Here is a 115343-nt window from a genome sequence, read left to right as displayed (position 1 = left end):
CAGCGCATCGGCGGTCATGTCCGTGCCACTGAACTTGTCCCGCAGCCATGCCAAAGGATTCAGCATGTCCAGGGACGCAGGATCGTTCCACCGTTCACGAAACGTCATGTCCAGCGCGCCGACGACCGGCCCCTGCAACCGCAACTGCACGTCATGCCACGGTGGATGGTCGCCGTAGCGCGGTGACATCTCGATCGCCTGAGGGTCGCCGTGGTGCGAGGCGTCATCCCGCCGCGAGTGACACAGGTCGATGCCTCCCGCGAACGCCACATCGCGCTCCGGGGAACCGGGATGGCGGATCACGACCAGCTTCTGATGATGCGAACCGCCGATCCGCACCCGCTGGTCCAACAGGACCTCGCCGCCGGCCTTCTCGATGTGCTTACCGAGATGGCGGTTCTCCTCCTCGCTGTAGGAGAGCTCATCGAGATGCGACCGCCACACCAGACCCTTGACCACCACCCCGCGTTCGGCTGCACGGCAGAACAACTCGCGAACCGTCGGCCCGTTGTCACGCATCTTCTCGTCGGGGTCGCCACGCCAGTCGGTGAAGAACACGTAGTCGCCCGCCGCGAGCGCCTCCACCTCGGTGGCGAGGTGGTCGAAATAGGTCGAGCCGTGCACGAGCGGTTCGACGCGGTTTCCTTCGCACCACGCCGGGATGTCCGACGCCGGGTTGCCGCGCTCCTGCTCGGTCAGGAACCACTCCTCGACGTTCACGGCCGCCGCCGCAACAGCCGGTCGCGATACGAGCGACCGTCGGGGTCGAAGATCATCCGGTAGGCGGGTTCGGCCCACAGCCGTGTCAGCGGATCGACCCGCTCGCTCTCGTGCGGTCGCAGTCGTCCCGGCGGTCGCGACCCGGAGCGGCCCGACCGATGCCAATCCTCCAAAATCGCTGCGCACGCGATCATCTCGTCGACGGCGGCGACCGGGTCGACCAGACCCTCGTCTTCGCTGCCGTCCTCGGCCCGGTCGAGATGCTCGCGCAACAACCGCAGCCGTAGATCACGCGCGAACCGGTCGTCGGCGTCGAGCACCGCGCACGACAGTTCGCTGTCATGCGTCCACGAACGGCGATTGAAGTTGTCGCTGCCGATGCAGGCCCAGGTGTCGTCGATGACACACACCTTCGAGTGCACATAAACCGGTGTGCCCTCGTGGTTTTCGACGTCGAACACATGCACCCGGTCAGGCGCGGCACGGCGGCACGCGTCGAGCGCCAGTTGACGCCCGACCAGCGTCGGCGGGCGGCCAAGACCACCTTCCAGATCGAAGTAGCGCGGCACGACCGCCACCAGTTGCAGGTCGGGATTGTTGGTCAACGCCTCGACCAAGAGGTTGGCGATCTCATCGGACCACAGATACTGGTCCTCCAGATAGATCAGGCTCCTGGCGCGCCGAATCGCCTTCGTGTAGCCGCGTGCGATGCTGCGTTCGCCCTCCTTGGCGAACTCGTACTGGATCAAGGCGTCGCCGTAGGTGCGAAGCACCTGCACCGCATGCGGTCCGCAGGCCGGCGGGTCCGGCGGTTGCTCCGGTAGCGGGCGCGGCCGCTGGTCCTGGCCCCCGAACCTGTCGCGAAGCCACGCAAGCGGGTTGAACAGATCCAGCGGCGCGCGCGCCGTCCACCGCTCCCGGAAGGTGACGTCCAGCGCCCCGATGACCGGACCGCGCACCTGCAGCTGCACGTCGTGCCACGGCGGGCGCTCCCCGTACCGCTTCGACATCTGCACCGCCTGCGGGTCACCGCGGTGCGATGCGTCGTCGCGACGCGAGTGGCACAGGTCGATGCCTCCGATGAACGCCACGTCCCGCTCCGGTTCGCCGGGATGGCGGAGCAACACCAGCCGTTGATGATGCGATCCGCCCACCAGCACCCGCTGATCGAGCAGCACCTCCCCACCGGCGCGCTCGATGGTCTCGGCCAGGTGACGGTTCTGCTCCTCGTTGAACTGCAAGCGATTCGGATACGACCGCCACATCAGACCCTTGACGAGCACACCGCGCTCGGCGGCCGAGCGGAACAGTTCGGCGACGGTAGGACCGTTGTCGCGCAACCTCTGGTCGGCGTCGCCGCGCCAGTCGGCGAAGAACAGGTGATCTCCCGCGCGAAGCGCCTCAACCTCGGTGACGAGCCGATCGAAGTACGACGCGCCGTGAATAAGAGCCTCGGCGTGGTTGCCCTCGCTCCACGCCGGCAGCTCCCAATCGGGGTTACCGCGTTCACCGGCGGTGAGGAACCATTCGGCCAGCACTGACACCCCGTGGGATGCCCACTCGACGCTGGATCTACGCGCGGAATAATGGGCCGCGTGACGGCAAGAGTCCTGTTTCTCTACAACGACCCCCTCGCGACCGAGGCGCTGCTCGGCGAGGCGTTCGTCGACGAGGGCTTCGACGTGCACACCTTCGAGGTGGTGCCCCGTGAGCGCGCACACTCTCCTGCCGACGACGTCACGTTTCCCGACCCGACCCACTACGACGTGCTTGTACCTCTCGGCGCGCGCTGGCCCGTCTACGACGACGCGCTGCGCCGCACCTGGGTCGGCGAGGAGATGGCGATGATCTGCCGCGCGGCCGACGCGGGCATCGCGATCCTCGGCATCTGCTTCGGCAGACAACTGCTGGCGCAGAGCTTCGGCGGGACGGTCACACGGTCGCTGTCACCCGAGATCGGTTGGTATGACGTCGAGTCCACCGATCCGGAACTGGTGCCCGGCGGCCGATGGTTCCAATGGCACCACGACCGCTGGACACTGCCGCCCGGCGCCACCGAACTGGCCCGCACCGCCAACGCATCCCAGGCGTTCCGGTTCGGCCGCGCGCTCGCGCTGCAGTTCCACCCCGAGGTCGACCTCGAGCTGCTGGACCGATGGCTGGCCGACGACGATACCGGCGAAGTCGCCGCCTTCGGCCTCACCCGTGACGAATTACGTTCTCAGACAGACAGGTTCGCAGGCGACGCGGCCAGCCGGGTACGGTGTCTCGTGCACGGCTTCGTGACACGCGTGGTCGGTCAACCGTGCCCGAGCTCGTGAGCGAGCGCACCGTCCAGCGACGGATGACGGAAGCGGTGGCCGAGCGCCTGCAATGCGGCGGGCAGCACTCGTTGATTGGCTTCGGCGAGTTCGCGCGCTCCCTGTTCCCCGAGCAGTAGGCGCGGCCCGAACGACGGAACCGGCACGACGGCGGGACGGCGCAGCACCCGCGCCAACGTCCTGGTGTAGTCGGCGTTGCGCACCGGATGTGGGGCCACCGCATTGACGGGACCGGCCATCCGGTCGTCGTAGAGCGCGCGCAGATACACGTCGAGCAGATCGTCGAGCGCGATCCACGCCAGCCACTGCCTGCCGCTGCCCAGCCGGCCACCCAGGCCGGCGGCGAACAACGGTCGCATCAGGCGCAGCGTGCCCCCGCGCGCGGACTGCACGTTCCCCGTCCGGACGGTGACGATCCGCAGTCCCGCCTCGGCGGCCGGCGCCGTCGCCGCCTCCCAGTCCCGGACCACCTCGGCCAGGAAGCCGTCCCCGACCACGCTTTCCTCGGTCAGTGCCGCATCGCCGCGGTCGAAGCCGTAGATGCCCACCGCCGACGCGCTGACGAAGGTTCTCGGTCCGTCATCGGCCCGCGCCGCCACCTCGGCGAGCCGACGGGTCGGTTCGAGGCGGCTGGCGCGGATCGCGTCCTTGTGGGCGTCGGTGAACCGGCCGGCTATCGACGCGCCCGCCAGGTGCACGACCGCGTCGACCCCGGTCAACAGCCCTGGATCCGGCCGATCGGGGTTCCACTGCCGCTCGTCCGCGCCCGCCGCCGCCCGCCGCACCAGCCGGATCACTCGGTGCCCTCCCGTGCTCAGGAACGCTGTCAACGCCGACCCGACCAGACCTGATGCGCCGCTGACCGCGACCGTGAGCGGGCGAAGCCCTGCGTCGGCGGCGTCGCGGTGGGCGGCAAGGTCGTCGGCCAGCTGGCGGTGGCGGTAGACGAACATCGGCCGCAGCGCCGCCGCCGGCACCGGCGCCTCGATGCGGTCATAAACCCGGGTGCCGCCGGGGGCCTCGCCGAACTCGTGAACGTGGGTCCACCGGCCGACCAGTCGCGGCGGCCACGAGGCCGGCCCGTTCGAGGTCAGCACATCGACGAAGCGGCGCGGCGGGTCATAGCGGTCCGGGTCGTGCTGGGCGATCCAACGCAGACCACCCGGCAGCCCGAGCACCGCGCGCCCGTCGGCCAGCGACTCGGCTTCCGCGATCGCCTTCATCGGCTGCCACGGCGGGATCAGCCGCCTCATCGCGCCGGTTCGTGCGTACCAGCCGAACACCTCGTCGAGCGTGTGCCCGACGACGCTCTCGTATTCGATTCCCATGTGTCGATATTCGTCGCCGTCATGCCGATGGATTGCTTCAGGGTGGGGTACCCACGGTCGTAGTCATGAACGGATGGAGCGGGCTCGCCCGCCGAAGCGGCAAACGCCTGTATCAGGACCGCCGGGAGGCCGGCGAGGTTCTGGCCCGCGAGTTGTCGTCTTACCGCGGTCACGATGTGGTGGTGTTGGGACTCGCGCGCGGCGGCGTTCCGGTCGCCGCGCAGGTGGCCCGCTCGCTGCAGGCTCCCCTCGATGTCTTCCTGGTCCGCAAGCTCGGTGTGCCGCAATGGGAGGAGCTCGCGATGGGCGCGCTGGCCAGCGGGGGCGGTGTCGTCGTCAACGACAACCTCGTGCGCAACCTGGGCATCGGTGACGAGGCGATGCAGGCCGCGATCGCTCGCGAGACCGAGGAGTTGAACCGGCGCGAGCAGGCCTATCGCGGCGACCGCCCGCCTCCCGAGTTGACGGGCAGGACGGTGATCCTGGTCGACGACGGGATCGCCACCGGAGCCAGCATGCTCGCCGCGGTGCGTGCCGTGCGGTCCAAGAACCCGGCGCGGATCGTCGTCGCCGTCCCGGTCGGACCGCCGTCGGCGTGCCGCGAGCTAGCCAAGGAAGCCGACGACGTCGTCTGCGCGAGCATGCCGCAGGGATTCGAGGCCGTCGGCCAGGTGTTCGCCGACTTCCATCAGGTCAGCGACGACGAAGTGCGCGACCTGCTGGCCCCCGGCGAGCCGGATCAGCAAGGGCGCCAAGGGAATTAGCGGCGGTCTTCGCCGGAGTCGGCTTGTTCGACGACCGTGGTCTCGTCGTCGGCGCCGGGCTCGCCCGCGTACTCGGGTTGCTCCGCGACGGCCTCGTCGTCGGGATAGTCCTCGTAGTACTCCGGATCGACATCGGTCTGCGCGTCGGGCGCCGCGTCGGCCTTGCGGCCCGAGCGCTCCCGCACCGCATCCACGATCAGCAGCACCACACCGATCACGCTGGCCGCAATACAGACCCAGGCGATCAGTTCATTGCTGGTGACGACGGCCGTCACCAGTGCCGCGAGGCCGATGACGGCGAGGACGAGCGCAACGATCAGCATTGATCAACCCTAGGCCAAAGCGGGTTCAGTTGTTTCCCCGGTTGAACTGATTGAAACCACCGCCGTCGTTTCCGGCGCTGGAGTCGACGGGCGCGGCCGAACCGCGCTGGCCGAGCTCCTCGAGCTGGGACTCCAGATAAGTCTTGAGCCGGGTGCGGTATTCGCGCTCGAACGTGCGCAACTGTTCGAGGCGGCCCTCCAGCACGGTGCGCTGCTGATTGATGGTGCCCATGATCTCGGAGTGCTTGCGCTCCGCGTCCGCCTGCAGGGCGTCGGCCTTCTCCTGCGCCTGGCGCAGCTGCGCCTCGGACCGGGTCTGGGCGTCGGCGAGCATCGCGTCGGCGCGCTGGCGAGCATCGGCGACGGTGGTCTCGGCGGTCTGCCGCGCCTCGCTCACCAGGGCATCGGCCTGCGCCCGCGCATCGGCGAGCAGCTTTTCCGACTCGGCCTTCGCGGTGCTGGTCAACCGGTCCGCGGTGTCCTGGGCCAGGCTCAACACCTTGGCCGCCTTCAACGCCTGGTCCTCGCTGGGCTGCGACGAAGGCGCCTCATAGGCCGGCTGCGGAGTCGGAGCAGGCTCGGGGGCGGGCTGCTCGTAGACCGGCATGGCCTGTGTCGACTGGCTTCCGCCGGAGCCGGAAGCCAACTCCTGCTCCAGCTCGGCGACACGCTGCCGAAGATCCGCGTTCTCCTCGATGAGGCGCGTCAGCTCGTTCTCGACCAGATCGAGGAACGCGTCAACCTCATCCTCGTTGTAGCCGCGCTTGCCAATGGGTGGCTTGCTGAACGCGACGTTGTGAACGTCGGCGGGTGTGAGCGGCATTGTCGCCCCCTTGAAGTCTGGACAGTCAACCGGTCTCAAAGTGTAGAGCGTGGGTGGAACGTAACTGGCGTCCATCCTGTCACACCAGACGCGGCCGTAGCAGAAGAGGATGAAATTAAGAGCGAATTTCAAACACGGCCGGACACGCGGCGACCATTTCGCCGCTCAATTTCTTGCCGGCAAACGGCCCGGTCTCCACTCACCGGGAGAGCCGATTCCGTCTGGCTCGATGCGGTCTCAGGCCGCCGCGCCGAAGGCCAGTTGCATGCCGATGAAGGCGACGAGCAGCAGCACCATGATCGACAGGTCGAAGCGCACCGCACCTATCGTGAGCTGGGGAATGAGCCGCCGCAGTAGCTTCACCGGCGGATCGGTCAGCGTCATGATGATCTCGAGGATCACCACGGTGGCGCCCTTCGGATGCCAGTCCCGGGAAAACGACCGGATGAACTCGACCACAACCCGCGCGATCAGCAGCAGCCAGAAGACGAACAGGGCGAAGCCCAGGATTTCGAAAAAAAGCGACAACGCGGACGGTCCTCACTACGGGCTCAGATGTGACGTTTACTACAGGCTTGATACAGGCAAGTCTCGCCCGAGACCTCTCAAGCCCGCACGCGACGCCAGCCTACCCGTCTGTGAGACGACCTATTGATAGGAGTAGAAGCCGGCCTCGGCGATGCGGCGCCGCTCCTCGGCCGTCACGTCGATGTCCGCCGGCGACAGCAGGAACACCTTGGTGGCCACCTTGTCGAACGATCCCCTCAGCGCGAAGGCCAGGCCTGCGGCGAAGTCGACGAGGCGCTTGGCATCGGCGTTGTCCATCGACACCAGGTCCATGATCACCGGGGTTCCGTCGCGGAACCGTTCGCCGATCGTGCGGGCCTCGCTGTAGTCCTTCGGCCGCAGCGTGGTGATCTTCGCCAGCGGGCTGCCGGCCTCGAACAGCTCGGCCATCCTGCGGGGGTCCATGGCCAGCGCGCCGCGGGTGGCGCCGCGCATCGGGGCGAAACGGGGTGCCGGGCGCTCGAACTCGCGCGGTGCGCGCAGTCTCGGCTCGAAGCGGTCCTCGTAACCGCGGTAACCGCCCGGCGCATCGTCGTAGTCGCGGTCGTCGTAACCGCGGTGGCCCGGGCCGTACCCGTCGTCGTCGAAGTGTTCGTCTCGACTACGGCGCGAATATCCACGTGAGGCGCCGCGGTCGTCGTCCTCGTAGTACTCGTCGTCGTAGTCGTCCATCGGGGCCATACCGAAGTAGGCCTTGACCTTGTGAAGTGTGCTCATCGTTCGACCCTTCTCATGCCCTGGACTCTGGTGTCTGTGATGAAGATGTGACTGGAGTGACTACTTCTGGTGACGGTAAAGGACGTTGTCCCAATAACGCGGTACCGACACGCACACATGTCGAGCCGTGTTTGACCGCCGCTTCGAGATCGTTCGACATCCCGGCCGACAGCTGAAGGCGCTGCGGGTAGCCGGCCTGCACCCGCTCGTACTCGGCGTTCACGCGCGCGAACGCCGCGTCCGCATCCTCGCCGAGCGGAGGGATCGCCATCAGCCCGGCGAACTCCAATCCCGATGCGGCGTGCGCGGCGGCGCACAATTCGTCGACCGAATCGGGTTCGTCGATGTCGACGCCGCCGCGGCTTTCGTCCCCATCGAGGCTCAGCTGGATGAAGACGCGCAGCGGTTGGTTGCGCCTGCCCTCGTCGAGCGCGGCGGACGCCGCGTGGCTCAGCGCGTCGATCAATTTCCGGGTGTCGACCGAGTGCGCCGCATACGCCCAGCCGGCAATGGATCGCGCTTTATTGCGCTGTATCCGGCCGACCATGTGCCAGCGAATGGATCCGACATCGGGAATGGCGGCGATTTCTCGGACTTTATTCGACGCTTCCTGTTCGCGTGATTCGCCGAAAGCCTCACAACCCAAACGGCGAAGAATAATGACATCGTGGGCGGGAAAGAATTTGGTTACCGGTAACAATTCAATGTCGGTGATATCGCGCCCTGCGGCCTCGGCGGCGGCGGCCAGGCGTTTGCGCACGGCCGCCAGCGCTTGGCTCAGCTCGACTTCGCGGGAGGACGGCACGGTGTCGCTCACTCCATCCACACCAGTGAGGCGAACCGCCCGGTCGGGGCGTCGCGGCGATGGCTGAACAAGTTGCGGTCCTCGATCGTGCAGCGAGGGTCGACGTCGATGGCGGTGACACCCAAAGTCGTTAATTGCCGGTGGATTCCGGCTCGCAGGTCCAGCGCGGGTGTGTTCTTCGCGCTCATCGTGCGGCTGCCGGGCAGCGCGGTCTCGACCTCGGCGGCCATGGCCTCGGGGACCTCGTAGTTGCGCCCGCTGGCCGCCGGTCCGAGCAACGCCGAGATGTCCTCGGCGTGCGCGCCGAGCGACAGCATCGCCTCGACGGTGCGCGCCACGACGCCGTTTTGCGCACCGACGCGCCCGGCGTGCACGGCGGCCACCACACCGGCGCGCGCGTCGCCCAATAAAACGGGAACGCAATCGGCGGTGACCACCGCCAAAGCCAACCGCGGTGTGGCGGTGACCAATGCGTCAGTTTTGTCGACCGGATGATCCGTGGCGTCGTCGACCACGGCGACGTGATCCCCGTGCACCTGATTCATCCACACGATTGCGTCATCGCCCAATCCGATGGCGCCGCCGAGCCGTTTGCGGTTGGCGGCGACGGCCTGCGGATCGTCGCCGACGTGGTCGCCGAGGTTGAAGGTGTCGAACGGCGGCGCGGAGACGCCGCCGGCCCGTGTCGTGGTCACGCGCCGTATGCGAACCGTCACGGTCGCCAGTATTGCCGGATCAGTGGCGCATGAACGGCGGCACGTCGACGTCGTCGTCATCGTCCCCGCCGATACTGACCGTCGCGCCGTTGGTGTGTACCGGCACGCTCGCCGGATCCGCGGGCTCGAACAGCGATGTGCTCACCTTGCCGGCCTTGCCCGGGGTGATGCCCTGCCCTTCGGCCGGGCTGACCACCGGTTTGCGTCCAGGACCGGCGGAGTCGAAGCCTGCGGCGATCACGGTGACCCGCACCTCGTCGCCGAGCGAGTCGTCGATGACCGTGCCGAAGATGATGTTGGCATCGGGATGGGCGGCGTCCTGCACCAGCGACGCGGCTTCGTTGATCTCGAACAGGCCCAGATCGCTGCCGCCGGCGACCGAGAGCAGCACACCCTGCGCGCCCTCCATCGACGCCTCCAGTAGCGGCGAGTTGATCGCGATCTCGGCGGCTTTGAGCGCACGGCCGTCGCCGCGTGCCGAACCGATGCCCATCAGCGCGGTGCCCGCCCCGCTCATCACGCCCTTGACGTCGGCGAAGTCGACGTTGATCAGGCCGGGTGTGGTGATCAGGTCAGTGATCCCCTGCACGCCGTTGAGCAGCACCTCGTCGGCGCTGCGGAACGCGTCCATCAGCGAGACCGCAGCATCGCCCATCTGCAGCAGCCGGTCGTTGGGGATCACGATGAGCGTGTCGCAGCTCTCCCGCAACGCCTGGATGCCGTTCTCGGCCTGGTTGCTGCGCCGCTTGCCTTCGAACGAGAACGGCCGCGTCACAACGCCGACGGTCAACGCGCCGAGCTTGCGCGCGATCGACGCCACCACCGGAGCGCCACCCGTGCCGGTGCCGCCGCCCTCGCCCGCCGTGACGAACACCATGTCGGCGCCGCGCAGCAGCTCCTCGATGTCGTCCTTGGCGTCTTCGGCGGCCTTGCGCCCCACTTCGGGATCGGCGCCGGCGCCGAGACCGCGCGTGGAATCGCGACCGACGTCGAGCTTGACGTCGGCGTCGCTCATCAACAACGCCTGTGCGTCGGTGTTGATGGCGATGAACTCCACGCCCTTGAGGCCTTGCTCGATCATCCGGTTGACGGCATTGACGCCGCCGCCACCGATGCCGACCACCTTGATGACGGCGAGGTAGTTATGTGGGGGGGTCATCGCGATCCCTTCCTCCCAAGTTGTCCGACGACACGCCGAGCCTTGGCAAACCCTAAACCTCAACCAGAGGGTTATAGTTATGTCAAGTTGTTCCGCGCAACCAGAACGGTAGGGCGAGGTCGCGACCTAGCGACGCAGGCGCGCCGACACGCGCGACAAATTTTCGTGCAACTTCGCGCTGGACTCGCAACGGCGAGTTGGACGCAGAGACTCACTTCACGGTCGGCAGGTCGGGACTCGACACGTCGTAGGTCTTGCCCGGCTGGGTGAGCAACGCCCCGAGTTTGAGCGCCTTCTCCTCGGTCCGGTCAGTGGTTCCCCACACCACCTCCCTGCCGTCGATGAGCTGCAGGGTGATGGACGCGACCGAGGGCGCCGCGATGCGGGCGACCTGCGCGGCGACCTCCGGGCGCAGCGACGTCATCACCTGCAGCGCCGCTTTGGTCGGTGCGTCGTTGGGACCGGGATTGTCGGTGTCGAGGTAGGGCACCCCCGGCGGCGGCGGGCCGATCGCGAAGTCGACGCCGTCGCGGTCGAACAGGTGCGGTCCATCCGGATAGTCCTTGACCACCACCGGAACTCGCTCGACGACGGTGATCCGCAGGGTGGACGGATACTGGCGCTGAACACGTGCGCTGGCGATCCGCCGGATCGCGGCCACCCGCTCGGCGACGTTGTCGGTGTTCACCTGCAGCAGCGGCGTGCCCGGCGCGACGGCCGCCGCGGCGACGATCTCCTCCTGCGTCACCGCGCCCACACCGGTGACCACCGTGTTGCGCACCGCCATGACCGGAGTGAAGTACAGCAGCAGTCCGAGCCCGACGACGATGACGCTGATCAGCGCCGACCACATCAGCACCTTCAGGCCGCGGACCGTTCCCCTCCGCAGTTTGCGGGTGTCGCCCGCGGGCTTGCCCAGTGCGCGCCGCTTGGCCTCCCTGCGGGCCTGCTCGATCGCCGTGGCGCGGGCTTGAGCCGCGCGGCGCTCCTCACGCTCGCGGCGCGCGCGCCGGCGCGGGCCTTCGAAATCCGGTGTCTGATTAGATGTTTCAGAGTCTGGCGACGTTTCGGAGTCCGGCGGCGACTCCGCGTCTTGCGGCGTCTCATGCGACTGCGGCGCATCCTCCCCCGGCTCGGGCGCCTCCGAGGACTCCGGGTCACGGTCGATCGGCCCGGTCATCGCGACCCCGGTGTGCTCCGGTTGGCCTTGACGCGCAGCGCGGTGAGGATCTCCGGGCCGAGCATCGTGACGTCACCGGCGCCCATCGTGACGACGACATCGCCCGGTGCGGCGGCCTCGGCCACCCGCGCTGAGACCGCCGAGAAGTCGGGCACATAGGTTCCCGGCACGCTGACGTGCTCGACGATGCTTGCTCCGCTGACCCCGGCGATCGGCTGCTCGCGGGCGGCGTAGACGTCGAGCACGAACACTTCGTCGGCACCGTCGAGTGCCTGCCCGAACTCGCGGGCGAATGTCTGTGTGCGCGAATACAGGTGCGGCTGGAAGACGACGATCGAACGACCACCGGCCTGCTCGGTGACGGTGTGCAGCGCGCCGAGCGTGGCGCGCACCTCGGTCGGATGGTGCGCGTAGTCGTCGAAGACCCGCACGCCGTTCGCCTCTCCGACCAACTCGAACCGGCGCCGCACCCCTTCGAAACCGGCCAGCCCGTCGAGTACCGCATCGACCGGCGCGCCCGCTTCGATCGCGGCGAGCATCGCGCCGATCGCGTTGAGCGCCATGTGTCGTCCCGGCACCGCGAGGCGCATCACCCTCGGGTGCGGTTCGTCGGCGAACTGGATGTGCGCCACCGCCCCGGTGTCGTGCTGCTCCCAATTCAACAAGGTGCCGTGCAGCGCTCGGCTCGGGTCGCTGCCGTAGCGCAGCACGCGGATGCCCAGCTCCTCGGTGCGCTCGGCCAGCCCCGCGGCGCCGGGGTCGTCGGTGCAGACCACAAGCGCGCCACCGGGTTTGAGGCGTTCGACGAAGTCGTCGAACACGGCGCCGTAAGCTTCGGCGCTTCCGAAGAAGTCGAGATGGTCGGCCTCGATGTTCGTCACCACCGCGACATCGGGGCTGTACTCCAGCAGTGAGCCGTCGCTTTCGTCGGCCTCCGCCACAAAGACGTCACCGCTGCCGTTGTGGGCGTTGGTGCCCGCCTCGCCGAGGTCCCCGCCCACCGCGAACGACGGGTCGAACCCGCTGTGCTGCAACGCCACGATGAGCATCGACGTCGTCGTGGTCTTGCCGTGGGTGCCAGTCACCATCAGCGTGGTGTGACCCGCCATCAGCTTGGCCAGGACCACCGGCCGCAGGATCACCGGGATACCGCGCCGACGGGCCTCGACCAGTTCCGGATTGGTCTTCGGGATGGCGGCGTGGGTGGTGACGACGGCGGTCGGCCCGTCCGGCAACAGGTCCAGCGAGGAGGCGTCGTGTCCGATCCGGATCGCGGCACCGCGGGCCCGCAACGCGGCCACCGCGCGCGACTCCTTGGCATCAGAACCCGACACCAGCCCGCCGCGGTCGAGCAGGATGCGCGCGATACCCGACATGCCGGCACCGCCGATGCCCACCATGTGCACCCGCTGCAGCTCCTCGGGCAGCGATTTCGGTTTCACCGCAGACCCTTTCGGGACTCGGCTTGTGCCACCTCGATGGCGATCTCGGCGACCCGCCGTGCCGCGTCGCGGTGACCGGCCAGGGCGGCGCCCGCCGTCATCGTCTGCAACCGGCCGGTGTCGGTGAGCAGGTCGACGACGGTCTCGGCGACGAAACCCGGCGACAGGTCGGCGTCGTCGACGATCAGCCCGCCCCCGGCCTCGACGACGGGAAGTGCGTTGAGCCGTTGTTCGCCGTTGCCGATCGGCAGCGGAACGTATACCGCGGGCAACCCGACCGCGGTCAGTTCGGCGACCGTCATCGCTCCCGACCGGCACATCGCGACGTCGGCGGCGGCGTACGCCAGGTCCATCCGGTTCAGATAGGGCACAGGGACATACGGCGGGTCGCCGTCGGCGGGCTCGCGCAAATCGAGGGTGTTCTTGGGGCCGTGGGCGTGCAGCACCGAGATACCAGCCGCCGCAAGGTCTTTGGCGGCGCCCGAGACGGCCCTGTTCAGCGACTGCGCGCCCTGCGACCCGCCGAACACCAACAGCACCCGGGCGTCAGGGGCGAAACCGAAGTGGGCGCGCGCCTCGGCCCGCAACGCCGTGCGGTCCAGCGAGGTGATCGCCGCGCGCACCGGAACCCCGACCACCTCGGCTGGCTTGCCCAGTCCAGGGTCGGCGACGGCCGAGAGCACCCGTCGTGCCGAACGGGCACCGACGCGGTTGGCCCAGCCCGCGCGAGCGTTCGCCTCGTGCACCACCACCGGCACGCGCTTGCTTCTGCGCACGCTTCGCGCGGCCAGATAGGCGGGCAACGCGACGTAACCGCCGAAGCCGATCACCACGTCGGCCTCGACCTCGTCGAGCAGCGCCCGGGTCTGGCGCACCGCCCGCCGCACCCGCAGGGGCAGGCGCAGGAGGTCGCCGGAGAGTTTTCGGGGCAGTGGCACCGGCGTGATCAGCTCGAGGTGATAGCCGCGTTCGGGGACCAGCCGGGTCTCCAGGCCCCGCTCGGTGCCCAGAGCGGTGATCCGCGCGTCGGGCACCAATTCGGTCAGGGCGTCGGCCACCGCCATCGCCGGTTCGACGTGTCCCGCGGTACCACCGCCCGCGAGGACCACGGAGACTCCCCGGTCGTCCCCCGGCCGCCGAGGGACGGGACCCGTGTCGTTCACCCGTAACGCTGACCTTCCAGTGCGCGCCGCCGGCTGCTGTCCGCGCGGCCGCCTCCATGATGCCTTGCCGCCCGGGCCGACTTACCGGCCGTCTGGCGTTTGCGGGCGGACTTGGGTGTCTGTTTGGCCGCGGGCTTGGGCGCCCGGGTGCGCTTTCCCGCCGGGGGTTTACCGGGTCGCTCCGAACCGCGCTTGTTGAGCCGGTCGCGCACCGCCTCGGTCCGCGACGGCACGTAGGGCGCGGGCAGCGGCAGCCGCAGCAGCCTGTTGACCCGGTCGTCGCGCCCGGCCCGCAACGCCGCCACCGCCTCGGGTTCGTGCCGCGCCGCGCTCGCCATGATGCCGATCATCAGAAGTGTTGTCGCCGTTGAGGTTCCACCCGCCGAGATGAGGGGCAGCTGCAGCCCGGTCACGGGAAGCAGGCCCACCACATAGCCGACGTTGATGAACACCTGGCCCATGATCCACAGCGTCGCAGTGGCGGTGAGCAGGCGCAGGAACGGGTCCGCGGAGCGCCGCGCGATGCGCATCCCGGTGTAGGCGAACAGGCCGAACAGGCACAGCAGGCCGCCAGCTCCGATGAAGCCGAGTTCCTCGCCGATGATCGCGAAGATGAAGTCGTTGTGCGCGTTGGGCAGGTAGTTCCACTTGGCCGCGCCCTGACCCAGGCCGTCGCCGAACACACCGCCGTTGGCCAGCGCGAACCGTGCCTGACGGGCCTGATAGCCCGAACCCTGTGTGTCGGCGGCGGGGTTCAACCAGGACTGCACCCGCGCGGACCGGTACCCCTCGGCCATCGCCAGCACCGCGGCCGACACCACGACCATGAACAGCGAGGACACGAACACCCGCAGCGGCAGGCCCGCGTACCAGAGCAGGCCCAGCAGGATGATGCCCAGCGACACCGTCTGCCCGAGGTCGGGCTGGGCGACGATCAGCGCCAGTGCGACGAATGCGGCGGGCACCAACGGGATCAGCATCTCCCGCAGCGAGGCCTGCTCCATGCGGCGCGCGGCCAGCAGATGCGCGCCCCAGATGGCGAACGCGATCTTGGCCAGTTCGGAGGGTTGCATCGAGAACCCCGCGACCACGAACCACCCACGCGAACCGTTGGCTACGGTGCCGATTCCCGGGATCAGCACCAGGATCAGCAGCACGATGGTGAGCGCGAAGCTGGAGAAGGCCATGCGTCGCATCAGTTGCACCGGGATCCGCATCGCGACGTAGAACCCGAACAGCCCGATGACCGTCCACAACACCTGCTTGGCGAAGACGACCCACGGCGACCCGTCCTGGTCGTAGGAGTACACCCCCGACGCCGACAGCACCATCGTCAGCCCCAGCGTGGTCAGCAGCGCGGCCACCGCGATGATGAGGTGGAACGACGTCATCGGGCGGCCGAGCCACGCCCCGACCCGGGTCCGATGCCCGGCGGTCGCGGGCACCGGTTCGGCCGGTTTGTCTTCGGTGCCCGCCCTGCGAAGCCGCAGCCGGGTCAGGATGGTGGTCATCGGCGACTATCGGGTCAGGGCGCGCACGGCGTCGGCGAACGCGTCGCCGCGGTGACTGTAGCCACTGAACTGGTCGAAGGAGGCGCCTGCGGGAGCCAGCAGCACGGTGTCGCCGGACCGGGCGAGGCCGCGGGCGGCGTCGACCACTGCGGCCATGATCGCGTCACCGGATTGCGTTCCCTCGAGCCTGATCACATGAGTAACAGGATTAACATCCGACCCATTTGTCCCTTGCACCCCAAAATCCTCCCCCGTCACAACCTCGATGACGGGGACATCCGGGGCGTGTCGCGATAACGCCTCGGCGATCAGGGCCCGGTCGCGGCCGATCAACACCGCTCCGACCAGCCGATTCGACATCGAAGTGAGCAGCTCCTCGACCGAGGCTCCCTTGAGCAGCCCACCGGCCACCCACACCACTCGCGGGTACGCGGCGATCGATGCCCCCGCGGCGTGCGGATTGGTCGCCTTGGAATCGTCGACGTACGTGACGCCGTCGACGGTGCCGATGACCTCGGCGCGGTGCCTGCCCACCCGGAAACCGGCGAGCGCGTCGGCGATGGCGGCCGGGGGCACGTCGACCGCGCGGGCCAGCGCGGCGGCACCGAGCGCGTTGAGCACCCCGACCGGGCCGGCCACCGCGATCGATGCGGCATCGGCCAACCGCACACCGGTCCCGAACGCGTTGTCGACCAGCGCGCCGTCCACCACGCCCAGTTCGCCGGGGCCTGGCTCCGCCAGCCGGAACCCGACGCGCGTCGGGGCCGCCGCCGTGTCCAGCAGGCCCGCCGCCACCGGGTCGTCGAGTCCGACCACGGCGACGCGGCCGTCGAGCACCCGGGCCTTGGCACCGGCGTAGGCGGCCATGGACCCGTGCCAGTCGAGGTGGTCCTCGGCGACGTTGAGCACCACGCCCGCGTCCGGCCGCAGCGACGGCGCCCAGTGCAGCTGGAAGCTGGACAGCTCCACCGCCAGCAGGTCGGACGGTTCGGCGAGGACGTCGATGACGGGGTTGCCGATGTTGCCGCACAGCACCGCGTTTCGCCCGGCGGCGACGAGCATCGCGTGCAGCATGGACGTGGTCGTGGTCTTGCCGTTGGTCCCGGTGACGACGAGCCAGCGCCGCGACGGCCCGAACCAGCCCGCCCGGTCCAGCCGCCAGGCCAGTTCCACGTCGCCCCAGACAGGCACGCCCGCCTGTGCCGCTGCGGCCAGCACAGGAGCGGTCGGCGCGAATCCGGGACTGGTGATCACGAGCGCGTATTGGCCGATGGTGGCCTGGGCCTCGGCGGTGGTGACGACCCTCGCGGGCGTGATCAACCGCTGCAGCGCCAGCGGATCGTCGTCGCAGATCGTCAACCGCACGCCGGTGGGCTCCAGCACGGCGCTCACCGAGCGGCCGGTCAGGCCCGCGCCGGTCACCAGCACCCGGGCGCCGGGGACCAGCGGCTCGAGATGCGTCATGTCAGGCACCGACGGTCGTCAGCCACTCGCTGTAGAACAACGCGACGCCGAGCCCGCAGGCGATCGCCGTGAGCAACCAGAACCGGATGATCACCGTGGTCTCGGCCCACCCCACCAGCTCGAAGTGATGGTGGAACGGCGCCATCCGGAACACCCTGCGGCCGGTCGTGCGGAACGCCAGGATCTGCACGACGACCGAGACCACCTCGGCGACGAACAGGGCGCCGAGCACCACGGCCAGCATCTCGGTGCGGCTGGCCACCGACAGCCCGGCGATGATGCCGCCGAGCGCGAGCGAGCCGGTGTCGCCCATGAAGATCTTGGCGGGCGCGGCGTTCCACCACAGGAATCCGATGCAGGCGCCCGCGGTGGCCGCGGCGATGATCGCCAGGTCCAAAGGGTCGCGCACGTTGTAACAGCCCAGGCCCGGACTCGTCGCGCAGGCGTTGCGGAACTGCCAGAACGTGATCAGCACGTAGGCCGCGCACACCATCGCCATCGCGCCCGCGGCCAGCCCGTCCAGCCCGTCGGTGAAGTTGACCGCGTTCGACCACGCGCTGACCACCACGATGCAGAACAACACGAACAGTGCGGGCGGCAGTGTGACCGTGGCGATCTCGCGCACATAGGACAGTTCGGCGCTGCCCGGTGTCAGCCCGTCGGCGTTGCGGAACTGCAGGGCCAGCACGCCGAAGATCACCGCGGCGGTCAGGATGCCGACGGTTTTGGCGGTCTTGTTGAGCCCGAGGTTGCGCGAGCGCCGGATCTTGATCAGGTCGTCGACGAATCCGACGACGGCCAGGGCGCTGGCCAGAAACAACACGAGAAGGCCGGAAGCCGACGGTCCCCGGCCGTCGATCACGACGCCCACGAGGTGCGTTCCCAGGTAGCTGGCCCAGATGCCCGCGACGATCGCCACGCCGCCCATCGAGGGGGTGCCGCGCTTCTTGGCGTGGGTGGGGGGCCCGTCCTCGCGGATCTCGTGGCCGAACCCCTGCCGGGTGAACAGCCGGATGAGCACCGGGGTGAGCAGGATCGAGACCGTCAGCGCGATGCCGACGGCGATGAGGATCTGCCTCATGCGTGCGGGTCCCGGACGTCGGCGGGCCCAAGATCGACCAAAGCTTCGGCCAGCGCGCCGAGTCCGGCCGCGTTCGACGCCTTCACCAGCACCACGTCGGACGGTCGCAGTTCAGCGCGCAGGAGGTCCAGCGCCGCGTCGGCGTCGGCGACCATGGTGGCCTCGGCCCCCCACGATCCCTCCATCACCGCGCCGTGGTGCATGGCGCTCATAGTCCTCCCGGTTCCGACGACGATGAGTCGTGACACATCTAAGCGCACGGCCAGTCGGCCGATGCGGTCATGCTCGGATATCGCGTCGTCGCCGAGTTCGGCCATCTCGCCGAGCACCGCCCAACTGCGGCGCCGGCCCCCGCCCACGCGGGCCATCCACGCCAGCGCCTTGAGGCCCGCGCCCATCGAGTCGGGATTGGCGTTGTAGGCGTCGTTGATGACGGTGACGCCGTCGCTGCGGGTGGCGACCTGCATGCGGTGTTTGGACACCGGACCCGCGGTGGCCAGCGCGGTGGCGACCTGCTCGAGGGAGGCGCCGCACTCCAGCGCCACGGCCGCCGCGCACAGCGCGTTGGACACCTGATGGTCCCCGTGTACGGCCAGCGCGACGTCGACGGACCCGGCACCGGTGTGCATGCTGAACCGCGGCCTAGCCAGCTCGTCGAGCGTGATCGCTTCGGCCCACACGTCCACGTCGCGGCCGCCCCGCTCCCGCGACACAGCCACGATGCGCGCGGGTGTCTTGGCGGCCATCGCCGCCACCGCGGCGTCGTCGACGTTGAGTACGACGGCCCCGGATGCTGGAACTGCTTGTGGCAGTTCGGATTTGGTTTCGGCGATGGCCTCCCGCGACCCGAATTCGCCCAGGTGTGCGGTGCCCACGTTGAGCACCACCGCGATCGAGGGCGGGGCGATCGCGGCCAGCGCGGCGATGTTGCCGCGATGCCGTGCCGACATCTCCAACACGAGGAAGTCGGTGGACCGCGTCGCGCGAAGCACTGTCCACGGATGTCCGAGTTCGTTGTTGAACGAACCCGGCGGTGCGATCACCTCGCCGAGCGGAGCCAGCACCGCGGCGACCAGGTCCTTGGTCGAGGTCTTACCCGACGATCCGGTGATTCCGATGATCGTGAGCCCGCCCGCGACGAGTTCTGCGGCGACCGCACCGGCCAGCTTCGCCAACGCCGTGAGTACCGCTGCACCCGAACCGTCGGCGTCGTGTTCGAGCACGCCCGCCGCGCGGTCGGACGTCTCCGGTGTCGGGTCGACGACGATCGCAGGCACCCCGACCGGCCGGGCGGCCAGTACCGCCGCCGCGCCGGCCTTCACCGCCGCGGCGGCGAAGTCGTGTCCGTCCGAACGGGCTCCCGGCAGCGCGAGAAACAGACCGCCGGGTGTGACGGCCCGCGAGTCGAACTCGACGGTGCCGGTGACCCTGGTGGTCGCGGCGTCCGCTTCGGAGATGTCGGCGAGGCGGCCGCCGACGATCTCGGCGATCCGGGCCAGCGTCAGGTCGATCACGGCAGCGATCCCCGTGCCTCGAGGGCGCGCGCCAACTCCTCGCGGTCGTCGAAAGGTCGGGTGATCCCGGCACCGGTCTGCCCTGCCTCGTGGCCCTTGCCCGCGACGAGCACGACGTCCCCCGGTCGCGCCCACGCCACCGCGTGCTCGATCGCGGCGCGGCGATCGCCGATCTCGACGACCTCCGCACGGCCCATCGCGCCGGCCACGATCGCCGCGCGGATCTCGGCAGGGTGCTCGTCGCGCGGATTGTCGTCGGTCACCACCACCAGATCCGCCAATTCGGCGGCGACGCGGCCCATCGGGCCGCGCTTGCCGGGATCGCGGTTGCCGCCCGCCCCGAACACGACCGCCAAGCGGCCGTCGGTGTCTGCCCGCAACGTCTCCAGCACGGCCTGCAGAGCACCGGGCTTGTGCGCGTAGTCGACGACCGCCAGGAAATCCTGCCCGCGCTCGACGGGCTCCATCCGCCCCGGCACCGTCGCGGTGCGCAGACCGGGCACGGCTTGTTCGGGTGACACCCCGACCGCGTCGAGCAGCGCGATCGCGAGCAGGCAGTTGGCCACGTTGTAGCGCCCCGGGAGCCCGATCTGCAGGTGGTGGTGCACACCCGCCGGGTCCACCGCGAAGAACTCCTGTGCGTTGCGGCCGACCGTGCGGATGTCCTCGATACGCCAGTCGGCGACTCTGCCCGTCGCGCTGACCGTCACGGGCTCGCGCGCCAGCCTGGCCATCTCCCGGCCGGCGTCGTCGTCGACGCACAGCACGGAAAGCTCTGCGCGGTTGGGAGATTCGGGAGCGAACAGTCGCGCCTTGGCCTCGAAGTAGTCCCGCATCGTCGGGTGGAAGTCGAGATGGTCGCGCGACAGGTTGGTGAACCCGCCGACCGCGAAGCGCACCCCGTCGACGCGGCCGAGGGTGAGCGCGTGGCTCGACACCTCCATCACGACGGTGTCGACGCCCTGCTCGACCATCACCGCGAGCAGCGCCTGCAGGTCGGGTGCCTCGGGCGTGGTGAGGACGCTGGCCTGGTCGCGGCCGTCGATCCGGATGCCGACGGTGCCGACGAGTCCCGCCACCCGCTCCGCCGACCGCAGCCCGGCCTCCACCAGATAGGTGGTGGTGGTCTTGCCGGAGGTGCCGGTGACCCCGATGACGCGCAGCCGCTCGGACGGCCGCCCGTACACCTCCGCGGCCACCGTGCCCAGCACCGACCGCGGATCCGGGTGGACCACGACCGGGATGTCCGCATCGGACCCCAACAGCGCCAGGCCGTCGGGGTCGGTGAGGATCGCTGCCGCACCGCGTGCGACCGCCTCGGCGGCGTAGCGGCCGCCGTGTGACGACGCCCCCGGCAGCGCCGCGAACAGGTCACCCGGTTCGACGTCCCCGCTGCGCAGCGTGACGCCGGTGACGCGGATGTCCGGTACGGCACCGCTCGCGGGCACCGCCTGGACCTGCCCGGCCAGCGGTCCGAGCGCCGCGCCGGCGGGATGGCTGGGTCGCAGGTTCATGGCGTTGACACAGTACCCAGTCGCCCTCGCGGCCCCTGTGACATATCGGGGCCGCCGGCACCATGGTCAGTCGGCTACCAGGGTCAACCGCGAGTCGGGATCCGGCGACAGCGGCACGTTCTCGCGCTGCAGCAGCCAGGAGGCGATGTTGTGAAACAGCGGCGCCGACGTGGTGCCGGGCTGGCCGTCGGCCGTGCGCTGCGGGTGGTCCATCATGATGGCCACGACGTAGCGCGGGTCGTCGGTGGTGGCGATGCCTGCGAACGTGATCCAGTAGACGTCGCTGTAGTAGCAGCCGCAGGCCGGGTTGATCTGCTGTGCGGTGCCGGTCTTCCCGGAGATCTGGTAGCCCTCGACGGCCGCCTGCGAACCCGTACCCTGCTGCACCCCTGTCGGGTCGCGCTGCACGGTTGCCCGCAACATGTGCCGCACGGTCTTGGCCGTTTCCGGTGAGACCACCCGGATGCCCTCGGGGCGAGGCTCGTCGGTGCGGGTGCCGTCGGAAGCGATAGTGGTCTTGACGATGCGCGGCGGGACGCGCACACCGTCGTTGGCGATGGTCTGATACATGCCCGCCATCTGCAGCAGGGTCATCGAAAGGCCCTGTCCGATGGGCAGGTTGGCGAATGTGCTGCCCGACCACTGGTCGATCGGCGGGACCAGGCCCGCGCTCTCACCCGGCAGGCCCACCCCGGTGCGCTGACCGAGGCCGAACTTGCGGACCATCTCGAAGAAGCGCTCAGGGCCGAGTCGCTGCGCCAGCATCAGCGTGCCGACGTTGGAGGACTTACCGAAGATGCCCGTCGTGGTGTACGGCATCGTCCCGTGCTCCCAGGCGTCACCGACCGTGACCCCGCCCATGTGGATCGACCCCGGCACCTGCAGGACCTCGTCGGGATGCGACAGCCCATACTCGATGACCGATGCGGCGGTGACGATCTTGTTGACCGAACCCGGTTCATATGGGGAGGACACCGAGGGGTTGCCCAGCTGGCGGTGTTCCTGCCTGCCGATGTCCTGGCTCGGGTCGAACGTGTTGTCGTTCGCCATCGCCAGTACCTCAGCGGTTTTCGCGTCGAGGACGACCGCAGAGACATTCTTGGCGCCGGACAGGTTCTTGGCCTGCTGCACCTGCTGCTGGACATAGAACTGGATGTCGTCGTCGATGGTCAGCATGACCGTGGAACCGTCGACCGCGTCGTGGCGGTTGCGGTAACTGCCCGGGATGACCACGCCGTCGGACCCGCGATCGTAGGTGATCGATCCGTCGGTGCCCGCGAGCACGGCATCGAGCGAATCCTCCAGCCCCAGCAGCCCGTGTCCATCCCAGTCGATGCCGCCGACGATGTTGGCCGCCAGCGAGCCGCCCGGATACTGGCGCAAATCCTGGCGCTCCGAACCGACCTCGGGGAACTTCTTGGTGACCGCCTCGGCGATGGCGGGATCGACCGCGCGGGCGAGATAGACGAACGTCTCGTTGCTCTTGAGCTTCTTGAGCACGGTGGCCGAGTCCGGCTTGTTGTTCAGCCGCAACGCCACCTCGGCGGCGATGTCGCGCAGCCTGCGGTCGGGTTCGGGCGCCTCGGTGCTTTTCGCCCTGGCCTCCTCCAACTGCTTGCGGACCTTCTGCGGCTGGAAGGTCAGCGCGCGCGCCTCGATGGTGAAGGCCAGCTTGTCGTTGTTGCGGTCGACGATCGCCCCGCGAACGGCCTTGTCGACGTCGGTGACCTTGAGCTGGCTGGCCGCCTCGGCCCGCAATCCGTCGGCGCGGGGCACCTGGAGATGGAACAGCTGCCCCGCCGCGACGATCAGGACGAGGAAGATCGCCGCGTTGCCCACGCGATGCCGGAACACGAAAGAGGCACTGCGCAGCCCGGTTTCAGTGATCGGAGCGCGCGTCCGCCGCGCTTTGGCCGAGCGCTCCTGAGGGCCGGCGGCCGGTGCGGCCTTGCGGGGCCGACGCTCGCGACTCATGCGCCGGGACCCGCCGGAGGAACGACCGCGGGGGGCACGACCGCGGGAGGCACGACCGCCGGGCTGAACTGTTCGGCGCCGGGCACGGGACCCGGCAGCACCTGCGGGTTCGGGATGTGCAGGGCGTCGGTCGGGGCCATCGGCGCCGCCGGCGGGACCATCGGCCCCGGTGCGGCACCGGGCACCGGCGGCTGACCCGGGAGCGCCTGCGGCGCCGCCGGGATAGCCTGCGGCACCGCGGCGCCGGGCACATTCGGGGTGGGCACATTCGGGGTGGGCGCCGTACGCGTCGGCATCCGGACGGTGACCTCGCGGGGATCGACGACCCGCGGCGCGGGCGGCCGCGGACCGGGTGGGGGCGCCTGCGGGGTCGCGTCGGGCAGCGGTGTGTTCAGCGGCGGTGGCGGAACGCCCTCCGCCGGCTTGGGTGTGCCGACCACCACCCAGTTACCGGCCGGGTCCTGTACGAGGTGTGCGGTGTCGCGGGACGGGATCATCCCGAGCTCGCGTGCCGCTTCTGCCAACGCCGGGGCGGCCTGCGCCTCGAGCACGTCGCGCTCGAGCGCTTCCTTCTGTTGCAGCAGAGCCTGATTCGTCTCGCGAGCGTTGCCCAGTTGATAGGACCGCTCGGCGGCGTCGGTGGACAGCCACAGCGTCGTGCCCAGGCCCACTCCCAGCGCGCCGATCACCAGCACCACGAACGGCACCCTGGCCACCAGCGCCCGCGGGCTGAGCTCCACCGAGGCCAGTTTGACGATGATGCGCTGGCGTAATGGTGTCCGAACGACCTTTGGCGCCTTGGCCTTCCGCGCCTTGGCACGCGCCTTGGCCTGGCTGGCGTTCTTGGGCCTGCTCGGTGCGCCGGTCGGGCGCGGGATGGGGTTGGTCTGCGGCGCTGAGCGCTGCGGTCGCTGCTCGCGGGTCGGCTTGCGGCGCGCCTGCGCGTCGGCTGAGCGCCGCTGAGCGCCGGTGCGCCGTCGTTCGTCGGCGCTGCGCACCGCTTTTGCCCGCTTGGCCGGCTTGGCCGGTTTGCGCTGTTTGGTCTGCTTGGCCTGCTTGGCGTTCACCTGGGTGCCCCCACCTTCTCCAGTGCTCGTAGCCGCACAGGTGCGCTACGCGGGTTCCGTTCGATCTCCTCGGGAGCTGCACGCTCGGCACCGCGAGTCAGTGCGACGAACTCCGGCTCGTGACCCGGCAGTTCCACCGGTAAGCCGGGCGGCGTCCTGGACGCCGTTGCGGAGGCGAAGGCCGCCTTGACGATGCGGTCCTCCAGGGACTGGTAGGCCATCACGACGATGCGGCCGCCGGGAGCCAGAGCGTTCAGCGCCGCAGGCAACGCCTCGCGCAGCGAGTCCAATTCTCCGTTGACCGCGATGCGAAGCGCTTGAAATGTGCGCTTCGCCGGGTGGCCACCGGTTCGGCGCGCCGGCGCGGGAATCGCCTGGTACAGCAGCTCGACGAGTTCCCCGGTGGTTCGGAACGGCTGGCGGGCGCGCCTGCGGATGAGCTGGGCGGCGATCCGGCTCGCGAAACGTTCCTCGCCGAACTCGCGCAGAAGCCGGGTCAGCGATTTCTGGTCGTAGGTGTTCACCACCTCGGCGGCGGTCAGTTCCGCGTCGGGATCCATCCGCATGTCCAGTGGCGCGTCGGCGGCGTAGGAGAAGCCGCGTTCGGTGCGGTCGAGCTGCATCGAGGACACGCCGAGGTCGAACAGGATTCCATCGGCATGGCTGGCCCGGTAGCGGTCGTCGCCAAGCACCCTGCCGATGCCGTCGTACCGCGTGCGGACCAGCATCACCCGGTCACCGAACCGCGACAGGCGCTCGCCGGCGATCCACAACGCGTTGGGGTCGCGGTCCAAGCCGATCAGCCGCAGACCGGGCAGTTCGGTCAGGAAGCGCTCCGCATGCCCGCCGGCTCCGAGGGTGGCATCGACGAGCACCGCACCCTCACCGTCGGAACCGCGCCGTGTCAGTGCGGGTGTGAGCAGCTCGACGCAGCGGTCCAGCAGGACCGGCACATGTCCGTGGTCGCCGCTGCGCCGTGCCATCGCCCTGTCTCCCTCGCCTCCACCCGAAATCCCTGCACCGGGGTCCCTGTCCGAGAGCGCGGACCTGACGTCGGGGAAGTACGCCAGGGCCGGTTCGGGCAGAGGCCGCGATGCACGGACTGGATGCCTGTGCCGGTCGACCGCCGAATCAGATGATGTCGTGCAGAGCTTCATCGGTGGCCGCGGAGAAGTTTTCTTCGTGGGTCTGCTGGTACTCCTGCCATGCGGTGGAGTCCCAGATTTCCAGGTAGTCGACCGATCCGATCACCACGCAGTCCTTCGAGAGGTTCGCGTAGCGGCGGTGATCAGCTGACAGCGTGATTCGGCCTTGTGCGTCGGGATGCTGTTCGTCGGTGGCCGCGGCCAGGTTCCGCAGGAATGCGCGTGCTTCCGGGTTGCTACGCGATGCCTGCGACGCCCGTCGGGCCAGCTTCTCGAACTCGGCGCGCGGGTAGACGGCAAGGCTGTGATCTTGGCTTTTGGTGACCATCAACCCTCCTGCCAGCGCGTCGCGGAACTTGGCGGGCAGCGTGAGCCGCCCCTTGTCGTCGAGCTTCGGCGTGTAGGTGCCGAGAAACATCTCGCCACCTCCCTGCCGATCAACAGAGCCCCGGTCGCTCCGTTGTCCGCCACTTTACCCCACAATCCCCCACCATCCACCATTTGCGCGTCAATTTTCCTGGTGAGTCCCCACCCCTCGCCCCACAGCCGACGTGGCGAGGGCGACAACGTCCCGGCGTCGAGCGCAACGGTGAAGAAAAGCGCAGGTGGACGCGGCGCGGGAGGCGGTGGGGTGAAGTGGGGGCGGTCAGCAGTCGGACACACGAAAAAGGGGCAGCCCGCGGTGCGGGCTACCCCTGTGTCGCGTCAGCGCCTATTCGTCGAAGCGGCGACGGAAGCGATCCTCCATGCGGCTGGCAAACGATCCACCCGAACCCTTGCCCCGCTTCTGCCGGGGAGCGCCCGGTTCGGCGACCGAACGGTCGCGTCCACCGGGGACGCGCGGGCCGGTGATCGCGAACACCACACCGCCGAACATCACGATGAACCCGAGTACCGAGAGCACCGGGAAGCCACCGATCTGGGTGGCAGGTATCGCGACACCGGACACCAGCATGGCGAGGCCGAGCACGAAGAGCGCGGCACCCTGCAGGCGGCGCCGGGTCGAGGGTGCGCGCAGGGTTCCGCCTCGGACACTCGAAGCGAACTTCGGGTCCTCGGCATAGAGCGCGCTCTCGATCTGGTCGAGCATGCGCTGCTCATGATCGGAGAGTGGCATTCGTCCCTCCCTCGGAACCCAGGGGCCCACCGTGGCCATCTCATTGTTCAAAGTCATGTGTGCCCGCGTTCACGGGCATCTAACAGTCATGATACGAGGTCGATCTGAGCCGTACCACCTTGTTCGACGCCCGATTGTATGACGGACGCCGCCGCGTGGGAGGCGCAGGCGGATCCACTCGATAATGGTTGAGACGACACCGCCCCGATACGCGGAGAGGCAGACACAGTTGGCGACATTTCTCATCGATCTGTCGCCGAGCGATATGCAGCGCCGGCTCGGTGACGCGCTCGCCGTCTACGTCGACGCGATGCGCTATCCGCGCGGCACCGAGGCACAGCGGGCGTCGATGTGGCTCGAGCACACCCGCAGGCCCGGGTGGAAGGCCGTGGCGGCGGTGACCATCGGCGATTCCGAGGACGCACCCGCCGGCGAGGCCGAACTGACCTCAGCCCCGATGGTCGGCATCGCCTACGGCTACTGCGGCGCCCCTGACCAGTGGTGGCAGCAGCAGGTGGTGGCCGGGCTGCAGCGGGTCGGCACCGACCGCAACTCCATCGCTGCGTTGATGACGAGCTACTTCGAGCTCACCGAACTGCACATCCACCCGCGAGCCCAGGGACAGGGGCTCGGTGAGGCGCTGGCACGCCGACTGCTCTCCGACCGCCAGGAGTCCCACGTGTTGTTGTCGACGCCGGAGATCAACGGTGAGGCGAACCGGGCGTGGCGGCTGTACCGCAGGCTCGGCTTCACCGACGTCATCCGTGGCTACCATTTCGCGGGCGATCCGCGGGCTTTCGCGATCCTGGGCCGGTCATTGCCGCTGTGACACGGATTTGATGTCACCGACGCCTCGGCTCGGCTCGGTCTGGCACGATGACCACGTGCCGGCCCGCCACCGCAGCAGCAGAACCCGCCTGCTCGCACTCGTGATGCTGATCCTCGTCGTGCTTCCGACCGCCGTCGGCTGCGTCCGGGTGCGGGCCTCGATCACGGTCTCCCCCGACGACCGGGTGTCCGGTCAGATCGTCGCGGCGGCAAAGCCGCGGAACGCCGACGACAAGGGCCCGCAGCTGCTGAACAACCTGCCGTTCGCCAACAAGGTGGCGGTCTCGGAGTACAGCCGCGACGACTACGTCGGCTCTCAGGCGGTGTTCTCCGACCTCACCTTCGCCGAACTGCCTCAGCTGGCCAACATGAACCGCGACGCCGCCGGTGTCGACCTCTCGTTGCGCCGGGCGGGTGACCTCGTCATCCTCGAGGGGCGCGCCGACCTCACCTCGCTCAGCGATTCGGAGGCCGACGTGTCGGTGACCGTGTCGTTCCCTGGCGAAGTCACCTCCACCAACGGTGATCAGGTGTCGGCCGAGATCGTCGAGTGGCAGTTGCGGCCCGGCGTGGTCAGCACCATGAACGCACAAGCCCGCTACACCGACCCCAGCGCACGGTCCTTCACCGGTGCCGCGATCTGGCTGGGCCTCGGCTCCTTCGTGGTGGCGGCCATCATCGGAACCCTGGCGTACATGAGCCGTGACCAATCGCCGAAAGTGGGCGAAGCCCGCGATTAGCGCAGGCTCTACGCTGAAGGCGTTCGGGGCAGGGTGGTCGCACAGAGAAAGGGGCGCCCGCTGAGCGTGCATGCCACGGCACCGTCGGCCGTCGAGTTGGCGGGGGCCGTCACCGATCAGCTGCGGGACTATCTGCGGCAGCGTCGCAGCGAATGCGCCTACATGGGCGACGACTACGCCGAAATGACCGCCGCGCTGGAGGAATTCGTGCTGCGCGGCGGCAAGCGGCTGCGGCCCGCGTTCGCCTACTGGGGGTGGCGGGCGGTCGCCGAGCAGCCCGAGGACCCTCTCAATCCGGACGTCCTGCGGTTGTGTTCGGCGCTCGAGCTGCTGCACGCCTGCGCATTGGTCCACGACGATGTCATCGACGCCTCGGCGACCCGCCGAGGGTTGCCGACCGTGCACCGGCTGTTCACCGAGCGGCACCGCACGCACGGCTGGCACGGCTCGGCCGAGCAGTTCGGCATGTCGGCGGCGATCCTGCTCGGCGACCTGGCCCTGGTCTGGGCTGACGACGTCGTCGCCACGGCGAACCTGTCGACCGAGGCCGCCGTGCGGGTCCGCGGGGTGTGGGGCGCGATCCGCACCGAGGTGCTCGGCGGCCAGTACCTCGACATCGTCGCCGAAGCCAGCGGAGCCGATTCGGTGGCTTCGGCGCTGACGGTCAACATCTACAAGACCGCGTCGTACACGATCACCCGGCCGCTACAACTCGGCGCCGCCGCGGCCGCCGACCGGCCCGACGTCCATGCCGCCTTCCATCAGTTCGGCACCGACCTCGGTGTGGCGTTCCAGCTACGCGACGACGTGCTCGGGGTGTTCGGCGATCCCGCCGTCACCGGCAAGCCGTCCGGTGACGATCTGCGAGCAGGCAAGCGCACGGTGCTGTTGGCCGAGGCGGTCGAGCTGGCCGAAGAGGCCGACCCCGCGGCGGCGAAGCTGCTGCGCACCTCCATCGGGTCGAAACTCTCCGACGCCCAGGTCCAGGAACTGTGCACAGTGATCGAGTCCGTCGGCGCGCTCGCCGCGGTGGAGAACCGCATCTCCGAGCTCACCCGCCGCGCGCTCGACACCCTCGACTCCGCCGACATCGACGCCCATGCCAAGGCGGGGTTGTCCGAGCTCGCCCGATTGGTCGCGAATCGAACCGCATAACGATGACGACCTCCCCATCGACCTCCCCATCAACACGGCCGTCGAAATCCGGCTTCACTGCACACCTCTCACGGTTGACCTCGTTTGCGACGTCACCACAGGCCCAACCTGCCCGGCTGGGCTTCCTCGGCGCCGTGTTGATCACCGCCGGAGGGCTGGGCGCGGGCAGCACGCGCCTGCACGACCCGCTGCTCGAGTCGCTGCACCTGTCGTGGCTGCGGTTCGGGCACGGCCTGGTGCTGTCGTCGATCCTGTTGTGGGGCGGTGTGGCACTGATGCTGGCGGCGTGGCTGTGGCTGGGACGACGGGTGATCGACCGCACCGCAACCGAATACACGATGGTAGCCACCACCGGCATCTGGCTGGCGCCGCTGCTGCTGAGCGTCCCGCTGTTCAGCCGCGACACCTACTCCTACCTCGCGCAGGGGGCACTGCTGCGCGACGGCCTCGACCCGTACGCGGTCGGGCCCGTCGACAACCCGAACTCGTTGCTGGACAACGTCAGTCCCATCTGGACCACCACCACGGCACCGTACGGGCCGGGTTTCATCCTGATCGCCAAGTACGTCACGATGCTGGTCGGCAACGATGTCGTCGCGGGCACGATGTTGTTGCGGCTGGGCATGCTTCCCGGCTTGGCGCTGCTGATCTGGGCCGCGCCGCGCGTCGCAAGACATATCGGCGCCGACGGTGCGACCGCGCTGTGGATCTGCGTGCTCAACCCGCTGGTGATCATCCACCTGATGGGCGGCGTGCACAACGAGATGCTGATGGTCGGCCTGATGATGGCAGGCATCGCGTTGACGTTCTCCGGCCGCCACCTGTGGGGCGTGAGCCTGATCGCCGCGGCGGTCGCGGTGAAAGCGACCGCGGGACTGGCGCTTCCGTTCATGGTCTGGGTGTGGGCGCGGGACGTGCGCAACAGGCGCGACGTCTCGGCGGTCAAGGCATTCGTGACGGCGTCGGCGGGCTCGGCGCTGATCTTCACCGCGGTGTTCGCCGTGCTGTCGTTGGCCGCGGGCGTCGGACTGGGCTGGCTGACGGCCCTGGCGGGTTCGGTGAAGATCATCAACTGGCTGACCCTGCCCACCGCGGCGGCCAACGTGATCAACGCGGTCGGCGGCCTGTTCCTGCCGGTGAACTTCTACGCGGTGCTCGACGTCGCCAGGATCATCGGCATCGCGCTCATCGCACTGTCACTTCCGTTCGTGTGGTGGCGGTTTCGGCACACCGACCGCGAAGCGCTGACCGGTATCGCGGTGGTGATGGTGATCGTGGTGCTTCTCGTGCCCGCGGCGCTGCCCTGGTACTACACCTGGCCGCTGGCCGTGGTGGCCGCGCTGGCTCAGAGCAGGCGGTCGATCGCGATCATCGCGGGCCTGTCGACGTGGATCATGGTGATCTGGAAACCCGATGGGGCGCACGGGATGTACTCGTGGCCCCACGTGCTGCTCTCGCTGGCATGCGCCGCGGTGGCGTGGTACTCGCTGAAGAACGCGCCGCAAGGACCGCGGGCGGTCAATAAGCCACGACCGTGGACGGTCAATAGGCCACGACCGCGGGCGGTCAATAAGCCATCGCCTGGGCCCGGCGCACCACCTCACGGGCCTGATGCGAGTGAAGAGCATCAACGGGCCGAGCATTAGGCAGTTCGCCGGTCGCGCCGTCGCGCCTGATGGTCAGGGATGCGTCGGGCGTGAACAGCCACCGAACGATCTCGGTGTGGTGGTAGCCCCCGTCGCGCAGCACGACGAGTAGTCCGGGCAGGCTCTTGACGACGTGGCCGGTGTCGTCGAAGAACACTTTCGGAACCACGACGACCCCGTCGCGCCGGACGCCGATCAGATGGCCGTCCCGCAGCTGCTGATGCACCTTCGTCACCGCGACACCGAGCATCTCGGCGACGGTGGGTAGGTCGTAGACGTCCTCGGCGGGATCGAGGACATCCTCGGAGGCCGGAATACTGCTCACCGCACCGAGTCTAAATCTCCTAACCGTCGGCCGGAGCCGCAAGCCGCCGGTGTCGTGCTCCGTAACATGTCTCCGGTGGAGGCCTACCCGCGGACGGACCCGCTGCTGGGAACCGTGCTCGACGGTCGGTACCGCGTCGACGTGATGATCGCGACCGGGGGCATGTCGTCCGTGTACCGCGGACTCGATCTGCGGCTGGATCGTCCGGTCGCGCTGAAGGTGATGGACAGCCGCTATGCGGGCGACTCTCAGTTCCTCACCAGGTTCCAGCGCGAGGCGCGCGCGGTGGCGCGGTTGACCGATCCGGGTCTGGTCGCGGTGTACGACCAGGGCGGCGGACGCACGGGCGGTCCTCCGCCGTTCCTGGTGATGGAACTCGTCGAGGGCGGCACGCTGCGGGAGCTGCTGCGCGAGCGTGGGCCGATGCCGCCGCACGCCGCCGCTGCGGTGCTCGGCCCGGTTCTCGGCGGGCTGGCCGCAGCACACCGCGCAGGCCTGGTGCACCGCGACGTCAAACCCGAGAACGTGCTGATCTCCGACGACGGCGACGTCAAGATCGCCGACTTCGGACTGGTGCGGGCGGTGGCCGAAGCGAAAATCACCTCGACCAGCGTCATCCTGGGCACCGCGGCGTATCTGTCACCCGAACAGGTCAGCACCGGTGACGCCGATCCCCGCAGCGACGTCTACGCGGCGGGCATCTTGACCTACGAACTGCTGACCGGCCGCACGCCGTTCGCGGGCGACTCGGCGCTGGCCGTGGCGTATCAGCGGATGGACAATGACGTCCCGGCTCCGGGCTCGGTGATCGCTGGCGTGCCCGCGCAGTTCGACGAGCTGGTGTTGCGCGCGACCGCCCGCGATCCGGCCCGGCGCTATGCCGATGCCCGGGAGATGGGTGAGGAACTCGAAGCGATCGTCGACGAACTCGGCCTCCCGCCGTTTCGGGTGCCGGCACCACGCAACTCCGCTCAGAACGCGTCGGTTCCTCTTCACCCGCCTGCGGCGCCGCCGGCGGCTGCGGCCCCGCCCGCACCACGTCAGGCGACCCGGACGCTACCGCGCGACGACTGGCAGGCCCCCGAACCCGAATACGAAACGGTGTCGGGACGGTTCGCCGGAATCGAGCTCGAGGAGTTCTACTGGGCGCGGCAGCGCGCCAGGCGCGCACTGCTGTTCTGGGTGATCGCGGTGATCACACTGACGGCGCTGGTTGCGGCGGTTGCGTGGACGACCGGCAGCAACCTGTCCAACCTGATCTAGTTGTTACTGTCGGACTCCTCAACGCGGCTCGTCCCTCGCCGCTTGATCGTCGTCCGACTAGTCGCGCAGCATCTCCGCGACCAGGAACGCCAACTCCAGGCTCTGCTGGGTGTTCAACCGCGGGTCGCACGCCGTCTCGTAACGCCCGGCGAGGTCGGCGTCCGAGATGTCCTGCGCCCCACCGAGGCATTCGGTGACGTTCTCGCCGGTGATCTCGACGTGGATGCCGCCGGGATGGGTGCCCAACGCCCTGTGCACCTCGAAGTAACCCTGCACCTCGTCGACGATCCGGTCGAAATGGCGGGTTTTGTAGCCGGTCGAGGACTCGTGGGTGTTGCCGTGCATCGGGTCGCACTGCCATACCACCTGATGGCCGGTGGCCTGCACCTTCTCGATGATCGGCGGCAGCAGGTCGCGCACCTTGTTGTTACCCATGCGGGTGACCAGCGTCAGCCGTCCCGGCTCGTTGTTCGGGTCGAGGCGTTCGACGTACTCGACGGCCAGCTCCGGTGTCATGGTCGGGCCGAGCTTGACCCCGATCGGATTCGCAATCACCTCCGCGAACGCGATGTGGGCGCCGTCGAGCTGACGGGTGCGCTCACCGATCCACACGTAATGCGCGGACAGGTCGTAGAGCTTCGAGCCCTGCTCAGTCTCCGACAGCCGCAGCATCGCGCGCTCGTAGTCGAGCACCAACGCCTCGTGGCTTGCGTAGATCTCGGCGGTCTCCAGGTTGCGGTTGTCGACCCCGCACGCGCTCATGAACGTCAGCGCGCGGTCGATCTCACCGGCCAGCGCTTCGTACCGGGCACCGGCAGGCGACGTGCGGACGAACTCGCGGTTCCAGTCGTGCACCAGATGCAGCGACGCCAGGCCCGAACCGGTCAGGGCGCGCACCAGGTTCATCGCGGCGCTGGCGTTGGCGTACGCGCGGACCAGCCGCGACGGGTCGTGCTCACGCACTGCGGCATCGGGCGCGAATCCGTTGATCATGTCGCCGCGGTAGGACCGCAGACCGAGCGCGTCGATGTCGGCCGAGCGCGGTTTGGCGTACTGGCCTGCGATGCGGGCCACCTTGACCACCGGCACGCTGGCGCCGTAGGTCAGCACCACGGCCATCTGCAGCAGCGCCCGCAGATTGGCCCGGATGTGGGGCTCGGTGTTGTTGACGAAGGTCTCGGCGCAGTCGCCCCCCTGCAGCAGGAACGCCTCGCCACGGGCCACGGCGGCCAGTAGGTCCTTGAGTCGTTCCACCTCGGCGGGCACCGTCACCGGCGGGACGCTCTCGAGCACAGTGCGCATGTTCTTCGCCGCTTCGACATCCCAGGTCGGCTGCTGCACCGCGGGCTTGGCGAGCGCGGCGTCGAGCCGCTGTCGCAGCTCATCGGGCAGCGGCGGCAACGAGGGCAGCTGTTCGATGGGTACGTCGACGGTCCAGTTCACCCGTTCATGGTAACGGCCCGCGACATGTGCTTTTCACCGCTGGCCCGACGCTTCACCGGTGGTCATCAGCTGGAACCGCCGCAAATTGTGGCGAGCGTCGACCAACGCATCGTGGGCGTCACGCGGGCGCGGGGGCATGCGCGGCGAACCGCGCTCCTCCCAGAACTGGCGCAACTCGCGGGTGAAGCGCGGTATCGCCGGTGGAAGATCGGTCATCGGGCCCCAGAGCTGACACAACACGACGTGGTCGTAGGCGCCCAACCAGGCCCACAGCTCGATCGGCTCGTCCCCGTCGATTCCGAAGAAGTCCTCCAGCTCCGAGCGGATCTGCCGACGCGAGCGCCACAGCTGTGAGGACGGCGGCGGAAGCTTGGGCAACACATGCTTGCGGACCCAGCTGCCTGCCCGGTCAGGGTCGAATTCGGTTGACACCGCGTAATACTCGCGGCCGTCCTCGGCGGCGACACCGATCGAGATCAGGTCGATGGTGCGCCCGTTGTCGATGAACTCCGTGTCGTAGAAGTAGCGCACTACGCGGGTTCCTTCTGGGGCGCGGCCGCGACCGACCGATCCTTCGGGGCGGGTGCGGCGTGGATCTCGCGGTCGAGTTGCTCGTCGACCTTGGCGTCGTCGGGAAACTTGGGCATACCCGCGATGGCGTCCTGCAGCCACAGTTTGGCCTGGACGACCGGGCGCCGCAGCCAGCGCTCGCGCTCCAGCGCCCGATGCATCTTGCGCGGGCGGTTGGTGTAGCGCCAGCGCGCCCACGGCGCATGCGGCCTCGACAACCGGATCGCTCCGATAAACAGCAGCGGCGTCACGAACATCCCCACCAGCCCGGTCCACACCTTGCCTTTGAGCAACACGATGACGGCCAGCATCAGCGTCAGCACGGCCGCCGTGACCACCCCGGCCCGCGCCAGCAGCGAGGGGTCGTTGCGCCAGATGTCGATGTCGAAGAACGACAACGGGTTGAAACCCAAGATCAGCAGGCCTGCGACGGCGACGGCGGCGAAGACCGCGTCGACCGAGGTTCTGCCGTCCTCGGCCCAGTACACGTCCTGGAGGTGCAGAATCAGCGCGAACTCGTCGAGCACCAGCGCTGCACCGATTCCGAAAAAGATTGCGGCCACCGAGAACTCGGGTACTCCCCCGTCAACGCCCAACGTCACCATCGTCACACCGGAGATCATGACCAGCACCACGCCGATCACCACGTGGTGGATGTGCAGTCCACTACCAGTTCCGATGTTGCGCGGCTGCCACCACTTGCGGGGCGCCTCACTTCCGGCCTGGCTGCGGATGTATCGCACGATCGTGCGGGTCACGAAGAACGTCAGGATGAACGCGATCAGGCAGTACACGAGCGGCATCCGCGCGTGCGGGATGCCGAAGATGAGGTGTAAGTCCGCGAGCACCCAGAAAACTTACGCCGACCTGCGCGTGTCGCGCCCGGGATACCGACCGACGCGCCGGGGCGCCCCGATAGTCTGGTCAGCGACATGAGTACGTGGCGGTCGCCCGGCGGGGCTGGTTGGGGGCCAACACTCGCCTGGCGGCTGTTCCAGCTGCTGACCGTGGCGGCGTTGGCCTGGGCGGGCTGGCGTGTGCTCGGCCGGGTCCCCTACCGCATCGACGTAGACGTCTACCGGATGGGCGGGCAGGCCTGGCTGGACGGCAGGCCGCTCTACGCCGACGGCGCGATGTTCCACACCAGGGGCGGCCTCGATCTGCCGTTCACCTATCCCCCGCTTGCGGCCGTGGTGTTCGCGCCGTTCGCGTTGCTGTCGTTGGAAGCGGCAAGCGTCGCGATCACGGTGATCACGCTGGTGCTGCTCATCGTCGCGGTGACGATCGTGCTGCACCGGTGCGATGTCTGGTCGAAGACGTCGGTGACGACCGAACCCGCGTGGCTGCGGCAGGCGTGGCTGGCCGCCGCGATCGTCGCCCCGGCGGTGGTCTATTTGGAGCCCATCCGGTCGAACTTCGACTTCGGCCAGATCAACGTCGTGCTGATGACGCTGGTGATCGCCGACTGCGTGCCGCGCAGGACACCCTGGCCGCGGGGCATGCTCCTGGGGCTGGCCATCGCGCTGAAGCTGACCCCGGCGGTCTTCCTGCTGTATTTCGTGCTGCGCCGCGACGTTCGCGCGGTGGTCGTCACCGCGGTGTCCGCCGTCGTCGCCACGCTGAGCGGGGTGGCGTTCGCCTGGCGTGACTCCCTGGAGTACTGGACCGAGACCGTGCGCAACACCGATCGCATCGGCACGGCGACGCTGAACACCAACCAGAACATCGCCGGGGCATTGGCTCGGCTGGGGCTGAGCGAAGGGCCACGGTTCGTGTTGTGGACCGCGGCCTGCTTCGCGGTGCTGGCGCTTACCGTGTGGGCGGTGCGACGCGTGCTCAAGGCCGACGAACCGGTGCTCGCGCTGATCTGCGTGGCGATGTTCGGGTTGGTGGTGTCGCCGGTGTCGTGGTCGCACCACTGGGTGTGGGCGCTGCCGACTCTGCTGGTCACCGCGCTGGTGGCCTATCGGAGGCGCCATGCGGCGCTGGGCGTGGTGGCGGCCGCGGGCTTTGCGTTGATGGTGTGGACACCGATCACGCTGATGCCCGAGCATCAGGAGACGGCCGCGTCGCTGTGGCGACAGCTGGTCGGCGGTTCCTATGTGTGGTGGGCGGTCGCGGTGATCGTGGTTGCCGGGACGCTGACGGCGGCGCCCGCGATGCGCAGTAGGCCGGTCGTCGACGAGGCGCCGGTACCCGCGGTCAACTAGGTGGCCTCAGCCGGCCCCGGTTGAATTGCCGGCTCAGCCGGCCCCCGTTGAATTGCCGGCTCAGCCGGCCCCGGCCGAATTACCGGCTCAGCCGGCCGCCCCGGCCGAATTGCCGGCTCAGCCGGCGGCCACCTCCGGCATGCGGGCCGACGGCTTTGCTGTGTCGTCGGCCTTGCCTTCCTTGACGTCGGCGGCGTAGAGGTCGACGTACTCCTGACCCGACAGCCGCATCAGCTCGTACATCACCTCGTCGATGACCGCGCGCTCGATGAAGCGGTTGCCCGCCAACCCCTCGAAGCGGGTGAAGTCCATCGGCTTGCCGAACTTCACGTGAACCTTGCCGAAGCGCCACATCTTGCTGCCGGGCGGGTTGACGGAGTCGGTGCCGATCATCGCGACCGGGATCACCGGCACGCCCGTTTGCAGCGCGAGCCGCGCCAGTCCGGTCTTGCCCTTGTAGAGCCGCCCGTCCGGGGACCGGGTGCCCTCGGGATACATCCCGAGCAGCTTGCCCTCACCGAGGATGCGTTCTGCGGTGGTCAGTGCGGCCTGTGCCGAATCCGCGTCGGTGCGGTCGATCGGCACCTGACCGGCGACGGTGTAGAACCAGCGCTGGAACCAGCCCTTGAGCCCGGTGCCGGTGAAGTACTCGGCCTTGGCCAGGAATGTGATGCGCCGGCTGACAACGAGCGGCTTGTAGAAACTGTCCGCGACCGCAAGGTGGTTACTCGCCAAGATCGCCGCGCCGGAAGGCGGAACATGCTCCAGCCCTTCGACTTTCGGCCGTCCCAACAACGTCAGCAGGGGTCCCATGAAGATGTACTTGAACAGCCAATACCACATGGGCCCTCCCGGTGATCGAACACCGGCCGGTGTTCTGCGCCAACTTTACCCACGCGCTGTGGATGCGACCACAGCGCGCAAGACTACTCCTCGACAGTTACCGGAATGTGCTGATATCGCCCCGGCGCAGGAGGCGGAGCCGAGCCGTTCGGACCCGGGTCGTCCTGTGGCCCAGGCGGCCCGTCCGGAGGTGTGTCCGGCCCCGACGGGCCTTCTGCTGCCTGGTCCAGAATCGCCCGAACCACGGCAAGCAGGGCGACGCTGTGCTCGGCGACGACGGTGAGCAACGGATGCTGTTCGCCCGCGGCCAGGGCGGCAAGCGCACACACCGGGCACCAGACCTGCTGACACTTGCCCGCCGTACCGGTCGTCGCGCGCGCCGCGGCCAGTCGCACCGCGGGGTCCAGCCGGTCCAGGATGGCCTGCGCGAGCGCCCGCAGCTCCGGTCCGAGATCGCCGTGTGGCGTCGTCACTTCGGCCACACCTCCGGATTCGGTCGGAACCGCACGATCAACTCACTCCCACGCAGCTGCGCGTCCACGACGATGCATCGCCGCAACACGGACGCCAATCGGACCCGGCGCCGCAATCCACCCGCACCGACTATCAGATCGTCGTCGACCCGGCCCAGCGTTAGCGCCGAGGAGTCGACCTGCGGCAACTCTAGCCGTAACCGGTACACCGATTCGAGGCCGGAGCCGGACTCGCGGTCGACGATCGGGCGCAACGGACCGGGCGGGGGCGACCCGTCGCGGCGGCGTGCGCAGTCCAGCAGTTCACCGAGCGCCTTCGCCCCTATCGGCTCGCCTGCCAGATGCGGGACCAGAACCAGTTGCACTCCGCCGATGGTCGCGTCGAGCTGATCGAGGACGGCCCGCTGTTCGAATATCCGCTCGGTGTACCAGTCGAAGGCGGGATGTTCGGGCAGGTTGCGGTATTCGTACGAATCATCTTGTACGAGTATCTGGTTGACGATCAGCTCGGCTACCGAAACGCCCATCAGCGCCAACGAACCCAGTGTCCGCGCGGCCTCGGCTGCCACCACCCGCTCGGCGGTCATCACCAGATGCGCGCTGACCTTGGAACCGTCGGTGAGCATCGCGCTCAGTGATTCGGTGCCGGCGCTGATGCGTTCGAACAGGGCGACGACGGCCGCGCTGTGCGGATCGTCGAATCCGGTGGACAGCCGCCGGTGCCGCGGCCACGCCCGCTCCAGGTACAGACCGAACGTCGCGGGCAGGGTGAGCATGCGCAACGCGTCGGCGGTCGACGCGCAGTCGACCACGATCCGATCCCAGTCTCCAGAGGCCGCCAGTTCGCCCACCTCGTAGAGGCCGAGCACCTCCTGGACACCCGGTAGGGCCGAAAGTTCCTCGGGGGCAACGCTTCCCAATTCGGACTCGGGGAATCTGTCGGACAGCAGGCCCGCGATCTCGCGCCATCGCGCCTCGAGCAGGGCCAATGTGTCCAACGCCAGCGCGTCCAGTGCTCCGCCACCGGCGTCGGCGTCGTCGGTGAACACCCGGGTGGGCCGGCGCGTGCCCGTCGGTGTCACGGTCACCCCGAGCACGTCGCCGATGGAGTGCGCCTGATCGGTCGAGACGATCAGCACCCGCAGCCCCGCGCGTGCGTCACGCACGGCGGTGGCGGTCGCCAACGTCGACTTGCCGACCCCGCCCTTACCGACGAACAGGCCGATCTTGGCGACAGGCGGGCCGGGGGCATTCAGCTCACTCAGCCTCGACTCGTTTCTTGAGGTCCTTCAACGCGGTGTCGGTGAGGCGCCGTTCGGCTTTGCGCTTCAACAGCCCGATCATCGGAATGATCAGATCGACCGACAGCTCATAGGTGACGTCGGTCCCGGATCCCTTGGGCGACAGTCGATATGCGCCTTCCAGCGACCTCAGCAGGGAGCTCGACACCAGCGACCACGTCACCGACTTGCGGTCGGGCGGCCAGTTGTAGGACAACACCATGGTGTCCTTGAGGACGGCGGCATCCAGCACGAGCCGGGCGGTCTTCGGATAGCCCTCGGCGTCGGCCTCGAGCACCTCGGTCTCCTTGTATTCGGCCACCCAGTCCGGATAGGACCCGATGTCCGCGATGACGTCCATGACCGTTGAGGGATCGGCATCGATGTAGATGGTCTGCGCCGTCTTGTCCGCCACGTTGAAAATCTACCCTCCCCTGTTGTCGGCGGCCGAAGCCTCAGGCCAACGGCGAAACACCCACCGGGCGCGTGGCCTCCAGCCGCTGCTTCACCTCGAATGCCATGTTCTTACCCGCGACCCGTCGCCGGTGGTTCATCTTCGCCAGATTCATCTTGGCCAGCTGCCAGGCCGCCACCCCAGCCGGCTCGGCGTGCAGGAAGTAGTGCATTACGACCCCGTCGAGCACCGGTTCCAGCCAGATCTCCATGGTCCCGACGAGCGCCCCGGTGACAGTCCACCGGTGGCCCTTGTCGCCGCGGTCCTCCACCACGGACAGCCGCAGGTCCGGCCACCAGCGACGCCAGCTCGCGGGCTCGGCGATGTAGCGGCCGACCTCGGCGGGGTCAGCCGCGACGAACGTGTCGTCCGCGACCTGAATGCTGTGCATGGCATACCAGCTTCACATACGATCCTGCCCGCCCGGATACCGGCCGACTAGGGTGGATACGGCAAGAGCAGCCGCATCGAGAGGCCAAGACCGTGCGTGAGTTCAGTGTGCCAGCGTCCTTCACGGTGGAGGAGCACGACAACGTCGTCACCGCCGTGTTCGACCATGAGCGCGACGATCCCGACCATGTGATCTTCCAGCGCCTCGTCGACGGTTCGTGGACAGATGTGACGTGCAGGCAGGCCGCCGACCAGATTCGCTCCGCCGCGCTCGGCCTGATCGCCAGGGGCGTGCAACCGGGCGACCGCGTGGCGCTGCTGTCGGCCACCCGCTACGAATGGCCCATCCTGGACTTCGCGATCCTGGCCACCGGTGCGCTCACCGTGCCGATCTATGAGACCAGTTCGCCCGAGCAGGTGAAGTTCGTGCTCTCGGACTCCGAATCCGTGCTGCTGATCGTCGAGACCGACGCGCACGCCGACAGGATCGAGCACCTCAAGGACGAACTGCCCGGGCTGCGCGATGTGCTGCGCATCGAGAGCGCGGGCACGTCGGCGCTCGACGAACTCGCCGAGGCGGGAAAGTCGGTCGATGCCAAACAACTCGACGACCGGATGGCCGGTCTGGCGGCCGCCGATCCCGCGACGCTGATCTACACCTCCGGCACCACCGGCCAGCCGAAGGGCTGTCAGCTCACCCACTCCAACCTGGTCTACGAGATCCGCGGCTCCAAGGAGTGCTTCCCGACGCTGCTGGCCAAGGGCGAGCGCATGCTGGTGTTCCTGCCGCTCGCGCACGTGCTGGCCAGGGCGATCACGCTCGCCGCGCTCGCCAACAAGGTCACGTTGGGCTTCACCAGCGACATCAAGAACCTCGTGGCGACGTTCGCGGTGTTCAAGCCGACCGTGGTGGTGTCGGTGCCGCGGGTGTTCGAGAAGGTCTACAACACCGCCGAGCAGAACGCCCACAACGACGGCAAGGGCCGGATCTTCGAGATGGCCGTCAACACCGCGATCGAGTGGAGCAAGTCGTTGGACACCGGCAAGGCCGGCCTGCTGCTGCGCGCCAAGCACGCGGTGTTCGACCGCCTGGTCTACGGCAAACTACGGGCGGCGCTGGGCGGCGACTGCCGCGCCGCCATCTCCGGCGGCGCTCCGCTGGGCGCACGGCTCGGTCACTTCTACCGCGGGGTGGGGCTGACGATCTACGAAGGCTACGGCTTGACCGAGACCAGCGCCGCGATCACCGTCAACCGGATCGACAACGTCAAGGTCGGTTCGGTCGGAACGCCGTTGCCAGGCAACAGCATGCGCATCAACGACGATGACGAGTTGCTGGTCAGGGGCGGCGTTGTGTTCAACGGCTACTGGAAGAACGAGGAGGAGACCAAGGCCGTCTTCTCCTCCGACGGCTGGTTCCACACCGGCGACCTCGGCGCGATCGACGACGACGGCTTCCTGACCATCATCGGCCGCAAGAAGGAAATCATCGTGACCGCTGGCGGCAAGAACGTCGCCCCGGCAATCCTCGAGGACCGGTTGCGTGCACACCCGCTGATCAGCCAGGCGATGGCGGTCGGCGACGCCAAACCCTTCGTCGGCGCGTTGATCACCATCGACCCCGAGGCGATCGAGGGCTGGAAGGAACGCAACAGCAAGAACGCGGACGCCTCGGTGGGCGACCTGGCCACCGACCCGGACCTGGTCGCCGAGATCGACCTCGCCGTCAAGGACGCCAATCAGGCGGTGTCCAAGGCCGAGGGGATCCGCAAGTTCCGCATCCTGCCGGTGGACTTCACCGAGGACAGCGGTGAGTTGACCCCGACGATGAAGGTCAAGCGCAAGGTGGTGGCGGAGAAGTTCGCCAGCGACATCGAGGCGCTCTACTCGGGGTAGAGCAGGTTCGACAGTCGCCTCGCCTGGGTGTGCCACTGCCAGTTCTCGACCACCCAGCGCCGACCCGCCGCGCCCATCCGCACGGCACGGTCGGGATCGGCCAGCAGGTCGCTGACAGCCGCCGCTATCGCGCCGACGTCCCAGCCGTCGACCACCACGCCGGTCTCGCCGTCCCGCACGGTCTCCGGCGCACCACCCGACCGGCCCGCCACGACCGGAACACCGGCCGCCGACGCCTCGAGATAAACGATGCCCAGTCCCTCGACGTCCAGCCCGGCGCCGCGGGTCCGGCACGGCATTGCGAACACGTCGGCCATGGCGTGGTGTGCGGGCAACTCGTCGCCGGGGACGGCGTCGGTGAAGACGACGTCGTCGGCCACCCCGAAGCTGTGCGCCAGCTTGTGCAGGGTCGACCGGTAGGGCCCGCCGCCGACGATCACCAGCGCCGCATCGGGCACGCGCTGCCGGATCGCGGGCATCGCCCGAATCAGCATGTCCTGCCCCTTGCGCGGAACCAGTCGCGACAGGCATACGACGACGGGGCGGTTGCCGAGCCGGTAGCGGGCGCGCAGTTCGGCTCGCGCGACCTCGTCGGGCGTGAACCGGTCCGTGTCGACCCCCGGCGGTAGGTGTTCGAGCGCGGCCCGTGGCCCGAACGCCGAGGCGAATCGGCGCCGGGTGTACTGGCTGACGTAGGTGACCGCATCGGTGGCGGATCCGATGCGCCGCAGCGCGGTTCGAGCCAGGGGCAACATGGACCAGCCGACCTCGTGACCGTGCGTACTGGCGATCACCCGGCGTGCGCCCGCGTCGCGGGCCAGCGGCGCCATCAGCGCCAGCGGAGCCGCGGCGCCGAACCAAACCGTCTCGGCCCCGGTCTGCTCGATGAGGCGCCGCATCCGGCCGCTCACCGACGGTTCGGGCAGCATGAGGGTGGTCGGGTGCCGCACGACTCGATACGACGCGTCCCGGTCGAACGCGTCGGAACCCTTCCATTTCGGCGCGTACACCGTCAGCGTGTGCCGCCCTTCGGCCTCGAGGTGGTCGACCAACTCCTGCAGATAGGACTGGATGCCACCGCGCCGCGGCGGAAAGTCGTTGGTGACCAACAGAACCCGCGTCACGTCATCGACTCGCCCACTGCCGCCACTCGGCCAGCACCGTATCGAGGTCCGTTCCGAGGATGTCGCGCACCGCCGTCGCGACGTCGGGGTGGCCGGCTCCGCAGGCCCGCTGGTACAGCGCGAGCAGCGTGGCTTCGCCGAACCGGTCGGCGACGAACCTGCTGAACCACCACGCCCGGTCGTAGGCCAGCGAACGCTCTGGCCCCGACAGTTCGGCGTCACCGGGCAGCGTGAGAAGCGAAGCGTCCGGCACCGGTGTGGCGGGCCGGGCCACGAAGTCGGCCACCCCCTCGGTGAGCCAGCGCGGAGCGTCCGACGCGGTTCGAGTGCGGGCAGCGTAATGAAACAGCTCGTGGCGCAACACGATTCGCAACGCGGCGTCGCTCAGATCGGCAGCGCCGGGGGCGAACATGATCCGCTCGGGCGTAGTGGTGGCCGCGGTGTGGGAGTCACCGCCGCCGATCGCCGCGAACTGCGCGCCGGTGCCTGCGACGGCGATGACGATCTCGCGCGGCCACTCCGGTCCCCAGAACGCGGTGACCGCCGCCGCGGCCCCGTCCGACTCAGCCGCGATCCGGGACAGCAACCGCTCGGTCCGCGGCCCGCCGAGATTCATCAACCGGACCGCACGGCCGTCGGCGAGCGTGTGGACGCGCGATGCCGCGGTCGGCGTGGTCAGCGACACCGGAGCAGCGGGCGGCGTGGCCACCACCGGACCGGACGGGACCTCGGAGCGGCCGACGATCAGCAGCGCGAAGATCAGTTCGGCGATGAGCAGCGCCGCGAGCCGAGACCTACTCCTCGCGTGCGCGACACCCCGGCGGTCAGTAACGGCGGACGTTGTAGATCGGCGCATTGTCCACCGGGGCGACCCGCACCGGCGTGCCGTAGGTCGAGGCGTGCACCATCATTCCGTCACCGATGTAGATCGCCGAGTGCGACGCGTCGGAGTAGTAGTTGACGACGTCCCCCGGCTGCATCTGGTCCTGCGACACCGGCTGACCGCCGCGGGCCAGCGCCTGGCTGGAGTGGGGCAGCGAGATGCCGGCCTGTTGGAACGCCCACATCACCAGCCCCGAGCAGTCGAACGCGTTCGGTCCGGATCCGCCCCAGGAGTACGGCGAGCCGATACGGCTCAGCGCGGCCTGGATCACGGTCGCGGAGTGTCCGGCCCCCGGGGCCGCGACGTCTCCGGGCGGAATGGCCCCGGGCGCGGGCGGTGCGGCCAGGACCGCGGGATCATCGCCGGGTGGCACCGGCGCCGGCGCAGGCACCGGAGGCATGGGCGGGAGGGCGGCGAGCGCCTCACGCTGGTTCGGGGTCAGCGCCTCGTACTGCGACTTCACGACCGCGATCTGCACCTGCAGCGTGCTCTGCTTGGACTGCAGATCGGCCCGGACGGCGGCGGCCTGTTCGGCCGCGGTCTTCGCCTCGGCGGCCGACTTCGCGGAGGCTTCTTCGGCCAGGGCCGCCTGCCTGCCCATTTCGCGGTAGCTCTTCATCTGCGCCGACATCTGGGCGGCCATCACGCGTTGTACGGACAGCTGATCGATGAGGCCCTGCGGCGAACCGGCGGTCAGGATCGCGTCCAATCCATCGGTTCTACCGCCCATATATTGGGCTGCGGCAACCTTGTCGACGGCGACCTGAAACTTTGCCAGCTGTTCGCGGGCCGCGTTCGCCGCTGCCGCATCGGCGGCGTGCTTGGCCTCCGCATCCCGCTGGATGGCCAGCTTGTTGTCGAGATCGAGCTGCGCCGAGTGCATCGCCTCGGTGGTCTGCTCGGCCTGACGCGACAGTTCGTTGAGCTTCGCCAGCGCGTCGTCGGCCGGATCGGCCTGCACACTGACCGCGAAGAGACTTGCGAAAAAAGTGATACCGACTATCGCGCTGACGAAGGGGCGAAGGAACCCACGAATGGTCAAACGCGTGCGGTCGAGCCTCAAGATTTTGCGTCCTTCAACTTCCGGAACGAAGCCGTGTCGAATAGCCCTTAGGTCTCAGACAGGTTACGAAACGGCATCGGCGTTGTCCAACAGAAGACGCAAATTTAACAGGCAGCTCATATTTCGTTCCGTCGCCCGTCGCGCCGCGTGTCATCAGGCGACACCTGAACTGCCCTCCCGCCGGATGGGTACCAGTCGCAGCCGCGGTGCCAGACCCACGTCGGCGAGCACCTCCAAAGCTCGACGCTCGTCGTCCAGCAAGGTGTCGGGTACGCCCAGCAGAACACTCACGACGCAGTCCTGACAGCCCGGTCCGCGGACCGCGCAGTCGTCGCAGTCGATCTTCACCGTGCCCACGAATGGCTCCTCTCGGTCGGTGCGGTCCGCACGCTATCGGGAGGTACCGACAAATTCTGCGGGTCCGCGTGGCAACCCGAAGCTGTCGGTGGGGTTTTCTACGGTCGATCCGTGAGCCAGCTCAGCTTCGCCGATGTCGATCGGCAGGCTGACGTCTCACTGCGCGACACCACGTTCGTCGTCGTCGACCTCGAGACCACCGGAGGCCGCGCCAGCGGCGACAACCACGACCAGATCACCGAGATCGGGGCGGTCAAGGTGCGCGGCGGCGTCGTGCTCGGCGAACTGGCGACGCTGGTGGACCCGGGCCGCAGCATCCCGCCGCAGATCGTTGCGCTGACCGGGATCACCACCGCGATGGTGTGCAACGCGCCGCGGATCGAGTCGGTGCTGCCGGCATTCCTGGAGTTCTCGCGCGGGGCCGTGCTGGTCGCCCACAACGCCGGATTCGACATCGGGTTCCTGCGGGCCGCCGCCGAACGCGCTCAGATCGCCTGGCCGCGGCCGCCGGTGCTGTGCACGGTCAAACTGGCCCGTCGGGTCCTCACCCGCGACGAGGCGCCCAGCGTCCGCCTCTCCGCGCTGGCCCGCTTGTTCGGCGCGAGCACCACCCCGACGCACCGAGCACTCGACGACGCGCGCGCCACGGTCGACGTGCTGCACGGGCTGATCGAGCGCGTGGGCAACCAGGGCGTGCACACGTACACGGAGTTGCGTTCGTACCTGCCCGACGTCACCCCGGCGCAGCGGCGCAACCGCCACCTCGCCGCCGCGCTGCCCCACCGGCCCGGCGTCTACCTGTTCCGCGGCCCCGGCGCCCAGGTGCTCTACGTCGGCACGGCCGTCAACCTGCGGCGACGCGTCGGGCAGTACTTCAACGGCTCCGACTCACGCACCCGCATCAAGGAGATGGCGTCGCTGGCCACCGCGGTCGACCACGTCGAATGCGCGCACGATCTCGAGGCAGGCGTGCGCGAGCTGCGCCTGCTGGCCGCGCACGCCCCGCCCTACAACCGCCGGTCGAAGTTCCCGCACCGATGGTGGTGGATCACGTTGACCGACGAGGCCTTTCCCCGCTTCTCGATCGTGCGCACCCCCAAGCACGACGCGGTGATCGGCCCGTTCCGCGCGCGTGCGGACGCCGTCGACACCGCCGCCCTGCTGGCTCGGTTCACCGGGGTGCGGACGTGCACCAAGAAGCTGGGGCGCGCCGCGGTGCACGGCCCGGCCTGCCCCGACCGGGAGTTGTCGCCGTGCCCGGCGCCCCGCGACGTGGGCGCCGACGAGTACGCGGAGACGGTCGCGCAGGCGGCCGACCTGATGGCCGGCCGCGACGGCCGGGCGCTGGCCGCGGTGCTGGCCCACGTCGCCGACCTCGCCGACCGCGGCCGCTACGAGACCGCGGCGCGACTACGCGATCACGCCGCCGCCGCGATCGATGGACTGTGGCGAGGCCAGCGACTGCGGGCGCTGGTCGCCGTCACCGAGTTGGTGGCGGCACGCCCGGACGGCAGCGGTGGATGGCACCTCGCGGTGATCCGCAACGGCCAACTGGCCGCGGCGGGAAACGCGCCGCGCGGGGTTCCCCCGATGCCCGTTGTCGACGCGATTTGCGCTGGCGCACAAGCCATTCTGCCGTCGACGGCACCGTTGGGCGGCGCGCTGGTCGAGGAGACGGCACTGATCGCGCGGTGGCTACACCAGCCCGGCGTGCGCATCGTGCGCGCCGACGAGGGCTACTGCTCGCCGACGCATGCAGCGGGCCGGTGGGCGGCGTGGGCCGCGTCGGCGCGCTCGGCGCGGCTCGCCGCCGAACAGGTCGAAAGGACAACCCGCTCAGGCTTTTTGAGTGAACCGCACCCAACGCGCGAGGAGCTGTTCGGCCGCCCCGGAGTCGATGGCCTCGGCCGCCTTGGCCAGCCCGCTCTCCCAGGCCGGCAACCATTTGGCGTCGCTGGCTAGGCCCGCGTGCGCCACCAGCGCGCCCGCGGCGTTGAGGATCACGGCGTCGCGCACCGCCCCCGGCGCACCGCCGAGCACCGCGCGCACCGAGGCCGCGTTGGCCTCGGCGTCGCCACCGACCAGTTCGGAGATCTCGGCGCGCTTGAAGCCGAACGCGGCGGGGTCGAACTTCAGTTGTTCGACCGTGCCCGCCTGTACGCGCCAGATCGTGCTGGTCGTGGTGGTGGTGAGCTCGTCGAGACCGTCGTCGCCGTGGACCACCAGCACGCTGGACCCGCGGGCCGCGAACACGCCGGCCATCACCTCGGCCAGGTCGCCCCAAGCGCAACCGACCAGCCCGGCCCGCGGCGCTGCCGGGTTGGTCAGCGGGCCGAGCAGGTTGAACACCGTGGGCACCCCGAGCTCGCGGCGCACCACGCCTGCGTGCCGGTACGACGGGTGGAAGTGGGGCGCGAACGCGAACCCGATACCGATCTCGGCGACGCTGCGCGCGACTTCGTCGGGACCCAGATCGATACGCACCCCGAGCGCCTCGAGCGTGTCGGCACCGCCGGACAGCGACGACGCGGCACGGTTCCCGTGCTTGATCACCGGCACGCCCGCGGCCGCGACGATGATGGCCGCCATCGTGGACAGGTTCTGGGTGTTGGCGCCGTCCCCGCCGGTCCCCACGACGTCGACGGTCGCGGTGCCGATCACGTCGGTCGGGACACGGCGCGCGTGTTTGAGCATGATGTCGGCCAGCTCCGTCACCTCGGCCGACGTCGGGCGTTTCATCCGCATGGACACCCCGAAACCGGCGATCTGAGCAGGGGTGGCCGCGCCGGTCATGATCTGGTCCATCGCCCACGCCGCCTGGCCGTTCTCCAGCGACTGACCGGTGGTGAGGCGGCCAAGGATCCGGGGCCAGGTGAAGGAATCGGGGTTTTTGGGAGAAGCCACCACGCGATTATTGACGAAACTGCGGACCCGGGTGGTGATCGACAACTACAAAGCGTCATACTTGCTCCTGTGACGAGCGCTGTAGGTACCTCCGGAACCGCAATCACGTCGCGAGTACATTCGCTGAACCGGCCGAACATGGTCAGTGTCGGCACCATCGTCTGGCTGTCCAGCGAGCTGATGTTCTTTGCTGGCCTGTTCGCGATGTACTTCACCGCGCGTTCGCAAGCAGCGGGCGAATGGCCGCCGCCGCCGACCGAGTTGAACCTCATGCAGGCCGTCCCGGTCACGCTGGTTCTGATCGCCTCGTCGTTCACCTGCCAGATGGGCGTATTCGCCGCCGAACGCGGCGACGTGTTCGGGTTGCGCCGCTGGTACACCCTCACCTTCGCGATGGGGTTGTTCTTCGTCCTCGGCCAGGGCTACGAGTACATGGAACTGGTCAAGCACGGCACCACCATCTCCAGCAGCGCCTACGGCTCAGTGTTCTACCTGGCCACGGGATTCCACGGATTGCACGTGATCGGCGGCCTTGTCGCCTTCCTCATCCTGCTGGCCCGAACCCGGATGAGTAAGTTCACTCCGGCTCAGGCCACCGCGGCGATCGTGGTGTCGTACTACTGGCACTTCGTCGACATCGTCTGGATCGCATTGTTCGCCGTCATTTACTTCGTCCGTTGATCGGCTCGCCGATGAATCCGATGAGAAGGAGTTCGATGACCGACAAGTCGCGCCGTCGGCTACGCCGGCGCCTGTCAGGTGCTGTGCTGCTGCTGCTCGGACTGGGCGTCGCCGGCGGTCTCGCCGCGACCCTGACGCCCGCGCCGCAAGTCGCGGTCGCCGACGAATCGCAGTCGGCGCTGTTGCGCACGGGTAAGCAGCTGTTCGACACCTCGTGCGTGACCTGCCACGGCGTCAACCTCCAGGGTGTGCCCGACCGCGGGCCCAGCCTCATCGGCGTAGGCGAGGCGGCGGTCTACTTCCAGGTCTCGACCGGCCGCATGCCCGCGATGCGCGGCGAGGCCCAGGCCCCGAAGAAGGACCCGGTATTCGACGAGGCGCAGACCGACGCGCTCGGCGCCTACGTGCAGGCCAACGGCGGCGGCCCGGTCGTCCCGCGCGACGACAACGGACGCGTCGCACAGGAGTCGCTGCTGGGCGACAACGTCGCCCGCGGCGGCGACCTGTTCCGGCTGAACTGCGCCTCGTGTCACAACTTCACCGGCAAGGGCGGCGCCCTGTCGTCGGGCAAGTACGCGCCCGACCTCGGTGACGCCACGCCCGCGCAGATCTACACCGCGATGCTCACCGGCCCGCAGAACATGCCGAAGTTCTCGGACCGGCAGCTGTCGCCGGATGAGAAGCGCGACATCGTCGCCTACGTCCGCGAGTCGGCGGAGGCACCGAGCTACGGCGGCTACGGCCTGGGCGGGTTCGGCCCCGCGCCCGAGGGCATGGCGGCCTGGATCATCGGCATGGTGGCCGTCATCGCCGCGGCCCTGTGGATCGGAGCGCGAGCATGAGCGAACCGGGCAACGGCACAGAGAACACCCCGAAGGGCACCGACGCGCCCGGCCAGGCCGGTGTACCGGGGCAGCCCACCGACGCCGAACTGGCCGCGATGTCCCGCGAGGAACTGGTCGAACTCGGCGGCAAACTCGACGGCGTCGAAATCGTCTACAAGGAAAGCCGCTGGCCGGTCCCCGACACCAAGGCCGAGAAGCGCGCCAGCCGCGTCGTCTCGTACTGGCTTCTGCTGGGCGGATTTTCGGGCCTGGCCCTGCTGTTGGTGTTCCTGTTCTGGCCGTGGGAGTACGTGCCCTACGGCTCCGAGGGCGAGTTCCTGTTCAGCCTGACCACGCCGCTGTACGGGTTGACCTTCGGGCTGTCGATCCTGGCGATCGGCATCGGTGCGGTGCTGTACCAGAAGAAGTTCATCCCCGAGGAGATCTCGATCCAGGAACGCCATGACGGCGCCTCCCCCGAGATCCACCGCAAGACGGTCGTGGCGAACCTGACCGACGCGCTGGAAGGCTCGACGATCAAGCGGCGCAAGCTGGTCGGCCTCTCGCTGGGCATCGGCCTCGGCGCGTTCGGCCTCGGCACGCTGGTGGCGTTCGCGGGCGGTTTGATCAAGAACCCGTGGAAACCCGTCGTCCAGACCGCCGAAGGCAAGAAGGCGGTGCTGTGGACGTCCGGGTGGACACCGCGGTACGAGGGCGAGACCATCTTTTTGGCCCGCTCCACCGGCAGCGGCACCTTCGTCAAGATGCGCCCCGAGGACATCGACGCCGGCGGTATGGAGACGGTGTTCCCGTGGCGCGAATCCGACGGCGACGGAACCACTGTCGAGTCGCACCACCATCTCGCCGAGATCGCGATGGGTGTGCGCAATCCCGTCATGTTGATCAGAATCAAGGCGCAAGACCTGCCCCGGGTGGTCAAGCGCAAGGGGCAGGAGAGCTTCAACTTTGGCGACCTGTTCGCCTATACGAAGGTCTGCTCTCACCTGGGCTGCCCCTCGTCGCTGTACGAGCAGCAGTCGTATCGCATCCTCTGCCCATGCCACCAGTCGCAGTTCGACGCGCTGCACTTCGCTAAACCCATATTCGGCCCGGCTGCGCGCGCGCTGGCGCAGCTGCCCATCACCATCGACCAGGACGGGTACCTCGTCGCCAACGGCGACTTCATCGAACCCGTCGGGCCGGCCTTCTGGGAACGGAAAACAGCATGAGTCCATCACTGCCGAAGCCGCCGAACCTCGCCGAAGTCGCGGCGGGCCAAGGGAATGCCATCGATTCCCGCTATCACCCCTCCGCGGCGGTGCGACGCCAGCTGAACAAGGTGTTCCCGACCCACTGGTCCTTCCTGCTGGGCGAGATCGCGCTGTACAGCTTCATCGTGCTGCTGATCACCGGCGTGTACCTGACGCTGTTCTTCGACCCGTCGATGGCCGAGGTCACCTACGACGGCGTGTACCAGCCGCTGCGCGGTGTGCAGATGTCGAAGGCCTACGAGTCGACGCTCGACATCAGCTTCGAGGTCCGCGGCGGACTGTTCGTCCGCCAGATCCACCACTGGGCCGCACTGCTGTTCGCCGCGGCGATCATGGTGCACCTGGCTCGCATCTTCTTCACCGGCGCCTTCCGGCGGCCGCGTGAGGCGAACTGGGTGATCGGCGCGCTGCTGCTGATCCTGGCGATGTTCGAGGGCTACTTCGGTTACTCGCTGCCCGATGACCTGCTGTCCGGCATCGGGCTGCGAGCCGCGCTCTCGTCGATCTCGCTTGGCATGCCGGTGATCGGCACCTGGTTGCATTGGGCGCTGTTCGGCGGCGACTTCCCCTGCGGCGGCGTCGGTTACGAGTGTGCGACCGACGGATTCTGGATTCCCAGGATGTACGCACTGCACATCCTGCTGATCCCCGGAATCATGTTGGCGCTCATCGGGCTTCACCTCGCCCTGGTGTGGTTCCAGAAGCACACCCAGTTCCCCGGCCCGGGCCGCACCGAGACCAACGTCGTCGGCGTGCGCGTCATGCCGGTGTTCGCGGTGAAGTCGGGTGCCTTCTTCGCGATGACCGTCGGCATCCTCGGCCTGATGGGTGGGCTATTGACGATCAACCCCGTCTGGAATCTCGGGCCGTACAAGCCATCTCAAGTGTCGGCGGGTAGCCAGCCGGACTTCTACATGATGTGGACCGAGGGCGTGGCGCGTATCTTCCCGCCGTGGGAGCTCTACTTCGGCAACTACACCGTCCCGGCGTCCACCTGGGTGGCGCTGTTCATGGGCCTGGTGTTCACGCTGCTGATCGCCTACCCGTACATCGAGAAGAAGCTGACCGGCGACACTGCACACCACAACCTGCTGCAGCGTCCGCGTGACGCCCCGGTGCGGACCGCGTTGGGGTCGGCGGCGATCGCGCTGTACATGCTGTTCACGCTGTGCGCGATGAACGACATCATCGCGTTCAAGTTCCACATCTCGCTGAACGCGACGACGTGGATCGGACGCATCGGCATGGTGGTGCTGCCCGCGATCGTCTACTACATCGCCTACCGGTGGGCCGTCGGCCTCCAGCGCAGTGACCGCGAGGTACTCGAACACGGCATCGAGACCGGCATCATCAAGCGGTTGCCGCACGGTGCCTACATCGAGCTGCACCAGCCGCTGGGCCCGGTGGACGAGCACGGTCATCCGATTCCGTTGGAATACCAGGGCGCTGCCATCCCGAAGCGGATGAACAAGCTGGGCTCCGCGGGCGCGCCGGGTACCGGCAGCTTCCTCACGGCCGACCCGATCGAAGAGCACGAGGCGCTGACCGCGGCTCTGCACGCCGGCGAGCGCAAGGCGCTCACCGCGCTGGCCGAGCACCAGGAGCGCAACGGCTCGTCGAACGGGCATGGCTCTCGCGACGGAGACTCGTCCAACGGCCACCACTGAGGCAGCCGGCACGCTCGAAAAGCGCCCGCTGTGAAGGACTTACGCGCCCTGCTGATCGAGCAGGGCGCGTAGTTCTTTGAGGTAGAACCACGGCACGACGGGCATGGCGAGCGTGACCAGAGCGGTCAACCCATAAAAAACCCAGGCCGCGACATTGCTGTCGACCGCCATCAGATAGGTGGCCACACCGATGGCCACCATGGCGACTCCGATCGCGCAGGCGATCGCCACGGCGCAGCGCAGCCCCAGCAGGTCAACGGCCGCGGATGCGGGCGTCGACGCCGGCGCAGGCGCCTCGAGGATGCGCTCCTGGCGCGGCGCCGCGTACGGCAACTTCTCAGTGGGCGGTGTCGGGTCCATCGGCCGCCCCCGGCCGGGAGCCGCCGAGGCGGCCGGCGCGGGTCCGGCGGCTTGGGGCTGCGGCGATTCGGCCAGCGCGTCCCGGCGGGCGCGCAACAGCAGCGGAACCGCGCCGATGATCACCACCGCGGAGATCCCGATGACGGTGTAGAGCAGCCACGGCGTGCCGGCATCCCCGGACGACTCGGCCGGCCCTCGCCCGAGGTCGACCAGCGCGACCGTCGCGGCGACCCCGGTGCCGAGCGCCACCAGCCAGATCGCCGCGCACGAGCCGAGCAGGATGCGATCGGTGCGGTCGAGTTCGCGGAGATCCAGTGCCGGGGTCAACCGCGAGCGCCCCGACGCGTCCGTTTCGTACGTCATCAGCAGCTGGTCTGTGCGGCGTTGTTGGTGTTCGACGACAGCACGGTGCCGTCGCTCGTGGTTATCGAGCAGTTCAACCGGCTGACCAGGAACAGGCTCGACGCCTGCACCGAACCGACCTCGGACTGCGAGATCGGCGTCACGGTCAACGACCACGGGATGTAGACGTTGCGCTGGGTCCGGCTTCGGCCCGACGCGTCGATGTAGGTCACGGTGATGATGTCTCCCGGTGCTTTGGTTCCCGTCACCGAATAGGTGACCTGTCGCGGGCCCGAACGGGTTGTCGTGGGCGGTGGTGGCGCCGGCGGCGACGTGGTCTCCGGAGGCGGGGGTGGCGGAGGCGGTTCGGCCGGTGCGGGCGGCGGAGGCGGCTCCTGGGTCACCGTCACCGTTTCGGGCGGTGGCGGTGGTGGCTCTTCGCTCGGTGGAGGCGGCGGAGGTGGTGGCGGCGGCGTGGTGGTCGTGATCTCGTCCTGCACCGGGGGCGCCACGGTCGTCGTCGAGGTCTCGGGCGTCGCGAGGTTGTCGGTGTCGGTGCGGGTCACCAACACCGAAACGGAGACCACCAGCGCGATGGCCGCGATGATGGCCGCCACGCCGACGACCCACGGCCACCGTGGCGGTGCGGGTTGGTCGACCGGTTCGGGCGGCTCGTAGTTGTCGTAGTCGTACAGCGACGAGTCGGCCGGTACATACGGGCCCGCCGTGAACTGCTCGGACTCCGGCGCCGAATAGGCCCGCGAGTAGAAGTCGGTGTCGCTGCTGTCGGGCGGAGGCTGGTCACCGCCGGTCTGGTTCGGATCCTGACTCGGCTCCCGACTCTGAAAATCCGACCCTTCGTCATCCGGGGGATTCGGCCCGCTCATTTACGCCTATCCTTCTCGACTACTCAACCGGCGCGGCACGCCACAGACTCCCGGCTCAGCGGCGGCGACTGACCGTGCCTCGGCAACATTACCCAACGCCGTAACCGGGCGTGATCACCCGCCACGGTTCCCGCCGCAAGTGGTGGCCCGATTGTGACCTTGGCTGTGACCCTGGCCGCCCGCACCGAACGGCAGGGCAGCCGATTCGACGGTCAGTGCTTCTCGGGGCCGGTGTAGTACTCGAAGGTCAGGCCCGCGACCGTCGTGATCACGAAGCACGCACCGGCCACGATGAGCCACGGCAGCCAGAGCGCCACACCGACCGCAGCGATCGAGGCCGATAGCGCGATCATCACCGGCCACCAGCTGTGCGGGCTGAAGAAGCCGAGCTCACCGGCACCGTCGCTGATCTCGGCGTCCTCGTAGTCCTCGGGCCGGGTGTCCAGGCGCCGGGCCACGAACCGGAAGAACGTGCCGGTGATCAGGGTCAGTCCGGCGGTCAACACCAGCGCGGTGGTACCGGCCCATTCGATGCCGCCGTACTGGAACATCGCCGTCAGCACCGCGTAGACGACGGCGGCGAGAACGAAGAACGCGGTCAAGAACTCGAACAGCCGGGCTTCGATATGCATGTGGTGTCCCTACTTGCTGGCCTGCGTTAGCTGGGGCGCCAGTTCACCGCGACGGGTGTCGAACGGCTTCGTGGTGACGGCGGTCGGCGGCTGGTTGATCGCCTGCAGCGCCTGGGCGTTGGTCCTGCCGTCGATGCGCTGCTGCAGATAGGCCTTGAAGTCGTTCGGCTCCACCACGCGCAGTTCGAAGTTCATCATCGCGTGGTAGGTGCCGCACATCTCGGTGCACCGCCCGACGAACGCCCCGGTCTGGGTGATCTCGCTGATCTGGAAGGTGTTGTCGGAGTTGTTGGCCCGCGGGTTAGGCATCACGTCGCGCTTGAACAGGAACTCCGGCACCCAGAATCCGTGGATGACGTCGGCGGAGGCGATCTGGAACTCGATGCGCTTGCCGGACGGCACCACCAGCACCGGGATCTCCGAGGACGTGCCGAGCGTCTCGACCTTGTCGAACGCCAGATACGAGCGGTCCTGCGGGTGCTTGCCGGCGATCACGCCGAATGCGGGGTCGTGTGAACCGAATTCGCCGCCGTGCTCACCCTCCAGGCCCTCGGGGCCGGAGGCCACGGCGGCCGCGCGCTCGGGGTCGGCGCCGTCGTAGGTGAAGGTGCCGTCGGAGAAGTTCACCGACTTGTAACCGAACTTCCAGTTCCACTGGAAGGCGGTGACATCGACGACGACTTCGGGGTTCGACTCCTCGTGCAGCATCCTCTCCTGCACCACCACGGTGAAGTAGAACAGCACCGAGATGATCAGGAACGGTATGACGGTCAGCACCAGTTCCAGCGGCATGTTGTAGCCGAACTGGCGGGGCAGCTCGGTGTCGGTCTTCTTGGCCCGGTGGAACGCCGAGGACCAGAAGATGAGGCCCCACACGATCGCGCCGACGACCAGCGAGGCGATCACCGAGCCGATCCACAGTTCGCGGTTGACGTGCGCTTCGGGCGTGATGCCCTTCGGCCATCCCAGGCCCAGCACCTCCGACCAGCTGCAACCGCTGAGCAGCAACGCCGTAGCACCCAGGACGATTGACAGCGACGCGGTTCGCGCCACCGCCTTCAGCCCGCGAGGTGTCACGTTGGAGCCTCCTAGAAGTCAGTGACGCGCGACCGCGGTGCGGTCAATTTCTGGAGCGAATACTACGCAGCGTAGACCACGCCCGGGTGCAGGTCTCAACACACCTCACGATTAGGCATACTGGCGCCGTGTGCGGACTGCTGGCCCTCGTATGTGACCCGTCCGCTGACGTCTCCCCCGCGCTGATCGACGCGGTGTCCGGTGCATCCCACCTGATGCGTCATCGCGGCCCCGACGAGCCCGGGACCTGGTCCGACGACCGGGTCGTGCTCGGGTTCAACCGGTTGTCGATCATCGACATCGCCCACAGCCACCAACCCCTGCGGTGGGGACCGCCGGACACGCCCGACCGCTATGTGCTCGTGTTCAACGGCGAGATCTACAACTACCTCGAGCTACGCGAGGAACTGTCGGCCCGGCACGGCGTGACGTTCAACACCGACGGTGACGGCGAGACGATCATCGCGGCCTACCACCACTGGGGCACCGACGCGCTGACCCGACTGCGCGGCATGTTCGCCTTCGCGTTGTGGGACACCGTCGGCGGTGAGCTGTTCTGCGCCCGCGACCCGTTCGGCATCAAGCCGCTCTATCTCGCCACTGGCCCCGGCGGCACGGCGGTGGGCAGCGAGAAGAAGTGCCTGCTCGAGCTCGCCGACGAACTGGGCCTCGACCTCGACATCGATCAGCGCGCCGTTCAGCACTACACGGTGCTGCAGTACGTGCCCGAACCCGAGACGCTGCAGGTCGGGATCCGGCGGCTGGAGTCGGGTAGCTACGGGCGCGTGCGGCCGGGCGGCGAACTCGAGGTGACCCGCTACTTCCACCCGCGGTTCACCGCTGTGCCGTTCATACAGGGCCGCGAGCAGGAGCGCTACGACGAGATCACCGCGGTGCTCGAGGATTCGGTGGCCAAGCACATGCGCGCCGACGTGACCGTGGGCGCGTTCCTGTCCGGCGGCATCGACTCGACGGCGATCGCCGCGCTGGCCATGCGTCACAACCCGCGGTTGATCACGTTCACCACCGGATTCGAGCGGGAAGGCTTCTCCGAGGTCGACGTCGCGGTCGCCTCGGCAGAGGCGATCGGCGCCAGACATGTGGCCAAGGTCGTCAGCCAGTCCGAGTTCGTCGACGCGCTGCCCGAAATCGTCTGGTATCTCGACGAACCCGTGGCCGACCCGGCGCTGGTTCCGTTGTTCTTCATCGCCCGCGAAGCCCGCAAACACGTCAAGGTGGTGCTCTCCGGCGAGGGCGCCGATGAGTTGTTCGGCGGCTACACCATCTACCGGGAACCATTGTCGCTGAAGCCCTTCGAATACCTGCCGCGGCCGCTGCGACGGTCGCTGGGGCGGGCGTCGCGACCGCTGCCCGAGGGGATGCGGGGCAAGAGCCTGCTGCACCGCGGTTCGCTCACGCTCGAGGAGCGCTACTACGGCAATGCGCGCAGCTTCTCCGACGAGCAACTGCGCGCGGTGCTTCCCGGCTTCCGCCAGGAGTGGACGCACACCGACGTGACCGCACCGGTGTACGCCGCGTCGCAGGGGTGGGACCCGGTCGCGCGCATGCAGCACGTCGACCTGTTCACCTGGTTGCGAGGCGACATCCTCGTCAAGGCGGACAAGATGACCATGGCGAACTCGCTCGAACTGCGGGTGCCCTTCCTGGACCCCGAGGTTTTCGCGGTCGCTTCCCGCCTGCCGTATGACCAGAAGATCACCAGGGCGACAACGAAGTTCGCATTACGGCGGGCGTTGGAGCCGATCGTTCCCGAGCACGTGCTCAACCGGCCCAAGCTGGGCTTCCCCGTCCCGATCCGGCACTGGCTGCGGGCCGGCGAGCTGCAGGACTGGGCGTACTCGATGGTCAGCTCGTCACAGGCCGGCGATCTGGTCGACCTCGCGACCGTTCGCACCATGCTCGACGAACACCGTGACGGCACAAGCGATCACAGCCGCCGGCTGTGGACCGTGCTGATCTTCATGCTGTGGCACGCGATCTTCGTCGAGCACAGCATCACCCCGCAGATCGGCGAGCCGACCTACCCGGTGCAGCTCTAGCTACTAGAGCGCCTCCCTATTTGAGAGCCGAGGCGATCTCTTTGGCCGCTTCGTCGCCGTAGGCGCCGCTGAGCCGCTGGATCGCCTCGTCGCGGTCCCAGCTCCATTCCTGCGGCCCGGGCGCCTCGAACACGAGCACGGCCACCAGGGAGGCGAGCTGCGCCGAACGCTCCAGGTTCAGCCCGGCACTGCGACCGGTCAGGAAGCCGGCACGGAACGCATCTCCGATACCGGTCGGATCGGCCTGGTGCTTCTCGGGCACCACCCCGACGTGGATGAAAGTGCCGTCCGAACTGACCAGGTCCACGCCCTTGGGGCCGAGGGTGGTGACGCGAATCCCGATCTGGCTCATCACCTGCGCCTCGCTCCAGCCTGACTTCTGCAGCAGCAGGTCCCACTCGTAGTCGTTGGTGAACAGGTACGTGGCGCCGTCGATCAGCCTGCGGATCTCCTCACCGGAGAGCCGCGCCAGCTGCTGGGAGGGGTCGGCGGCGAAGGGCAGGCCGAGTTTGCGGCACTCCTCGGTGTGCAGAAACATCGCGTCGGGGTCGTTGGCGCCGATGATCACCAGCTCGGGCTGCCCGATCCGCTTCGTCAGATCGGCCAGCGAGATGTTGCGCGCCTCCGACATCGCACCCGGATAGAACGACGCGATCTGCGCCATGGCGTCGTCGGTGGTGCAGACGAACCGGGCGGTGTAGGCGGTCTCGGAGACCAGCACGCACTCGGTGTCGACGCCGACGGCCTCCAGCCAGCTGCGGTAGTCGTCGAAGTCGCGCCCGACGGCGCCCACGAGTGCGACGTCACCGCCGAGCACACCGATCGCGAAGGCCATGTTGCCCGCCACGCCGCCGCGGTGCACGACGAGGTCGTCGACCAGGAAGCTGAGCGAGACTTTCTGCAGGTGTTCGGGGAGCAGCTGTTCGGAGAACTTCCCGGGGAACCGCATCAGATGGTCGGTTGCAATCGATCCGGTCACCGCGATTGTCACGAACTGCACCCTTCATTTATTAAGTCGCCTAGGTATTCTAGTGCGCTAACCTGCGTACAAAAGTCCGCCAGCAACTGTAGACAGGCGCATTCCGACCCACATCTCGGGGGAGCAAATCTATGACCGGCCCGTACCCGCCCGAATACGGCGCTGGACCGACCGGCCCGCAAATGTATCCGCAATCACTTCCGTATCCGGAAAATGTGCCGTCGGCGTATCCGGGCATGCTGCCGCCGCCGGTGCCGTACCGGAAGAAGAAGCGCTGGCCGATCGTCCTGGCAGCGGTGGTCGTGGTCGCGTTGGTCGCAGCGGTCGTGGCGGTCATCGCCATGGCGGGCGGGGACGAGGACCCGGCCAGTTCGAACGCGCTGAGCGAATCCTCGGCAACGGCGGCCATCCAGGACTACCTGGATGCGCTGACCAATGGCGACGACGAGACCGTCGCCCGCCACACCCTGTGTGGGCTGTTCGATGCGGTGAAGGAGAAGCGCTCGGATCTGGCGCTGGCGCGCCTGTCGGGTGACGCGTTCCGCAAGCAGTACAGGCAGGCCGAGGTGATATCGATCGACAAGATCGTCCAGCCCTCGCCCCATCAGGCGCAGGTGCTGTTCACCATGCGGGTGACGCCGGCGGGCGGATCGCGCCGAGGGCAGAACGACACCCGCGAACAGCAGGCCGTCGCTCAGCTGTTGGCCCAAGACAACGAAATCCTGGTGTGTTCTTACCTGCCACGCACGTCAGGTCAGTACTGACCGACTGGGTCGGAAATCAGTTGAACGAGTCGCCGCAGGCGCACGAGCCGGTGGCGTTGGGGTTGTCGATCGTGAATCCCTGCTTCTCGATCGTGTCGACGAAGTCGATGATCGCGCCCTGCACATACGGTGCGCTCATCCGGTCCACCGTCAGGTTCACGCCGCCGAACTCCACGGACAGGTCACCGTCGAGCGACCGGTCGTCGAAGAACAGGTTGTAGCGCAGTCCGGCACACCCACCCGGCTGCACGGCGATGCGCAGGGCGAGGTCGTCGCGGCCCTCCTGGTCCAGCAACGCCTTGGCCTTCGCGGCAGCGGCGTCGGTCAGGGTCACGCCGTGGGCGGCGGTCGCCGTCCCTGGGGTTCCTGCCGACTCTTCCTGAACTGTCATTACGTCTCCTGTAGGCCTCATTGTCGTGGCGCGTACAAATCAACGGTACCTCGTCTCGACGCTATTCCCGAGTTTGTCCCCAGGCCTCCTCCCCTGGCAGTACCGCTCCTCGCGACGGAAGTAACCTGGCAGGCGTGAAGCTGCTGGGCCGCAAGAAAGACGACAAGCCGACCGCCGACGCGTCGAGCGCCGATGTGTCGGAGAACACCGGCGCCGAAGCGCAGGAAACCGCCCGGCCTGCAGGCACCACCCCACCGAAAGGCAGGCCGACCCCCAAGCGCGATCAGGCGGCCCGCAAGCGCGGTCCGGTGGCACCCGCCCCGATGACGGCCGCCGAAGCGCGTCGCCGCCGCAAAGAGATGCGCAACACGATGAGCCGTGAGGAGCGCCGCGAGGAGAAGGCGGCGCGCCGCGAGCAGATGACCGAGCGCCGCGAGAAGATGATGGCCGGCGAAGAGGCCTACCTGCTCCCCCGGGACAAGGGACCGGTGCGCCGCTATGTCCGCGACGTGGTGGACGCTCGGCGCAATGTGCTCGGGCTGTTCATGCCGTCGGCCCTTGGCCTGATCTTCGTGATGCTCGCGGTGCCCTCGGTCGAGGTGCAGCGCCTGCTCTCCCCCGCGATGCTCGTGCTGGTGCTGATCATGGTGATCGACGGCTTCATCCTCGGCCGTCGGGTCAACCGGCTGGTCGACGAGAAGTTCCCGAACAACACCGAAGGCGGCTGGAAGCTCGGTTTCTACGCGGCCAGCCGCGCCTCGCAGCTGCGTCGCATGCGCGCACCGCGCCCGCAGGTGAACCGCGGCGACAAGGTCACCTGAGCCCGGTGCGCACCCTGGTGCTCGGCGGCATCCGATCGGGTAAGTCGCAATGGGCTGAAGCCGCGCTCGCCGGCGAGGCGACCGACGCGCAACCGGTGTGCTACCTGGCCACCGGACCTTCGTCCACCGACGATCCCGAGTGGGCGGCCCGATTGGCGGCCCACCGATCGCGCCGTCAGGCTCGGTGGTCCACCGTCGAAACCACAGACGTCGCAACGCAATTACGCGCGCACCCCTCCGCAACACTGGTCGATGACATCGGTACATGGCTGGCAGCGGCGATGGACCGCTCGGGTGCATGGACCGGCGGCTCGATCGCCGCGGACGTCGACGACCTGCTCGACGCGGTCGACGGCTTCCCCGCTCCGCTGGCGGTGGTGAGCCCCGAGGTGGGGCTGACCGTCGTGCCGGCGACGGCGGCCGGTCGCCGTTTCGCCGACGAGCTGGGATCGCTCAACCAACGGCTCGCGACGGTCTGCGATCGGGTCGTGCTCGTCATCGCCGGGCAGCCACTGGCCGTGAAGGACCCGGTGTGACGGACTTTCCGGCGGTCCAGCCACCCGACGCCGAGGTCGCCGCCGCCGCCCGTGCGCGCCAAGGCCAACTGGCCAAACCTGCAGGCTCCCTGGGCCGCCTCGAAGACCTCGCGGTCTGGATCGCGTCATGTCAGGGGGTATGCCCGCCGCGGCCGCTTGAGCGCCCCCGCGTTGTGGTGTTCGCCGGGGACCACGGCGTCGCCTCGGCGGGAGTTTCGGCCTACCCGTCGGGCGTCACCGCGCAGATGGTCGCCACCTTCGACGCCGGCGGCGCGGCGATCAACGTGCTGGCCGAGGCCGCAGGCGCGACCGTGCGGGTCGTCGACATCGCGGTCGACACCGAAGAACCGCACTCGCCGTCGATCGGTGCGCACAAGGTACGCCGGGGCAGCGGCGACATCACGGTCGAGGACGCGTTGAGCGCCGACGAGGTCACCGCCGCGCTCGAGGCCGGCCGCCGCGTCGTCGACGACGAGGTCGATTCGGGTGCCGACCTGCTTATCGCGGGCGATATGGGCATCGGAAACACAACCCCGGCAACGACTTTGATCGCGGCGCTCACCGACACCGAGCCGGTCGTGCTGGTCGGGCGAGGCACCGGGGTCGACGACGCGGGCTGGGCACGCAAGGCCGCCGCCGTCCGTGACGCGCTGTACCGCTGCCGCAACAGCCTTACCGATCCCGTTGCGCTGCTGCGTATCTGCGCCGGCGCCGATCTCGCTGCGATCGCCGGATTCTGTGCGCAGGCGGCCGTGCGGCGGACGCCGGTGCTGCTCGACGGCCTGGTGGTGACGGCGGCCGCACTGCTGGCCGAACGCCTGGCACCCGGCGCCCGCCAGTGGTGGCAGGCCGGGCATCTGTCCACCGAACCCGCCCACGAGGTGGCGCTGAACCGGCTGGGACTCGAGCCGATCGTCGACATGCGCATGCGTCTCGGCGAGGGCACCGGGGCCGCGGTGGCACTCCCCGTCGTGCGCGCGGCGGTGGCCACGCTGACGTCGATGGCGACGTTCGACGAAGCCGGCGTCACCCAGGTTACCCAGGAGAACTAACCGGTGATCCGTTCGCTTGCAGGGGCTTTCGCGTTCGGCACCGTCGTACCGGTACGGAGTTCGGTCGCGATCGGTCGCGGTGCGTTGACGGCGTTGCCGGTGGCCGGCGCGGCAGTCGGCGGGCTGGCGGCGGCCACGGTGTGGGCGGCGTCGTGGGCGTTCGGGCCTGGAGCCCTGGCCGGTGTGCTGGCGGTGGCCGTCGTCGTGGCCGCGACGCGTGCCCTGCACATCGACGGGCTCGCCGACACCGCCGACGGTTTGGGCTGTTACGGCCCGCGGCAGCGCGCCCTCGAGGTGATGCGGGACGGCTCGGCGGGCCCGTTCGGCGTTGCCGCGGTGGTCTTGGTGATCCTGTCGCAGGCCTTCACGTTCGGCGGCCTGACCGCCGTCGGGCTGGTGGTGGCTGTCATGGCGGGGCGGGTGGCGGCGGTGCTGGCGTGCCGTCGAGGCGTGCCCGCCGCGGCGGGAAGTGCGCTGGGCGCTCGCGTCGCGGGCACGCAATCGGCGTTGGTGGTCGTCGCGTGGACGGGCGCCGTCGCCGGGTTGGCCGCGCTCGCGGGTCCCCGGCTCTGGCAGGGGCCACTGGCCGTAGTCGTCGGGCTCGCGTGCGGCGCGGTGCTCGTGGCGCACTGCGTGCGGCGCTTCGGCGGCATCACCGGCGACGTGCTCGGCGCCGCGATCGAGGTGACGACCGTGATCACGGCGTTGGGGCTGGCGATCCGCTGAAGCCGCCGGAGTGGCCCGGCTCAGCCGAGCCGGGCCATCCAGCCGTGCGTATCGGCGAAGGTGCCGCGTTGGATCCCGGTCAACGTGTCACGCAGCGCCATCGTGATCTCCCCCGGCCCGCCGTCGGCGATGGTGAACTCGCCCTCGGCGTGCTTGACGGTGCCGACGGGGGTGATGACCGCGGCGGTCCCGCACGCGAACACCTCGGTGATCTCGCCCGCGGCCGCCTTCTTCTGCCACTCGTCGACGTCGATCTTGCGTTCCTCGACCGCAAAGCCAGCGTCGGATGCCAACTGCAGCAACGAATCCCGCGTGACACCGGGCAGGATCGAACCGCTCAGCTCGGGGGTGACCAGCCGTGCCGACCCGCCGCTGCCGAAGACGAAGAACAGGTTCATCCCGCCCATCTCCTCGACATAGCGGCGTTCGGCGGCATCCAACCACACCACCTGGTCGCAGTCGTTGTCCGCGGCCTGGGCCTGGGCCAGCAGCGAAGCCGCGTAGTTGCCGCCGAACTTGGCGGCGCCGGTACCGCCCGGGCAGGCCCGCACGTATTCGGTGGACAGCCACACGGAGACCGGTTTGATGCCGCCCGTGAAGTAGGCGCCGGCGGGCGAGGCGATGACCATGTAGCGGTATTCGGTCGCCGGCCGCACACCGAGTCCTGGCTCGGTGGCGAATACGAAGGGCCGCAGATACAGCGACTCTTCACCACCGGCGCGTGGGACCCATTGCTCGTCGACCGCGATGAGCTGGCGCAGCGACTCGATGAAGACGTCGTCGGGCAGTTCGGGAATGGCGAGCCGACGCGCCGACGTCCGCAGCCTGCGCGCGTTGGCCTCGGGTCGGAACGACACGACCGAGCCGTCCGCCCAGCGGTAGGCCTTGAGCCCCTCGAAGATCTCCTGCGCGTAGTGCAGCACGATCGCCGACGGGTCGAGTTCGATCGGGCCGTAGGGGATCACGCGTGCGTTGTGCCAGCCTTCACCCTCGGTCCCGTCCTTTTTCCAGTCGATCGAGACCATGTGATCGGTGTGGTAGCGGCCGAATCCTGGATCGGCCAGGATCGACGCCCGTACCTCGTCGCTCGCCCGGTTCGCATTGCGCTCAACCGTGAACTCGAGGGGGCCGTCAGTCATGCGCCGATTGTATATCCGGGCGCTACCGGGTTTTTGCCGCGACGAACGGGGGCTTGACCACCTCGCACTCGACCGCGCGGCCGCGGACGTCGACCGCGACGCGGGCTCCGTCGGCGATATCGGCTGCGGTGTCGAGCAACGCCAGCCCGATGCCGACTTTCAATGTGGGAGAGAAGGTTCCCGATGTCGTCACTCCGACGGGCCGATCACCGTCGAGCACGGTGAGATCGGCACGCAACACTCCCCGCCCGACGGCCTTCACACCGCGCAGCAGCCGGGGCGGGCCGGCTTCTTTCTCGGCAAGCAGCGCGTCGCGCCCCCAGAACGCCTCCTTGCGCCACCCGATGGCCCACCCGCAGCGGGCCTGCAGCGGCGAGAAGTCCGGCGACAGTTCGTGGCCGTGCAGCGGGTAACCCATCTCGGTGCGCAGGGTGTCGCGCGCCCCCAGCCCCGCGAGCTCGCCACCGGCGGCGGTGACGGCCTCGAGCAGTGCGTCGAAGACCACGCCCGCGCTGTCCCACGGCGGCAGCAGCTCATAACCGTGTTCGCCGGTGTAGCCGGTGCGGCAGACCCGCAGGGATACGCCGGCGAACACGGCGTCGGCGTAACCCATGTAGTCCATGTCGGTGGGTAAGCCCAACGCGCCGACCGTCTCGGCCGATTTCGGTCCCTGAACCGCAAGCACCGCGTACGACCGGTGTTCGTCGGTGATGGTGAGGCCTGCTGGCGCCCGCTCCCGCAGCGCTTCGACGACCGCGGCGGTGTTGGCGGCGTTGGGCACCAGGAAGATTTCGTCGTCGGAGACGTAGTAGGCGATCAGGTCGTCGATCACCCCGCCGGAGTCGTTGCAGCACAACGTGTATTGCGCCTTGCCGGGGCCGATCCGGCGCAGGTCGTTCGTGAACGCGGAGTTGATGTAATCGGCGGCGCCCGGACCGCGCACCAGCGCCTTGCCCAGATGGCTGACGTCGAACAGCCCGACGGAGGTGCGCGTCGAGTTGTGCTCGCTGATCGTTCCCGCGTACGAAACGGGCATCAGCCAGCCGCCGAACTCGGCGAAGTTCGCTCCGAGTTCGCGGTGGCGGTCTTCCAGCGGGCCCTTGGACACCTCGTTCATCTCACCGTGCGTCACGCCGATCCACCCTAATGGGGCCGCGAAGTTGGCACACTTGTGCAGGTGGTCGACCTCGACGCGCTGCAAGCCGCCGGGATCGCCGACGCCCATGCGCGGGCCGGGCTGATCGCCTACCTCGACTCGCTGGGCTTTTCCGCCGAGGAGATGGTCGAGGCCGAACGCCGCGGCCGGCTCTTCGGTCTGGCCGGCGACGTCCTGCAGTGGTCGGGGCCTCCCACCTACACCCTGCGGGCGGCCGCCGAACAACTCGGCGTCGACCTCGCCGACCTCGCCCACGCCTGGCAGGCGCTCGGTCTGCGCGTCGCCGGCCCCGACGTGCCCGCGCTGAGCCGCGCCGACGTCGACGCGCTGGCGTCGTGGCGGACGATCAGCGCGGTGACCGGCTCCGACGCCGCGCTCAACTTCCTCCGGATCATCGGTGCGACGATGGCGCGCCTCGCCGAGGCCAGCGGAACGATGATCCGGCTCGCGCAGCCCGATCTGTTGATGACGCACACCCACGACGAGCTGACCACCGCGCGCGCCTACCGTTCGGTCGCCGCGCTGGTGCCCGGAATCTCGGCGCTGATGGATGCGGTGTGGCGCCACCACATCACCAGCGCCAGGGCCTACTTCGAGGACGTCATTCACGACGCGTCGGCGATGGTGACCTGCGGCGTCGGGTTCGCCGACCTGTCGGGGTTCACGGTGCTGACCCAGCGGCTGAGCCCGACGGAGCTGTCGGATCTGCTGGTCGAGTTCAGCGGCGCGGTCAGCGACGTGGTGCACGGCGACGGCGGCCGGGTGGTCAAGTTCATCGGCGACGAGGTGATGTGGGTGAACTCCAGCCCGGAGCAGCTGGTCAAGGCCGCGACCGACCTGGTCGAGTATTCCGGGGCGCGCGAGAGCGGCCTGGGGGTTCGTGCCGGCCTGGGGTATGGGCTGGTGCTCTCGATCGGAGGCGACTACTTCGGCACCCCCGTCAACCTGGCAGCCCGACTGGTCAGCGCGGCGGCGCCCGGCCAGATACTCGCCGGGCACGATGTGCGCGATGCGCTGCCCGATCACCCTGCGGTCCAGCTGGAACCCTTGACGCTCAAGGGGTTCGAGGGCCCGGTCACGGCCTACGACCTTCACACCGGCTCCTGAAGCTAGGGTTGGGTTTCGTGAGCCCTGCAACCCCCGGATATCAGACCCCGACCGTCACCGTCAGCACGTCGCTGCCCAAACGCAAAGCCGATGGCTCGGTGCTGGTCGTTCCCGTGGTGAACGGGGACGACGACTCAGAGGTGAAGGTGGTGCCCAACCCGTCCCTCCACGCCGCGGCGGTCGCCGAGATCGAGTCCGCGCTGGCGGCGCTGAACGCCAAGGGCGGCTGCGAGCAGGTCACGCGCGTCGTCGCACCGTCGCTTCCGGTGGGCAGCGTGCTGGCCGTCGGGCTCGGTAAGCGACGGGACGGGTATCCGGCCGATGTCATCCGCCGCGCGGCCGGGGTGGCGGCGCGGTCGCTCAACGGCACCGAGTCGGTGCTGACCACGCTGTCGGGCGTGGACCTCGCGGCGGCGGTCGAGGGCCTGATTCTGGGCGCATACCGGTTCAGCGACTTCCGCAGCGACAAGACCGCACCCAAAGACGCCGGCCTTCGCGAGATCACCGCGCTGACCTCGGACAGCAAGTCGGCCACCAAGGAGGCCGCACAACGTGCGGCGGACATCGCGACCGCGGTGGCCACTGCCCGCGATTTCGTCAACACTCCCCCCAGCCACCTGTTTCCCGACGAGTTCGCCCGGCGCGCAAAGGCGTTGGGCGAGGCGGCCGGACTATCGGTCGAGGTCCTCGACGAGAAGGCGCTGGAGAAGGCCGGTTACGGCGGCATCATCGGCGTCGGTAAGGGTTCGTCGCGGCCACCGAGGCTGGTGCGGCTGTCCCACAAGGGCGCCAAGCGTAAAGGCAAACGTGTCGCGTTGGTCGGCAAGGGAATCACGTTCGATACCGGCGGCATCTCGATCAAGCCCGCGGCGAACATGCACCACATGACCTCCGACATGGGCGGTGCGGCGGCCGTCATCGCCACGGTGGTGCTGGCGGCCAAGCAGAAGCTGCCGATCGACGTGATCGCCACGGTGCCGATGGCCGAGAACATGCCGTCGGCGACCGCGCAGCGTCCCGGTGACGTGTTGACGCAGTACGGCGGCATCACGGTCGAGGTGCTCAACACCGACGCCGAAGGCAGGCTGATCCTGGCCGACGCGATCGTGCGCGCGGGTGAGGACAAGCCGGACTATCTGATCGAGACTTCGACGCTGACCGGCGCCCAGACCGTCGCCCTCGGCGCCCGGACGCCGGGCGTCATGGGCAGCGACGAGTTTCGCGACCGGGTGGCCGCTATTTCGCAGTCGGTCGGCGAGAACGCCTGGGCGATGCCATTGCCCGAGGAACTCAAGGACGATCTGAAGTCCACGGTCGCCGACCTCGCCAACGTCAGCGGTTCGCGCTATGCCGGCATGCTCGTGGCGGGCACTTATCTGCGCGAGTTCGTGCCGGACGGTGTGCAGTGGGCCCACATCGACATCGCGGGCCCGGCGTACAACACCGGAGGGCCGTGGGGCTACACGGGTAAGGGCGGCACGGGTGTGCCGACGCGGACGATGTTCGCGGTCCTGGAGGACATAGCCGCGGGCGGCTGATAAGACAGAAGCCGCGAGCGGCTGATCAAGAAGTAGCCGCGAGCGGCTAATTTCTCCGTGAGACCGACGAAATGGCGGCTTTTCGGCGCGAAAATCCGCCAGAACGTCGGTCTCGGCGCTCGTCGGTCTCGGGGCCGATCGGTCTCGGCGCTCGTGGGTCTCGGGGCCGCTAGACGACCTTGCCGCGCGCGGCGCTGCGCATCACCTGCGGAAGCAGGTGTGCGACGCCGTAGACGATGTGGGCCTCCGGGGCGACGGGGCGGATGGGCTTGTTCTTCTTGACCGCCGACACGATCGCGTTGGCGACCTTGTCCGGACCGTACCGCCGCCGGGAGAACGCCTTCTCGAGCTGCGCGCGACGGGCTTCGGCCTGCTCCCGCTTGGCGGCGGGTATGTCGAACCGGGTGGTGTGCACGATGTTGGTGTCGATGACGCCGGGGCACACCGTGGTCAGCCCGACACCCGCCTGGTCCAGTTCGGCGCGCAGGCAATCGCCGAACATGAAGACCGCGGCCTTACTCGTGGCATAGGCGTTCATCGACTGCTGCGGTGAGTACGCCGCCATCGAGGAGATGTTGACGACGTGCCCGCCAAGTCCGCGGTCAACCATCCTGCGCCCAAAGGCCCTGCAGCAGTTGACGACTCCGCCGAAGTTGATGGCCAGCACGCGGTCGTACTCCTCGCGCGGGGTGTCGAAGAACATGCCCGCGTGCCCGACGCCTGCGTTGTTGACCACGACGTCGGGTACCCCGTGTTCTGCGCACACCTTTTCGGCGAACCGCTCGACGGACTCTGCGTCCGACACGTCCACGGTGTAGGCGTGCGCGATTCCGCCGCGCGCGGCGACGTGGGCCGCGGTCTCCTTCGCGGTGCCCTCGTCAATATCGCTGACCACGATTTCAGCGCCCTCGCGGGCGAATGCCAGCGCCGTCGCACGGCCGATGCCGCTACCAGCGCCTGTGACGGAAACCAGTGTGTGGCTGAAGTATTCGCGCGGGTTGCCGACCTCCGCGCGCAGGAGTTCACGCGCGGGTGGCTTGCCGCCGAGGAAGTCGACGAGCTGTTCGACCGACAGGGCGATGGCTCGCGGATGCGACATCGGCGACCAGTGCCCGGCGGCAAGGTCGCGCCGCCACAGCCGAGCCACCCATTTCTTCGTGTCGTCGTAGACGTGCGGCCGCACGAACGGGTCTTTGGTGTTGACGATGATCTGCACCGGGACGTCGACGTAGTGATCGCGGCGTCCGGGCTTCATCGACCGCAGATAGTTGGCGCCGTAAACCTTGACGCTCTTCGCGGCGTCGGCCTTGTAGGTCGCGGAATGGTGCAGCTGCTCACGCGGGATGCCGTCGCGCACCAACAGGATCTGGCGCACCAGGTTCGCGACGAAGCCACGCACCGCCAGCGGTGCGAGCACCGGGATCGAGAAGAGGCCCATGTAGGCGAAGGACAGGAACTGGGTCAGGGCACGGACGAATCGGCGCGGACGCCACGGGCGCAACAGGCTGCTGGTGACGAAGGCGTTGAGATGGTCGATGCTGGGACCGGAGATCGAGGTGAACGACGCGACCCGGTCGCCGGCACCGGGGCGGGCCAGGTACTCCCACATGGCCGCCGAGCCCCAATCGTGGGCAAGCACGTGCACCGGCTCGCCGGGGCTCACCGCGGCGACGACCGCGTCGAAGTCATCCGCGTACGCCGACATGCGGTAGGCCGAAACCCGTTTGGGCCCAATCGAGTTCCCGACACCGCGATTGTCATACCGCACGATGCGGAACCGGTCGGACAGCAAGGGCACCACGCCGTCCCACAGCACATGCGAGTCGGGCCACCCGTGCACGAGGACCAGGGTCGGCCCCTGCGGATCACCTTCTTCGTAGACGGCGATTCGCACGTCGTCGGTGCTGTCGACGAACCGCGTAGCGATGTCCCCCATCGCACCTCCCGTGACTTGGCGGAACCGCCGGTACCGTATCAGTGCCTTCCGTTCTCCCCCTACCCTCCGGGTGGAGGCACCCCCACACGCAAGCGTTCGTCAGCGCTCGTCGAGTTCCCGTCGAGCAGCGCGCCGACGCTCGATGCGGCGCTTCTCGTCATAGTCCCGCATCCGCTGCGGATAGCCGACTTTCTGCACGTCGTACACCGGGATCTTCAGTCGGTCGGACAGCCGCCGCGCGCCGGCGTCTCCCCCCGCGCGTCGCCGCGTCCATTCCCCGTCGGCGGCGACCAGCACCACGGTGACGTCGGTGACGGTGGTCTTCGGTTCGACGAACGCTTCGACGCCGGTGTGCGTGGCGACCCACTGCCGAAGATAGTTCAGATCGGCGGCGGGGTCGGCACCCGAACCCCTGCCTTTACGCTTTCCGCGCCGAAACCTGTCGAGGACTCCCACTCGCGTCCGCGCTCCCTCCGATCATCTCTTTTCGATAGTGCCAGAACAGTGGGTCGGACGGTCTGCGGCGAACTGCGCGTCCGGACGTGACAGGATGGGTATGCAGACAATCACCCAGCACGACTGACGACCGTTCAAGGGAGCGAGGTAGTCAATCACATGGCCATCACCGTTGAGATGCCCGCACTCGGTGAGAGCGTTACCGAGGGGACTGTCACCCGATGGCTCAAGCAAGAGGGTGACACGGTCGAACAAGATGAGCCATTGCTCGAAGTCTCCACCGACAAGGTCGACACCGAGATCCCCGCGCCCGCTTCCGGTGTGCTGAAGAAGATCATCGCCCAGGAGGACGACACCGTCGAGGTGGGCGGCGAGTTGGCGGTCATCGGTGATGCCGACGACGGCGACTCCGGAGGATCCGACGACTCCGAGGAAGCGTCGGACGACGAGGACCAAGGGTCCGACGACGCGCAGCCCGCCGAGGAGGAGAAGCCCGCCGAGGAACCGGCCGCGCAGCCCGAGCCCGCAGCCGAAGAGACCGAAGACGAGCCCGAGCCCGACGACAAGGACGAGGAAAAGCCCGCCGCGAAGTCCTCGGGTGAGTCTTCGGGTAAGTCGACGCCGGTCCTGATGCCCGAACTCGGCGAGTCGGTGACCGAAGGCACCGTGACCCGCTGGCTGAAGAAGGTCGGCGACAGCGTGGAGATCGACGAACCGCTGCTCGAGGTGTCGACCGACAAGGTTGATACCGAAATTCCGTCGCCCGTGGCGGGCACCTTGATCTCGATCACCGCCGAAGAGGACGACACCGTCGAGGTGGGCGGCGAGCTGGCCAAGATCGGTGATGCCGACGCAGAAGCCGAGCCCGAGCCCGAGCCGGAACCAGAGCCAGAGCCAGAGCCAGAGCCGGAGCCTGAGCCGGAACCAGAGCCTGAGCCCGAACCCAAGGAAGAGAAGAAGCCGGAACCGAAGGAAGACAAGAAGCCGGAACCGGCGCAGGAGTCCAAGCCGGAACCGAAGCCCGAACCGAAGCCCGAACCCAAATCCGAGTCCAAGTCCGAACCGCAGCCGGCAAGCGAGTCCGGGCCCTACGTCACCCCGTTGGTGCGAAAGTTGGCCGCGGAGAACAACGTTGACCTCGCCAGCGTGAAGGGCACCGGGGTCGGCGGCCGCATCCGCAAGCAGGACGTGCTCGCGGCCGCGGAGGCCGGCAAGAAACCGGCGGCGTCGACCGAACAGGCGGCCGAGGCCCCGGGCAGGTCGCCCGCGGCGGCGAAAGCGCCCGCGGATGCCGACGCGTCGGCGGCGTCGCTCGCACACCTGCGCGGCACCACCCAGAAGGCCACCCGGATCCGGCAGCTGACCGCGAAGAAGACGCGCGAATCCCTGCAGGCGACAGCGCAATTGACGCAGACCCACGAGGTCGACATGACCAGGATCGTGTCGCTGCGGGCGCGGGCGAAGGCGGGGTTCGCCGAACGCGAGGGCGTCAACCTGACGTACCTGCCGTTCATCGCCGTCGCCGTCATCGACGCGCTCAAGGCGCATCCCAACGTGAACGCCAGCTACAACGAGGAAACCAAGGAGATCACCTACTACGACGCCGAGCATCTCGGTATCGCGGTCGACACGGAGCAGGGTCTGCTCTCGCCGGTCATCAAGAACGCCGGTGACCTGTCGCTGGCCGGGCTGGCCCGCGCGATCTCCGACATCGCCGCGCGCGCCAGGTCAAGTGACCTCAAGCCCGACGAGCTGTCCGGCGGGACGTTCACCATCACCAACATCGGCAGCCAGGGCGCGCTGTTCGACACGCCGATCCTGGTGCCGCCGCAGGCGGCGATGCTGGGAACCGGCGCGATCGTCAAGCGGCCGAGGGTGATCGCCGACGAGTTCGGCAACGAGTCGATCGGTGTGCGTTCGGTGTGCTACCTACCGCTGACATACGACCACCGGCTGATCGACGGTGCCGATGCGGGGCGCTTCCTGACCACCATCAAGCGTCGCCTAGAAGAGGGCGCATTCGAGGCCGATCTGGGTCTCTAGAACGCCTCTAGAGAATCTCGTGTCCGAACCCGTCATCGCGATCGCGGGATCGTCCGGTCTGATCGGCACGGCTCTGGTCTACGCGTTGCGCGCCACCGACCACCGTGTGCTGCGCATCGTCCGGCGCGCACCGTCGAACGCCGACGAGGTGTTCTGGAATCCCGACACCGGCGAATTCGACCCGGCGATGCTGGCCGGGGTGGACGCCGTGGTCAACATGTGCGGGGTCAACGTCGGCGAGAAGCGATGGTCGGGCGCCTTCAAGCAGAGCCTGCGGGACAGCCGCATCGGCCCGACCGAGGTGCTGGCCACCGCGGTCGCCGAGGCCGGGGTTCCGGTGCTGGTCAACGCCAGCGCGGTCGGCTATTACGGCGACACCGGTTCCCAGATCACCGACGAGACCGCCCCGGCAGGTGACGGGTTCCTCGCCCACCTGTGCGTGGACTGGGAGGCCGCCACCTGGCCAGCTCGTCAGGACGGCGCCCGGGTGGTGTTCGTGCGCTCGGGGCTGGTGCTGGCACAAGCCGGAGGCATGCTCGGCAGGCTCAAGCCACTGTTCTCCGTGGGACTGGGCGCTCGGCTGGGCAACGGCCGCCAGTACATGCCGTGGATCAGCCTCGAGGACGAGATCCGCGCGCTGTTGTTCGCGATATCGCACGACGAGCTGTCGGGTCCGGTGAACCTCACCGGCCCGGCGCCTGTCACCAACGCCGAGTTCACCACGGCGTTGGGCCGCGCCGTCAACCGCCCGACACCGCTGATGGTGCCGGGGTTCGCGTTGCGCGCCGCGATGGGCGAGTTCGCCGACGAAGGTCTGCTCGGCGGTCAACGCGCCATCCCCGCCGCGCTCGAGCGGGCCGGATTCGTTTTCCACCACAACACCATTGGTGAAGCATTGGCGTTCGCCACCGCGCGCCCGGAGTAGCGTCGAGGGCATGACGCATTCGATCCGGTCGGCGACGGTGCCGGTCGAGGTGCGCCGACTCGGTTCGGTCGACTACGAGAACGCCTGGCAGCTGCAGCGAGCGATCGCCGACCAGCGCGTGGCGGGCGGCCCGGACACCCTGCTGCTGCTCGAGCACCCGCCGGTGTACACCGCCGGGCGGCGCACGCTCGCCGAGGAGCGGCCGAATCCCGGGACCGGCGGCACTCCCGTCATCGACACCGACCGCGGCGGAAAGATCACCTGGCACGGCCCGGGCCAACTCGTCGGCTATCCGATCATCGGCCTTGCCGAACCGCTCGACGTCGTCAACTTCGTGCGACGGCTCGAGGAGTCGCTGATCAAGGTCTGCACCGACCTCGGTGTGCGGACCGGCCGGGTGGAGGGCCGCTCCGGAGTGTGGGTCGCTGCCGATGAGAACGGCCCGGCCCGCAAGATCGGCGCCATCGGCATCCGGGTGTCGCGGGCGACCACCCTGCACGGATTCGCGCTCAACTGCGACTGTGACCTGACGGCGTTCAACGCGATCGTGCCGTGCGGCATCGCCGACGCCGGGGTGACTTCGCTGTCAGCCGAACTGGGGCGCCGCGTCGCGGTCTCCGACGTCATCGACCGGGTGGCCGACGCCGTGTGCGATGCGCTCGACGGTCGGCTAGAGGTAGCGTTGACGTAGTGACTGTCGTTCCTGAAGGTCGGAAACTGCTGCGTCTCGAGGTCCGCAACGCCGAGACGCCGATCGAGCGCAAGCCGCCGTGGATCAAGACCCGCGCCAAGATGGGCCCGGAGTACCAGGAACTCAAGGCGCTGGTGAAGCGCGAGGGTCTGCACACGGTCTGCGAAGAGGCCGGCTGCCCCAACATCTTCGAATGCTGGGAGGACCGCGAGGCCACGTTCCTCATCGGCGGTGAGCAGTGCACCCGTCGCTGCGATTTCTGCCAGATCGACACCGGCAAGCCGACCGAACTCGACCGCGACGAGCCCCGCCGCGTCGCCGAGAGCGTGCAGGCGATGGGACTGCGCTACTCGACCGTGACCGGTGTGGCCCGCGACGACCTGCCCGACGGTGGGGCGTGGCTGTACGCCGAGACGGTGCGCGCAATCAAGGCGCTCAACCCCAACACCGGTGTCGAGTTGCTGATCCCCGACTTCAACGGTGAGCCGGACCTGCTGCAGCAGGTGTTCGAGTCCCGTCCAGAAGTGTTGGCGCACAACGTCGAAACGGTCCCGCGGATCTTCAAGCGCATCCGGCCCGCGTTTCGCTACGAGCGCAGCCTCGACGTGCTGACCGCGGCGCGTGACTTCGGGCTGGTGACGAAGTCGAATCTGATCCTCGGGATGGGCGAGACGCCCGACGAGGTGCGGGCCGCGCTGACCGATCTGTACGACGCGGGCTGCCACATCGTCACGATCACCCAGTACCTGCGGCCGTCGGTGCGCCACCACCCGGTGGAGCGTTGGGTGCACCCCGACGAGTTCGTCGAGCATGAGCAGTTCGCGCAGCGCCTCGGCTTCGCCGGTGTGTTGGCCGGACCCCTGGTGCGCTCGTCGTACCGTGCGGGTCGGTTGTACGCCCAGGCCAAATCGGCGTCCGTATCCTGAAGCAATGGCGAAAACCCGCGATCCAAAGGCACTGAAGGCTGCGAAGGCCGAAGCCAAGGCGGCTCGTAAGGCGGCGTCCAAACAGCGCCGCAGCCAGCTGTGGCAGGCGTTCCAGATTCAGCGTAAAGAGGACAAGCGTCTGCTGCCGTACATGATCGGCGCATTCGTGCTGATCGTCGCCGCTTCGGTGGCGCTCGGCATCTTCGCGGGCGGCTTCACCACCTACATGATGATTCCGCTCGGCATTGTGCTCGGGGCGCTGGTCGCGTTCATCATCTTCGGCAGGCGTGCGCAGAAGTCGGTGTACAGCAAGGCCGAGGGCCAGACGGGCGCAGCGGCCTGGGCGCTGGACAACATGCGGGGCAAGTGGCGGGTGACGCCCGGTGTCGCGGCGACGGGCCACTTCGACGCGGTGCACCGGGTGATCGGCAGGCCGGGGGTCATCTTCGTCGGTGAGGGGTCGCCGTCGCGCGTGCGACCGCTGCTGGCGCAGGAGAAGAAGCGCACGGCTCGACTGGTCGGCGACACCCCGATTTACGACGTCATCATCGGCAACGGCGAGGGTGAAGTACCGCTGGCCAAGCTGGAGCGCCACCTGAACAAGCTGCCCGCGAACATCACCGTCAAGCAGTTGGACGCGCTGGAGTCGCGGCTGGCCGCGCTGGGCACCAAGGTCGGGCCCGCCGCGATGCCCAAGGGCCCGCTGCCGGCGCAGGCCAAGATGCGGGGCGTGCAGCGCACGGTGAGGCGGCGGTAGGGCAGCTCCGGCCGGACGCGCGGTATGTGCACCGCCTGCGAATGGGCAGGCTATTTCGCGAATCGACGCACCGTGTTGCGCGCGGGCGCGGTGGTGCTCGCCGCGACCGCAGCCAGCGCCTGCTCTCCGAGCGCCCCGTCCGGGAGCGGCTCCGACGCCACGGGCACCGATGGCGCGGCCCACTACGTGTTCCGCAACGGCCCGATCTACACCGTCGCAGGCCCGGCGCAGTGGGCGCAGGCGGTGGCGGTGCGGGGCAACACCATCACCCACGTCGGCGACGAGGCGGGCGCGATGGCGCTCGTCGGTCCCGACACCCGGGTGGTCGACCTGCAGGGCCGGCTGCTGATGCCCGGCTTCGTCGAGGGCCACACCCACCCTTTCCTCGGCGCGTTCCTCACGTCGGGTGTCGACCTGCAGGTGCCGACGGGCGCGGAGGCGCTGGCCGCGATCGAGCAGTACGCGGAAAAAAATCCGACCGGACCGGTGCGCGGATTCGGTTGGCGCGTCGACATGTTCGGTCCCGACGGACCTAATCGCGCCGACCTCGACCGCGTGCTGCCCGACCGGCCGGGCTTCTTCTTCGCCATCGACGGGCACAGCCTGTGGGCCAACAGCAAGGCGCTCGAGATCGCAGGCGTCGGCCGCGACACCCCGGATCCGATCCCGGGGTTCAGCTATTACGCACGCGACGGCAACGGCGATCCGACCGGATATGTGCTCGAGGTCAACGCCGTTCTCGGTCTCGTCGATGCGATCGAGCCGATCGCACCGGAGACCATGGGGCGGTTGCTCGAAGAATGGCTGCCGAAGGCGTCCGCGGCCGGCATCACGTCGGTGTTCGACGCCGGCGTGCCACCTATCGGCTCCGATCAGGGCGCGCTGATCGGCGTGTACACCGACGTCGAGAACCGCGGACAGCTGCCGTTCCGCGTGGTGGCCTCTTACAGCGTGCGATCGGCGCCGGTGGACGACGTCGTACAGGTGATGACCGACATCAGGGATCGGTTTACGACCGACCTGGTGCGCGCCGACGTCGTCAAGATCGTCGGTGACGGAACACAGGGCGGATACACCGCATGGCTCATCGAGCCTTATGCCGACAAACCCGATTCCACGGGCGGATCCCCGTTCACCGAGCAGCAGTGGCACCAGCTCATCGGCCGGATCGACGCCGCGGGTTTCGACGTGCACGTACACGCCTGCGGGGAACGCACCGCCCGCGTCGCCCTCGATGCGATCGAGCGCGCCGCGGCCGCCAATCCGCCGCGCGACCGCAGGCATGTGATCGCGCACCTGGTCTACGTCGAGGACCCCGACAGTCGTCGCTTCGGCGAACTCGGCGTCGTCGCCCAGTTCTCGGCCAACTGGATGTCCGCCGATCCGGACACGCTGCAGAACATGGCTGCCCGGTACGGGCCACCACGACAGAACCTGATGTATCGCCCCCAAGACGTCTTGAAGTCGGGCGGGCGCATCTCGCTGGGTACCGACTGGCCGGCCGCGGGCTATTTCTCGACCTACAAACCGCTCGATGCGATCCAGATCGGTGTCACCCGTCAGCTGATCGGCCAACCGGATGCGCCGGTGCTGGCGCCCGCGAACCAACGGCTGACCGTCGCGGAGGCGGTGCACGCCAACACGCTGGGCGCGGCCTATCAGATCCGGATGGACGACAAGGTGGGTTCGCTCGAGGTCGGCAAGCTCGCGGACATGATCGTCGTGAGCGAGAACATCTTCGCGATCGACCCGCACGACATCGCCGGGGCGGACGTCGCGATGACGATGATGAACGGCCAGATCCGCCACGAGGCCTGACGTTCGGCGCCGTCAGCGTCGGACCACCGCCGTGTTGCTGAAGCGGTCCTGGTAGCCGCGGAAGTCCCTGTCGGTGAACAGCGCGGGTATGACGAAGAACACCAGCAGCCCGCGCACCGCGGCACGGCCGACGCCGACGTGCTGGCGGTGGTCGACCGAGGCGACCCGCAGACCGAGCGCCCACTGCCCGGGGGTGAAGCCGTACAACCGCACCGAGACGATGCCGAGCAGCAGCCACACCGCCGCGATGGACGTCGACCCCAGCGGTGAGTACAGGAGATCGTCCTTGCTGATGAATCCGAGGTTCACGGCGAGCCCCACCAGCCCGTATGCGATGAACCAGTCGAGCATCAGCGCGCCGATTCGCCTGCCGAACCGGGCGATGGACCCGGGGCCGGTCTCCGGTAAACCGAGGCGCTTGCCGGGATAGTCGTTGGGTCCCGCGTCGCTGGTCGGATCCGGTCCCGACAGCCAGGACCCGAGTGTGCGGGCCATACACTGAAGGATATGGGACTGAAAAGAAGTCCATTGGCCGCCTGCGACTGGCCCTGATGTGATTGCGTAACTTCAGCGCAACATTCGGTTGACGACCGTGCAACATCGTGTCCTTAGCGTCAACGCGCGAGTTACTGGATAAAGGAGACAACTCAGTGGCAGAAAAGACGGCCGACGACATTCTCAAGCTCATCAAGGACGGGGAAGTCGAGTACGTCGACATCCGATTCTGTGATCTGCCCGGCGTCGTCCAGCACTTCTCGATCCCGGCTTCGGCCTTCACCCAGGACGTCTTCGAGGACGGCCTGGCCTTCGACGGCTCGTCGGTCCGCGGCTTCCAGTCGATCCACGAGTCCGACATGATGCTGCTTCCGGATCCCGAGACCGCACGCATCGACCCGTTCCGCGCCGCCAAGACGCTGAACATGAACTTCTTCGTGCACGATCCGTTCACCCGCGAGGCCTACTCGCGCGATCCCCGCAACGTCGCCCGCAAGGCGGAGAACTACCTGGCCAGCACTGGCATCGCCGACACCGCGTACTTCGGCGCCGAGGCCGAGTTCTACATCTTCGACTCGGTGACCTTCGATTCGCGGATCAACGGCACCTTCTACGAGGTGGACTCGGAGTCGGGCTGGTGGAACACCGGTGAGCCGCTGGAGGCCGACGGCAGTCCCAACCGCGGCTACAAGGTCCGGCCCAAGGGCGGCTACTTCCCCGTCGCGCCCTACGACCACTACGTCGATCTGCGCGACCAGATGGCGACCAACCTGCAGAACGCGGGCTTCGTTCTCGAGCGTGGCCACCATGAGGTCGGCACCGCGGGCCAGGCCGAGATCAACTACAAGTTCAACACCATGCTGCATGCGGCCGACGATGTGCTGCTGTTCAAATACATCATCAAGAACACCGCCTGGCAGGCCGGCAAGACGGTGACGTTCATGCCCAAGCCGCTGTTCGGTGACAACGGCTCCGGTATGCATGCGCACCAGTCGCTGTGGAAGGACGGCCAGCCGCTGTTCCACGACGAGTCCGGCTACGCGGGACTGTCCGACCTCGCCCGCCACTACATCGGCGGCATCCTGCACCACGCGCCGTCGCTGCTGGCGTTCACCAACCCGACGGTGAACTCCTACAAGCGGCTGGTTCCGGGCTACGAGGCGCCGATCAACCTGGTGTACAGCCAGCGCAACCGGTCGGCGTGTGTGCGTATCCCGATCACCGGCAACAATCCGAAGGCCAAGCGCCTCGAGTTCCGCTGCCCGGACAGCTCGGGCAACCCGTACCTGGCGTTCGCGGCCATGCTGATGGCAGGCATCGACGGGATCAAGAAGAAGATCGAGCCGCTGACGCCGGTCGACAAGGACCTCTACGAGCTGCCGCCGGAGGAGGCCGCCAACATTCCGCAGGCGCCCACCTCGCTGTCGGCGGTCATCGACAAGCTCGAAGAGGACCACGACTACCTCACCGAGGGCGGGGTGTTCACCGAGGACCTGATCGAGACGTGGATCTCCTACAAGCGGGAGAACGAGATCATGCCGATCCAGATCCGGCCGCATCCGTACGAGGTTGCGCTGTACTTCGATGTGTAACCGAGCCGGGTAAACATCAGTCGACACTTCGGGTCGGGCGAGTCAAATCGCCCGGCCCGAAGTGCGTCTGCGCGTAGGGTAAACGCGCATGACGACCTTCGACGCACGCCTTTCCAGCTACTCGTCGCCGCTTCTCAGCCTCTTCCGGATCATCGCCGGGCTGATGTTCTTTCTGCATGGCACCATGAAGATCTTCGGTTGGCCGATCGGTGAAGCCATTCCCGTCGGCACCTGGCCACTGTGGTGGGCCGGCCTGATCGAACTCGTGGCGGGGCTGCTGATCACCGTCGGATTGTTCACGCGCATAGCGGCTTTCATCGCTTCCGGTGAGATGGCGGTGGCGTACTTCTGGATGCACTGGCCGCCGCTCGAGGGTCCTCCTGCCAGCTTCTGGCCATTCGAGAACGGCGGGGAGGCCGTGCTTTTGTACTGCTTCGGGTTTCTCGCGATCGCCGGCCTGGGGGCGGGTGCCTGGTCGGCCGACGCCCGCCGCCGCACCCGAGTCGGTGGCGCGGCGCCCGGACGCGTGGTCACCGGCACCGCCGCACCGGCCGCCACTGCGGGGCCGGCCGCCACTGCTGCGCCGGTTCGGCGTCGCGGCCTGCTGAGCCGTTTTCGGCGGTGACGCGCGGATGCGCAGAGGACTTCTGGCGGCCGCGGTAGCGGTCGCGACGGTGACGAGCATGCTCGGTCCGGCGGCATCGCCTGCCGGTGCCCAGAACGCCCGCCTGGTCGTGATCACCACCGGCGGCACGATCTCGACGAGCACCGATCCCAGCGGTGTGCGGCGGCCGACCGTCGGCGGTGAGGAACTCGCCGCCGGGCTGGACGTCGAGATCGTCGATTTGATGCAGAAGGACAGCTCGCAGCTGACCCCCGCGGATTGGGACGCGATCGGCGGTGCCGCCAAGGACGCGGTTTCCAAAGGCGCCGACGGCGTGGTCATCACTCACGGCACCGACACTATGGAGGACACCGCGATGTGGCTGGACGTCACGTACCGCGGTGGCCCGCCGATCGTGTTGACCGGTGCGCAGCGGTCCTCCGACGCCCCCGACGCCGACGGACCCAAGAACCTGCGGGACGCACTGACCGTTGCGGCCAGTCCGGCCGCTCGCGAGCAGGGTGTGTTGATCGCGTTCGACGGCACCGTGTTTCAGGCACTGGGCACCCGAAAGATGGACACCGCGATGCTGTCGGCGTTCGCGGGCGCACCGATCGGCACGGTCGGCGGCGACACGTTCACCCTGACCCAGCCGGCGCGACGCCCGTTCATCGCCGAGGTTTCGGCGGCCAACGCGCCGCGCGTCGACATCGTCGCGGCCTATCCGGGCGACGGGCCAGGACCGATCGACGCCGCCGTCGCATCGGGCGCGCGCGGAATCGTGGTGGAGGCGTTGGGTTCCGGGAACGCCGGCGAGGGCGTGGTGGACGCGGTCCGTCGGCATGCGCCTGCCGGCGTCGCATTCGCGATCTCGACGCGCGTTCCGACCGGTCCCGTCGAAGCCGCGTACGGACCCGGCGACGACATGGTCAAGGCGGGAGCGGTGATGGTGCCGACCCTTCGGCCCAGTCAGGCCAGGGTGCTGGTGATGGCGGCGCTGGCCGCGGGCCAACCGGTGGGCGACGTGATCGCTCGTTGGGGCTAGCTGTCGAGCCGAAGGTCCTTGCGGAACCGCTTCATCCCGTCGATCTTCTCGGCCAACGAGGCTGCCGGGCCGGCGTAGAACATCCACGGCATGGTGATGATGCCGGTGATGCCGCCTGCTTCGGCGCGGTCGAAATGATCGGGGGTGAACGCGTCGGTCAGCGGGGTCAGCACCTCGAAACCGTCCATGGTCAACCCCTTTTCGGCGCGTAGGTCGCGCAGCGTGGCGACGCGTTCGAGGGCACGGTCGGTGGTGATCAGGTCGCCGATCCAGCCGTCGTGGCGCGCCGCGCGGCGAAGCGCGATATCGGAGAGCCCGCCGACGTACACCGGGATCGGCGGCGGTGTCGGCTCCATCTCCAGCTTCGGCGTTGTGTAGAACTCGCCGTCGAACTCCGTCCAGCCCGGTTTCCAGAGTTCCTTCATCAGCTCGAGCATCTCGTCGGTGCGTTTACCGCGCCGCGCGAACTGCTGACCCATCAGCGTGAACTCCTCCTCACACCAGCCGACGCCGATGCCGAGTTCGAGTCGGCCGCCGGCCAGGACGGCTGCGGTGCCGATCGCCTTCGCCGCCGAGTAGGGGTCGCGCATCGCGGGCAGATACACGGTGGTGACGAACCGCGACTGTGACGTGACGAGGGCCAGCCCGCCAATCAGCACCCACGGATCGGGCCAGTCGGTGAACGCCTCCCAGCGCCTGCTGCCGTCCTTGGTGTAGGGGTACGGGGTCTCCAATGTCTCGAGGTTGACGACGTGGTCCGGGATACCGAGGCCTTCATAGCCGAGGTCGTCTGCCGCCTTGGCGATCTCGACGACCTCTGCGGTGTCGAGGAAAGCCAGGCTGACATAGAACTTCATCCGGCGTCCCTCGCCCACGCCGGCTGGATGAACACACCCTCAGCCTCAACCGTGGGCCCCTGTGCGTCGAGCAAATATCCGCGGGCGAACGTCTTGACCCCCTCGGTCCGTTCCACGAACGCCTCCGCGCGCAGCGGTCCCAGCGGTGTGCCGCGCAGATAGCGCAGCGAGATGGTGCCGGTGAACTTCGGCTGGGTAAGGCCGTCACTGGCGGCCTCGCCCAGTAGATGATCGAGCACCAATGCGCAGATGCCACCGTGCACCCATCCCGGCGGCCCCTCATAGGCGCCGCTCAGTGTGAACTCACTCCAGCAGCGACCATCCTGTTCGTGGTGGATCACCATCGGCGGTGCGATCGCATTACGCAGTCCCACAGCGGGATTCGCCCACGCCAGCGGACGGCCGGTGGCCTCGTGCCGCAGGGTCGAGGACACCGGGCGCTGTGTGCTCTCGAGAATCTGCGTGACGGCCTCGATCTTGGCCTGCGCGTCCGCGACGGCGGTCTCGTCGATCTCGGTGTGCAGGCTCGCATAGATCAGTCGGCGCACTGCCTCGGTCAGCGGACCGTACAGCGCACGCTGGCGCTCGTACTCCTCGTCGGTGATCACGTCGAACCCGAAATCCATGCTCATCGGCTGTGCCTATCCACTATGTCTCGCCACCGAAAACCTTGCGCACGACGGCTTTTGCCCGCCTTGTCACCCGCAGGTAATTGTCGAGGAACTCGCCCCCGTCGTCGCTGTCCCAGCCGGCGGCCACCGCGACGGCGTTGAGCTGGCGTCCCGGTCCGGGTAGTTGGTCGGTCGGCTTGCCGCGCACCAGAACCAACGCGTTACGCGCCGCGGTCGCGGTCAGCCAGGCCTGACGCAGCAGTTCGACATCGCCCTCGGCGATCAGCTCGGCGGCGCCGATCGCGTTCAGCGACTGCAGCGTCGACGTGTTGTGCAGCGCGGACACCTTGTGCGCGTAACGCAACTGCAGCAGCTGTACCGTCCACTCGATGTCGGTGAGGCCTCCGCGCCCGAGTTTGGTGTGCGTATTCGGATCGGCTCCCCGTGGCAGCCGTTCGGCGTCCACCCGAGCCTTGATCCGCCGGATCTCCTGCACCGCTTCGGCCGACACCCCGCCAGGTGGGTACCGGATCTTGTCGATCATCAACAGGAACCGCTCCCCCAGGTCCAGATCGCCAGCGACGCGGTGGGCCCGCAGCAGCGCCTGCACCTCCCACGTCTGCGCGTAGCGCTCGTAGTAGGCCTGATACGAGGACAGCGTGCGCACCAGCGGACCGTTGCGACCCTCCGGCCGCAGGTTCGCGTCGACCTCCAGCGGCGGATCCGAACTCGGTGTCCCGAGCAGGGACCTCACCTGTTCGGCGACCGTCACCGCCCACTTCACCGCGGCCGACTCGTCAACTCCGGCTTCGGGTTCACACACGAAGAGCACGTCGGCGTCCGAACCGTAGCCCAGTTCACCGCCGCCGAGGCGGCCCATGCCGATCACCGCGATCTTGGCCAGCGCCCCCCGGTCCGACGTCTGGGCGCGGATGACCGTTTCCAGCGCGGCCTGCAGCACCGCGACCCAGACCGACGACAGCGCGCGACACACCTCGGTGACTTCGAGCATGCCCAGCAGGTCCGCGGAGGCGATCCGCGCGAGCTCTCGTCGACGCAACGTGCGCGCCGCCGCGATCGCCCGCTGCGGCTCGGAATACCTTGCGGCCGAAGCGACAAGCGCCCGCGCCACCGCGTCGGGTTCGGCGTCGAGCAGTTTGGGCCCGTTGGGGCCGTCGGCGTAGGACTGGATGACTTCCGGGGCCCGCATGAGCAACTCCGGAACGTAGGCCGACGTGCCGAGCACCTGCATGAGGCGTTTGGCGACGGCGCCCTCGTCGCGCAGCGTCGCCAGGAACCACCGCTGTTCGGACAGCGCATCGCTGATGCGGCGGTAGGACAGCAGCCCCGCATCGGGGTCGGGGGTGTCCGACAGCCAGTTGAGCAGCGTCGGCAACAAGACCTGCTGTACGCGGCCACGCCGGGCGCTACTCCCGGTGAGAGCGGCCAGGTGCGTCAATGCGCTCTGCGGGCCTTCGTACCCCAGTGCGGCCAGCTGCCGTTCGGCGGCCGCCTGCGTCATACCGTCCGAGATGCTCACTGCCGGTTGCCCGACGGACTCCAGAAGCGGTTGGTAGAACAGCTTTTCGTGCAACCGCGACACCCGCAGGCTCTGGCGCTTGAGCTCTTCGCGCAGCACGCCAAGCGCATCGCGCGTGCCGTCGGGCCGCACGTGTGCTGCCCTGGCCAGCCAGCGCAGCGACTCGTCGTCGTCCTCGTCGGGAAGCAGGTGGGTGCGCACCATCCGCTGCAGCTGTAGCCGGTGCTCGAGCAGGCGCAGGAATTCATACGACGCGGTCAGGTTGGCGGCGTCGTCGCGTCCGACGTATCCGCGCTCACCGAGTGCGGCCAGCGCGGCCACCGTCGATGAGACGTGCAGCCGCTCGTCGTTGCGGCCGTGCACCAATTGCAGGAGCTGCACGGCGAATTCGACGTCGCGCAGCCCGCCGGTGCCCAGTTTGATCTCCCGCGAGCGTTGCCCGGCGGGCACGAGCTCCTCGACCCGCCTCCTCATCGCCTGCACTTCGGGGACGAAGTCCTCGCGCTCGCTGGCCGTCCACACCATCGGCATCAGGGCGTCGACGTAGGCCTGACCGAGTTCAGGGTCGCCCGCGGCCGGCCGCGCCTTCAGCAATGCCTGGAACTCCCACGTTTTGGCCCAGCGCTCGTAGTAGGCGACGTGCGAGTCCAGCGTGCGCACCAGCTGGCCGTGTTTGCCTTCGGGCCGCAGCGCCGCGTCGACTTCGAAGAACGCGTCGGCCGCGAACCGCATCAGCTCGCCGGCGACCCGGGTCGCCAACGCGTCGGCGGGCTCGGCGACGAAGATGACGTCGACGTCGCTGACGTAGTTCAGTTCGCGCGCACCGCATTTGCCCATCGCGATGATCGCGATCCGGGGCGGCGACTCGCCCCCGGTCGTCTTGATCGCGAGGTGCAGTGCGGCGGCCAGTGCCGCGTCGGCGAGGTCCGACAGGTGCTCGCCGATGGTCGGGAAGGGCAGGACCGGTTCGTTCTCCACCGTCGGTGCCAGGTCCAGGCTGGCCAGCACCAGCACCCGGTCGCGGTAGAGCTTGCGCAGCGGCTGCAGCGCGGTCGACGTGTCGGACGCCTCGTCGGCCAGCGCGACGAACATCTCGCGCAGCGCGTCACGGGTCGGCAGGGCGACGTCACCGGCGAGCAACCGCCAGTTCTCCGGAGTCGCGATGAGGTGGTCACCGAGGGCCAACGAGGAACCCAGCAGGCTGAACAGCCGGCCCCGCAGGCTTTTGTCGGTGAGCAGAGCCCGGTTGAGTTCGTCCCAACCATCGCCCATCGCCTCGGCCAACCGGACCATCGTGCGCAGCGCGGTATCGGCGTCGGGGGCACGCGACAACGACCACAGAAGCTCGACGTGCGCGTCGGTGTTCCAACCCAACAGGTCGAGTTCCGCGGGCGCGGTGGGTTCGACGAGCCCCAACCGGCCTGCGCTCGGCAGCTTCGGACGCTGCGTCGCTGGTTTGGCCACGCCTAAAAGGTAGCGCAGCACCTATGTCGGCTAACCACCTACAGAGACAGGTAGGCCTTCAGCTCGAACGGTGTGACGTGGCTGCGGTAGTTCTCCCACTCCGCGCGCTTGTTGCGCAGGAAGTAGTCGAAGACGTGCTCGCCCAAGGCCTCCGCGACAAGTTCGGAGTTCTCCATCTGCTCGAGCGCGGCGCCGAGGCTGCCGGGAAGCTCCTTGTAGCCCATCGCGCTGCGCTCTTCGGGGGTCAGCGTCCACACGTTGTCCTCGGCCTCGGCAGGCAGCACGTAGTTCTTCTCGATACCGCGCAGCCCCGCAGCCAGCAGCACCGCGAACGTCAGGTACGGGTTGCACGCCGAGTCGGGGCTGCGCACCTCCACGCGCCGCGACGACGCCTTGCGCGGGGTGTACATCGGCACCCGCACCAGCGCCGAGCGGTTGGCCGCACCCCAGGACGCCGCCGTCGGCGCCTCACCGCCGTGCACGAGGCGCTTGTAGGAGTTCACCCACTGGTTCGTGACGGCGCTGATCTCCTTGGCGTGCTCGAGGATCCCGGCGATGAACGACTTGGCGACGTCGGAAAGCTGCAGCGGGTCGTCGGGGCTGTGGAACGCGTTGGTGTCGCCCTCGAACAGGCTCATGTGCGTGTGCATGGCCGAACCGGGATGTTCGGCGAACGGCTTGGGCATGAACGACGCCCGCACCCCGTCCCCCAGCGCGACCTCCTTGACGACGTAGCGGAACGTCATCACGTTGTCGGCCATCGACAGCGCATCGGCGTAGCGCAGGTCGATCTCCTGCTGGCCGGGCGCGCCTTCGTGGTGGCTGAACTCGACCGAGATGCCCATCTGCTCGAGCGCGTCGATGGCGTGCCTGCGGAAGTTGGGCGCCGAATCGTGCACGGCCTGGTCGAAGTAACCGCCGTTGTCAGCGGGCACGGGCGGGGTGCCGTCGTCCTGGCCGGGCTTGAGCAGGAAGAACTCGATCTCCGGGTGGACGTAGCAGGAGAAGCCGAGATCGCTGGCCTTGGCCAACTGCCTGCGCAGCACGTGGCGCGAGTCCGCCCACGACGGGGAGCCGTCGGGCATGGTGATGTCGCAGAACATCCGCGCCGAATGGTGTCGGCCCGAACCGTCGGCCCACGGCAGGACCTGGAAGGTGGACGGGTCGGGGCGGGCCACCATATCGGCTTCCGAGACCCGGGCGAAGCCCTCGATCGACGAGCCGTCGAACCCGATCCCCTCTTCGAAGGCGCCCTCGAGTTCGGCCGGGGCGATCGCGACCGACTTGAGGTATCCGAGCACGTCGGTGAACCACAGCCGGACGAAGCGGATGTCGCGTTCCTCCAGCGTGCGCAGCACGAATTCCTTCTGCCGATCCATGATCGCAGCGTAGGCACCGGCTGTTAAATCGGTGTTACACGGCGGCTGCATTCGATGGGCTGATCACCAGATCCGGCGCATCTGCGCACCCGTTCGACGGTGCCGCAGCTGGCCTCGGCGCTCATCGGGGGTGAGCACCTGTGTGCCTTCCGGGAGATGGTCGAGCACGTCGGCGACCGGCACCTTCGTGACCGTGACGTCGGGGAACTCCTCGGCCTTGTAGAACCGTGCCTGCAGGATCCCCCACGGCCAGTCGGCCTTGTCGAGCCAGTTGTGCACGCCGGGGTCGCGCTTGGACACCACGCCGCGAAACCAGCCGTCGGGGTCGATCCGCGCCTGAACGTCGTTGAGACTGGATTGCCGGTTCACCCAGTCCACCGTCGAGAACCGGTCGTCGGCCACCAGGATCTGCCAGTAGTAGCAGTTGGCCGGCACCGGGAACTCGACGATCAACGCCTCCTCGTCGGCGATCTGATGGATGCCGTCGTAGTAGGCCTGCTTGGTGGCCAGGCCACCACCCTGCTGGATCCACTGCGACCGCAGGAGCACATTGAAACCGTGGTGCTCCCGGTAGTACCGGACCAGCTCCATGTCGAAGTCGATCATGCCCTTGATCCAGTCGCCCAGTTCCGAAAACCGCCGCGCGATCTCGGCAGGCGACATGTCCTCACCTGCGTCGTCGAGGCGGTTGATCGCGACCTGGGCGTCGATCTCTGCGTTCCAGTCGCAGGCGCATTTGCGCATCAGCAGCTTGCCGACCTCGGGGTTGAGCGGCCACCAGTCGCCGTCGTAGGAGTCGGGACGTTCGGCGGACATGATCACGCGGAAGGAACCGTCCTCGGCGATCGTCAGGTCATCCAGGTCGTGGGTGATGGCCTGGAACTTCATCTGCCGCTCGACGCCCTTGAGACTCTTCATCATTCCGGGTGCCTGCTGGGTGACCTCGACGAACCGCACTGTGCCGCGACGACCGACGAGTTCGTAGACGCCCGACCCGTCGACCTCGGCGCTCAGGTACACGTAGTCCGGGTTGGGCCCGCCCTGATTGCACGCGTAGTTCCACAGCGGCATGAACACCGGCCGCCGCGAGTCGGTGTAGACGTGGCAGAGGTAGCCGCACGCGAGGATCGACAGGGCGAGCTTGTTCATGTCCTGCACTTCGGCTTCGGAGGCGCCGTCGGGCCGCCACGTCGCCAGCAGGTGGTCGGCGACCCCCTTCAGCGCCTCCATCTGCGTGTCCCAGCTGGGTAATGCGGTCATCGTGTCAGCCCTCCACCGTGACCTCGAAATGACGGATGTAGAAGTCGTAGTCGGATCGGATCTGGTCGACCGAGAGGCCGAACTGCTCGGCGGTGTACCTATGCGTTCCCTTGGCGCCCACGGCGTTGGCGTCCTGCCAGTCGAAAATGGCCTGTGCGACATCGGGTTTCAACTCCAGTCCCAGCCAGTCATAGACACAGCGCACGGTGCCTCTGGGATCGGCGACCAGCTCGCGATGATGTACGTCGAGGAAGCGGTCCTCACCGATGCGTGCGCGGTCGGCGATGGCGCTCTCCATGCCCTCACGCAGGTGATCGCACACCTCGCGGCCAAGGGCACACAGCTCCCGTTCGCCCGCCGCGGGCGGGAAGATCGTGGACACCAGGCTGGTGTAGGACGGCACGACCTTGGCCGGGTCGCGGTGTGTCATGACGAAGCGCATGTCCGGGTAGGCATTGGCGAGCGCCTCCAGGTGGAACTTGTGGTGAGGTGCCTTGAACAGCCACAGCTGCGGTGGGCACGTCGACCCGAGCAGCTTCACGACCCTGCGGTGGTAGGCGTAGGTCTCGGTCAGATCGGCGCGCCGCCACCACGATCGGTAGCCCGCCACCGGCAAGGTCATCTGCTGGCCGTGGAACGCCATCCCGAGGATCTCGGTGTCCTCCATGGTGGCGTCGACCTCGAAGATGTGCATGGCGGCGTGCGCGGCGGGTCGCTCCTCGTGCATCCGGATGAACGCCTGCCTGCGCGGGTCGTCCGCCTCGCCGCCGGCCAGCGGCGGCGGAACGGGTTGGTACTGCTCCCATCCGCGCAGGCACCGGAACTGCGGATCGAGCGACAGCATGTCAGCAAGGGCGGTGGTGCCGGTGCGCGGCAAGCCGTTGATGTCAATGGGGCCTTCGATGCCGACGTCCTCGACCTCGGGGTGTGCCCGGTAATAGGCCTCGACCTCGAGGCGATTGATCAGCCTGCGGCGCAGATCGCCGATGACGGCGGCGTCGGTGGCGGGGTCCAGATCGCCGTCCCGTTGCAGGCTGTCCAGCAGCACGGTGAGCCCTTCGCGGAAGTCTCCGGGCCCGAAGTCCGCGTGCCCGCATTCGGCGACCGCTTCGTCGAGCAACTGTTGCGGATCGGGATAGCGCATGCGCGTCACGCCTCGACGCGGTCGGGATAGTGGTGAGCGGCCATCGCGCGAAAGCCGTCTCGCCAGTCCACCGTGCAGGGTCCGGTGATCGATGTTCGCTTGGTGTGGTCGCCGACCGAACCGACCGAGGCACCGGGGACAGGCTGCACGTCCACCCGCGGCGACACACCGAGAAGTTCACCGAAGTACGCGCACCACTGCTGGACGCTCACTGGGGTGTCGCCCGCGAAGTTGACGATGGTGGCGGGAACGCTCGCCGCGTCCAGCAGCGCCGGAATCTGGGCGTTGATGTCGTCGTAGTGGATCGGGCTGTACGGCAACGGGTCCCATCGGGCGACGACGGGCCGTCCGTCCGCGACGGCCTGCAGGTGCCACAGCGGCAGACCGCCCCGCTCGCCGTACGCGCTGCCCATCCGGGCGATGACTGTGGGTATGCCGAACTCACGTGCACAGTATCTGGCGACGGCCTCCTCGGCGATCTTGACGATCGAATACGGTTGCGGGTTGGGCAATCCGGCATCGCCGATCGGATCATCCTCCCGGAATGGGTGCCACGGGTCAGGGTGGGGTTTGTAAACGGTGACCGTCGACATCACCAGCGCCGCCTTGACACCGCGGCAGTGGGACAGCAGCAGCCCGGTTCCTTCGGCGTTGACGCGTAACCCCCGCTCGTAGTCTTCGCCGAAATCGGCGGCGATGTGCAGGAGATAGGTGAAATCGGTTGGCAGCTGGGAGAAATCCCCGTCTGAAAGATCGACGCTGCGGGTGGTCACACCGAGGGCTTCGAGCTCCTCGCGCGCTGCCGGGTCGGAGAACCGGGCAATCCCCCACACCTCGTTGTCCCTAGCCAGCATCTTCGTGATGCCGTAAGCGATGCGACCGGCCGGTCCCGTGATGAGGACGCGTTCCCCGCTCAGCATTGCGCGGCCGTGCCATGATCGTGCGCATGGATCTGTTCGAACAGCCTTGGCCCGAAGGAGATTTTCGGTTCTTTCAACTCGGGCACGTCGTCGAGGATGTCCTCGAAGCCGCCGCCAGTTGGGCGCGCGTGTTCGGGGTCGGACCGTTCCACGTGCTTCCGGTTGCCGATCAGGTGGCAGACTACGGGGCTGAGATCCGGACGGTCCGGATCCAGGTCGCGGTGGCTCAAGCCGGCCCCGTACAGATCGAATTGATCCAGCAGCATTGCGACACACCCAGCATCTACTCTGAGTGGAGTCGGGGCGGTACGAGCTCCTTTCATCAAATCGCCACGATCACAAGAGATTACGATGCCAAGACGGCGCACTTCGCGTCGCTGGGCTATCGGATTGCCGCACAGAGCACGGGTGGCGGTTTCCGCGTCGCCTACATCGACACCGTCGCGGATTTCGGGTTCTACACCGAGGTCGTCGAGGCTCCGCCCAGCTTTCTCGACCAGGTGCACCGCATCTCCGAAGCCTGCTCTGACTGGGACGGCAACGATCCGGTCCGCATCATGACCCGCGACGGCTACCGGGTGCCGGCGGATTCCAGGGGCCACCCCCGGACTCTAAAGTCTTAGAGACAACGGTGGCAAGCATCTGGCAGGATCCACCCGTGATGGCCACCGATGAGATCGACCCGTTGACCGACATGTCCGGCCCGCTGCAGGGAACCGCGCTGGAGAAGGCGGTGCTCGAGTCCCTCGACACGCTCGAGCGGGCGTTGGAAATGACATCGTTGGGCGACAACCGCTTTCGGGCGACCAACGAACGAGACCGCTTCGGCCGGATCTTCGGCGGCCAGCTGCTCGCACAGGCCCTGTACGCCGCGTCGCACACCGTCGACGAGCACGCGCCGCATTCCCTGCACGCCTACTTCGTCCAGACCGGCGCCTCGGACACGCCGGTCGACATCGCCGTCGAGGCCGTGCGCGACGGACGATCGATGGCGACCCGCCGGGTCACCATCGCCCAAGGCGACCGCACCCTGCTCACCGCCCTTGCGTCGTTCCACACCAATGCCGCCGAACCCGAACTCGAGCGCCCGCAGCCCGACACCCCGGCTCCGGAGGAGATGCCGCTGCTGCAGCACTGGGTGCACCTGGTCCCCGCGCAGCTGAGGAAGAACGCGCAGAACTGGGTCGACGTTCCACCGGCAGTGGAGATGCGCATCGCGGAGCCGACGAACTTCCTGGGTGGCAGGCAGACGCCCGACCCCCGGTCGCACTGGATGCGGTTGCCGCGCCCCGTCGGTGACGAACCCGCACTGCACAGCGCGATGCTGGCGTACGCGAGCGACTACCTGCTGCTGGACATGGCGTTGCGCAATCACCCGCACCCCGCCGATTACGCATCGATCGCGGCGGTCAGCCTCGATCACGCGCTGTGGCTGCACCGGCCCGTCCGCTTCGACGAGTGGCATCTGTACACCCAGGACACCGTGGCCGTCACCGGACATCGTGCGCTGATCCGCGGCACCATCCGCGACGCGGCGGGACGCACCGTGGCCAGCACCTCGCAAGAAGTGCTGATCCGCCCGATCGCGAAGTAGAGATGGCCGCGCGTCGGGCGCCAGACAGCCGTCAACGGCGCCGCGAATTGTGTGACGCCGGCATCGAGTTGCTCGCCGAGCTGGGCGCCAAGGGCCTCAGTCATCCGCGAGTCGACCGCCGGGCGGGGGTGCCCGATGGGAGCGCGTCGTACTACTTCCGGACCCGCACCGCGCTGATCCACGCCGTCGCCGAGCGGGTGGCCGAACTCGACCTCGCGGACCTGCGTTCGGTCACCGAAGCCCACGTCGACACATCCCGGCAGGCCGCCGTCGCGAGGCTGGCCGAGGTGGTGATGAAGTCGCTGACCGGCACCGGGCTCACCCGGACACGCGCGCGAATCGAGTTGCTCCTGCAGGCCAGCCGCGATTCAGCGATATCCGCTGTCTTCCATACCAATTCGCAGACCTATCTCAGATTGCACCGAGAGCTCGCGGAGCGATCACAACCGGACGCGGCCGACCCCTCCGCTGTCGACGACCGGGCTCTGCTCACGGTGATGTTCATCAGCGGGCTCATGCTCAGCGCCGCGGCGGGCAGTGAGCCGGTCATCGAGCGCGATCGGCTGGAGTATTTGCTCGCCCAGATCGCTGCGAGCCGACCCTGAGGCGTCGCATGGGTTTCGACGGCACACTCCGCGGGTAGTCGGCGTTCATTCGGGGGGTCGCGCCGCTGAGCCGATGCGAGGAGCGACCATGAATCTCAAGAAAACCGCAATATCGATGAGCCTGGCCGGGGCGGTGGGGGGCTTCGCCGCACTCGGGTTGGGTGTGGGCGCCGTGCAGGCCGACCCGAAGTTCCCGTCCCCGCCGGTGCCTCCCATTCCGGGCCCACCGCCGGTTCCCAAGGTCGACGTGCCAAGGGTCGAGGTACCGCGAGTCGAGGTACCGCGGGCACCCGAGGTGAATGTGCCACGGGTCGAGGCTCCGCGGGTCCCGGACGTCGACGTGAACGTGCCGCCGGTCGAGGTGCCGCCGCTGCCCAAGGTGGACGTGCCGCCTGTTCCGGCCCCCGTCGTCAATGTCGACGTGCCCAAGCTGGAGCCGAACCTGCCCGACGTCGACGCCTACTTCGGCCTGCCGGGCGCTCGCATTCCGCCTGGGCAGCTGATGAACTCGGCAACCATAAACGGGGTCCCGAATCCGTTCTTCAACATCCCACCCGGACAGCTCAAGAAGATGCGCACGGTCCAGGGTTATGAAAACCCGTTCTTCGATGAGGCACCGGGCCACTGGGAGATCCCTGCGTCGGTCGTGCCCGACGCCTGGCCGGGCGTTCCGGGGATCGACGACTACTTCGGCCTGCCGGGCGAGCAGATCGGCGCGGTACAACTGAGGGCATCGGCCACCATCAACGGGGTGCGCAACCCGTTCTACGGAATCCCGCCGAATGAGCTGAGGAAGCTTCCGACGGTGCAGGGTTTCGAGAACCCGTTCTTCGACGGCGCCCCCGGCCACTGGGAGATCCCGTAGCGGTCACAGCGCAGCCGAAGACGCCCCGCCTGTGATCAGTCCGAGGAGCAGGTGGTGTCGGTCGGCGGCAGCGTCAGGTCGACGAGGTAGTTGGCCGCGATGTCGTCGACGCAGTTGTTGCCCTGGAACACCACGGTGTGCTGGGTGCCCTGGAACGTCACCAGAGTCCCACCGAGTTGCTTGGCCAGCTCCACACCTGCCTGGTACGGCGTCGCGGGATCGTTGGTCGTCGACACCACCAGCGTCGGTGGCAGCCCCTCCACCTGAAGTTCGTGCGGTTCGCTCGTCGGCGGCACCGGCCAGAACGCGCACGTGCCCAACGGTGCGTGCCCGGTGAACTCGCCATAGCTCATGAACGGCGCCGCCTCGCGCACCCGCCGGTCCTCCTCGACGACCTTCGCGCGGTCGGTGACGGCGGGCTTGTCCACGCAGTTGACCGCGACCCGTACATCGGTCGAGTTGTTGTAGTGGCCCTGGGCGTCGCGGCCCATGTACAGATCGGCCAGCGCGAGCATGGTGTCACCGGCGCCCCGCTCCATCTCGCTGAGCGCCTGCGTCAGGTGCCGCCACAGGTCCGGCGAGTACAGCGGCAGGATGGTCCCGACGATGGCGTCGGAGTAGCTCAGCCCCCGCGGATCCCGCGTTCGCAGCGGCTTTTCCACCAGCGGGTCGACCAGGCTGTGGTAGACGTCGTTGGCCTTCGCCGGGTCGGTGCCAAGCGGGCAGGCGGGGTTCTGCGCACAGTCGGCGGCGTAGTCGTTGAACGCGGTCTGGAAGGCCGCGGCTTGGCGGACGTTGGCCTCGGTGGGATCGGCGTTGGGATCGACCGCCCCGTCGAGGACCATGGCGCGCACCTTGTCCGGGTAGTTCTCGGCGTAGGTGGCGCCGATGCGGGTGCCGTAGGAGTAGCCGAGGTAGGTCAGTTTCTCGTCACCGAGCGCTTGGCGCATCGCCTCGAGATCCTTGGCCACGTTGACGGTGCCGACGTTGGCGAGGAACTCCTTGCCCATCTTGTCCTCGCAACGCTGGACGAACTCCTTGGTCTCCTTCTCGATCTCGGCGACCCCCTCCGGGGAGTAGTCGACCTGGGGTTCGGCGCGCAGCCGGTCGTTGTCGGCGTCGGAGTTGCACCACAGCGCCGGGGTGGAGTTCGCGACGCCACGGGGATCGAAACCGACGAGGTCGAAGCGCTGGCGCACCGACTCGGGCAGCGAGCCGACGATGCTCGCGGCGGCCTCCACCCCGGACTCCCCCGGCCCCCCGGGGTTGATGATCAGCGAGCCGATCTTGTCGCCGGTGGCCTTGAACCGGACCATCGCGATGCGGGCGACGTCTCCGTCGGGCTCGTCGTAGTCCACCGGGACCGACAACATGCCGCACTCGGCGTCGGCGGGAATCCGCGACTCGTCGGACTGTTCGGTCTGGCATTTGGCCCATTCGATCGGGGTGCCTGGTGGCGGCACCGCGACGACGGCGCGGCCGTCGACCAGTTGGCTGCATCCGGTGGCCGCGAGCAGCACAGTGGTCGCGAGGACCCCGATCTTGGCGTTCATGGCTCAACATGCTGCCATGAACCCTCATCGCCGCTGGCTAGGGCGCTATCGCGTGGCGGCCAACAGCTCGTCGAGGGCGGCGGAGAAGTCGTCGGCCATGTCCCACAGATCGGGCAGCAGTTCCGGGCAGGACACGATGCCGACGTTCAGCGAACCGGACAGGGACATCACGGTGATGTTGAGGCCCGACCCGTGGAAGATCGGCCCGAGCGGATACATCGCCTTGGCCTCGCAGCCCAGGTAGTACAGCGGCACCTGCGGGCCGGGAACGTTGGAGATGACGAGGTTGTGCACCGGCCGCGCACCGCTGAGCCGGCTCGAGGCGTAGACGCGCATCGCGACACCGAACACCGCCGGGGCGGCGAACTGCGTCCAGTCCTGCAGCAGCGTCGCCCCGATCGCCGAACTATGTTGCTTGGCAACCGAATTCGCCTCGGCGATCGATTTCAGCCGAGCCGCCGGATCCTCGATGTGGGTCTCCAGCCGCGAGAACATCCCCGACACCTGGTTGCGCCCGGGCCGGTCGGACTTGTCGTGGACGGAGACCGGCACCATCGCGACGAGGGAGTTCTCCGGGAGTTGGCCGCGGTCGGCGAGGTACTTGCGCAGCACGCCGGAGACCAGCGCCATCACCACGTCGTTGACCTTGACCCCGAAGTGGTTCTTGACGGTCTTGATGTCCTCGAGATCCAGTTGCGCGAACGCGACGTTGCGGTGCCCGGTGACGTTCATGTTGAACACCGTCCTCGGGGCGGCGAACGGCGGCGCCATCGAGAGGCCGGAACGGGCGCGACGGACCGTGTCGACCACGGAGGAGACGGTCATGGGCACCGCGCTGGCCAGCTTCAGCGGCCGGGTGGCGAACTTGACCGCACCGGAAACCGCGATCTCCAGTGAGCTCGCGTCACCGGAACCGTCGACGGGATCCGGTGGCGGCGCGTCGGGTTCGGTGCTGCACAGCTGCGACATCATGCTCGCGCCGGTGACGCCGTCGACGCCTGCGTGGTGCACCTTCGTCATCACCACGAGACGCCCGCCCTCCTGCGGGTTGGTTCCGTCGATGTTCTCGATCACCCACTTCTCCCACAGCGGGCGGCTGCGGTCGAGCGGCAGCGACGCGATATGTCCGCAGATCTCTGCGAGCTCGCGGGGGCCGCCGGGCGCGGGCAGGCCGATGCGATGCAGATGGCGGTCGACGTCGAAGTCCTTGTCCTCCACCCACACCGGATGGTCGAGGTTGAACCGGCTGTCGGCCAGCTTGTCGCGGAACTCCGGCATCGCCTTGATCCGCATGTTCAACTCGTCCCGGAACCGGTCGAACGTGTAGCCGCCGGGCATCGTCGAGGTGTCCAGTTCGAGGATCGAACACACATGCAGCGGCTGCTGCGCGGTCTCGAGGTACAAGAAGCTGGCGTCGAGCCCGCTGAGCCGTTGCATGTCGGAATGCTATGCCCGGTGACGGCGGGTGTGAGCAAATCCACTCAACAGGCCTTTTAACATCTCGCGCACAGAGTGGCAGACTGAGGGGCGTCAGCGAACCCGGGGACCGATTTCGGCCTCGAGGATTCGACCCGACCCACCCAATTGGGGGACAACGATGTCTGAGCAGACCGTGTACGGGGCTGCCGAGGCCAAACCACGCACCTCTGCCGAATTGTCCGCTCCGCGGACGAAGGTCCGCACCCTGCATCTGCAGAAGTGGAAGGCCGAAGGCCACAAATGGGCCATGCTCACGGCCTACGACTACTCCACCGCCCGCATCTTCGACGACGCGGGCATCCCGGTGCTGTTGGTCGGCGATTCGGCCGCCAACGTCGTCTACGGCTACGACACCACCGTGCCCGTGACGATCGACGAGCTGATCCCGCTGGTACGCGGCGTCGTGCGCGGTGCGCCGCATGCGCTGGTCGTGGCCGACCTACCGTTTGGCAGCTACGAGGGCGGGCCCCAGCAGGCGCTGGCCACCGCGACCCGCTTCCTGAAGGAGACCGGTGCGCATGCGGTCAAGCTCGAGGGCGGCGAGCGCGTGACCGAGCAGATCGCAACGCTGAGCGCGGCAGGCATCCCCGTGATGGCCCACATCGGGTTCACCCCGCAGAGCGTCAACGGTCTGGGCGGCTTCCGGGTCCAGGGCCGCGGTGACGCCGCCGAGCAGACCATCCACGACGCGATCGCCGTGCAGGAAGCCGGCGCGTTCTCCGTCGTCATGGAGATGGTGCCCGCCGAACTGGCCACTCAGATCACCGGCAAGCTGACCATCTCCACCATCGGCATCGGCGCCGGCGCGAACTGCGACGCGCAGGTGCTGGTGTGGCAGGACATGGCCGGTATGACCAACGGCAAGACCGCGAAGTTCGTGAAGCGCTTCGGTGATGTCGGTGCCGAATTGCGCCGCGCCGCAGAGCAGTACGCCGACGAGGTGGCCAGCGGGGTGTTCCCCGCCGACGAGCACTCCTTCTAGGCGAACTCGGTTTTTCGCTTGGCCAGGAAGGCGTCGACGCCTTCTCGGCCGTCGTTGGAGACTGCGCGGGCGGCGATCAGCCGTCCCTCGAGTTCCATCTGTTCCTCGAGCCCGTTGCCGAACGTTCCCAGCAGCAGCTGCTTGACCCCACCGTTCGAACCGGCCGAGGTGGCCGCCATCTGATCGGCCAGCTTCGATGCCCGGTCGGCCAGTTCGGCGTCGGGGACCACCTCGGTCACCAGGCCCCACTGCGAGGCCTCCTGCGCGGTGAGGGTCCGGTTGGTGAGCATGAGCTCCTTGGTCTTGGTGATCCCGATGAGCCGCGGAAGGTAGTAGGAGGCGCTGCCGTCGGGGCTCAGACCGACGCGGGTGTAGGCCATCGTGAACGATGCCGACTCCGCGGCCAGCACCAGATCGCCGGTCACCGCGAGCGAGAACCCCGCGCCGGCCGCGGTGCCGTTGACGGCGGTGATCACGACCGCGTTCATCCGGGCGAACGTCGAGATCGCCCGGTGCAGATCGTCGGCGACGCCCTTGATCTGCGCGCCGCGATCCGGCGCCGAGGCGAAGTCCTTCAAATCACCACCGGCGCAGAAGAACCGGCCCGACCCGGTGAGCACCACGACCTTGGTCGCATCGGTGTCGCACCGCTTGGCGGCCGCGGCCAGCTCACGAGTCATGGTGCCGTTCATGCCGTTTGCGGCATCCGGCCGATTCAGCGTGATGCGGGCGATGGCACCGGTCTGCTCGAAGGTCAGCGTTTCGTATTCGGTCACAGAGGGACACTATCTTCTCCGGCCTCGGCATCCGTCCCCCCGTGTTCACCTGCATGTGGCAATCTGTCTCGCACCATGGGGAAATCCAGCGACACGTCGACGCGGCATCTGGAGGTCGAGCGCAAGTTCGACGTCGGCGAATCGACCGTGTCACCGTCGTTCGAAGGGTTGTCCGCGGTGGCCCGGGTCGAAGGATCACCTGCGCACCATCTGGAGGCCGTGTACTTCGACACCCCCGATCACGACCTCGCGGCGCGGCGCATCACGCTGCGCAGGCGCACCGGTGGGCCGGACGAAGGATGGCATCTCAAACTTCCCGCGGGCCCCGACGCCCGCACGGAGGTCAGGGAGCCCCTCGGCGATGAGAGCGAGGTGCCCGAGGCGCTGCGCGACATCGTGCTGGCCATCGTGCGCGACCATCCGCTGCGTCCCGTCGCGCGCATCTCGACCCGGCGCACCGTCAACATGCTCTACGGTCCCCACGGGACGCCGGTCGCGGAGTTCTGCGACGACCAGGTGACGGCATCGGCCGAGCCGGGCGGTCCGGAGCAGGCGTGGCGCGAATGGGAACTCGAACTCACCGACGGCGCCGACCGGGAACTGCTCGACCGGCTGTCGAACCGGCTGATCGACGCCGGCGCCGAAGCCGCGGCCAGCGGTTCGAAGTTGGCGCGCGTCTTGGCGGAGTCGTCGGCGCCGGAGACTGCCTCCGCATCGAGCGACGCCGTGCACCGGGCGGTGGCCGAACAGGTCGAGCAGCTGATCGAGTGGGACCGCGCGGTGCGCGCCGACGTGCCGGACTCGGTGCACCAGATGCGGGTGACGACGCGCAAGATCCGAAGCCTGCTGCAAACCTCCCGGGACGCGTTCGGCATCTCCGACGACGCCTGGATTCTCGACGAGCTCAAGCAACTGGCCGCAATTCTGGGAGTGGCGCGCGACGCCGAAGTGCTGGCCGAACGCTACGAGGAGGCCCTCGATGAGTTGCCGGCGGAGTTGGTCCGCGGGCCGGTGCGGGAGCGGCTGGTCGACGGGGCCAACCGGCGCTATGCGGCCGGGCTGCGCCGGTCGCTGATCGCCATGCGGTCCCAGCGTTACTTCCGGCTGCTCGACGCGCTCGAAGGGTTGGTCGCCGCGGAGCCGGCACTGTCACAGGACGAAGATGAGCGCACCCAGGCGACGATCGACGCGGCCTACAAGCGGGTACGCAAAGCGGCTAAGGCGGCCGCCGCCGCTGAAGCCGACGACGACAAAGACGAGGCGTTGCATCGAATTCGCAAGGGCGCTAAACGTCTTCGATACACGGCCGCGGCTACCGGCGAGTCCAAGGTCTCGGATCGGGCCAAGAGCATTCAGTCGCTGCTCGGTGACCACCAGGACAGCGTCGTCAGCCGGACCCACCTCAGCCAGCAGGCCGATGCCGCGCACGCCGCGTGCGAGGACACGTTCACCTACGGTCTGCTCTTCCGGATGGAGGAGGAACTCGCGCACCGCTCGCGGGAGCAGTTGGACAACGCGCTGAAGAAGCTCGCCAAGGCGGTGCGCAAGGCACGCTGAGCCCGGTCAGGTCATTGTTGCGAGGTTGTGCCAGAGGTTCTTGAGGCTGTCTGTGCCGCCGAACAGGGTGGTGAAGTGGGTGGAGTCGATGAGCACGATATCCCCGGCACGCTTGCCTTTGGGTGGCATCCAGATGAGGGCGTTGAACTCGCTGTTCCCCGCCGCGGTGAAGGGATGCGGCCGGTTCGGGTCGACGCGCTGGCGTCCGAGCACGACCAAGTCCTTGCCTTCCGGCGCGGTCAGTTCGTAGTGCGGCAGGTGCGGGTGGAAATTGAGGGTGCTGACGTTGTCCAGCAACCGCGGACTGTCCAGGTCTGGGAATCCGGTCAGCGGCGCGATCTCCTTGGTGCCCTCGACTACAGCGGGACGAAGCCCCCACGTGTTGTGCACCGGCACGTCGAGCGCCTTCATCAGCGACCGGGTATACGCGGTGAAGCGTTGCTGACGTGGCACGAGCCGGTCGCCGTGGTGTTCGTACTCCACCTGGCGCTGCTCTAAATCATCGGTGAAGCCGACATCATGATGAGGGGCGAGCAGCAGGCAGGTGCCCTCCCGCTGCAACCATGCCTCGATCGCGGCGATCTCCTCGGGCGCGGCTACTTCCTGGGCGAGCAGGTGGTCGAGCCCGAACACCATCAGCGTGTCGGTGTCGGCGAGAATCCGCTCGTCGATCGGGAGCTTGTAGCCGGCCTGGTCGATGCGCTGGAAAACGGCGACGGAGTGGCCGGTGGCCTCTTCGGCGACTTCCTGGAACGCCAGGGCGGACCGGTGAAACAGCTCGAGGGTTCCCGCGATGCCCTGCAAAAAATTCGCCTCGTTGTACTCGGGCGTTTCGTAGGCCGGCCATAAGACGTTGCGCACCTCGGTGATCGTGGAGAACCGGTTCTCGATCACCTCGGGCGGCCGCTGCGCCTCCCAGGGATAGCTCCACGTCCAGTAGATGCTGATACGCCGGCCGCCACTGTGCGGGCGGGCGACATGGCTCTGATTGTAGGTGCGAGCGCGCATCATGATCAGTCCTTCGATTGTTAAAGCGCCGCCAGATAGCGCATGGCGTTCAGCCCGGGCAGAAAGAAGTAGGCGCCACCGGTGAGGGTCGTAAACGCGGGAAGTCCCTTGTACACCTTGCGGATCGGGCGCTTCGGGACGGTGAATTCCAGAGTGCCGTCCTGGGTGCCGGCGATCGGGTCGTGTTCGTTGCCCAGTTCATGGAAGGCTTTGTCGTTGATCCACACGTTCTGCGCGAACTCGAACTGACGGACGAGGTCGGCGCAGATGATGAACGCGGCGATGCCGCGGTCGGCGCCGTCGTCGGGTGCATCGTCAGGAAGCGCTGCTCCGTATGTCGCGCCACGCCGGATCATCCGACGCCGGTTCATGTTGTGAGCGGTGTCGCGCGGGTTCAGCCGACGGGCGTGCGAGCCGAGTGGGCACGCGTAGCCGAACGGGTCCATCTCCTTGTAGTTGAAGTCGTTGTTGCGCAAGGGATCCGCACCCAGCTCGGGATCATCGTGGTCCGGCGCGAGCACAAGCGGTGCACCGCTGCGCCAACGACCCATGAACTTCGCGGCCATCAACTCCTGACCTTCGGAGGTCTCCCCGTGTTCGCGCAGATAGTCCCGGAACTGTCCGACGTGTTCTTGCAGCCGCCGGTAGGCCATGTAACTTCCATTGCGGGACAGCACTTCGGGTTGGGGGAGATTGGTGACGGGCCCGTTCTCGTCGGGGTAGCCCAGGATGAACTCCCCCGGTTCCAACGGATCCCCCGATCCGGGCGTGGGTTGCTCGCCGGACCCTTTCATCACCGGCTGAGAGAGCCGATCGCGGAAGCCGAAATGGTCGTGCGCGTAATTGAATGGCGGTGTGGCGTTCAGGTCGAGATGCGACAGGCTGCGCACCCCGTCGGTGCGGGCCAGCAGCTTGTCGTGCTCGCCGATCGATTTTCGGCACTGTTCGTCGGTGCGCGAGAACAGGATCGCGATGGCGTGCAGGTCCTCGCCGGCCAGTTCGCCGACCCAGTGTTCGGGTGCATTGGTGCCGTTGTCGCCAAGAATGTCCGCGCGGGCGGCCATCCCCTCCCGGAAAGCATCGGGGAAGCTGGCCAGCGCGTCCTCGGGTACGCCGAGCGCGCGCAGCCCGGTCCAGGTGAACGCCAGGGTGACCCAGCGGTCCGAGGAGTCGATGGTGGCCTGGACATCGGCGGCCGACTGCACCTTGTCCAGCAGTTCCGACAGCCACGCCCGCCCGCCCGCCGCAGTGTCGAACGTGAGGAACTCGTAACGGCCGGTGATCGCGGGGGTGCGGGTCAGCAGGATGTGCTGAATATCGTCGAGGTCGAGCGTGGTCTCGTCCGTCACGCTGCGCGCCGGCCCTTCGCCCACGCCCACGCCGCTAGGCGCCACCCGTCGGCGCTGCGGCGCAGCGCCACCGTGAACGTCGCGCCGGTTTGGGTCACCGTCGTTCCGTTGAGGTCGAACGTCATCTTGGCCGGCACCACTACATACGCGGCGTCGCCCGTGGTGTCGTTGTGCACCGGCTCACCGATGCTGACGTGGTAGCCCGACGCACCCAGATGTTCAGCTTCGGTCAGCACGTCGCGGTACCAGTCCGCCGCGGCCGTCGGCCCGAGCCAAACATGGGGTGCCATGCCGTCGAGGATTGACCCGTCCGCGTCGAACGCCGCCGACATCGCCGACGGATCGCCGGCGTTGAACGCATCCAGGTATGCCTGAACCGCAGCGAGTGGGGTGCCCGTCACTGCATCTGGTCCAGCATGTCGGAGAACGAATCCTTCAGCCGCAGTGCCTTTTTGATCTCATCGGCTGTCACGTATGGGTACTCGCCGTACTCCACGAAGCTCGGCACGTGATGCTCGCGAACATATTGGACGAACGAGGCGGGATTCTCTTTCCAGTCTTCTGGAAAACCCACAAGATTGGTGAACACCGTGTCGATTCCGGTCTTACTGAACAAGGCCACGGCGTCTTCGGTGTACTTGTCGAAGTCGGTGTCGAAGATGCCTTGATACTGGAAGTAGAGATCGTCACCGACCGGGATTAGTTGCCATTTCAGGTAATGCAGTTTCAAGACTTCCAGCACCGTCGGATCGGCCGTAACGGCAGCCTCTAGTGTTCTGCCGTGCTCGCGGATGGCCTCTTCGCGGCCGGGTAAGACTTTGGCGAAGATCGTAAATCCATAGCAGGCAGGCGTTCTGGGGAAGATCGGTCCGTATCGGCCACGCTGCTCCTCGAAATAGCCCTCCTTGGGGATGGCCATCATCGCGGGTTTGGTCCAGTCCTGATCGGTGGGCATGAGCAGCTCCTAAATCTCGACCCCGACCAGCCGGACAGTAACACCGCCGCAGCCGCTTCATCTGCCGATTTCCCTGGCTGTCACCAATGCACTGCCGCCCCGCTCGGCGCTGTTCGCCCGGCCGAACTGGCGTGGCCTCTGTTGCAATGTCAAACAATCGCGCCAGCCCGATTGCCGGCGATCGCACCCGGACAGCGGAAACGCATTGAGAGACACCGCAGCCTGAGTACAGTGCGGGTGCAGCCGCAGTCTTGATCCTCGCGGTAGGCGTCCGATCATGAAGGCGGACCGAATGTTTGGGAGAACACTTACCCGACGAATAGCGCACGGTTCGCCCTCAGAATCGAGGTCAGCGCCATGATGGCCGTCCTGCAGCACGCCGTGCCGATCGCCACCCTGATCTTCGTCGTGTCGAGCATGATTGCGATGGGTTTGGGCCTCAAGATCGGTGAGATCGTCGCTCCGCTGCGCAACCTGCGCCTCGTGAGCCTCTCGCTGCTGGCCAATTTCCTACTCATGCCCGCCGTCGCGGTGCTCCTGGCAAAAGGGCTGAGCCTCGATGAATCCTTCGGGGTGGGTCTGTTGTTGCTCGGCGCCGCCGCGGGGGCACCATTCCTACCCAAACTGGCCCAGATCGCCAGGGGTGATCTCGCCTACGGCGTCGCGCTGATGGTGGTGCTCATGGTCATCACCGTCGCCTACCTCCCGCTGGTGCTGCCCCTGCTCCTGCCAGGCGTCTCGGTGAACTCGGGACAGATTGCCCGCTCCCTGCTCGTGTTGATGCTGCTGCCGCTGGCCGTTGCGCTCGCGGTCAACGCCAAACTGCCCCGTGCCGCCGCCGTGGTCAGACCCTGGTGCGAACGGCTGTCCAGCCTCGGGCTGATAGCCGTGGTGGTGTTGCTGGTGGTGGTCAACTTCCACAACGTGCTCTCAGTGTTCGGCACCCGCGCCATCCTGGCTGGACTGCTCTTCATTGCGATCGGCTACGGGACCGGCTGGGCATTGGGCGGGCCGGCTGCCGGCACCCGACCCGTGCTGGCATTGGGCACCGCCCAACGCAACATCGCCGCAGCACTGGTAGTCGGCGGACAAAGCTTCACCGACCCCAGCGTGGTTGTCATGGTCGTGGTCGTGGCCATCGTCAGCTTGCTGGTCCTTTTGCCGGTGTCGCGGCGGCTGGCACACCGCACCCCGGCCCGCGATGGAGCAGGTTAGCTGGTCTTCCCGTCGACATTCGCTCGGACCGCGGACGCACTGCGGACGGCCAGGGGCGGATGAGTTGGCCTGTAAGCCGGATTCTGTTATCTGGGCGTTTGCACCGTTTGCTGTGTTGGCTCCGTCAGAACCATGCTGGTCACAGCGTTGGCTGTGTTGGCTAATGACGGCTGCCGCTAAATCTGCTGCGGACTGACTGCGGACCAGAACCGGCGCTCTGCACGTCGAGAGTGCGCTTGCCGGCCTTGCGTGGGTGGACGCTCGACTGGTCGCCGCCCCGGTGTCGTTCGACGCCTGCACAGCGGCCAATCCGGTCGGTTCGCTGCGCCGTCGTGCCGCCGCGGTGACCGCCGGCTGCGGTCTTCGTTGCGTCGACCCCGCTGGTGTGGCGCAGGCGCTCGACGTCGCCGCGACAGTTCTGGACCTGAGGTGAGCGGGGCCCCCAAGATTAGACTCGTTTGATGGCTGACCATAGGTTCTCCATCATCACTGACCCACTCGCAGCGCCGGCACACGGAAAGAAATTCACGTGTTCGTCGCTGAACATCGCGCCAGTGGAGGCCGACGCTGCGCCGCTTACGGTCGAGAATTACGAGTACTTCGACGGGGCGCTGCTCGCTGTGTGCGTCGGATACGGCGACACCTACAAAGTCGAGGGAACCGCCGTCATGATTGGCCTGGGCCTGGCGCTTTCGGCCATGCATGTGGTCGACGATCATCGGGATGCGCTCGCGGCCGGCGAGGCAGTAGTGCTTTGCATGGGTGTACGTGGTGACGGCACGGTTGCGGGTTGGCATTGCTACTCGATGGAAGGTCTTTCGAATGGGAGCGATCTAATATTGCTCTCGCTGAGTCTGGTGTCCGACATGCCCGCTGACGGCGATTTCGCCACGATTCCGCTCACGACACGCATCCCGCCTCCAGGCGACCGTCTCACCGTCGTCGGCTTCCGATTCGACGATGAACCTGTGGACGCCGATTCGGTGGACGATCCCGTTCCGCTCATCGGTTCGATGTACGTATCGCAAGGGGCCGCAGGGCAATTCAGCTATCCAATACACGATTCCGTTCTGGCGCCCTATCCGACGATCGAGGTGCTCAGTGGCACGCTAGGCGGGATGAGTGGCGGCGCAGTGATCGATGTCAACGGTCACGTCGTCGGGATTACGTCACGGGGCCTTAGCCATGACGACCAGATGGGGCCGTCCCTAGCGGCGTGGTGGTTACCGGCGTTGTTCTGGACCCCAATGCTTTCGTGGCCGAAGGGCATGCACGACGGCCCGAGAGCCGTCTCCGAGAACGTCACCGTCCGTGTCATGGGCCGCGAGTATGTCGAGATTGCAGAAGATGGGCGACTCATCCTGACTCACTGGACATAGCGCCACGGCCGGGTTGGTTGGCGCCGTAGTCAACTTGACGTCCGGTCCGCAGTGGCCTGCACGGCGAGAAAGCTGCTCGGCCAACCCAGCATCACGACCACGGAGCGGTACACCGCGGTCGACGACGACGAAGATACGGGCCGCGGCTATGTCCGCGGGTGCGCCCTAGACGTCTGGTCGATCCTCCGGCGTCTGATCGGCGTCACCACGTAGGTACTCGGCCAGCTGGCGCTGTGCGATGCGACGTTGGCGCCGATTGCCGAGATTGTCCACCGGCGCGACGCGTTCATTTGCCGTTCTCACTAGGCCAGCCACGGCGGCGCGCAGCTGCTGCGCGTGCTCCTCCATCCGAGCGACGAATTGCTCTGCATCGTCGGCACTCTGGATTTGGGGCCGGTCGTCGAACCGCGAGAATGCCGCTGCTGCAACGACCATTTCCTGCCAGCACCGAACGTCCATAACGGTCAACGAGCCAACGTCGAACGCGCGACGCATCCCCAGCAGCGCCGCTGCGTACGCACTTTCGGTCTCGCGAATTTGGGCGCTGATCGCTGGCAGGTTGTCCGCGCGGTCCTGCCGGATCTCGTCGATCAGGTCCGTTAGTACGCGACGCCAGTTGAGGGCACGCAGCTGTAGCTCATGAGCCGCGGAGACGATGTCGCCGATCGCCTGCCGTTGCGGGGCCCGGTACGCGTCGACGGTGCGCCGGTTCTCGCGGACCCACGTCAGTCCGTAGATGACGGCGCTGCCGAGGACGCCGCCGCCGATGTACGGAAGCGCCGCGTTCAACCATTCCGCCCCCATGTGCACGGAAGCATAGCCGCCGTTGACCTACACGCCGCGATGATGGGGCGTGCCGACCGACTGGCCCGTTAGGTTCATGACATGGGCATCGTCTACCACTACACGGACTCCCAAGCATTCAGAGGTGTCGTCGAGAACGCGGCGCTGTGGGCCACCGACTTCAGGTACTTGAACGACTCGCAGGAACTGGTGTACACGTGGGCGGCGTTCGTTAAGCGGCTCGAAAAGCTGGTCGCCGAGTCGAGCGAGGCTTGCGACGCGTATCGCGCGCAGCTTCAGGCGCTGAAGCTGATGAACGCTAGGAATTTGATGCAGTTCGACGACGCGATGTTCGTCGCGTGCTTCACCGAACTCGCCGACAGAATTAGCCAATGGACCCATTACGGCGCCATGGGTCACGGCTTCGCGCTCGGGTTCGATTCCGAACGTATTTCGGCGCTCCAGGTACCCCAGTACAACCGCGCCCCGGATGGTCAGCTGGACGGCCCCGTCATGGCAACCATCGCGGGCGGCCCCGAATCGGGTCAACAGACCGAACTCAAGTGGAACGCGTTTCTGCAAAAAGTCAGGTACGGCGACGCCGCGCGCGACCTGGTCGTCGACGGGCTCATTGACACCGTAGAACGAATTGCAGCAGACAGCGGGAGTTTCGACAGCAATGTGGGCAATTGCATCTCGCAGACCCATGCCTTGGTCCACCGGCTGCCCCTGGTCAAGAACTCGGATTTCGAACATGAACGGGAGCACCGCATCACGATCACCGAACACTTCAGCGGGCAAAGCCTCAATCAGAAAGCGGCGCTGCGAAGCCTGGCGCGGCAACCCTTCATAGCCTGGGCGTCCGGCGAGCTAGTGACGGTGGATGTGCAGTTCCGCCCGCATGAAACGAAGGTTTTCGTACCTTATGTGAGACTGCCGTTCGAGCGCGATGCGCTAGTCAACGTCATTATCGGGCCCGTTGTAAACCATCACCTTGCCGCGGCCACTGTGAGGCGAATTCTAGATCGAAATGGGTTCCGGCACACGCAGATCGTTCCGTCTGAATCGTCCCTCCAAGGTTGATCCTGCCGTCTTAACGTCCTTACTGAGCTGGTCGTGATCGGGTGCCTGCGAGGGCGACAGCGCACGCGATGACGCGGCCGGCCAGCGTCGACACGTCGGCATGGTTGGCGCCGGAGTCAACTCGACGATTGTTCCGCTGCCGCCCGCGCAGCGAGGTACGTCTGCATCGCCGGCCCTGTGTAGATCCGGGCGTGCAGCATTCGGCGATACCCGCGCATCCACAGCTTCGCGAGGTTCAGGGAGCGGCCGGCATACGGGTTGCGGTCGCCAGGCTCGGCGAGTGAGCCCTCGTACAGTGCGCGCGTCGCCTCCTGCCGTATCGTCACCTGGCAAGCAAGAGGGCACGCTGGCGTCGAGCGGCGGATCCCGCGCCGACGACGCGAAGCACGACGTATGTCAGGCGCCAGAAATCACCCCGGAGGCAGTCTGCTCATCAACTACCGCCTGGGCTTCGACGCCCTACCGTCCCATGCCCAGCCGGGCAACGCCTCCAGGCATTTGCGTCGTTCCGGGGGCATGCCGTTAGCGAGTGCATCGCGCCGTTGAACGCTGACCCAGAGTCCTAGTCGTATCCCCTGTTCGACATGCTTTTGCGGCACTCGTGTGTGACCCTCACGCGCGGCAAACTCCTCAAGGAGTGCGTACCGCTCCTCCCAAACGTCCTCCGACAGGGTCCACGTCCACCCAGGTAACTTCTCCAACCTGCGTTGCCGTTCGGGACTCAACGTGCCCTTCCTGTAGGCGGCTTTTTGCGTGCCTATCCACGAGCCGACTTGGACTCCGTCGACGGAGTAGCGATTGGGAACCCGAGCAGTGCCATGGCGGTCCGCATACTGCTTGAGGAGTTTGTAGGTCCGCTCCCACTGGTCGGCTTTCGAGTCCCAGGTCCAGCCGGAAAGCGACGCCAGCCGGCGCGCCCGATCGTCCCTCAGCCTTCCAGCCCTGTAGGCGGTGCGTTGAGTGCCTACCCAGGCCCCCAGCGAGTAGTCACCATGTCGATACCTTGGCGGGGGTGTGGCACCGTCGTGGAGGTTCATGTAGTCCACGAGATGTCGGAAGCCTTCCTCCCACTTCGATTCGTTGACATCCCAGACCCAGCCGGGCAGCGACTCCAGTCGCTTCACGTACTCGGGCCTCAGGGAGCCCTTGGAGTAATTCGTTCGCTGGTTGTTAACCCAACTGCCGAGCCAGTATTCGCCTTGCATGAAGGAGTGCGGCACGATGCAGTCGCCGTGAGCTGCGGCGTACTCCTGAACCTTTGCGAAGCCCTCCTCCCACGCGGCCACGTGGGGGTCCCACACCCACCCCGGCAAAGCCTCCAAACGGGTTGCGCGGTCATGCCGTAGAGAGCCTCTGGCGTATCTGGTCCGCTGTGTCTGTACCCAGTTCGCCAACTGATCGGCCTCGCCGGAGCGGCGATTGGAGCGTGGTACGCGAGCGCTGCCGTTGACGCGAACATGATCCTCAAGCGCGGAATACCAGTATTCCCATTGGGAGTCGCGCGGATCCCAGGACCAGGCGGGCATTGCCTCTAACCGCGCCTGACGATCCTCGCTCATCTCGCCGTCACGATAGACCGTGCGCTGGATGGTGACCCATTGCCCGAGTTTGTAGCCGTCGGCAGACCTACATGACTGCGAAACGAGGGCGTCACCATGCTGCTGGACGTACTCCTGAAGGTGACGAAATCCTTCCTCCCACTGGTCGGTGACGGCGTCCCAGATCCAGTCGGGGAACTCCTCCAGTAGGCGAACGCGAGCAGGGTCAAGGTTGCCCTTATTGCGGTGGTACCGCTGTTGCGCTACCCACTGTCCGAGTCGGAGTCCGTCATACTTCTCCAATGCGGCTAGTCGCGTGTGGCCATGTTCGGCGACGTACTTCTTCAGTTGCCCGTACCAGAAGGGCCACTTGTCGTTTCTCGTGTTCCATGTCCAGCCAGGCAGTGCCTCTAGTCGCTGTATTCGCTCTGCAGGAAGGTCACCCTTCTTGTACGCGGAACGCTGGGTGGTGACCCATGCGCCGACGTGGAAGCCGTTGATAGCGCCGTCCTTCGGGACGAGAGCAGTACCGCTCTTCGCTACATAGTCCTGAAGTCTTGCGAAACCTTCCTCCCACAGGTCTTCACGCGGATTCCATGTCCAACCGGGCAACTCCTCTAGTCGCCGTTGACGTTCATCTGAGAGGTTTCCTCTGTTGCGATGTGATCGCTGCTTCGCTACCCAGACTCCAAGCCGGTTCTCGCCAACGGCAAACGCGATCGGCGGAGATGCTTCACCGTGCTCGGTGACATACCTCTCCAGCAGCCCGAACCAGAACTCCCAGGGTGCGGTAGTCGCATCAACCACATGGACCTGAAAGGCGTTGACAAAGTCTTTGCCTACAGTGGCCGGCACGTCGACGCGAATCTTGCTTGGGAGCTGGGGCCTACTGCCCTTGCGGCCCATCTCCCGTCGCAAGGTGTCGAGCTGCTCACCGAGCTCGGTGTCGTGCGCCCGGAGGGCCTGGATGACATCCCACACCGGCTTGAAGGCCGAGGAGTCCAGAGCTGCGTGGGGATCTTCCTTAGTGTCGATGAACACGGGGATGACGACGGTGCCGATCGTTTTGGTTTGGGATTTGCGGATGGCGCGGCCCACCGCCTGCACGATGTCGACCTCTGCGCGGCGCGGGTCAATGAAGGCCACACCGTCGAGGGCCGGGACATCGACGCCTTCGGCCAGACATCGCGCGTTGGCCAGCAAGCCTCGTTCTCCGTCATCGAGTCTCTTGAGGTGTTGGATCAGGATGGCGCGTTCGCCGGCGGACATCTCACCGGAGGCATACTTCGACGACAGCGAGCCCTTGGGGCGATACTGGGCGGGCATCCAGTCCAGTACGGCAGGCATCGCCGCCGCGAACTCCCGCGCGGCCTTGACCCGGCTGTGGAAGCTGATCACCCGGTGAAGGTCGAACTTTCGCATGGCCTTCGCCAGGCCGATCTGCCCGGCCAGTGAGCGGGCGTCGGTGATTCTTTTGCCGTCGGGGGTCACCAGGGTGCCGCGCCTCGCCCAGTCGAGATAAGTGGCGTCGTCCACGCCGATGACGGCCACTTGGTAGTCGGTGAGCAATTTGCGGTCGATGGCTTCACTGAAACTCAGCCGGTGAAACAGATCGCCGAATCGGGTGTGGTCGTCCATGGAGGCGATCTCGTAGTCCGCGTCTTTCGCCTCGCGCAGTATCCGCCCGGTGAAGTAGCGCGGCGTCGCCGTCATGAACAGCCGCCTGCGCGCCCTGATTTTCTCTTGGTCCAGGACCGTGGCGAAGTCTGATGACGCTGGTCCGGCGCAGCGGTGAGCTTCATCGGCGATGACGAGATCGAATTGTGGCACCCGGCTCAGCCTGAACGCTGCGGCGATCTGTGGGGAGGACTGATAGGTGGAGAACACGACGCGTGAGCCTGACCGCTTCCTTAGGAAGTCTGCGATCACTGTTGGGTCGGTGGTCACCGGCACACCCATATCGCTGGTGTGCGAAACCGCTGCGTCTTCGCCGAGACTGCCGACAGTCTCGTCGCTGCACACAGGCAGCGCAGCGAAAGGGTTCTTCGGATTGGCGGTCTGCCACTCCCGCATAGTCTGCTTCAGTAGCGACAGCGAGGGCACCAAGACCAGTGCACGTTGAGCCTTGAGTCTTTCGGTGATGAACCAGGCGGTCAGAGTCTTGCCGGTGCCACAGGCCATGATGAGTTGGCCGCGATCACTGGTCTTGAAGCACTTCACAACGTCGTTGATGGCGGTGCGCTGGTAGTCCCAGGGCTTTTTGGGTTTCGGCGGCTTCGACGGCCTCAAAGCAGCCGGGGTGCTGGGCCAGTCGAGGCAGTCGTCGGCATCGCGCAATTGAGTTAGACCGATGAAGGGGATTCCGAGGTCATCCATCAAGCGTGTGGCGATGTGATGGCGCTTGTCGGTTGTGGCGATAAGCATGCGGTGGGTGAACTTCGACCGGCTGGACTCGGCGACGAACTTGTCCACGTCACGCTTGCTGATCCTGTGCGACGGCGCGTACGCCTTGGCCTGGATCGCCCACAACTTGCCGTCACGGTCCTCAGCGACCAGATCGATGCCGGCGTCTATGCCCGTCCGGCCTGGCCAGTCGTCCCACAGCCACACCCGCCGTAGCAGCGGCTGGTAGGTAGGATCGTTCGTCAGAAACCACTGGCAGACGTACTCGAACTGCTTCCCTCGCTGTCGATTATCGTCTGCGTCGAATTTCGCCATGAGATCGCTGAACGTCCCCACGGCACCGAGACTAAAGGCTTCGGATTTGCCGTCCGCCATGAATCGGTCAGCTAATTGCCGCAGACGTGTGAAAACAGCAGAGTTGTCGCATGAGAAAGCCGCTACCCGCGCATCCATGGCTTCGCGAGGGCCAGCGACCGGCCGGCGTACTGCGGCGGTACCAGGCTCAGCGAGCGAGCCTCCGTACAGGGCGCGTCTTGCATCGTGCCAGCACCGTCACCCGCCAAGCATGCGTCGATCGCGATGACCAAGCGTTATACCGCGGATGACGACGATGAGATTCGCAGTGATGCTGGCCTCCAGCGCATGTCTTTGCGGGCACACTGAGTGATGTGTCAGCAACGCTTAACGCCGATGAGCGCGCCATGCTGTCTGTGCTTGCATCGACGTTCGACATCTTGCGCGAATGGCAGAAGCGAACCGAGAACGCGTATGTGCCGTTGCCGGACAGCGCGCTTGCAGAAGATGCCGAGGGCTGGCCCTTCTTCCCCGTATCCACGGTCGCTTGGTCGGGGTTAATCGCTGCGAGCGATCACTTGAGTGCGATCCGCAGCCATATTGAGGCTCGTGACCTGTTTCCGCTTGCCCATTTGACGCTTTGTCGGTCTGCACTGGTCGGCGCGGCCCAGGCGACGTGGGTGCTGGCTCCTAACGACCGGCAGGAGCGCGTGCGCCGCGGTAGGACGGTGGCCAGCTATCTGTACAAGTACCACCTAAACTTTCTACGCAAGCTGCAGGGTTCGTCTGACGAACCCCACATCGGCACCGACGCGGTCGCTGCGCTCGTCGAACAGCGTCGAGGCGAGCTGAGAGCGATACGCGAGGCGGACGACGATCGCAGCGAGTTGAACACCACCGAGATGATCGAATCCGCGGCGTGGAGCGCGTTCGCCGAACAGAAGAAGGTGGACGAAACGTTGCTGGCGTGGCAGGGCGGGTCGGGTGCAGCTCATGGGCAGCCTTGGCCGCTATTCGGTACGCCCGGAACCGTGCAGAAGTCCGTACCTGCTGACGGCCTAGCCGAGTTTCAGGCTGGCGGATCACTGGTCCGCATTGGGAACTACTACATGGCGGCCTTTTACTTGACCGAGCACGCCTGGACGTTGTTCGAACGGCGGTGCGCGATCGCAATGCCCGGGCCGCCCACCGTTTGAAGCTTGTGGCTCCGCCTCGCAGGCCGTCTCAACGGCATGTGTGTCACCGAATACCATCTTTCGCGGAGGCGATGACCGTGGCAGTGGTGCTGTGAGTGACGGCGACTTAAATCCTCGCGACGCGATCGTGCCGTTGTTCTCGGTCGGTAAAGAGTCGCCGGTCGAATTTCTCGGGACCGGCTCGATCGTGGGCGACGGCTCAATACTGTTGACGGCGGACCATGTGATCAGTGCTTGGCCGCCGGACAGTTTGCGGATCGGGGTCCTCGGTCGCGGAATGTTCGAGGCATCCGTTATCGAACGCGATTCGCCACACGACCTCGCTCTGCTTCGGATCGCGGACTACAGGCCCGAGCGACCGTTGACTGTTGAATTCGATGAACCCGTGTACCAGAACAGTCCACTGATGACGTACGAGTACGGAACCACAGTCGTTACAGGCACTTCGATGAATTTCAATCCGGCTACGCGGCTAGGCCACATGACGCGAAGAATGGACCTTCAGGACACATTGGGACCGGCGGGTGACGGTGCCATGGAGTTGTCGTTCCCGGCACTTCGCGGCGCAAGCGGAGCCCCGGTTATGTTCGACGAATCTGCGGGACGCTTACTGCTGGGTAAACCAGGCTTTGGGATCGTCGGAGTGATCGTGGCGAATGCCGCATACCATCTGCTGCCCGCCCAGATCGAAGCGGTTCTGAGCCAAGACAATTCGTCCTACGAGGAAGTTCGCTACTTGCTGCCCCAGGCTGTTGCTGTAAGCGTCGAGCACTTGCGGCCGATGTACGAACGCGCTATGAGTTGATCGGTTCAGTTCGCGGACAATCCCTTTTGATTCGGGTCGCGCATCGTGAATTGCCACGGGTCATCCGCCGCGACGGCTTCACGGAGCGCCGGGTCGTATTGCGCCGACCAGTTGCAGTAAGCAACCCGTACTAGGTGGCCACGCGTCTCAGCAGACTTTCCATATGCTGGGATTATCCGGGCAAGTTCGGCTGCGGTGTTCCTCATCGAAAGGGCGTTCAAATAGTCGCCATGTAGATGAATGATGCAATGCTGCACGTGTGTAGGGTGCTAGAGATTTAGCGGGTCTTCGAATGTCATCAGGTGTTCGAGCTGGTAATACTTCAAAGCGCGTCGAATTTCGCTTGCCGGTATGCCACGGTAGAACGGCTCAGCCTGCTCGGTCCGTTCAGTTGGGTGCTCGCCATTCTGACGCGAATCGGTACCTCTAGGTCCGGGTGAGCGAGTGACTAACGCGAGAATCTCAGACCATGCTGCGTTCAGGGTGGGAAACCGCGGAGTTGCGTTAGGAGTCAAGGCCCTCTCGGTTGGCTCGACCCCGAAAGACGGCGTTAGTTGGGCACTTTCGTGAACGATCCCGATCACCCGGCCGTCGTGCGCAACAACCGGTCCACCGCTGTTACCGGGACGGGCTATAGCCGAGTATAGGAACGCCTTTGTTCGTTCAGGCCGATCCCAGGGATCGGCGTCGTCTGGGACCACTGCTGGCACCTCAGCGAGGGGCTTGACCACTTCTCCGCGCTGGATTACGAGGCCAGTGTCTACCATCCACGAGACGCGTGGGTAGCCAAGTACAAAGACTTCATCCGCCCAAGCGGGGTCGCGGAAGACCATTCCAGGCGTCGGTTTCAAGGCTGGCGGAGAGACCTGGATGATTGCAACATCTAGATCTGGGTGATCGTCAAAAAGGCGAAAGTTGTGTGGGATTGAAGAATCCGCTGATCCGGGGCAGACGATCTGCAGCCGGTGACCTTTCAACTTCCGGACAACGTGTTTGTTAGTGAGAATGTGTCCCTCGTCCAAGACCAGTCCGCTACCCCAGTGCGGACTTTCGAGCGAGCTTACTTGGACCGTTATATTTCTGTACGCCTCAATGATCAGGTTTGGGCCGATTGAATCGCCCTGGAAATGTTGGAGGCTCCTGACCTTGGAAACGAGGATGCAGGTATGCCGAAGGAACAGTCTGCCGG

The 115343-nt window shown here is 67.5% G+C and carries 108 protein-coding genes and 1 pseudogene (1 of these 109 running past the window's edge); 43 read left to right on the top strand and 66 right to left on the bottom strand.

The window, feature by feature from the left end; genetic code table 11:
- Positions 1-720: the beginning of a phospholipase D-like domain-containing protein gene (locus tag A5759_RS01965; protein ID WP_068193136.1), read on the bottom strand. It extends 810 nt beyond the left edge of the window; 720 of the gene's 1530 nt are visible here — the first part of the coding sequence; it begins with the start codon at positions 718-720; its stop codon lies beyond the left edge, outside the window.
- Entirely contained in the window at positions 717-2264 is a 1548-nt protein-coding gene (locus tag A5759_RS01960; RefSeq protein ID WP_064418305.1) for a phospholipase D-like domain-containing protein, read from the bottom strand. Before A5759_RS01960 ends, A5759_RS01965 begins: the two co-directional genes overlap by 4 nt.
- A gap of 42 nt (positions 2265-2306) precedes the next feature.
- On the opposite strand from A5759_RS01960, the gene A5759_RS01955 reads away from it, so the two are divergent.
- On the top strand, positions 2307-3041 hold the full coding sequence (locus A5759_RS01955; protein ID WP_068193132.1) for a type 1 glutamine amidotransferase: 735 nt from the start codon (positions 2307-2309) through the stop codon (positions 3039-3041).
- On the opposite strand, the gene A5759_RS01950 is transcribed toward A5759_RS01955, so the two are convergent.
- On the bottom strand, positions 3020-4369 hold the full coding sequence (locus tag A5759_RS01950; RefSeq protein ID WP_068193127.1) for a TIGR01777 family oxidoreductase: 1350 nt from the start codon (positions 4367-4369) through the stop codon (positions 3020-3022). The genes A5759_RS01955 and A5759_RS01950 overlap by 22 nt on opposite strands.
- Positions 4370-4434: 65 nt before the next feature.
- On the opposite strand from A5759_RS01950, the gene A5759_RS01945 reads away from it, so the two are divergent.
- A complete protein-coding gene (locus tag A5759_RS01945; RefSeq protein WP_064393985.1) occupies positions 4435-5133 on the top strand; it encodes a phosphoribosyltransferase in 699 nt (232 codons plus the stop codon).
- Here the strand turns inward: A5759_RS01945 and A5759_RS01940 are convergent.
- The 20 genes from A5759_RS01940 to A5759_RS01845 all read right to left on the bottom strand — a co-directional run bounded on the left by A5759_RS01940 (position 5130) and on the right by A5759_RS01845 (position 26415).
- The gene (locus A5759_RS01940; protein ID WP_068193125.1) at positions 5130-5456 is read right to left on the bottom strand and encodes a hypothetical protein; all 327 of its coding nucleotides are present in this window, start codon (positions 5454-5456) and stop codon (positions 5130-5132) included. The genes A5759_RS01945 and A5759_RS01940 overlap by 4 nt on opposite strands.
- 25 nt (positions 5457-5481) lie before the next feature.
- Complete coding sequence (locus tag A5759_RS01935; RefSeq protein WP_064393987.1) at positions 5482-6279, bottom strand: DivIVA domain-containing protein; 798 nt, start codon at positions 6277-6279, stop codon at positions 5482-5484.
- A gap of 237 nt (positions 6280-6516) precedes the next feature.
- Positions 6517-6807: a YggT family protein gene (locus A5759_RS01930; protein WP_064349985.1), complete on the bottom strand. Its 291-nt coding sequence runs from the start codon at positions 6805-6807 to the stop codon at positions 6517-6519.
- A 120-nt stretch (positions 6808-6927) separates the two neighbouring features.
- Positions 6928-7563, bottom strand: coding sequence for a cell division protein SepF (locus A5759_RS01925; RefSeq protein WP_066842717.1), 636 nt, complete (start codon positions 7561-7563; stop codon positions 6928-6930).
- A 13-nt stretch (positions 7564-7576) separates the two neighbouring features.
- Positions 7577-8380 (bottom strand): YggS family pyridoxal phosphate-dependent enzyme, encoded by an 804-nt coding sequence (locus A5759_RS01920; RefSeq protein ID WP_231984502.1) that lies wholly within the window; start codon positions 8378-8380, stop codon positions 7577-7579.
- Complete coding sequence (gene pgeF, locus A5759_RS01915) at positions 8377-9084, bottom strand: peptidoglycan editing factor PgeF (RefSeq protein WP_064418308.1); 708 nt, start codon at positions 9082-9084, stop codon at positions 8377-8379. Before pgeF ends, A5759_RS01920 begins: the two co-directional genes overlap by 4 nt.
- A 19-nt stretch (positions 9085-9103) precedes the next feature.
- Positions 9104-10243 carry a cell division protein FtsZ gene (gene ftsZ / locus A5759_RS01910; protein WP_064349978.1) on the bottom strand — a complete coding sequence of 380 codons (1140 nt, stop codon included), beginning with the start codon at positions 10241-10243 and terminating at the stop codon, positions 9104-9106.
- Positions 10244-10454: 211 nt separating this feature from the next.
- Positions 10455-11423 carry a cell division protein FtsQ/DivIB gene (locus tag A5759_RS01905; RefSeq protein WP_068193122.1) on the bottom strand — a complete coding sequence of 323 codons (969 nt, stop codon included), beginning with the start codon at positions 11421-11423 and terminating at the stop codon, positions 10455-10457.
- The gene (murC, locus tag A5759_RS01900; protein ID WP_066842860.1) at positions 11420-12823 is read right to left on the bottom strand and encodes a UDP-N-acetylmuramate--L-alanine ligase; all 1404 of its coding nucleotides are present in this window, start codon (positions 12821-12823) and stop codon (positions 11420-11422) included. The genes A5759_RS01905 and murC overlap by 4 nt, the downstream gene beginning before the upstream one ends.
- Before the next feature lie 38 nt (positions 12824-12861).
- Complete coding sequence (gene murG / locus A5759_RS01895) at positions 12862-14028, bottom strand: undecaprenyldiphospho-muramoylpentapeptide beta-N-acetylglucosaminyltransferase (RefSeq protein WP_068193118.1); 1167 nt, start codon at positions 14026-14028, stop codon at positions 12862-12864.
- Positions 14025-15530, bottom strand: coding sequence for a putative lipid II flippase FtsW (ftsW, locus tag A5759_RS01890; RefSeq protein ID WP_197505926.1), 1506 nt, complete (start codon positions 15528-15530; stop codon positions 14025-14027). Before ftsW ends, murG begins: the two co-directional genes overlap by 4 nt.
- A 15-nt stretch (positions 15531-15545) precedes the next feature.
- On the bottom strand, positions 15546-17012 hold the full coding sequence (gene murD, locus A5759_RS01885; protein ID WP_197505922.1) for a UDP-N-acetylmuramoyl-L-alanine--D-glutamate ligase: 1467 nt from the start codon (positions 17010-17012) through the stop codon (positions 15546-15548).
- Entirely contained in the window at positions 17005-18084 is a 1080-nt protein-coding gene (mraY, locus tag A5759_RS01880) for a phospho-N-acetylmuramoyl-pentapeptide-transferase (protein ID WP_064393994.1), read from the bottom strand. The genes murD and mraY overlap by 8 nt, the downstream gene beginning before the upstream one ends.
- Entirely contained in the window at positions 18081-19598 is a 1518-nt protein-coding gene (gene murF, locus A5759_RS01875; protein ID WP_068193108.1) for a UDP-N-acetylmuramoyl-tripeptide--D-alanyl-D-alanine ligase, read from the bottom strand. Before murF ends, mraY begins: the two co-directional genes overlap by 4 nt.
- Positions 19595-21112, bottom strand: a complete 1518-nt coding sequence (locus tag A5759_RS01870) for a UDP-N-acetylmuramoyl-L-alanyl-D-glutamate--2,6-diaminopimelate ligase (protein ID WP_064393996.1) — start codon at positions 21110-21112, stop codon at positions 19595-19597. Before A5759_RS01870 ends, murF begins: the two co-directional genes overlap by 4 nt.
- Positions 21113-21178: 66 nt before the next feature.
- Complete coding sequence (locus tag A5759_RS01865; RefSeq protein WP_064393997.1) at positions 21179-23086, bottom strand: penicillin-binding protein 2; 1908 nt, start codon at positions 23084-23086, stop codon at positions 21179-21181.
- The gene (locus tag A5759_RS01860; protein WP_082961913.1) at positions 23083-24153 is read right to left on the bottom strand and encodes a hypothetical protein; all 1071 of its coding nucleotides are present in this window, start codon (positions 24151-24153) and stop codon (positions 23083-23085) included. Before A5759_RS01860 ends, A5759_RS01865 begins: the two co-directional genes overlap by 4 nt.
- A complete protein-coding gene (gene rsmH, locus A5759_RS01855; protein WP_174523513.1) occupies positions 24150-25310 on the bottom strand; it encodes a 16S rRNA (cytosine(1402)-N(4))-methyltransferase RsmH in 1161 nt (386 codons plus the stop codon). The genes A5759_RS01860 and rsmH overlap by 4 nt, the downstream gene beginning before the upstream one ends.
- Positions 25285-25716 (bottom strand): division/cell wall cluster transcriptional repressor MraZ, encoded by a 432-nt coding sequence (gene mraZ, locus A5759_RS01850; protein WP_059098924.1) that lies wholly within the window; start codon positions 25714-25716, stop codon positions 25285-25287. Before mraZ ends, rsmH begins: the two co-directional genes overlap by 26 nt.
- 294 nt (positions 25717-26010) lie before the next feature.
- On the bottom strand, positions 26011-26415 hold the full coding sequence (locus A5759_RS01845) for a DUF3040 domain-containing protein (protein ID WP_064349958.1): 405 nt from the start codon (positions 26413-26415) through the stop codon (positions 26011-26013).
- 229 nt (positions 26416-26644) lie between these two features.
- On the opposite strand from A5759_RS01845, the gene A5759_RS01840 reads away from it, so the two are divergent.
- From A5759_RS01840 to A5759_RS01825, 4 genes are all read left to right on the top strand, one after another.
- Positions 26645-27244: an N-acetyltransferase gene (locus tag A5759_RS01840; protein ID WP_064394189.1), complete on the top strand. Its 600-nt coding sequence runs from the start codon at positions 26645-26647 to the stop codon at positions 27242-27244.
- 10 nt (positions 27245-27254) lie between these two features.
- Positions 27255-27983: a DUF3153 domain-containing protein gene (locus tag A5759_RS01835; RefSeq protein WP_109395591.1), complete on the top strand. Its 729-nt coding sequence runs from the start codon at positions 27255-27257 to the stop codon at positions 27981-27983.
- Between the two features lie 66 nt (positions 27984-28049).
- On the top strand, positions 28050-29138 hold the full coding sequence (idsA2, locus tag A5759_RS01830; RefSeq protein ID WP_064394000.1) for a bifunctional (2E,6E)-farnesyl/geranyl diphosphate synthase: 1089 nt from the start codon (positions 28050-28052) through the stop codon (positions 29136-29138).
- Between the two features lie 2 nt (positions 29139-29140).
- The gene (locus tag A5759_RS01825) at positions 29141-30784 is read left to right on the top strand and encodes an alpha-(1->6)-mannopyranosyltransferase A (RefSeq protein ID WP_064418317.1); all 1644 of its coding nucleotides are present in this window, start codon (positions 29141-29143) and stop codon (positions 30782-30784) included.
- Here A5759_RS01825 and A5759_RS01820 read toward each other — a convergent pair.
- On the bottom strand, positions 30705-31109 hold the full coding sequence (locus tag A5759_RS01820; RefSeq protein ID WP_064394002.1) for an Rv2175c family DNA-binding protein: 405 nt from the start codon (positions 31107-31109) through the stop codon (positions 30705-30707). The genes A5759_RS01825 and A5759_RS01820 overlap by 80 nt on opposite strands.
- A gap of 66 nt (positions 31110-31175) precedes the next feature.
- Here A5759_RS01820 and A5759_RS01815 point away from each other — a divergent pair, with 66 nt between their 5' ends.
- Complete coding sequence (locus A5759_RS01815) at positions 31176-32372, top strand: protein kinase (RefSeq protein WP_068193105.1); 1197 nt, start codon at positions 31176-31178, stop codon at positions 32370-32372.
- 57 nt (positions 32373-32429) lie between these two features.
- On the opposite strand, the gene A5759_RS01810 is transcribed toward A5759_RS01815, so the two are convergent.
- Genes A5759_RS01810 through A5759_RS01800 form a run of 3 tightly spaced genes read right to left on the bottom strand, consistent with a single transcriptional unit; the run spans position 32430 to position 35188 of the window.
- Positions 32430-33815 carry a class II 3-deoxy-7-phosphoheptulonate synthase gene (locus tag A5759_RS01810; RefSeq protein ID WP_064394004.1) on the bottom strand — a complete coding sequence of 462 codons (1386 nt, stop codon included), beginning with the start codon at positions 33813-33815 and terminating at the stop codon, positions 32430-32432.
- A gap of 33 nt (positions 33816-33848) precedes the next feature.
- Positions 33849-34346 (bottom strand): polyadenylate-specific 3'-exoribonuclease AS, encoded by a 498-nt coding sequence (locus A5759_RS01805; protein WP_068193101.1) that lies wholly within the window; start codon positions 34344-34346, stop codon positions 33849-33851.
- Positions 34346-35188 carry a hypothetical protein gene (locus tag A5759_RS01800; protein ID WP_197505925.1) on the bottom strand — a complete coding sequence of 281 codons (843 nt, stop codon included), beginning with the start codon at positions 35186-35188 and terminating at the stop codon, positions 34346-34348. Before A5759_RS01800 ends, A5759_RS01805 begins: the two co-directional genes overlap by 1 nt.
- Positions 35189-35317: 129 nt before the next feature.
- On the opposite strand from A5759_RS01800, the gene A5759_RS01795 reads away from it, so the two are divergent.
- The gene (locus tag A5759_RS01795; protein WP_068193095.1) at positions 35318-36595 is read left to right on the top strand and encodes a glycosyltransferase family 87 protein; all 1278 of its coding nucleotides are present in this window, start codon (positions 35318-35320) and stop codon (positions 36593-36595) included.
- 117 nt (positions 36596-36712) lie between these two features.
- On the opposite strand, the gene A5759_RS01790 is transcribed toward A5759_RS01795, so the two are convergent.
- From A5759_RS01790 to A5759_RS01770, 5 genes are all read right to left on the bottom strand, one after another.
- Positions 36713-37438, bottom strand: a complete 726-nt coding sequence (locus tag A5759_RS01790; protein ID WP_068193092.1) for a 1-acyl-sn-glycerol-3-phosphate acyltransferase — start codon at positions 37436-37438, stop codon at positions 36713-36715.
- Between the two features lie 83 nt (positions 37439-37521).
- The gene (locus tag A5759_RS01785) at positions 37522-37911 is read right to left on the bottom strand and encodes a hypothetical protein (protein WP_068193175.1); all 390 of its coding nucleotides are present in this window, start codon (positions 37909-37911) and stop codon (positions 37522-37524) included.
- A complete protein-coding gene (locus A5759_RS01780) occupies positions 37908-39167 on the bottom strand; it encodes an ArsA family ATPase (RefSeq protein WP_068193090.1) in 1260 nt (419 codons plus the stop codon). The genes A5759_RS01785 and A5759_RS01780 overlap by 4 nt, the downstream gene beginning before the upstream one ends.
- Before the next feature lies 1 nt (position 39168).
- Positions 39169-39606, bottom strand: coding sequence for an SRPBCC family protein (locus A5759_RS01775; protein ID WP_064394010.1), 438 nt, complete (start codon positions 39604-39606; stop codon positions 39169-39171).
- Between the two features lie 40 nt (positions 39607-39646).
- Positions 39647-40036 carry a polyketide cyclase / dehydrase and lipid transport gene (locus A5759_RS01770; RefSeq protein WP_068193086.1) on the bottom strand — a complete coding sequence of 130 codons (390 nt, stop codon included), beginning with the start codon at positions 40034-40036 and terminating at the stop codon, positions 39647-39649.
- A 92-nt stretch (positions 40037-40128) separates the two neighbouring features.
- Here A5759_RS01770 and A5759_RS01765 point away from each other — a divergent pair, with 92 nt between their 5' ends.
- Positions 40129-41931, top strand: coding sequence for a long-chain fatty acid--CoA ligase (locus A5759_RS01765; protein ID WP_066808564.1), 1803 nt, complete (start codon positions 40129-40131; stop codon positions 41929-41931).
- On the opposite strand, the gene A5759_RS01760 is transcribed toward A5759_RS01765, so the two are convergent.
- The 4 genes from A5759_RS01760 to A5759_RS01745 form a co-directional block, all read right to left on the bottom strand.
- Positions 41919-43055: a glycosyltransferase family 4 protein gene (locus A5759_RS01760; protein ID WP_068193083.1), complete on the bottom strand. Its 1137-nt coding sequence runs from the start codon at positions 43053-43055 to the stop codon at positions 41919-41921. The genes A5759_RS01765 and A5759_RS01760 overlap by 13 nt on opposite strands.
- A gap of 1 nt (position 43056) precedes the next feature.
- Complete coding sequence (locus tag A5759_RS01755) at positions 43057-43911, bottom strand: hypothetical protein (protein WP_064394014.1); 855 nt, start codon at positions 43909-43911, stop codon at positions 43057-43059.
- Complete coding sequence (gene ripC / locus A5759_RS01750) at positions 43880-45001, bottom strand: peptidoglycan hydrolase RipC (RefSeq protein WP_082693832.1); 1122 nt, start codon at positions 44999-45001, stop codon at positions 43880-43882. The genes A5759_RS01755 and ripC overlap by 32 nt, the downstream gene beginning before the upstream one ends.
- 153 nt (positions 45002-45154) lie before the next feature.
- On the bottom strand, positions 45155-45358 hold the full coding sequence (locus A5759_RS01745) for a hypothetical protein (RefSeq protein WP_064349930.1): 204 nt from the start codon (positions 45356-45358) through the stop codon (positions 45155-45157).
- Positions 45359-45469: 111 nt separating this feature from the next.
- Here A5759_RS01745 and A5759_RS01740 point away from each other — a divergent pair.
- Positions 45470-47257: pseudogene (locus A5759_RS01740) on the top strand (DEDD exonuclease domain-containing protein); the annotation flags it as partial.
- Here A5759_RS01740 and trpD read toward each other — a convergent pair.
- On the bottom strand, positions 47195-48262 hold the full coding sequence (gene trpD, locus A5759_RS25450) for an anthranilate phosphoribosyltransferase (protein ID WP_231984501.1): 1068 nt from the start codon (positions 48260-48262) through the stop codon (positions 47195-47197). The pseudogene A5759_RS01740 and the gene trpD sit on opposite strands and share 63 nt — an antisense overlap.
- 69 nt (positions 48263-48331) lie before the next feature.
- Between trpD and A5759_RS01725 the strand changes: the two genes are divergently transcribed.
- Genes A5759_RS01725 through A5759_RS01710 form a run of 4 tightly spaced genes read left to right on the top strand, consistent with a single transcriptional unit; the run spans position 48332 to position 52705 of the window.
- Entirely contained in the window at positions 48332-48943 is a 612-nt protein-coding gene (locus A5759_RS01725; protein WP_066808554.1) for a heme-copper oxidase subunit III, read from the top strand.
- Between the two features lie 11 nt (positions 48944-48954).
- Positions 48955-49785: a c-type cytochrome gene (locus A5759_RS01720; RefSeq protein ID WP_197505924.1), complete on the top strand. Its 831-nt coding sequence runs from the start codon at positions 48955-48957 to the stop codon at positions 49783-49785.
- Positions 49782-50996, top strand: a complete 1215-nt coding sequence (locus tag A5759_RS01715) for a ubiquinol-cytochrome c reductase iron-sulfur subunit (protein WP_064418323.1) — start codon at positions 49782-49784, stop codon at positions 50994-50996. Before A5759_RS01720 ends, A5759_RS01715 begins: the two co-directional genes overlap by 4 nt.
- Complete coding sequence (locus A5759_RS01710) at positions 50993-52705, top strand: cytochrome bc complex cytochrome b subunit (RefSeq protein ID WP_064425664.1); 1713 nt, start codon at positions 50993-50995, stop codon at positions 52703-52705. The genes A5759_RS01715 and A5759_RS01710 overlap by 4 nt, the downstream gene beginning before the upstream one ends.
- Before the next feature lie 39 nt (positions 52706-52744).
- Here A5759_RS01710 and A5759_RS01705 read toward each other — a convergent pair whose 3' ends face one another.
- The 4 genes from A5759_RS01705 to A5759_RS01690 all read right to left on the bottom strand — a co-directional run bounded on the left by A5759_RS01705 (position 52745) and on the right by A5759_RS01690 (position 56003).
- Positions 52745-53428 carry a DUF2561 family protein gene (locus A5759_RS01705; protein WP_064394020.1) on the bottom strand — a complete coding sequence of 228 codons (684 nt, stop codon included), beginning with the start codon at positions 53426-53428 and terminating at the stop codon, positions 52745-52747.
- Positions 53428-54294, bottom strand: a complete 867-nt coding sequence (locus A5759_RS01700) for an MmpS family transport accessory protein (protein ID WP_064425666.1) — start codon at positions 54292-54294, stop codon at positions 53428-53430. The genes A5759_RS01705 and A5759_RS01700 overlap by 1 nt, the downstream gene beginning before the upstream one ends.
- Positions 54295-54506: 212 nt before the next feature.
- Positions 54507-54926 (bottom strand): cytochrome c oxidase subunit 4, encoded by a 420-nt coding sequence (locus A5759_RS01695; protein ID WP_064394022.1) that lies wholly within the window; start codon positions 54924-54926, stop codon positions 54507-54509.
- 9 nt (positions 54927-54935) lie between these two features.
- Complete coding sequence (locus tag A5759_RS01690; protein WP_064394023.1) at positions 54936-56003, bottom strand: cytochrome c oxidase subunit II; 1068 nt, start codon at positions 56001-56003, stop codon at positions 54936-54938.
- Positions 56004-56131: 128 nt separating this feature from the next.
- On the opposite strand from A5759_RS01690, the gene asnB reads away from it, so the two are divergent.
- Positions 56132-58063 carry an asparagine synthase (glutamine-hydrolyzing) gene (asnB, locus tag A5759_RS01685; protein ID WP_064394024.1) on the top strand — a complete coding sequence of 644 codons (1932 nt, stop codon included), beginning with the start codon at positions 56132-56134 and terminating at the stop codon, positions 58061-58063.
- A 16-nt stretch (positions 58064-58079) separates the two neighbouring features.
- Here the strand turns inward: asnB and A5759_RS01680 are convergent, their stop codons facing one another.
- Complete coding sequence (locus tag A5759_RS01680; protein WP_064427964.1) at positions 58080-59054, bottom strand: carbohydrate kinase family protein; 975 nt, start codon at positions 59052-59054, stop codon at positions 58080-58082.
- 119 nt (positions 59055-59173) lie between these two features.
- Between A5759_RS01680 and A5759_RS01675 the strand changes: the two genes are divergently transcribed.
- On the top strand, positions 59174-59806 hold the full coding sequence (locus A5759_RS01675; protein WP_064394025.1) for a hypothetical protein: 633 nt from the start codon (positions 59174-59176) through the stop codon (positions 59804-59806).
- A gap of 16 nt (positions 59807-59822) precedes the next feature.
- Here the strand turns inward: A5759_RS01675 and A5759_RS01670 are convergent, their stop codons facing one another.
- Entirely contained in the window at positions 59823-60197 is a 375-nt protein-coding gene (locus tag A5759_RS01670) for an iron-sulfur cluster assembly accessory protein (RefSeq protein WP_064394026.1), read from the bottom strand.
- 194 nt (positions 60198-60391) lie between these two features.
- Here A5759_RS01670 and A5759_RS01665 point away from each other — a divergent pair, with 194 nt between their 5' ends.
- Genes A5759_RS01665 through A5759_RS01650 form a run of 4 tightly spaced genes read left to right on the top strand, consistent with a single transcriptional unit; the run spans position 60392 to position 63332 of the window.
- A complete protein-coding gene (locus A5759_RS01665) occupies positions 60392-61018 on the top strand; it encodes a DUF3043 domain-containing protein (RefSeq protein ID WP_369816153.1) in 627 nt (208 codons plus the stop codon).
- A 5-nt stretch (positions 61019-61023) separates the two neighbouring features.
- Positions 61024-61554: a bifunctional adenosylcobinamide kinase/adenosylcobinamide-phosphate guanylyltransferase gene (locus A5759_RS01660; RefSeq protein ID WP_064427915.1), complete on the top strand. Its 531-nt coding sequence runs from the start codon at positions 61024-61026 to the stop codon at positions 61552-61554.
- Positions 61551-62606: a nicotinate-nucleotide--dimethylbenzimidazole phosphoribosyltransferase gene (gene cobT / locus A5759_RS01655; RefSeq protein WP_064418328.1), complete on the top strand. Its 1056-nt coding sequence runs from the start codon at positions 61551-61553 to the stop codon at positions 62604-62606. The genes A5759_RS01660 and cobT overlap by 4 nt, the downstream gene beginning before the upstream one ends.
- A gap of 3 nt (positions 62607-62609) precedes the next feature.
- On the top strand, positions 62610-63332 hold the full coding sequence (locus tag A5759_RS01650; protein ID WP_068193076.1) for an adenosylcobinamide-GDP ribazoletransferase: 723 nt from the start codon (positions 62610-62612) through the stop codon (positions 63330-63332).
- 20 nt (positions 63333-63352) lie between these two features.
- Here A5759_RS01650 and A5759_RS01645 read toward each other — a convergent pair whose 3' ends face one another.
- Positions 63353-64471: a branched-chain amino acid aminotransferase gene (locus A5759_RS01645; protein ID WP_068193073.1), complete on the bottom strand. Its 1119-nt coding sequence runs from the start codon at positions 64469-64471 to the stop codon at positions 63353-63355.
- Between the two features lie 22 nt (positions 64472-64493).
- Positions 64494-65588 (bottom strand): glycine cleavage system aminomethyltransferase GcvT, encoded by a 1095-nt coding sequence (gene gcvT, locus A5759_RS01640; RefSeq protein WP_068193173.1) that lies wholly within the window; start codon positions 65586-65588, stop codon positions 64494-64496.
- 60 nt (positions 65589-65648) lie between these two features.
- Here gcvT and A5759_RS01635 point away from each other — a divergent pair, with 60 nt between their 5' ends.
- Complete coding sequence (locus tag A5759_RS01635) at positions 65649-66734, top strand: adenylate/guanylate cyclase domain-containing protein (RefSeq protein ID WP_064425741.1); 1086 nt, start codon at positions 65649-65651, stop codon at positions 66732-66734.
- A 17-nt stretch (positions 66735-66751) separates the two neighbouring features.
- Positions 66752-68272: a leucyl aminopeptidase gene (locus tag A5759_RS01630; RefSeq protein WP_068193171.1), complete on the top strand. Its 1521-nt coding sequence runs from the start codon at positions 66752-66754 to the stop codon at positions 68270-68272.
- 169 nt (positions 68273-68441) lie between these two features.
- Here the strand turns inward: A5759_RS01630 and A5759_RS01625 are convergent, their stop codons facing one another.
- Together A5759_RS01625 and A5759_RS01620 are read right to left on the bottom strand one after the other, a co-directional pair.
- Positions 68442-70208 (bottom strand): SDR family oxidoreductase, encoded by a 1767-nt coding sequence (locus A5759_RS01625; RefSeq protein ID WP_068193070.1) that lies wholly within the window; start codon positions 70206-70208, stop codon positions 68442-68444.
- A gap of 99 nt (positions 70209-70307) precedes the next feature.
- The gene (locus tag A5759_RS01620; protein ID WP_064394033.1) at positions 70308-70664 is read right to left on the bottom strand and encodes a hypothetical protein; all 357 of its coding nucleotides are present in this window, start codon (positions 70662-70664) and stop codon (positions 70308-70310) included.
- A 159-nt stretch (positions 70665-70823) separates the two neighbouring features.
- On the opposite strand from A5759_RS01620, the gene sucB reads away from it, so the two are divergent.
- The 6 genes from sucB to A5759_RS01590 are packed head-to-tail and all read left to right on the top strand — an operon-like array spanning position 70824 to position 77824.
- Positions 70824-72707, top strand: a complete 1884-nt coding sequence (sucB, locus tag A5759_RS01615) for a 2-oxoglutarate dehydrogenase, E2 component, dihydrolipoamide succinyltransferase (RefSeq protein ID WP_082961912.1) — start codon at positions 70824-70826, stop codon at positions 72705-72707.
- A 19-nt stretch (positions 72708-72726) separates the two neighbouring features.
- Positions 72727-73632 carry a TIGR01777 family oxidoreductase gene (locus A5759_RS01610; protein ID WP_068193063.1) on the top strand — a complete coding sequence of 302 codons (906 nt, stop codon included), beginning with the start codon at positions 72727-72729 and terminating at the stop codon, positions 73630-73632.
- 10 nt (positions 73633-73642) lie between these two features.
- Entirely contained in the window at positions 73643-74323 is a 681-nt protein-coding gene (gene lipB / locus A5759_RS01605) for a lipoyl(octanoyl) transferase LipB (RefSeq protein ID WP_068193060.1), read from the top strand.
- Complete coding sequence (lipA, locus tag A5759_RS01600) at positions 74323-75249, top strand: lipoyl synthase (protein ID WP_068193057.1); 927 nt, start codon at positions 74323-74325, stop codon at positions 75247-75249. The genes lipB and lipA overlap by 1 nt, the downstream gene beginning before the upstream one ends.
- 4 nt (positions 75250-75253) lie before the next feature.
- Entirely contained in the window at positions 75254-76006 is a 753-nt protein-coding gene (locus A5759_RS01595) for a DUF4191 domain-containing protein (RefSeq protein ID WP_064394038.1), read from the top strand.
- 24 nt (positions 76007-76030) lie between these two features.
- Complete coding sequence (locus A5759_RS01590; RefSeq protein ID WP_197505921.1) at positions 76031-77824, top strand: amidohydrolase; 1794 nt, start codon at positions 76031-76033, stop codon at positions 77822-77824.
- Between the two features lie 12 nt (positions 77825-77836).
- On the opposite strand, the gene A5759_RS01585 is transcribed toward A5759_RS01590, so the two are convergent.
- Entirely contained in the window at positions 77837-78319 is a 483-nt protein-coding gene (locus A5759_RS01585) for an RDD family protein (RefSeq protein WP_066842817.1), read from the bottom strand.
- Between the two features lie 155 nt (positions 78320-78474).
- On the opposite strand from A5759_RS01585, the gene glnA (A5759_RS01580) reads away from it, so the two are divergent.
- The 3 genes from glnA (A5759_RS01580) to A5759_RS01570 all read left to right on the top strand — a co-directional run bounded on the left by glnA (A5759_RS01580) (position 78475) and on the right by A5759_RS01570 (position 81560).
- On the top strand, positions 78475-79911 hold the full coding sequence (gene glnA / locus A5759_RS01580) for a type I glutamate--ammonia ligase (RefSeq protein ID WP_064394040.1): 1437 nt from the start codon (positions 78475-78477) through the stop codon (positions 79909-79911).
- Between the two features lie 88 nt (positions 79912-79999).
- Positions 80000-80536 (top strand): DoxX family protein, encoded by a 537-nt coding sequence (locus tag A5759_RS01575; RefSeq protein ID WP_068193055.1) that lies wholly within the window; start codon positions 80000-80002, stop codon positions 80534-80536.
- 58 nt (positions 80537-80594) lie between these two features.
- Complete coding sequence (locus A5759_RS01570; RefSeq protein ID WP_068193165.1) at positions 80595-81560, top strand: asparaginase; 966 nt, start codon at positions 80595-80597, stop codon at positions 81558-81560.
- Here the strand turns inward: A5759_RS01570 and A5759_RS01565 are convergent.
- From A5759_RS01565 to A5759_RS01535, 7 genes are all read right to left on the bottom strand, one after another.
- Complete coding sequence (locus tag A5759_RS01565) at positions 81557-82417, bottom strand: TIGR03619 family F420-dependent LLM class oxidoreductase (RefSeq protein ID WP_068193162.1); 861 nt, start codon at positions 82415-82417, stop codon at positions 81557-81559. The genes A5759_RS01570 and A5759_RS01565 overlap by 4 nt on opposite strands.
- Positions 82414-83049: a PaaI family thioesterase gene (locus A5759_RS01560; RefSeq protein ID WP_068193052.1), complete on the bottom strand. Its 636-nt coding sequence runs from the start codon at positions 83047-83049 to the stop codon at positions 82414-82416. The genes A5759_RS01565 and A5759_RS01560 overlap by 4 nt, the downstream gene beginning before the upstream one ends.
- A gap of 16 nt (positions 83050-83065) precedes the next feature.
- A complete protein-coding gene (locus A5759_RS01555; RefSeq protein WP_068193049.1) occupies positions 83066-86032 on the bottom strand; it encodes a bifunctional [glutamine synthetase] adenylyltransferase/[glutamine synthetase]-adenylyl-L-tyrosine phosphorylase in 2967 nt (988 codons plus the stop codon).
- Between the two features lie 38 nt (positions 86033-86070).
- A complete protein-coding gene (gene glnA, locus A5759_RS01550) occupies positions 86071-87411 on the bottom strand; it encodes a type I glutamate--ammonia ligase (RefSeq protein WP_068193046.1) in 1341 nt (446 codons plus the stop codon).
- A 63-nt stretch (positions 87412-87474) separates the two neighbouring features.
- Positions 87475-88671 (bottom strand): DUF1214 domain-containing protein, encoded by a 1197-nt coding sequence (locus A5759_RS01545; RefSeq protein ID WP_068193043.1) that lies wholly within the window; start codon positions 88669-88671, stop codon positions 87475-87477.
- A 4-nt stretch (positions 88672-88675) separates the two neighbouring features.
- On the bottom strand, positions 88676-89815 hold the full coding sequence (locus A5759_RS01540; protein ID WP_068193159.1) for a sulfotransferase: 1140 nt from the start codon (positions 89813-89815) through the stop codon (positions 88676-88678).
- Positions 89816-89820: 5 nt separating this feature from the next.
- The gene (locus A5759_RS01535; RefSeq protein ID WP_082961911.1) at positions 89821-90735 is read right to left on the bottom strand and encodes an NAD(P)-dependent oxidoreductase; all 915 of its coding nucleotides are present in this window, start codon (positions 90733-90735) and stop codon (positions 89821-89823) included.
- A gap of 26 nt (positions 90736-90761) precedes the next feature.
- Here A5759_RS01535 and A5759_RS01530 point away from each other — a divergent pair, with 26 nt between their 5' ends.
- The 4 genes from A5759_RS01530 to A5759_RS01515 all read left to right on the top strand — a co-directional run bounded on the left by A5759_RS01530 (position 90762) and on the right by A5759_RS01515 (position 93799).
- Positions 90762-91358, top strand: coding sequence for a VOC family protein (locus A5759_RS01530; protein ID WP_231984500.1), 597 nt, complete (start codon positions 90762-90764; stop codon positions 91356-91358).
- 38 nt (positions 91359-91396) lie between these two features.
- Complete coding sequence (locus A5759_RS01525) at positions 91397-92329, top strand: acyl-CoA thioesterase II (RefSeq protein WP_068193037.1); 933 nt, start codon at positions 91397-91399, stop codon at positions 92327-92329.
- 2 nt (positions 92330-92331) lie between these two features.
- Positions 92332-92934, top strand: a complete 603-nt coding sequence (locus tag A5759_RS01520; RefSeq protein ID WP_068193034.1) for a TetR/AcrR family transcriptional regulator — start codon at positions 92332-92334, stop codon at positions 92932-92934.
- Between the two features lie 88 nt (positions 92935-93022).
- The gene (locus tag A5759_RS01515; RefSeq protein ID WP_068193030.1) at positions 93023-93799 is read left to right on the top strand and encodes a hypothetical protein; all 777 of its coding nucleotides are present in this window, start codon (positions 93023-93025) and stop codon (positions 93797-93799) included.
- Between the two features lie 35 nt (positions 93800-93834).
- On the opposite strand, the gene A5759_RS01510 is transcribed toward A5759_RS01515, so the two are convergent.
- On the bottom strand, positions 93835-95352 hold the full coding sequence (locus tag A5759_RS01510) for an alpha/beta hydrolase (RefSeq protein ID WP_066841790.1): 1518 nt from the start codon (positions 95350-95352) through the stop codon (positions 93835-93837).
- Positions 95353-95397: 45 nt separating this feature from the next.
- A complete protein-coding gene (locus tag A5759_RS01505) occupies positions 95398-96789 on the bottom strand; it encodes a wax ester/triacylglycerol synthase family O-acyltransferase (protein WP_066808502.1) in 1392 nt (463 codons plus the stop codon).
- A gap of 160 nt (positions 96790-96949) precedes the next feature.
- Here A5759_RS01505 and panB point away from each other — a divergent pair, with 160 nt between their 5' ends.
- Positions 96950-97813: a 3-methyl-2-oxobutanoate hydroxymethyltransferase gene (gene panB, locus A5759_RS01500; RefSeq protein ID WP_068193027.1), complete on the top strand. Its 864-nt coding sequence runs from the start codon at positions 96950-96952 to the stop codon at positions 97811-97813.
- Here panB and A5759_RS01495 read toward each other — a convergent pair.
- A complete protein-coding gene (locus A5759_RS01495; RefSeq protein WP_068193024.1) occupies positions 97810-98589 on the bottom strand; it encodes an enoyl-CoA hydratase/isomerase family protein in 780 nt (259 codons plus the stop codon). The genes panB and A5759_RS01495 overlap by 4 nt on opposite strands.
- Positions 98590-98664: 75 nt before the next feature.
- On the opposite strand from A5759_RS01495, the gene A5759_RS01490 reads away from it, so the two are divergent.
- Entirely contained in the window at positions 98665-100146 is a 1482-nt protein-coding gene (locus A5759_RS01490) for a CYTH and CHAD domain-containing protein (RefSeq protein ID WP_068193019.1), read from the top strand.
- 6 nt (positions 100147-100152) lie between these two features.
- Here the strand turns inward: A5759_RS01490 and A5759_RS01485 are convergent, their stop codons facing one another.
- From A5759_RS01485 to A5759_RS01470, 4 genes are read right to left on the bottom strand one after another with little or no spacing between them, the layout of a single operon-like run.
- Positions 100153-101154, bottom strand: coding sequence for a hypothetical protein (locus A5759_RS01485; protein WP_068193153.1), 1002 nt, complete (start codon positions 101152-101154; stop codon positions 100153-100155).
- Between the two features lie 20 nt (positions 101155-101174).
- Positions 101175-102503 (bottom strand): Dyp-type peroxidase, encoded by a 1329-nt coding sequence (locus tag A5759_RS01480; protein ID WP_068193151.1) that lies wholly within the window; start codon positions 102501-102503, stop codon positions 101175-101177.
- Complete coding sequence (locus A5759_RS01475; RefSeq protein WP_068193015.1) at positions 102500-102904, bottom strand: nuclear transport factor 2 family protein; 405 nt, start codon at positions 102902-102904, stop codon at positions 102500-102502. The genes A5759_RS01480 and A5759_RS01475 overlap by 4 nt, the downstream gene beginning before the upstream one ends.
- Complete coding sequence (locus tag A5759_RS01470) at positions 102901-103458, bottom strand: hypothetical protein (RefSeq protein WP_231984499.1); 558 nt, start codon at positions 103456-103458, stop codon at positions 102901-102903. Before A5759_RS01470 ends, A5759_RS01475 begins: the two co-directional genes overlap by 4 nt.
- A gap of 357 nt (positions 103459-103815) precedes the next feature.
- Here A5759_RS01470 and A5759_RS01465 point away from each other — a divergent pair, with 357 nt between their 5' ends.
- The 3 genes from A5759_RS01465 to A5759_RS01455 all read left to right on the top strand — a co-directional run bounded on the left by A5759_RS01465 (position 103816) and on the right by A5759_RS01455 (position 106052).
- A complete protein-coding gene (locus A5759_RS01465) occupies positions 103816-104673 on the top strand; it encodes a bile acid:sodium symporter family protein (protein ID WP_068193012.1) in 858 nt (285 codons plus the stop codon).
- 253 nt (positions 104674-104926) lie between these two features.
- A complete protein-coding gene (locus tag A5759_RS01460) occupies positions 104927-105106 on the top strand; it encodes a hypothetical protein (RefSeq protein WP_231984498.1) in 180 nt (59 codons plus the stop codon).
- Between the two features lie 28 nt (positions 105107-105134).
- Positions 105135-106052, top strand: a complete 918-nt coding sequence (locus A5759_RS01455; RefSeq protein ID WP_082961910.1) for a trypsin-like peptidase domain-containing protein — start codon at positions 105135-105137, stop codon at positions 106050-106052.
- Between the two features lie 165 nt (positions 106053-106217).
- On the opposite strand, the gene A5759_RS01450 is transcribed toward A5759_RS01455, so the two are convergent.
- On the bottom strand, positions 106218-106856 hold the full coding sequence (locus A5759_RS01450; protein WP_068193005.1) for a hypothetical protein: 639 nt from the start codon (positions 106854-106856) through the stop codon (positions 106218-106220).
- 81 nt (positions 106857-106937) lie between these two features.
- Here A5759_RS01450 and A5759_RS01445 point away from each other — a divergent pair, with 81 nt between their 5' ends.
- Positions 106938-107918, top strand: a complete 981-nt coding sequence (locus tag A5759_RS01445) for a DUF2971 domain-containing protein (protein ID WP_068193002.1) — start codon at positions 106938-106940, stop codon at positions 107916-107918.
- A 116-nt stretch (positions 107919-108034) separates the two neighbouring features.
- Here the strand turns inward: A5759_RS01445 and A5759_RS01440 are convergent, their stop codons facing one another.
- Positions 108035-108244 carry a hypothetical protein gene (locus tag A5759_RS01440; RefSeq protein WP_068192998.1) on the bottom strand — a complete coding sequence of 70 codons (210 nt, stop codon included), beginning with the start codon at positions 108242-108244 and terminating at the stop codon, positions 108035-108037.
- Positions 108245-108355: 111 nt separating this feature from the next.
- A complete protein-coding gene (locus A5759_RS01435; RefSeq protein ID WP_068192996.1) occupies positions 108356-112234 on the bottom strand; it encodes a DEAD/DEAH box helicase in 3879 nt (1292 codons plus the stop codon).
- Positions 112235-112569: 335 nt separating this feature from the next.
- Between A5759_RS01435 and A5759_RS01430 the strand changes: the two genes are divergently transcribed.
- Together A5759_RS01430 and A5759_RS01425 are read left to right on the top strand one after the other, a co-directional pair.
- A complete protein-coding gene (locus tag A5759_RS01430) occupies positions 112570-113349 on the top strand; it encodes a hypothetical protein (protein ID WP_156616771.1) in 780 nt (259 codons plus the stop codon).
- Positions 113350-113440: 91 nt separating this feature from the next.
- Positions 113441-114154 (top strand): serine protease, encoded by a 714-nt coding sequence (locus tag A5759_RS01425; RefSeq protein WP_068192989.1) that lies wholly within the window; start codon positions 113441-113443, stop codon positions 114152-114154.
- 269 nt (positions 114155-114423) lie between these two features.
- On the opposite strand, the gene A5759_RS25445 is transcribed toward A5759_RS01425, so the two are convergent.
- The coding region (locus tag A5759_RS25445; protein WP_156616770.1) for a serine protease at positions 114424-115343 on the bottom strand (920 nt) is incomplete at its 5' end.

Origin of the sequence: Mycobacterium sp. 852014-52144_SCH5372336 (genome assembly GCF_001665615.1) — a bacterium.
GTDB lineage: Bacteria > Actinomycetota > Actinomycetes > Mycobacteriales > Mycobacteriaceae > Mycobacterium > Mycobacterium neumannii_A.
This window is presented reverse-complemented; position numbering and strand designations above follow the sequence as displayed.

Bases quoted from the DNA above. Each gene is read 5' to 3' on its own strand.
- A5759_RS01955 (WP_068193132.1), top strand. From the start codon at position 2,307: ATGGGCCGCGTGACGGCAAGAGTCCTGTTTCTCTACAACGACCCCCTC.
- A5759_RS01950 (WP_068193127.1), bottom strand. From the start codon at position 4,369: ATGGGAATCGAATACGAGAGCGTCGTCGGGCACACGCTCGACGAGGTG.
- A5759_RS01945 (WP_064393985.1), top strand. From the start codon at position 4,435: ATGAACGGATGGAGCGGGCTCGCCCGCCGAAGCGGCAAACGCCTGTAT.
- A5759_RS01940 (WP_068193125.1), bottom strand. From the start codon at position 5,456: ATGCTGATCGTTGCGCTCGTCCTCGCCGTCATCGGCCTCGCGGCACTG.
- A5759_RS01935 (WP_064393987.1), bottom strand. From the start codon at position 6,279: ATGCCGCTCACACCCGCCGACGTTCACAACGTCGCGTTCAGCAAGCCA.
- A5759_RS01925 (WP_066842717.1), bottom strand. From the start codon at position 7,563: ATGAGCACACTTCACAAGGTCAAGGCCTACTTCGGTATGGCCCCGATG.
- ftsZ (WP_064349978.1), bottom strand. From the start codon at position 10,243: ATGACCCCCCCACATAACTACCTCGCCGTCATCAAGGTGGTCGGCATC.
- A5759_RS01905 (WP_068193122.1), bottom strand. From the start codon at position 11,423: ATGACCGGGCCGATCGACCGTGACCCGGAGTCCTCGGAGGCGCCCGAG.
- murC (WP_066842860.1), bottom strand. From the start codon at position 12,823: ATGGTGGGCATCGGCGGTGCCGGCATGTCGGGTATCGCGCGCATCCTG.
- mraY (WP_064393994.1), bottom strand. From the start codon at position 18,084: ATGAGGCAGATCCTCATCGCCGTCGGCATCGCGCTGACGGTCTCGATC.
- A5759_RS01870 (WP_064393996.1), bottom strand. From the start codon at position 21,112: ATGAACCTGCGACCCAGCCATCCCGCCGGCGCGGCGCTCGGACCGCTG.
- A5759_RS01865 (WP_064393997.1), bottom strand. From the start codon at position 23,086: ATGAGTCGCGAGCGTCGGCCCCGCAAGGCCGCACCGGCCGCCGGCCCT.
- rsmH (WP_174523513.1), bottom strand. From the start codon at position 25,310: ATGAAGCTCTGCACGACATCATCTGATTCGGCGGTCGACCGGCACAGG.
- mraZ (WP_059098924.1), bottom strand. From the start codon at position 25,716: ATGTTTCTCGGCACCTACACGCCGAAGCTCGACGACAAGGGGCGGCTC.
- A5759_RS01845 (WP_064349958.1), bottom strand. From the start codon at position 26,415: ATGCCACTCTCCGATCATGAGCAGCGCATGCTCGACCAGATCGAGAGC.
- A5759_RS01835 (WP_109395591.1), top strand. From the start codon at position 27,255: ATGTCACCGACGCCTCGGCTCGGCTCGGTCTGGCACGATGACCACGTG.
- A5759_RS01825 (WP_064418317.1), top strand. From the start codon at position 29,141: ATGACGACCTCCCCATCGACCTCCCCATCAACACGGCCGTCGAAATCC.
- A5759_RS01815 (WP_068193105.1), top strand. From the start codon at position 31,176: ATGTCTCCGGTGGAGGCCTACCCGCGGACGGACCCGCTGCTGGGAACC.
- A5759_RS01800 (WP_197505925.1), bottom strand. From the start codon at position 35,188: ATGCCGCTCGTGTACTGCCTGATCGCGTTCATCCTGACGTTCTTCGTG.
- A5759_RS01795 (WP_068193095.1), top strand. From the start codon at position 35,318: ATGAGTACGTGGCGGTCGCCCGGCGGGGCTGGTTGGGGGCCAACACTC.
- A5759_RS01790 (WP_068193092.1), bottom strand. From the start codon at position 37,438: ATGTGGTATTGGCTGTTCAAGTACATCTTCATGGGACCCCTGCTGACG.
- A5759_RS01770 (WP_068193086.1), bottom strand. From the start codon at position 40,036: ATGCACAGCATTCAGGTCGCGGACGACACGTTCGTCGCGGCTGACCCC.
- A5759_RS01755 (WP_064394014.1), bottom strand. From the start codon at position 43,911: ATGCGCCGATCTACAACGTCCGCCGTTACTGACCGCCGGGGTGTCGCG.
- A5759_RS01720 (WP_197505924.1), top strand. From the start codon at position 48,955: ATGAATCCGATGAGAAGGAGTTCGATGACCGACAAGTCGCGCCGTCGG.
- A5759_RS01715 (WP_064418323.1), top strand. From the start codon at position 49,782: ATGAGCGAACCGGGCAACGGCACAGAGAACACCCCGAAGGGCACCGAC.
- A5759_RS01710 (WP_064425664.1), top strand. From the start codon at position 50,993: ATGAGTCCATCACTGCCGAAGCCGCCGAACCTCGCCGAAGTCGCGGCG.
- A5759_RS01705 (WP_064394020.1), bottom strand. From the start codon at position 53,428: ATGACGTACGAAACGGACGCGTCGGGGCGCTCGCGGTTGACCCCGGCA.
- A5759_RS01700 (WP_064425666.1), bottom strand. From the start codon at position 54,294: ATGAGCGGGCCGAATCCCCCGGATGACGAAGGGTCGGATTTTCAGAGT.
- A5759_RS01695 (WP_064394022.1), bottom strand. From the start codon at position 54,926: ATGCATATCGAAGCCCGGCTGTTCGAGTTCTTGACCGCGTTCTTCGTT.
- A5759_RS01675 (WP_064394025.1), top strand. From the start codon at position 59,174: ATGACCGGCCCGTACCCGCCCGAATACGGCGCTGGACCGACCGGCCCG.
- A5759_RS01670 (WP_064394026.1), bottom strand. From the start codon at position 60,197: ATGACAGTTCAGGAAGAGTCGGCAGGAACCCCAGGGACGGCGACCGCC.
- A5759_RS01645 (WP_068193073.1), bottom strand. From the start codon at position 64,471: ATGACTGACGGCCCCCTCGAGTTCACGGTTGAGCGCAATGCGAACCGG.
- gcvT (WP_068193173.1), bottom strand. From the start codon at position 65,588: ATGAACGAGGTGTCCAAGGGCCCGCTGGAAGACCGCCACCGCGAACTC.
- A5759_RS01625 (WP_068193070.1), bottom strand. From the start codon at position 70,208: ATGGGGGACATCGCTACGCGGTTCGTCGACAGCACCGACGACGTGCGA.
- sucB (WP_082961912.1), top strand. From the start codon at position 70,824: ATGGCCATCACCGTTGAGATGCCCGCACTCGGTGAGAGCGTTACCGAG.
- lipB (WP_068193060.1), top strand. From the start codon at position 73,643: ATGACGCATTCGATCCGGTCGGCGACGGTGCCGGTCGAGGTGCGCCGA.
- A5759_RS01595 (WP_064394038.1), top strand. From the start codon at position 75,254: ATGGCGAAAACCCGCGATCCAAAGGCACTGAAGGCTGCGAAGGCCGAA.
- A5759_RS01590 (WP_197505921.1), top strand. From the start codon at position 76,031: ATGTGCACCGCCTGCGAATGGGCAGGCTATTTCGCGAATCGACGCACC.
- A5759_RS01585 (WP_066842817.1), bottom strand. From the start codon at position 78,319: ATGGCCCGCACACTCGGGTCCTGGCTGTCGGGACCGGATCCGACCAGC.
- A5759_RS01575 (WP_068193055.1), top strand. From the start codon at position 80,000: ATGACGACCTTCGACGCACGCCTTTCCAGCTACTCGTCGCCGCTTCTC.
- A5759_RS01570 (WP_068193165.1), top strand. From the start codon at position 80,595: ATGCTCGGTCCGGCGGCATCGCCTGCCGGTGCCCAGAACGCCCGCCTG.
- A5759_RS01565 (WP_068193162.1), bottom strand. From the start codon at position 82,417: ATGAAGTTCTATGTCAGCCTGGCTTTCCTCGACACCGCAGAGGTCGTC.
- A5759_RS01560 (WP_068193052.1), bottom strand. From the start codon at position 83,049: ATGAGCATGGATTTCGGGTTCGACGTGATCACCGACGAGGAGTACGAG.
- glnA (WP_068193046.1), bottom strand. From the start codon at position 87,411: ATGGATCGGCAGAAGGAATTCGTGCTGCGCACGCTGGAGGAACGCGAC.
- A5759_RS01545 (WP_068193043.1), bottom strand. From the start codon at position 88,671: ATGACCGCATTACCCAGCTGGGACACGCAGATGGAGGCGCTGAAGGGG.
- A5759_RS01540 (WP_068193159.1), bottom strand. From the start codon at position 89,815: ATGCGCTATCCCGATCCGCAACAGTTGCTCGACGAAGCGGTCGCCGAA.
- A5759_RS01535 (WP_082961911.1), bottom strand. From the start codon at position 90,735: ATGCTGAGCGGGGAACGCGTCCTCATCACGGGACCGGCCGGTCGCATC.
- A5759_RS01530 (WP_231984500.1), top strand. From the start codon at position 90,762: ATGGATCTGTTCGAACAGCCTTGGCCCGAAGGAGATTTTCGGTTCTTT.
- A5759_RS01525 (WP_068193037.1), top strand. From the start codon at position 91,397: ATGGCCACCGATGAGATCGACCCGTTGACCGACATGTCCGGCCCGCTG.
- A5759_RS01520 (WP_068193034.1), top strand. From the start codon at position 92,332: ATGGCCGCGCGTCGGGCGCCAGACAGCCGTCAACGGCGCCGCGAATTG.
- A5759_RS01515 (WP_068193030.1), top strand. From the start codon at position 93,023: ATGAATCTCAAGAAAACCGCAATATCGATGAGCCTGGCCGGGGCGGTG.
- A5759_RS01510 (WP_066841790.1), bottom strand. From the start codon at position 95,352: ATGAACGCCAAGATCGGGGTCCTCGCGACCACTGTGCTGCTCGCGGCC.
- A5759_RS01505 (WP_066808502.1), bottom strand. From the start codon at position 96,789: ATGCAACGGCTCAGCGGGCTCGACGCCAGCTTCTTGTACCTCGAGACC.
- panB (WP_068193027.1), top strand. From the start codon at position 96,950: ATGTCTGAGCAGACCGTGTACGGGGCTGCCGAGGCCAAACCACGCACC.
- A5759_RS01490 (WP_068193019.1), top strand. From the start codon at position 98,665: ATGGGGAAATCCAGCGACACGTCGACGCGGCATCTGGAGGTCGAGCGC.
- A5759_RS01485 (WP_068193153.1), bottom strand. From the start codon at position 101,154: ATGCGCGCTCGCACCTACAATCAGAGCCATGTCGCCCGCCCGCACAGT.
- A5759_RS01470 (WP_231984499.1), bottom strand. From the start codon at position 103,458: ATGCCCACCGATCAGGACTGGACCAAACCCGCGATGATGGCCATCCCC.
- A5759_RS01465 (WP_068193012.1), top strand. From the start codon at position 103,816: ATGATGGCCGTCCTGCAGCACGCCGTGCCGATCGCCACCCTGATCTTC.
- A5759_RS01455 (WP_082961910.1), top strand. From the start codon at position 105,135: ATGGCTGACCATAGGTTCTCCATCATCACTGACCCACTCGCAGCGCCG.
- A5759_RS01450 (WP_068193005.1), bottom strand. From the start codon at position 106,856: ATGGGGGCGGAATGGTTGAACGCGGCGCTTCCGTACATCGGCGGCGGC.
- A5759_RS01445 (WP_068193002.1), top strand. From the start codon at position 106,938: ATGGGCATCGTCTACCACTACACGGACTCCCAAGCATTCAGAGGTGTC.
- A5759_RS01435 (WP_068192996.1), bottom strand. From the start codon at position 112,234: ATGGCGGACGGCAAATCCGAAGCCTTTAGTCTCGGTGCCGTGGGGACG.